We start from the raw sequence: 114,188 nt of genomic DNA, 5'->3' as shown, positions 1-114,188 counted from the left end.
AGGGCGAGACGCTGATGCAGGGCCTCGACGAGTTGCGGGTGAAGGAGAGCGACCGTCTGGCCGCCGTGGCGCGCGGGCTGGAAGCCAACGGCGTCGACTGCACCGAGGGCGAAGCCTCGCTTTCCGTGCGCGGCAAGACCGGCGGCAAGGGCCTGGGCGGCGGAACGGTGAAGACGCATCTCGACCACCGCATCGCCATGAGCTTTCTGGTCATGGGCCTCGCCGCTGAAAAACCGGTGAGCGTGGACGACCAGACCATGATCGCCACCAGCTTCCCGGAATTCATGGGCCTGATGACGGGCATGGGCGCGCTGATTTCCATTTCAGAGGCCGTGGCGGGCTAGAAAATGCTGGAGCAACTGGGCTCGTTCGCTACTGCCTTCCTGCTCTATCTCATGCTGGGCTTTCCGTTTCTGATCTGGTCCGGCAGGACGGTCTATGCCAGCGTTCAGGTGGAAGTGGACGGCAAGCTAAGGGGAAAACCCAGCACGGGCGCGACTATTTTCCTGGCCGTCATCCCCATTCTGTTCATCGCCTATTACTTCCTGAGCGGTATCGGCGGCATGCAGCACCAGCAGCGGGTCAGCGACTGGGGGCCGTATATGTTCCTCAGCCTGCCGCCTGCGTGCGGGTTGCTGGCGGGGTATGTGATCGGGGTGATCTTGGGGCGGAACAGTGGCTAGCCGCTCGCATAGCTCGCTATTACAAAAACACGCACTTCGTTTATCCACGTAGGAATATTATCCTCTAAAATTGAGGCATCAAAGAAAGGATGCTTCAATGTCAAACTGGAATTCATTCGACCCACGCTACCAAAGCCAGCTGCGATTCCAGGTCGCGGCCTTGAAATTCAAACTCGGGTTGCTGCGCACCGACCTCAAAGCCAACTTCAATCCCAATCAGCCTCGTGTTCCGACCGGAAACTCGGAGGGCGGCCAATGGACCGATAGCGGCGGCGCTGGTGGCGGGCTTACCGATTCATTGCGAGCGGATGCGACCAGGCAGCGCGTGGTCCAAGATCGGGAAGGCGAACAGCCTTGGTCATCCTATGCTGAGCAGTATCGGCCGGACGGTTCTGTCGCATCTCGCACGATCGTAAATCGCAACGGCAGCAGAATAGTCGCGGACTACCCGGCACAGGGCATCGAACGAAATACGGTAACCCTACCTAACGGTACCCGCGTCACTTTCGAAAACAATGGCGATACGCAGCGTATCTTCGATGCAAGGGGCAATCTGCTCAGCGAGTCGACCTGGACACTCGACGGACCGGCATCACAGCCTATCCTTTTGCCAGCTTTCTTTGACGACTCGCGGAAACCGTCTCGAACGCGAAACCCAACTTCTTACCCAACCGAAGTGGTTCTGGACGCCGCGACCGAACTCTACAATTGGTGGCTAAGCACCCAGGAGTCTGACGAGCATACGATCTTTTCGTTTCGTGCAGACGAGCTGTTGAACCAAGTACCAGGAGAACCACCTGCCTGGATGAGCGGCATGAAACGCGAAGACGTTGAATATGCCTGCCCGCGTTTTCCGCAAGTTCAAACAGTAGCCAATTACGCTGCAAATTCACTAAATAGAGCGTTATTCAAGAACGCCGGAGCGTACGGTACAGCTGTACACATGTCAGTTAAAAACATGATTGACGCGTTGGGAAACCCAAATCTTACTACGGAAGAATCCTTCATAAATCGGAGCAGGACAAAGCTCGGTACGGTCTCAAAAACTCCGTGCGTATTGATGTTGTGGAAAGGGTCAACAAAAAAACTATTTGCGTATACGATCTTAAGACCGGGCGACGAGGACTGACAAGGGCGCGCATTTTGGAGATATATAGCAACGTGATAGCCAAACACGATGAGGTATATCAGATCGTTATCGTCGAAATTCGACCTGCAAAATGAAAGACGGACCGCGAACACGGTATCTTCTGGATGCCTCTTCTGAAGCGGCATCCAAAGAATTCTCAATCGCGAACGAGCGGAAGCGGAATTCTGGTCGGGCCGCGGTGGGCAACCTAGTTGCACCTCAAAAATTGGAGGAAACTGCATCGAGGTAGCTCGCTTGTTGCCTGACAGCGAAGCGATCACTGTCCGCAATTACAAACTAACTCGATTTTGAGAGTCCACACTCTTTCCGTACGATGGCAAAATCGTTCCCGGTCAAAAGGGGGCAACAATGGCACCAATCGGCAAGGACCGGCTGACGCAACGGCTCGAACAGCAACCGGACGTAGTCCAGACTAAGCTATGGACCGTGGTGAAGCCGGTCCATCACTTCGTACGGGGGATAATGGCCTTTGACGCCCCGGAGAAAAACGGGCTCTACGGGGTGTGGAGCATCCACAGCCTGTGGGCGCCGTCTTCCCCAACTGAACTGGAGAATACGATCGGCTTCAGCACCCCTCTCCCTCAGGGGGAAGCGATCGTGATATACCCCGAACTGCTGCCGAGGCCGATACAATATGAAGCCTTTGAGGACACTGTCAGGGACGAGGTGTTGCCTTTTCTACGCTCCATCAACACCATGGAGCGATTTTACCACGAAATCACCAACAGGCCGGCAAATCTGAACACGAATACACCGGACTCGAAGTTTTGCCTTGAGCTTGCGATGGGGCATTTCGATGCCGCCAGCACGTTGCTGGCGCAGCACCGCGACCATTGGTTTCGGAAGCAAGACGATGATTTTGATGACTACGAGCTTGAACAGATACGCCCGCTCTGCCGTCTGCTCGATGATGGAAATTACGGCGCGATCGCTCGACATCTACACGAATGGGAAGCGTCGACCACAGAATTTTCCGATCTGGACGGCCTCTGGGAGCCATCCCCCTTCCCGTTCGAACCCGAATACAAGGACTGGGCGCGAAAATCCGGCCCAAAGGCGGACTAATGGAGGGAGACATAGAATGCACGACACCAGCAGATATTGAAATAATTCTCAAACCAGTTTTCGAGATGAACCCCGACACAACCTGCGTTGGCGGGTTTTTGCTCCTTGATCCCGTAGGCCATGTTTGCCGGAGAATCTTGACAAAACAGGCTTCCGAAGAAGGCCGGGTTTATCTGGAATGGGCCGTGGATATCCTTTTTCTGAAGGATTCAACAAATACAGTTTCGGGTGTGATTGCCGCAAAGGATGCCGGGCCGTTCAGGAAGACTGTCAGTCTACCTAAGAATTCCATTTCGAAAACGGCCTGCGTTGAAATTGAAAAACAGCATATGCCTTTGCTGCGAAGGCTGAACTCAATCGAAACATGTTACGAATACCTGGTCAGCGGAAAGCGGCCGTTCTCGATCTCGCCCGAACTGCATTTTCCACTCGAGCTTGCGATGGGGAATTTCGATGCGGCCCATATGCTCAGACGCTGGCATCGCCAACAATGGTTCGACCGACCCGTTGATACTTATCGGAAGGAGAGTCCCATTTATTCTCTCGTGCGTCGGCTATGCCTGCTGCTCGAGGCCGATAATGCCGCCGAAATTCCACATGTATTACGGGAAGCAGAGGAGGCGGCAGCTGAAGAACTTAGGCTGAGCCATCTTTGGCAGCCAACAATTTTTCCCGTTGAACATGCCTCGTAAGAATCGTTTCCAGCGCTTGCTGACGCCTTTATTGCTTCGAAATAGCGACGTCTGCATCGAGAACGCTTTCTTGTTCTTCGCCCGGTACGACACGCTTTTTGCGCGCTGCTTTTCGATGCGGTCGGCATCGCCGGTGTTTTTCGTCCGCGTTGGTTTGTCGTTCCGATATTTGCCCTGCCGCCGGTGCTGCAGTTGATGAACATAGATGGAGTAGGCACCAAATATTCCGATGAGCCGGCACGCAGCATGCCGGAAGACATTTTAAGCGAGCAGCTGCGTGCCGACATCGAGTCCTCCGTCCTGCCATTTTTTAGATCCCTGGCAACGTTCGACCGGCTTTACGCCTATGCGATGCATGGTGACCTGCAAATCTGGCAGCACGAGGCTCTCCACTTCAGATTGGAACTCGCGATGGGCAACTTTGATGCTGCCCGAATGCTGATGCGGTGGCATTCAAAGAGATGGTTATCGGATGAACCGCAGGCAGATCATACCCACGAGAGGCAGCTTTGTGCCCTATTAGATGCAAATGACCACACCGGCATAGGACGTTGTCTACGCGAGATAGAAGCGTCAGTGGTTGCCGCATACAAAGTCGAACATATCTGGGAGCCATCCCCCTTCCCGTTCGAGCCTGAATACAAGGAGTGGGCGCGAAAATCCGGCATAAAGGTGGACTAGATTCCGCCGCCTCTTGCCTTTTGACCGCCTCTCGGCTTGAAGCAAGGCATGTCTCGCTCCCTCATCATCGCCATCGACGGTCCCGCGGCTTCCGGCAAAGGAACGCTCGCGCGGCGGCTGGCCGATTATTACCACCTGCCGCATCTCGACACCGGCCTGACCTACCGGGCGGTGGCGCATATGCTTTTGACGAAGGGCTGGCCGCTCGATGACGAGGCGCATGCGATCGAGGCGGCGCGGCTGGTCGATCTCGGCCATCTTGATCGCGAGGGGTTGTCGGCCCATACGGTGGCGGATGCTGCCTCGCGTGTTGCCGTGATTGCGGAGGTTCGCCGCATCCTGGTCGACAAGCAGCGCGCCTTTGCCGATCGGGACGGCGGCGCGGTGCTGGACGGGCGCGATATCGGCACCGTCGTTTGCCCCGAGGCGGAAGTGAAACTCTATGTCACCGCAAGTGCCGAGGTGCGCGCCATGCGCCGTCTGCGTGACATCGAGGGGCGTGGCGGCAAGGCGGATTTCGACGAAATCCTCTCCGACATCAAGCTTCGCGACGAGCGCGACATGGGCCGTACCGACTCGCCGCTCAAGCCCGCCGCAGACGCGCACTTGCTCGATACGTCGGAAATGTCTATAGAGACCGCGTTTATTGCGGCAAAAGCGATCATTGACGACGCAATAGCCAAGAGAAGCGAAATCTGATCCCGATGTTTCGCGTTGTGGCTTGCTGAAGCGGTCACGAAGCATCATCTGGGCCGGATAACCCGCCTGCCAGCATTCTCATGCGCCGAATACCGCCGCGAAAGCGGCACCAGGGCATTTGCCCGGGATGCTGAACAGGCAAAACGCAACACGAACCAAGGCGCCGGCTCCGCAGATGCGAGAGCCTTCCAGGAGAAACAATGTCAGCTTCCAATCCAACCCGCGACGATTTTGCCAGCCTTCTCGACGAGTCGTTTTCCGACGGCCACTCGGGTGAAGGCCAGGTTGTTCGCGGCATCATCACGGCCATTGAAAAAGACATGGCCATCATCGACGTCGGCCTCAAGGTCGAAGGCCGCGTGCCGCTGAAGGAATTCGGCGCCAAGGCCAAGGACGGCCAGCTCAAGGTGGGCGACACCGTCGAGGTCTATGTCGAGCGCATCGAAAACGCGCTGGGCGAAGCCATGCTGTCGCGCGACAAGGCTCGCCGCGAAGAGAGCTGGGTCAAGCTCGAAGAGAAATTCAACAAGGGTGAGCGCGTCGAAGGCGTCATCTTCAACCAGGTCAAGGGCGGCTTCACGGTCGATCTCGACGGCGCCGTGGCGTTCCTGCCACGTTCGCAGGTCGATATCCGCCCGATCCGCGACGTTTCCCCGCTGATGCACAACCCGCAGCCCTTCGAGATCCTGAAGATGGATCGCCGTCGCGGCAACATCGTGGTTTCGCGCCGCACCGTGCTTGAAGAGAGCCGTGCAGAACAGCGTTCGGAAATCGTGCAGAACCTCGAAGAGGGCCAGGTTGTCGAAGGCGTCGTCAAGAACATCACCGACTACGGTGCGTTCGTCGACCTCGGCGGCATCGACGGCCTGCTGCATGTCACCGACATGGCATGGCGCCGCGTCAACCATCCGACCGAAATCCTCAACATCGGTCAGACGGTCAAGGTGCAGATCATCCGCATCAACCAGGAAACCCACCGTATCTCCCTCGGCATGAAGCAGCTCGAGAGCGATCCGTGGAGCGAGATCGGCACCAAGTTCCCGATCGGCAAGAAGATCACCGGCACGGTCACCAACATCACCGACTACGGCGCCTTCGTGGAGCTGGAGCCGGGCATCGAGGGCCTCATCCACGTTTCGGAAATGTCGTGGACGAAGAAGAACGTGCATCCCGGCAAGATCCTCTCGACCACGCAGGAAGTCGACGTTGTCGTGCTCGAGGTCGATCCGGCCAAGCGCCGCATTTCGCTCGGCCTCAAGCAGACGCTCGAGAATCCTTGGGAAGCGTTCGCACGCAACCATCCGGTCGGTGCTGTCGTCGAGGGCGAGGTCAAGAACAAGACCGAGTTCGGCCTGTTCATCGGCCTGGAAGGCGACGTGGACGGCATGGTCCACCTGTCCGACCTCGACTGGAACCGTCCGGGCGAGCAGGTCATCGAAGAGTACAACCGCGGCGACATCGTCAAGGCGCAGGTGCTCGACGTCGATCAGGACAAGGAGCGCATCTCGCTCGGCATCAAGCAGCTTTCGCGTGATGCTGTCGGCGAAGCTGCAACTTCGGGTGAACTGCGCAAGAACGCGGTCGTGACCTGCGAAGTCATCGGCGTCAAGGACGGCGGCCTGGAAGTCCGGCTTGTCGACCACGATGTCGAGACCTTCATCAAGCGCAACGACCTGTCGCGCGACCGTGACGAGCAACGCCCCGAGCGCTTCACCGTCGGCCAGAAGGTCGATGCGCGCGTCATCGCCTTCGACAAGAAGACCCGCAAGATCCAGGTCTCCATCAAGGCGCTGGAAATCGCCGAAGAGAAGGAAGCGGTTGCCCAGTACGGCTCGACCGACTCCGGCGCTTCGCTCGGCGACATCCTGGGCGCGGCCCTGAAGAACCGCGGCAGCGAGTGATCTTTCGTCATTGACCGCCCGTGAACGAAACCCCGCCGGAGCAATCCGGCGGGGTTTTTCTTTTTGCCCATGCGGAATGGATTTCTTCGCTATGCTTGTTGCTTTAGGGTTTGCGCGGCATAAACGACTCACATGACAGACGCGCCGCAGCCAGACATGAACGACCAGCCAGCGCCCGACCGACCCTCAGCCCTGGCGCCCTTCAAGCACAGCATCTTCCGCTCGGTGTGGATCGCCAGCCTCGCTTCGAATTTCGGCGGGCTGATCCAGAGCGTGGGCGCGGCCTGGATGATGACCGCCATCTCGAACTCGGCCGATATGGTGGCGCTGGTCCAGGCCTCGACTGCCCTGCCGATCATGCTGTTTTCGCTGGCCTCGGGCGCGATCGCCGACAATTACAACCGGCGCAAGGTGATGATCGCCGCGCAAGGCTTCATGTTCGCAGTTTCCATTGCGCTGACGCTGGCCGCTTATTTCGACTTCCTGACGCCCTGGCTGCTCCTTTCCTTCACCTTCCTGCTCGGTTGTGGCACTGCACTTAACAATCCTTCGTGGCAGGCCGCCGTCGGCGACATGGTCCCGCGCAGCGACCTGCCCGCGGCAGTGTCCGTCAACAGCATGGGCTTCAACCTGACCCGCAGTGTCGGCCCGGCCATTGGCGGCATCATCGTCGCTGCGGCAGGTGCGGCGGCGGCGTTTGCCGTGAACGCGGTCAGTTATCTGCCGCTGCTCTTCGTGCTGTCGCGCTGGAAGCAGAAGGAGACGCCCAGCACGCTGCCGCGCGAGACGCTCGGCATCGCGATGACGGCCGGCCTGCGCTACGTCGCCATGTCGCCCAACATCGAAAAGGTTCTGCTGCGCGGCTTCGTCTTCGGCTTTACGGCAATCTCGGTGCTGGCCCTGCTGCCGCTGGTCGCGCGCGACATCGTGCAGGGCGGCCCCCTGCTTTATGGCGTACTGCTCGGAGCCTTCGGCATCGGCGCAGTCGGTGGCGCGCTGATCAACGCATGGCTGCGGCAGAAGCTGAGCAGCGAATGGATCGTGCGCCTTGGCTTCATGGGTTTTGCCGTCTGCGCAAGCGTTGCAGCGCTGAGCCAGATGGCCTGGCTTACCTGCGCGGCGCTGCTTATCGGCGGCGGCAGCTGGGTGATCTCGCTTTCGCTGTTCAACGTCACCGTGCAGATGTCGACGCCGCGCTGGGTGGTCGGGCGCGCGCTCTCGCTCTACCAGACGGCGACCTTCGGCGGCATGGCGCTGGGAAGCTGGATCTGGGGCGTGATCGCCGAGAATCACGGTGCGGGCCAGGCACTGCTTGCATCGGCCGCCCTGATGATCGCGGGTGCTGCACTCGGGTTGAAATGGTTCACGCTGCCGGAGCAGACATCCCTCAATCTCGACCCGCTCAACCGCTGGAAGGAGCCGCATCTGGCGCTCGACGTGAAGCCGCGCAGCGGCCCGATCGTCATCATGATCGAGTATGTCATCGCGCTGAAGGACACCGCCGAATTCCTCGACGCGATGGCCGAGCGCCGACGCGTGCGCCGGCGCGACGGGGCCAGGCAATGGACGCTGGCGCGCGACCTGGAAAATCCGGAACTGTGGATGGAAACCTATCACACGCCGACCTGGGTCGAATATGTGCGGCACAACCAGCGCATAACCCATGCCGACGCCATCGTCGGCGAGCGTGTCAGGAAGCTGCACAGCGGGCAGGAGCCGCCCCGTGTGCACCGCATGATCGAGCGACCGACGGACTGGTCCGTGACGATTGCACCGCCCAAGGATATGCTCGACCTTCATTGACCGTCGAGGTTAAACGCCGAGGTGCCGGCCGGCTGCGCATTTACCGGACAGCAAGGTCCGCGCGCTAAGACTGCGCCATGACTATGCGGTGAAGCGGGGGGCTTCGCGTGACGGTTCAGAATTCCGATCGAGATTCCGGCCTGCAAATGAGCTGGCTGCGTACCGGCTACGCCCAGTATCCGGTGGTCTGCACCTGGATCGTGCTGGCGCTGCTGTGCACGTTTCTGTGGTGGATGGGCGCCAACCTGAATGGCGATGTCGACGACCTTCTGAAGCTGCATGAAATCCGCTTCCTCGTCGAAACGGGAAACATCTACGACAGAACGCTTCCGAATATTCTCCAGCCCGAGCCGTTCGTCACCCACTGGCCGTGGATCGTCGACCTGCCCTATGCGCTGGTCACCTGGCTGCTGAGGCCTTTCATCGGCCTGGAGCCGGCATTGTCGGTCGCGAGCTTCGCGGTTCCCCTCCTGATGCTCCTGCCGGCGCTGCACTTCTTCTATCGCATACTGGCCGCCATCGGCTTCCAGACCCCCGCCGCAGCCCTACCGTTGGCCATCCTCTTTGCCGTTCGCAGCTTTTTCGAATTCGAACCGGGCCGCATCGACTACCACAATCTGGAGATGCTTCTGCTTCTGGCGGCGGTCGCGCTGCTGATGTCGGAGCGCCGCGGTGCCGCCGCAGCCAACGGCGCGATAGCGGCGCTGGCACTGGCGATAAGCACGGAATTCGCGGCCTTCTTCGCGCTGGTAATGGCCGTCTATGCATTCGACTTCATCTTTTCGGCGCGTGACGGCGCGATGCGTCTGGCATCGTTCGGCGCGACGCTGAGCGCGGGCGCCGTCGTTCTTTTCCTCGCAATCGTTCCTTTCGGAACCTATGCCGTCGCGCGCTGCGACAGCTACTCCGCCCCCCATCTGCTTGCTCTGGCCTGCGCCGGCGGTACGTTCATCGCCCTGCCGCTGTTGCTAAGGGAGCGCGGCGGATGGATGCTTCGAGCGGGGCTGCTGGTGGGCCTTGCCGGAGCGAGCCTCGTTGTGACGATCGGGCTGTTTCCGCAATGCGTCAACGGCCCCTATGCGGTGCTCAGCGACTATGCCCGCGACAACTGGCTTAACTGGATCGGGCAGGAAAAATCGCTGCTGACGCGACGCAATTTCGTCCTCTCCAGCGGCATTGCCAGCATACTCATTTTCTTCATCGGCGCGCTGGCTCCAGCCATGATTGTCGGGGTGGGAAAGGTGCGCGACCGTTCGCTGATCATTCTCGCGCTGTTTTCCGTGCTGGCCGTTGTCCAGTCGGTCGTCTGGTTTCGCTATTTCCGCTACGTCCCGCTGTTTGCCGGCCTGGGCCTGCCGCTGGTCTTTGCTGCCTTCTTCCCGATGCGCCTGAAAATAGAGACCTATATGACGGTGCGGAACTACGCCGCACCGTCCCAGAAATATCTCCTGCTGGCGCCGGGGCTGGTTTTGTCCCTGGCCCTGCTGCTGTTCCATCTGGCGGTAAAACCAGCCGAACCGAATGCGCCGGCGGGGCAACTGGCCGATAGCTGCGACCTCGTCACAACCCCGAAATTCGACTGGCCGGCAGGGTCGCGCGTCCTCTCGTCTCCGCTCGTTGGAATACACCTGCTTTCGCCGGACCCGAAGCTTTCGATCGTCGCCATACCCTTCCACAATGCCGGCCACGGCATCGAGCGTGCCTACCGCTTTCTCGATCCGCAAACCGAGAATCCGCGAGCGATTGTCGATGAGGCGCAAGCCACGCATGTCGCCGTCTGCGCCTGGCGCGGCAAACCGCTTGCATGGCTGGAGAACGGCTATTCTTTCGCGTCGGCACTGATCGAGGGACGCCCGCCGGAATGGCTGAGCGAATGCGCAACGGACCCATCTTCGCCGCTGCGCATCTATCGCTACGTCGGCACGGATGGCAGCCAGCCCGCCTGCCCGACCCTCTCGGTTGCACGATAGCGGATCAGGCCACCGTGATTTCGATCAGATAGGGCTTTTTCGTCGCTCGTGCCAGCTTTAGCGCGGCAGCGAGATCGGACAGATCATCGAGCCGTTCGGCGGCGATGCCATAGGCTTCGGCGACGCGACAAAAATCCGGCGGTGCGGGCGACACGCCGACCGGCTCGACGCCGACATCGCGCATCGAGGTTTCGATTTCGCGGTAGCCGCGATTGTTCCAGATGACGAAGATCACCGCGGCGTTTGCATCGAGTGCGGCGCCCAGTTCCGACAGCGTGAACTGGAAGCCGCCGTCGCCCGACAGGCAGACGACCGGCACGTCCGGCAGGGCGAGTGCAGCGCCGATCGCCGCCGGCGGGCCATAGCCCAGCGCGCCGAAGCCGGTTGCCGCGTTGAACCAGCCGGCGGGGCGGTCATGGTCATAGTAGAGGTTCGCGGCATAGACCGGCTGGGTGGAATCGCCGACGATGATCGAGCCCGGAAGCGCATCGCGAATGGTTTCCACCACCTCGACCTGCGCGCGCATATCCGCGCCTATCTCCTGCCATGCGGCGTCACGCGCTTCAGCGGCACGGGCAGCGCCGGATGCCCTGTCGCGGTCGTTGCGCCTGTCAGCCTCGATGAGACCGGCGAGCGCTTCCAACGCCAGGGCGCTGTCAGCCCTTATGTCGATCGTCGCAGGGCGACGGCCAAGCTGCGCTTCGTCGATATCGATGCGGATCAGATTGGCGGGAAGCAAAAAGCCCTCATCGCCATACATGTCGTAGTCGGTCGGACCGAACTCGGTGCCGACGGCGATGACGAGATCGGCATCCGCCATCAGCGCGCGGACGGCTTTCAGGCTCGGGCTTGCCGGCACGCCGAGTGGATGCTTGTGCAGCAGCCCGCGCGCATTGGCCGTGGTGACGACCGGCGCGTCGAGCAACTCGGCCAGTTTCTGGAGCGGCGTTCCGGCCGCCTTTGCGCCGCCGCCGGCGAGGATCAGCGGACGCTTCGCGATGATGGCCAAATTGGCCGCCTCCACCATCGCGCTCATCTCGGCCCGCGGCGCAGTGGTATTGGCGGAGCCAGCCGAAAGGCTGCCGGCCGGCAGCGCCATCACATTGGTCGGAATCTCGATGTGAACCGGGCCGGGTCGGCTGGTCGCGAACAGTTCGAAGGCGCGCGCCAGAACGCCCGGCAGTTCGCCGGCATCGGTAATCCTATGCGAAAACAGCGCCAGCCTTTCCATCATGCCGCGCTGGTCCGGCATTTCGTGGAGATAACCGAGGCCCTTGCCGAGCGTCGGCGTCGCGTTGACGCCGGAGATGACCAGCATGGGGATGGAGTCCGCCCGTGCCTGCCCCATTGCGGTGATGGTGTTGGTCAACCCCGGCCCGGTGATGACGAAGGCGACGCCCGGCCTGCCGGTGACGCGGGCATAGCCATCGGCCATGAAGCCTGCGCCTTGTTCGTGGCGCGGCGTGATGTGGCGTATCTTCGAACCGGCAAGTCCGCGGTAAAGCTCGACCGTGTGCACGCCCGGAATGCCAAAGACAGTGTCGACGCCATGCGCCTCAAGCAGTGAAATCAGCGCCTCTCCTACGGTCGTCATGCCGCTTCTCCTCCCCGCAAATCCAGGCCGAGCAGCGCCTCGACCGTCGTGATGCCGATTTCGGCCAGTTCACCGCTCTCGAACATGTCGGCAGCCAGGCAACCCTCGATCCACAAGCCGTCGATCAAGCCGTTGATGGCGATGGCGTGACGCCGCAACGCGCTGGCTTCAGCATTGCGACCCGCAGCCTTGAGGACCTCCGCCACCAGCGCCTCCACCTCGTTGCGAAAGCCAAGATAGCCTTCGCGATGGGCTATCGAAAGCGCCGGATCGGAGACCGCCCGGCCGATGAAGCCGGCCCAGAGCGAAAAGACCCGCGCATCGACCACCGGCGGCGCGAGATTGGCCTCGACGAAAGCTGCAAGCCTGCGCCTCGGCCCCGCGCCTTCAAGGCTGAGGGCCGCCTTGGCCTGCTCGGTCATGCGCCCGACGATGGTCGCATAGGCGGCCTGCAACAGTTCTTCCTTGCCCGGGAAATAGTGGCGGATAAGCCCGCCAGTCACGCCGGCACGCAAGGCGATGGCGCGCACCGTTGCCCCTTGCAGGCCGCGCTCGGCAACGCAATCCAGCGTCGCCTCGATCAGGTCCTGACGCCGCCGCTCCTCGCCCTCGCGGCGAAACTTGCGACGCCCGGGCGTGTTCATTGGCGCAGGATCGGGCGCGTCAGGCAGGTCGGCCCGCCTTCGCAGGCAATGCATAGCGCATCGGCCTCGAAGGTTTTCACCGTGCAGCCGGCAGCTTCCATCGCAGCCTTGGTCTTCGGGAAACCTGCGACCGCGATCACCTCGCGCGGGCTGGTCGGCAGCACGTTGAGGCTCAGCCCGTTCGAGGCATGAAACTCGTCGGCATCGCCTTGAACGAGCGTGATGCCGCGCGCCTTCAGCAACTGATAAAAAGCTGCCGGCAGAAGCGGCGCATAGACCAGCGCCAGATCGTCGGCCAGCGGGCTGATGACCGACATCAGATGCAGGCAGGCTTCCTCGCCGTGCCAGAGCGGCAGGTCATAGCCATAGACCTCGACGCCGTGCGGCGACAGCATGTTGGCAAGCTGCTGGATGCCGGCCTGGTTGGTGCGAACGCCTCTGCCGACGGCGAGCGTCTTCGCATCGACCCAGACGCAATCGCCGCCCTCGACCTGACCCGGCGCCTCGATGCGGCCGAGGATCGGAATGCCGAGACGCGTGTATGTCTGCTCATGCAGCGTCGGCTCGGCGTTGCGCAGCGCCTTGCCCATGGAAAGGATGATCGCGCCATGGTCGCTCATCAGCGACGGGTCGTGAGTGAAGACCGAGTCTGACAGGCCATCCTCGCGATCCTCGATCCATTCGACGGCAGCGCCCGAAGCGGCCACCAGATCGGCAAGGGCGGCATGCTGGATCGCAGCCTTTGCCGGGTCGAAACCCGGGCCGTAATGCCACGCAGCGCGCTCTGCGCCGCGCATCGCATTGGCAGCGGATCGCATCAACACGCGCCGGAGCGGCGCCGCCATGGACTGAGAGCCGTAAGCGTTCACGAAGGCCTCTTTGCGCTGAAAAATGACAATTGGACTGGCGTTGGAGTATTTATACACTTGCATAACAAGGCCGCAAGTGCCGTAATGGGCGGGATTGACGGGCCTGCTCGATCGGGTCCATGCTGGCGTGGAACATGGTTGCGTGACGCGATGACGGGTTGTGGGGCAAGCTTGCGAGCGAGGGTGAAACGTCCCCCCGAGGGTCGTGGATGAGCGCTGCCGGCGCACCTCTCGCGACGCGGAAGACGGCGCCGGACAGCGCCGCCGAAGCCATCCACATCGAAAACCTGCACAAGAAATTCGGCCAGCTTCACGTCCTGAAAGGCGTGTCGATGTCGGCGCGCGACGGCGATGTCGTGGCCATCATCGGCGGCAGCGGCTCGGGCAAGTCGACGCTGTTGCGCTGCATCAACTGCCTGGAAAACCCGACCAGCGGCATCATCCGCGTCAATGGCGAGGAAATCCGCCTCAAGGCCGACAGCCACGGCAACACCGTGCCGGCAGACCGTCGCCAGATCGAGCGCATCCGCTCCAAGCTCGGCATGGTGTTCCAGAGCTTCAACCTGTGGAGCCACATGACGCTGATCGAGAATGTCATCGAGGTTCCGGTGCATGTGCTCGGCGTCAAGCGCGAGGAAGCGATCGCCACTGCCGAAAAGCTGCTGGCGCGCGTCGGCCTTGCCGAGAAACGCGATGTCTATCCGGCCTTCCTGTCGGGCGGACAGCAGCAGCGTGGTGCTATTGCCCGCGCGCTCGCCATCCAGCCGCGCGTGATGCTGTTCGACGAGCCGACTTCGGCGCTCGATCCCGAACTGGTGGGCGAAGTGCTGCGCGTGATCGGCGACCTGGCGCATGAGGGGCGCACCATGATCCTCGTCACCCACGAGATGAAGTTCGCCCGCGAAGTCGCGAGCCACGTCATCTACCTCTACAACGGACTGGTCGAGGAGGAAGGCCCGCCGGAACAGATTTTCGGCGCGCCCAAATCCGAACGGCTCAAACAATTCATCCGCAACATTGGCTGAAGGCGGAATGGAACAAAGGGAACACTCAGCTCAACGAAAAATGGGAGTCTCAGATGATCAAAAGTCTCAAACTGGCAGTCGCCGTTCTGGCGCTCGGCCTGTCCGGCGCGGTGACGGCTAACGCCGAACCGCTGAAGGTGGGCATCGCCGCCGAGCCCTATCCGCCCTTCGCCTCGCCTGATGCCTCCGGCAAATGGGATGGCTGGGAAGTCCAGGTCGCCGAGGCGCTGTGTGCCGAAGCCAAGCTCGAATGCGTGATCACGCCGATATCCTGGGACGGCATCATTCCGGCGCTGACGACCAAGAAGATCGACATGATCGCCGCTTCCATGTCGATCACCGCCGAGCGCGAAAAGACGATCGCCTTCTCCGACAAATACTACAACACACCGACCGGCATCATCGGCCCGAAGAGCGAGACATTCGACGCCTCGCCCGAGGGGCTGAAAGGCAAGATCATCGGCGTGCAGGTGTCGACCGTGCACGAGGTCTACGCCAAGAAACACTTCGGCCCGACGGCTGCCGAGATCAAGATCTATCAGACGCAGGACGAGGCCAATGCCGACCTCGCAGCCGGCCGCATCGACGCGGTGCAGGCCGATTCCATCGCGCTGAATGACTTCCTGAAAACCGACCAGGGAAAGGGATGCTGCGACATGAAGGGCACGGTGGCAGACGACCTCGAAGTGCTCGGACCGGGCGTCGGCGTCGGCCTGCGCAAGGAAGACACCGAGTTGAAGGAAAAGATCAACGCCGCGATCAAGGGCATCCGCGCCAACGGCAAGTATGACGAGATTGCGAAGAAATACTTCGATTTCAACATCTACGGCGAGTAAGCGTTTGATCAGGCCGTGAGCCTCGACCACATCTTCTCCCCGCTTCTCCAGCTTGGAGCGATCGAACTCCTGTCCCCAGCCCCTCCGGGCTGGGGCGGCAACCTGCTGCGCGGTCTGGCCAACTCAGTCCAGATCGCGCTGGGTGCTTTCGGGCTCGGCCTGCTGATCGGCACGGCAGGCGCCTATGGCAAGCTCTATGGCGGGCCGATCGTTCGCGACCTGATGGAAGTCTACACGACCGTCGTGCGCGCGGTGCCGGAACTGGTGCTGATCCTGCTGCTCTATTACGCCGGCGCCGACCTCATTAACCGCGCGCTGGAAGGGCTCGGCTATACCCGCATCGACATCAATGGACTGGTTGCCGGCATCGCCGTTCTGGGCTTCGTGCAGGGCGCCTATGCCACCGAAGTGCTGCGCGGGGCGATCCTTTCCGTGCCGCAAGGCCAGATCGAGGCGGCGCGCGCCTATGGCATGTCGCCCGGCCTTTTGATGCGGCGCATCACCATGCCGGCCATGCTGCCCTTCGCCATTCCGGGCCTCGCCAATCTATGGCTGATCGCCACCAAGGACACCGCCCTTCTGGCCGTCGTCGGCTTCAACGAACTGACGCTGGAAACGCGGCAGGCGGCAGGCACGACCAAGGCCTATTTCACCTTCTTCCTCGCAGCGGGCGGGCTCTATCTTCTGCTGACGCTGTTTTCCAACGTCATCATCGCGCGCATAGAGCGATGGTCGCGGCGCGGCATGCCCTCGATCGCGGAGGGGCGCTGATGTCGATCGATCTCGTCAACACGACGCGAACGCAGCGCGCGCTCGGCTGGCTCCAGCCGCACCGCATCGGCCTGATCGCGATTGGGATCGCCCTGTTCGGCTCTGCCGTCTATTTCATGCGCTGGGACTGGATTCCCAACTACTACGATCTCGCTTTGCAGGGCATCTGGCGCACGATCTGGATCATGCTGGTCACGGCGGTGCTCGGCTTCCTGCTAGCCGTTCCGCTCGGCCTCGCCCAGGCGGTCGGCCCGTGGTGGCTGGCCTGGCCCGCCAATGCCTTCTGCACCGTCATACGGGGCACGCCGCTGCTTCTACAGCTCTGGCTGCTCTATTACGGGCTGGGGTCGTTGTTTCCGCAGTTTCCGGCAATCCGCCAGTCGTGGTTGTGGCCCTATCTGCGGCAGGCATGGCCCTATGCCGTGCTGGCGCTTACGCTTTCTACTGGCGGTTACGTCGGCGAAGTGATGCGCGGGGCTTTCGCCGGCGTGCCGCACGGCCAGCTCGAGGCGGCCCGCGCCTATGGCATGCGGCGCTGGAAGATTTTTCGGCGCATCTGGTTTCCGCAGGCGGTGCAGCGCGCGCTGCCGACGCTCGGCGGCGAGTCTGTCCTGCTGCTCAAGGCAACGCCGCTGGTGGCAACGATCACCGTCGTGGACATCTACGCGGTGGCCTCGCGCGTGCGGCAGGACACCTACATCGTCTATGAACCGCTGCTTCTTCTCGCGCTAATCTATCTTTGCATCACCGGCATAATCGTGTTCATTTTCCGCCGGCTCGAAGCACGCATACCGACGCGAGTAGGATAAACATGGAAAACACGATCACACTCAGCCTCGAACAGGGGCTGCGCCTTTGCGAGGATGCGGCGCGGCGCGCGGGTGCACGCCCGGAAACGGCCGCCTCGCTGGCACGATCTGTGGTCGATGCCGAAGCGGAGGGGCAGCCGTCGGTCGGTCTTGCTCACTTCGTCGATTATCTCGAGGCGCTGGAGGCGGGACGAATCGATGGGCAGGCCCTGCCCGAAATCAGCCGACCGGCCGGCGCGATCATCGCTTCGGATGCCAAGGGCGGTTCGGCGCATCTTGGCTTCGACACGGCTTTTGACGATCTGGTGAAAACGGCGCGCGATTTTGGCGTGGCGATCTTCTCGCAGAAGAACGCCTTCACCGCCGGCGCGCTCGGCTATTTCGTCAGGCGGCTGGCGGAGAAAGGGCTGGTCGGCCTTGCCGCGACCAACGGCCCGGCGCTGCTCGCCGGCTCGGGTTCGACCAAGCCGGTCTATTGCACCAATCCGCTGGCCTTCGCCGCTCCCGTCGAAAACGGCCCGCCGCTGATCATCGACCAGGCCTCGAGCGCCACTGCCTTCGTCAACATCCGCAAGGCAGCGCATGAGGGCAAAAGCATTCCCGAGGGCTGGGCGATCGACGCCGAGGGCAAGCCAACAACGGACGCGAAAGCGGCAGTGAAAGGCGCGCTGCTGGCCTATGGCGGCAGGCGCGGCGCAAACATCGCGCTGATGGTCGAGGTGCTGGCCGCTGGCCTTTCCGGCGCGAACTGGTCGCTTGATGCACCGCCTTTCACTTCGGGCTCGCAGACCCCGGGAGCCGGCCTGTTCGTGCTGGCGATCGAGCCGAAGCTTATCGATCCCACGTTTGCGACGCGCATGGCCAGCCAGACTGAGCGGCTTTCCAGCGGGTATGGCGTGCACATTCCGGGACCGGCCAAGAGCATCGCCCGCAAGAAGGCCGAGCGCGACGGCATCTCGGTTCCCAAACCGCTTTACGATCGCATCGCCGGCTGATTTGCCGAACGGCCGCTGCAGGCATATCGTTCCTGTTCGCAGCGGGAGCGCGCCATGAGGATTTTGTCTCCAGCAATTGCCGTGCCCTTCATGCTCGCGCTGGCGTTACCGGCTTCGGCAGATCCGCTTTCCGATCTGCTCGCCAGGGGCAAGGGCGGCGCCTGTTACGAGCGCGTCTACGACAAGGCGCATCTGGCGCAGCATCCGAAGCAGGCCACGCAGGCCGTGCTTCTTTCGCTGCGCGAATTCAGCGATGGCAATAATGCGATCATACGCATCCGCGTCAGCGGCAAGGGCGGGACGCACTATATCGTCGGCGGCTGCGACTGGCAGGAACACGCCAATCTCGACATCCAGGACAAGCCGCTGATCGAGGCTTTCAGAGGTCCGAGCGGGCTCGATTGCCACGCCATGACAAGCGCCGACGGCTCCTCGGCGGAAGAAGGCGGCGACTTTCCGATCGATCTGAGGGACGGCAAGGCCATACTGCTCTACTTTCCCGACAGCCTTGCGGCGTGGCACTCCTATGACAGGCGCCAGCCTGCCGAGTTTCGTGATTTCTCCACCGAAGACCGAGTTTTCCGGCTGGACAAGGTCAAGGCCGGCCTGTGCAGCGAGATGGACAAAAAGCTGCCCGGTTGGGATTAGGCGCCCATCGGGGCTGTCTGCGGCCAGTTCCAAAAAATAAACTTGACTCCTTTAATCAACTATTTCTCAATCCTTGTTGATTTGACCGTGATCGACGGTCCAGGTGTTTGTGCACCGCAACATAGGAGACGAACTTGACCGATACGACGACGAACAACGCCGCCGGCACCCGACTGATCATTCCGGCCCTGCGCGGCCTCTATGGCAGCCTGCATGATGGTGCCGAGACGCTGCTGCGTGTCGTTGCCGGCCTTGCGCTGGTCACCCACGGTGCCGGCAAGATCGCCGACCCGTTCGGGGCTGCCGAAATGGTCGAGGGTCTCGGCTTCTATCCCGGCGCCTTCTGGTCGCTGCTTCTGTCGGCAACCGAGTTCTTCGGCGGCATCCTGCTGGCGCTCGGTCTGCTGACCCGGCCCGTCGCTGCGGCAACCACCTTTGTCCTGCTCGTCACCGTCTGGTTCCATTGGATCACGCTCGGCCAGGGTTATTCGGGCGCGGAAAAATCGATCCTCTGGGCGGCGGTCCTGTTCTTCTTCCTCATCCGTGGCGGCAACCGCCATTCGGTGGATGCAAAGATCGGCCGCCAGTTCTAAGATCACTCGCTAATTCTACTCTGCCGGCCATCTGACGCAGTTTTCTGCGCTTCCGGTGCTCACGTACCAAATGTACGCTCCGCTCCGGTTCTCGAAAACCACGCCATATGACTCGGCAGAGCGAATTATCAAGCAATCTTCGCCAACCCCGCCGGAGCGATCCAGCGGGGTTTTTGTTATCCTGGGATGCGGCAGAAAAGCCTTGCGCTTCACTCTTTGCCTTTGCGCCAAAACGGACTAAGACACCACCTAGATCGCCGTGCGTCCATTCGGACGCACAAAAGGACGATCTAGCACTTTGAATGAGCATCGGATTATTCCGAAAACCGGATTCCACTTTTCGGTCCGATGCTCTAACGACGCCTGAGCCACGCCCGGAGCCAGCCATGACCGAAATCCTGCAAACCCCAAAGCTTGTGACCGTTTTCGGCGGGTCCGGTTTTGTCGGTCGCCATGTGGTTCGGGCGCTGGCCAAGCGCGGCTATCGCGTGCGCGTCGCCTGCCGCCGGCCGGAGCTTGCCGGGCATCTTCAGCCGCTCGGCAATGTCGGCCAGATTCAGGTGGTGCAGGCCAATCTGCGCGTGCGCTGGTCGATCGACCGGGCCGTGCAGGGATCGGACCACGTCATCAATCTCGTCGGCATCCTTGCCGAATCCGGCCGCCAGAAATTTGCAACCGTCCAGGAATTCGGTGCCCGCGCGGTAGCTGAAGCTGCGCGCGCCGTAGGCGCCGGCCTGACCCATATGTCGGCGCTCGGTGCCGACGCAGCCTCCCCCTCCATCTACGCGCGCACCAAGGCGCTCGGCGAAAAGGCAGTGCTGGAGACGGTCGGCAACGCCGTTATCTTCCGCCCGTCGATCTTGTTCGGCCCGGAGGACGGCTTCTTCAACCGCTTCGCCGCCATGGCGCGGATTTCGCCGGTACTGCCGCTGATCGGGGCCGAGACCCGCTTTCAGCCGGTCTATGTCGGCGACGTCGCCGAAGCCATCGCGCGCTCGGTCGACGGCAAGGTCGAGGGCGGCAAGGTCTACGAACTCGGCGGGCCGAATGTGCTGACCTTCCGGCAGTGCATGGAAGAGATGCTGGACGTGGTCGACCGCGAGCGCATCCTCGTGCCGATGCCGTGGTGGCTGGCCAAGCTGCAGGGCTCCATACTCGGCGCGCTGCCCGGCAAGTTCAAGCTGCTGACCACCGACCAGGTGATACTGCTTCAGCATGACAACGTCGTCTCGACGGACGCGGAAAACGAGGCGCGCAGCTTTGCCGGCCTCGGCATCGCACCGCAATCGACAGCCTCGATCCTGCCGACCTATCTCTGGAGCTATCGCGCTGCCGGGCAGTTCTCGCGCAAGACTGAGGTTCAGTCGTAACGAACAGGGCCGAAACAGCATCTCGCTGCTTCGGCCTGACTGGCTATAGATAGCCTGCTACCGCTGGCGGGCGCTCCCAATTGTCCGCGCGGCCATCCTGATAATCGACGGGCGCCGCCGCCAGTTCCTCGTCGGTGACATCGTCGAGGCAGGCGACATTGACGGCGTGAAACTCTCCGCCAAGCGCCTCCATGGAGCCCCGCCCGAAGGTCTTCACGCCGCAAATGCTGCAGAAGAAATGATGGATGGGTTGCCCTGACGGATTTTTCGATCCGTCGCTGAAAGTATAGTCGGACAGCGCATCCGCGCCCTGCACGAGGCGGAAGTTGCCGTCGGTGGCGATGGCCTTCCAGAAGCGCGTCTTTCTGCAGATCGAGCAGTTGCACTTGCTCGTGCCGTCGGCCAGATCGATATCGCATTCAAAGCGGACAGCGCCGCAATGGCAGCTGCCATGATAAGTCTTTTTCATCTGGCTTTTCCTTGTCAGGCGCAGCAGGCCTGTGCGGCGGGACGATCTTCATACTCGTCGTGAAGCCGCACCCAATCCATCGTGCCCTTCTCGTTGCGTCCCTTCGGCGTCAGGTCGAGGTAGTTGTGCGCGCCCAGAAGCACGTCAACGCCGCGGGCATAGGTCGAGTAGGAGTGAAACACCTCGTCGCCGTCGCGATAAAAGACGCTCAAGCCGTGCAGATCGTCGTGCACAAGCGAGGAGGTGCCGTAGTTGTAGCCGACATTGCCGCTGGCGACCTGCTCCCTGGTGAAAGAGACGCCATAGTCGAAGTTGAAGCTGCCGCCGGCAGACGAAACCCAGCTGAATTTCCAGCCCATGCGCTTGCGCACCGCTTTGATGCGAGACAGCGGAACGCGCGATATCGCAACGAACGATAGATCATTGTGCTCGAAATGCTGGCGGGCGGCGTCGACATGGTCCGAGACGAAAGCGCAGCCTTCGCAGATGTGGTCCGAGCCCGGAGTCAGCATAAAATGATAGACGACGAGCTGGCTGCGCCCTTCGAACAGATCGGCGAGCGCTACCTGACCCGACGGCGTGTCGAAGCGATAGTCCTTGTCCACCTTGACCCAGGGCAGCGCGCGACGCTCGGCTGCAACTTCGTCGTGCAGCCGTGTCAGTTCCTTTTCGCGGGCGAGATGGGCCTTGCGCGCCGCGAGCCATTCCTCGCGGGAAACAGTCCGGTGAGCTTGCATGGTGTTCCTCCTCTATAGCAGCCCGGCGTGATCGCCGACCGACAGATAGGCCGCCAGACGATCCAGGCACTGGCCCCAACCCTCGTTGTGGGAATCGCGATTCTCTGCGGTATCGAAAGGCGCCTGATGGAAGGTCAGCTTCGTCTTGCCGCCCTGGTCGGCGAAGGTGACGGTGATCAGCGTCTCCAACCCCCGCTCGCCATCCGTCTCCCAGGCGAAGGTGAAGACAATGCGCTCGGCCTCGACGATTTCCTGGTAGATGCCGGCCATAATGTGGTCGTTGCCTTCCGGAGAGCGGATCGTTGCGCGATAGGCACCACCGGGGCGGAAATCCATGGCGATGGAGGGCGCGGTAAAATCCTTCGGACCCCACCAGCGGAAAAGGTGTTCGGGTGTTGTCCACACGCGGTAAACCAGGCTGCGGGGCGCATCGAAAACACGGGTGATGAGAAGCTCGTGGCCGGGCTTTTCCTTCAAGCTAGTTGCTTGTGTCATTTCCCTCTCCCTTCTGGATTGTCTGCAGATAAGCATCAAGCCGGTCGAAGCTGCCCTCCCAGAACCGGCGGTACTCTTCGACCCAGCCGGCAATGTCCTGCAAAGGTGCTGCCTCGAGCCGGCAGGGGCGCCACTGCGCCTCACGGCCGCGCGCGATCAGCCCTGCCCGTTCCAGCACCTTCAAGTGTTTGGAGACGGCGGGCAGGCTCATCTGGAAAGGCTCGGCAAGCTCCGTCACCGACGTTTCGCCCAGCGCTAAGCGTGCAAGGATTGCGCGCCGCGTTGGATCGGCGAGGGCTGCAAAAGTGGCGCTGAGGCGGTCGGTGGTCATTTCCGGAATAAACCAATCATTTAATTAACTTAAAGGTTAAGTACACTGCATACAAAATTCTGTCAAGCAGGGCCGGGCAATCCCCCGGCCACATGGCAGGTGGCGATACTCCGAAACGGAATTGTTTAGCCGGGCTTCACCGGCACGGGCACCGGGCGATAGATGACGACCGGCGGCTGCCAGACATTGAAGTCGTTGCTCTGCCGAAGTGCTGCCCGGCGATCGAGATCAAGCCTTTGCAGACATTCCGCAAAGGCATCGTTGCGCTTGGTGAAACCGTAGGAACGGCATTTTTCCTCGTCCGCCGCCCGCCGCTGTTCGGGCGTCATGGTCGTGCAGCCGCCAGCGAGCGCTGCCAGAGTCACCGCCAATACCATTTTGTGCCACATGACGAATCCTCCTCGGATATAAACTGGAGAAGAATTGTAGACTTAATTGCGGCGGAATGTAGCGCTAGCCGCGCCCTGTCATTGGTCCTGCACAGGTGTCCTATGCCGCCTGTTTACCGATGCCGGCCGCCCAGCGAGCGAGAGTGCCGTTTCGCGTTTTTCACGCGTAGCAACCACCTTGCCCTTGGCGATGACGCAGAGCCGCTCGGCGCGCAGGCGCAGCGCCTCGACCGGGTTGCCGGCGTCGAGCACGACGAGGCTCGCGGTCTTGCCGACTTCGATGCCGTAGTCGTTAAGCCCCATGATCTCAGCATTGGTCTTCGTCACCATGTCGAAGCACTGGCGCATGTCGGCCGGGCTGGTCATCTGTGCCACATGCAGGCCCATGAAGGCGACGTCGAGCATGTCGGCGGTGCCGAGCGGATACCACGGGTCGAGCACGCAATCCTGGCCAAAGCCGACCTTGATGCCGGCCTTCAGCATTTCGGGCACACGCGTCATGCCGCGGCGCTTGGGATAGGTGTCGTGGCGGCCCTGGATGACGATGTTGATGAGCGGGTTCGGGCAGGCCGAGACGCCAGCCTCGGCGATCAGCGGAAGCAGCTTTGAGACGTAGTAATTGTCCATCGAATGCATCGACGTGAGATGCGAGCCGTTTACCCTGCCCTGCAATCCGAGCCGCTGCGCTTCATAGGCGAGCTGCTCGATGTGGCGAGACATCGGATCGTCGGTCTCATCGCAATGCATGTCGACCATCAGGCCGCGCTTGGCCGCGATCTCGCAAAGCTCCGTCACGGAGCGGGTACCGTCTGCCATGGTGCGCTCGAAATGCGGGATGCCGCCGACAACCTCCACGCCCATGTCGAGCGCGCGGATGGTGTTTTCGCGCGCTGTCGGCGAACGGTAAAAGCCGTCCTGCGGGAAGGCGACGAGTTGCAGATCGATATAGGGCGCGACCTCTTTCTTGACCTCCAGCAGCGCTTCCACGGCCAGCAGCCGGTCGTCGCAGGTATCGACATGGGTGCGGATGGCTAGCAGGCCCATGGAGACGGCCCAGTCGCAATAATCGAGCGCGCGCTGCTTCACCGCCTCATGCGTCAGCAGCGGCTTGAGCTCGCCCCACAGCGCGATGCCCTCCAGCAGCGTGCCGGAAGCGTTGATGCGCGGAAGGCCGTAGGACAGCGTCGCGTCCATATGGAAATGCGGATCGACGAAGGGCGGCGAGATCAGATTGCCGTAGGCATCGATCGCGGTGCCGGCGGTGACGTTCAGCTCGTGTTCGATGGCAGCGATCTTGCCGTCCTTGATGCCAAGGTCGGCGACCACGCCGCTTGGAAGAATGCCGCCTTTGACAAGAATGTCGAAACTCATCTTTCGCCTTTCTGATAGGGAATCATCAGCGCCTTGGGATAGGTAGCGCGGCGCGCCACCAGTATCAGCGCCAGGATGGACAGCGCATAGGGCATCATCAGGAAAACCTGATAGGGCACGACGCCGCCCGAAATCTGCTGCAGCCGGACCTGATATGCATCGAAAGCGGCAAACAGGATCGCGCCGAGCAGCGCCTTGCCCGGCCGCCATGAGCCGAACACGACGAGCGCAATGCAGATCCAGCCGCGGCCGTTGATCATCTCGAAGAAGAACGAATTGAACGCCGACATGGTGAGGAACGCCCCGCCGACAGCCATCAGCGCGCTGCCGACCATGACCGCGCCCATGCGGATGCCGGTGACGCTGATGCCTTGCGCCTCCACCGCCGACGGGTTTTCGCCGGCGGCCCGCACCGCCAGCCCGATGGGCGTGCGGTAAAGCACCCAGGCGACGATGGCGACGGTTGCGAAGGCCAGATAGGTGAGCGGCGTCTGTGAGAACAGTGCTTCGCCGAGGATCGGGATTTTCGACAGGCCGGGAATCGGCAGCGGCTGGAACGGCTCGATCTTCGGTGGCGTCGTCACCTGCGGCAATGCCAGCCGGTAGGTGAAATAGGTGAGGCTCGTCGCCAGCAGCGTGATGCCGATGCCGACGACATGCTGCGACAGGCCAAGCGGCACGGTGAGCGTGGCATGCAGCAGGCCGAACATGGCTCCGGCAAGGGCGGCGATAAGAACGCCAGTCCACAGGTCGCCACCCGAATAGACGGTGAACCAGCCGGCGAAAGCGCCGACGGTCATGATGCCTTCGATACCGAGATTGAGCACCCCGGCGCGCTCGCAGATCAGCTCGCCCATGGTGGCGAAGATCAGCGGCGAGGCAATGCGGATTGCGGCAACCCAGAAGGAGGCGGTGAAGAGGATTTCGATCGCCTGTTCCATCACCGCCACCTCACCCGGAACCGCGTCAGCAAGATCGCCGTGACCATGGTCAGCAGCGCGGTCGCGACCATCACCTGGGCGATGTAGCTCGGCACGCCGGCGGTGCGGCTCATGGCGTCGGCGCCGACAAAGATGCCGGCAACGAAGATGGCCGAGGCGATGACGCCGAGCGGGTTGAGCATCGCGAGCATGGCGACGACAATGCCCGAATAGCCATAGCCGGGAGACAGGTCGAGCGTCAGATTGCCTTTCAGCCCCGACACTTCCGAAAAGCCGGCAAGGGCCGCCAGCCCGCCGGACAGAAGTGCAGTCTTCATCAGCACGCGGTTGACCGGGATGCCGGCGAAGGATGCCGCTTCCGGATTGTGGCCGACGGCGCGCATCTCGTAGCCGAGCACCGTCTTCTTCATGATGATCCAGGCGATGATCGCCGCAACCACGGCGATGACGAAGCCGTAGTGCAGGCGCTTGCCCTGGATGATGCGCGGTAGCTGCGCCTCAGCGATAACCTTGGAGGATTGCGGCCAGCCAAGGCCCATCGGGTCCTTCAGCACGCCTTCGAGCAGCATCGAGACGAACAAAAGCACGATGAAATTGAGCAGCAGCGTCGTCACCACCTCGTCGACGCCGAAGCGGGTTTTCAGCACCGCCGGGCCAAGCAGCAGAAGCGCGCCGGCAGCCATGCTGGCGATCATGATGATGGGGATGAGCAGATAGGACGGCAGCGGCAGTGCGCCGGTGCCGAGGACCACGGTGACGACGCCGCCGATATAGAGCTGCGCTTCGGCACCGATGTTCCAGAGCTTGGCACGGAAGGCAACGGCGACGGCAAGGCCGGTGAAGATCAAAGGCGTCGCGCGCGTCAGCGTTTCCAGCAGGGCGAATTGCGAGCCGGCTGCACCCTTGGCGACGAGATAGAACACCGAGAAAGGTGAGGCACCGGCGGCGAGAACGAGCAGGGATGTGATGAGCAAGGTCACGACGATCGCCGCGATGGGGAACAGCAGCGTGACGCCCAGCGACGGCGCGGGTTTGGGTTCAAGCCGCATGAATTTGCTTCCCGCCGCTTGGAGATGCTGGCGGGACAGCACCCCCCTCTGTCCTGCCGGACATCTCCCCCTCAAGGGGGGAGATCAGTATCTCCAATGCCGACGCTCTTCCTGCAACATCGAAGGTTGGCGAAAGCAGACACGACAGCTGATCTCCCCCCTTGAGGGGGAGATGTCCGGCAGGACAGAGGGGGGTGCGACAGAGCGCCGGCATATGGACGGGTGATCTCACGCTGCCATCCCTTCGCCATGCCCCGCCATCAACTCCCCCAACTCACGAATCGTCCGCTCCCCACGCCTCGACGGCGACGACAGCCGCCCCTTCGACATCACCAGAATGCGGTCCGACAGCGCCAGCACTTCCTCCAGATCCTCCGAGATCAGCAGGATCGCAGCCCCCCTCTCCCGCGCCTCAAGCAGCCTGCGATGGACGAAGGCGACCGCGCCGACGTCGAGCCCGCGCGTCGGCTGGTTGGCGAGGATGACAGCCGGATCGGGATCGAGCGCGCGGCCGAGAATGAGCTTCTGCATGTTACCGCCGGAGAGCAGCCGAATGCGCGCGTCAGGCGACGGGCATTTTACGTCGTAGTCGCGGATGATCTCTTCCGCGAAATTTTTCGCCGCCTTCCAGTCCAGGAAACCGCGCCGGCTGAAGCGCGCGGTGGCGTAGCGCTCGGCGATGACATTTTCGGTAACGCTCATATCGCCGATCGTACCGACGGCGTGGCGATCCTCGGGGATGCGAGCGACGCCTCCGCCAAGGGCCGCGCGCGGCGACCAGTCGCGCATCGACGCGCCCTGGACGACCACTTCGCCGGACGCGGGTTTCAGCACGCCGGCGATGAGTGCCGCGAGCGTCGCCTGCCCGTTGCCGGACACGCCGGCCAGGCCGGTGATCTCGCCGGCACGAAGCTCCAGCGACAAGCCGTCGAGACGATGCGAAGAACCCTGCCCCGCAGCCGAAACACTTTTCAACTCGAGCGCAACGGCGCCGATCTTCGGTTCAGCCACTTTCGGGCTGGCGACCTCCTGCCCGACCATAAGCGATGCTAACTCCGCACGGCTGGTTTCGGCCGTCACCTGCTCGCCGGCGAGTTTGCCGGACCGCAGCACCAGCACGCGGTCGCTGACGGCCATGACCTCGTGCAGCTTGTGCGAAATGAAGATGATCGACAGCCCCTGCGCGACGAGAAGCTTGAGCGTGCGGAACAGGGCGTCGGCCTCGGCCGGCGTCAGCACTGCCGTCGGCTCGTCGAGGATGAGGATGCGCGCGTCGCGGTAAAGCGCTTTCAGGATTTCCACGCGCTGGCGCTCACCGACCGAAAGCGTTGACACGGTGGCATCGGGGTTCACCGCGAGGCCGAAATCGCCGGCGAGTTTCGATATGCGCTTTCGCGCCGCCGCGCGGTCGAGGCGCAGCTTCCAGGCGCTTTGGGTGCCGAGCGCGATGTTTTCAAGAACCGTCATGTTCTCGGCCAGCGTAAAATGCTGATGCACCATGCCGACGCCGGCATCGAGTGCGGCGCGCGGATCGCCGGCAGGCAGTTGCTTGCCGAAAACCTCGACGGTGCCTTCGTCGGCCACGTAATGACCGAACAGGATGTTCATCAGCGTCGTCTTGCCGGCACCGTTCTCGCCAAGCAGCGCGATGACCTCACCGCGCTTAAGGTCGAAGGAGATGCCATTGTTGGCGACCAGCGGACCGAAGCGCTTGGTGATGCCGGACAGGCGCAGGACGGGTGCGGCGGCCTCCCCTCCCCCTTGAGGGGAGGGTGGCGGCGAAGCCGCCGGGTGGGGTTGTTGCGGCAGGGCTCGGCGTCCTCTTTTGCATGACTTGTTCAAGTGAAGGTCGAGCTTCTCAGCCACGACCCCACCCGACCCGCTGCACGGGCCACCCTCCCCTCAAGGGGGAGGGATAGTTGCGCTAGCTCGACTTCGGCTCGTTGTCATTGACCTCGACGGTAAACGACCCGTCCTTGATCGCCTTTTCCTTTTCGGCGACCTTGGCCATCACCTCGGCCGGCACCTTGCCTTCGAACGTGCCGAGCGGGGCCAGCGAGCAGCCGCCGGCCTTCATGAAGGAATAGACGCCGTAGTCGTCGGCCTTGAAGGAGCCGGCCTTAACCTCGGCGATCGCCTTGTCGAGCGTCGGCTCGAAATGCCAGAGCGCCGAGGCGACCACGGTCTCGGGATAATCGGCCTGCGTGTCGATGACATTGCCGACGGCCAGAACCTTCTTCTCCTTGGCCGCGTCCGACACGCCAAAGCGCTCGGCATAAAGCAGGTCCGCGCCGCCATCGATCTGCGCGAAGGCGGTTTCCTTGGCCTTGGGCGGATCGAACCACGAGCCAATGAAGGCGACCTGGAACTTGGTGTCGGGGGCGCTTTCCTTCACGCCGGCCATGAAGGCGTTCATCAGCCGGTTGACCTCGGGGATGGGGTAGCCGCCGACCATGCCGATGTTCTTCGACTTGGTCATGGCGCCGGCGATGATGCCGGAGAGATAGGACGCATCCTGGATGTAATTGTCGAAGACGGAAAAATTCGGCAAGGCAGCATCCGGCTTGAAGCTCGATCCCATCAGGAAGGCGACATCAGGATAATCCTTGGCGACGCTGCGGGCAGCTTCCTCGACGCCGAAGACCTCGCCGAGGATCAGCTTGTGGCCGGCCTCGGCATATTCGCGCATGACGCGCTCATAGTCGTTGTTTGAGGTGTTTTCCGAATAGACATATTCGATGTCGCCACGTTCCTTGGCGGCGTTAGCCGCCTTGTGGATGCGGCTGACCCATTGCTGCTCGACAGGCACGGTGTAGACCGCAGCCACCTTGATCGGGTCAGCTGCAAGAAGACGTGTCGGCAGGCCGGCGACAGTGGCAAGGGCTGCAGTTGCGCCTGCGGCCTTGAGCACCGACCGGCGCGAGAAAGACGAAAAAACGATTCCATTTTTAGGCATTTTTGACCACCTCTGGCTGTTACGGGCTCAAGCCAAGTCCCGGCCCGTTTTTTATCATTTGGTCAACGGTATTCGAATTTCCGAAACCCGGCAATCGCTCGGAAAAGCCTTTCACCCGCGGTCAACAAGATCCCGATGCGCCGGGGCGCACCGGCCAGTATTTTTGGATTTTCCGCCGTCCGCGCCTATATCACTAATAATATTCGCCGCGCCGGCATAAAAAGTCTCGGCAGTACGTCATGTACAGCCCTTACCTTTTGCGCTGAAACGGTATTGCAGAGGTACTTATGTTCGCCGGCGTGATATCCATCAGTTTCTGCGAATGCCGATGCAACGGCGCAGACCCTGAAACGACACCCGGAAAGGACCAAGAAGAACATGGCAAAAAAGCCGAACTACGACCAGGAGCGCAGGGATCGCGATCGGATAAAGGCGGCCAAGAAGGCTGAGAAGGCCGAAAAGGCCAAGGCAGCGAAGACGGAACGCAAACCGGACGATGCGAACGAGGCGGAGGCCAAGTAGACGCGCTGCCGGAAATACAATCACTTAGCGAGGTAAGCGCTTCGCATCGACCGAGTCAGGAGTACGATCATGAAGCTTCACGCAGCTGAACAGAAAATCGCCAAGACCGACACCGCCGCACGCCAGATCATGAGTGCGGAACTGGTCGCTCGGGAAAAGAAAACCGCGCGCCTGAAAGTGCTTCGACTCCAAAAGGAAGAAGCCGCACGCGTCGAGGAGGCAAACAACCCAGCCCCGGTGAAGCGCGCGCCTCGCAAGAAGGCTCTGCCGAAAACCGCTTAAAGCATGTCGCGCAAAAGTGTGCAGCGGTTTTGCGATAACGACATGCGTAAAAACAAAGACTTAAAGCGCAAGAAGCGAATTTGAAAAATCGCGACGCGCTTTAAGCCACAGGCGCCTTGTCGCTGACCAGCACGTCCGCCTCGCGGGCGGCGGCGATGAAGGCCCGCCTGGCTGCCATGACCGGCTTGTCGCCGGCCTGGGCATCATGACAAGCCTGAAGCGCCGCACGGTGCTTCGGGCTTTTCTTTCCGGGCCAGCTGTTGAGAAGAAAATCAGACGCTTCGCGCGTGGTTTTCAGTATCAGTTGGTTGCCGGCGGCACCTTGTCTTACGGTAACCGGAACTTCAAATCGATCGCTTTGCATCCCTGCTCTTACGCCTTTGGTCTTGCGAAAGCGAGCACTTAGATGGCCGGGCGCTCGTAGAGCGTCCTTTGCGCATCAAATTCGATGCGGCCGCGCTGAAGAAAATCGTTGAACGTTTCTTAACCCTTCCCGCAAACGCCCGGTAATGATCGCAAGACGGCATAAAGGAATGCCTGATATTGGCATGTCTCTGGCGAGGATTTAGCCAGCGTCCCAATTCGTAACGAGGACGCTGCCGAACACATAGCCCCTCGCCCGGAACTTGGTCATGATCGCCATCGCGAAACTCTCCCGTCGCTCGCTGGTCCAGGCAATCCTCGCCTTGCCGGCATTCGCCCTCATCCGCAAACTTCCCGCTCCAGCACCCGATCCCGACGAAATCATCGAGGTCAATGGCTGGATCGTCCGGCGGAGCGACCTTGCATGATCTTCGACAGTTACGAGGCGTTTCGCGCGGCCGCCTTCACGCCCAAGGTATGCATCATGGGCTCGGGGCCGGCCGGCATAACGATTGCCCGCAAGCTCGGCGCTGCCGGCATTCCAGTGGTGATCTTCGAGGCTGGCTCGAATGAGTGGACGGAGGAGTCGCAGGACTTCTACCGCGGCACCACCGTCGGCGACCCCTATTTCGATCTCGACGTGACGCGGCTGCGTTATCTCGGCGGCTGCTCGAACCATTGGGCCGGCTGGTGCCGGGTGCTCGACGCCCATGATTTTACGCCCAAGGCCTGGGCGCCCGATACGGGCTGGCCGATCAGGCGCACCGATATCGAGCCCTATCTGAAGGAAGTGCACGACATTCTCGACCTCGTCGAGTTCCGCCCGGACGCGCCGATTTCCGACGACATCAGCTGGGTGCAGTTCATCAAAAGCCCGGCAGTACGCTTCGCCGAGAAGTTTTACGGTGACCTCGACAAGAGCCAGAACATTGCCGTGGTGCTGAATACCTATGTTCGCGAACTGGTCGGTGACGGCAAGCGGGTGACAGGGGCGCATATCTGGTCCAATGGCGCGGATGCGGGTCAATTCTTGGCCGACTACTACATCCCCTGCACCGGCGGGCTGGAAAATTCCCGGCTGCTGCTGTGGTCCAACGAGCGCTCGAATGGCGGCGTTGTTCCCAGCGCGACGGCACTCGGCCGCTACTGGATGGAGCATCCGCAGTTCGAAGGCGGCAACGCCATCCTCGCCGATTACGACGAGTTCGAAGTCGACCGCACGAACGAAGTGTTCTTTTCGCCGACGCCGGCGGCGATGGAACGCAAACAGATCATGAATTTCGGCATCAGGCTGATCGAAATGCCCTATCCCGGCGTCAAGCGCCTGATCGCCGACCTTGCCTGCGTCGCACCCGACACCGCCGAATGGGCCGCCTATCAGCTCAGTCTCAATCTCCGCTGTGCCGCCCAGCTTTATGTCGGCTGGGAGCAGGCGCCGGATTTTTCAAACCACGTCGCCCTGTCGAAAACCGCTACGGACCATACCGGGGTGCCGCGCATCGAGCTCAACTGGAAGAAGCGCGACATGGAACGCCGCACGATTCTGGAAGGGTTGAAGCTGTTCGGCGAAACCATGGTCGCCAAGAATCTCGGCCGCGTGCGGCTTGCCGACTGGCTGGTCAACGGCGAAGACTACCCCACTGACCAGGAGCTTGCCGGGCACCATCACATGGGCGGCACCCGCATGAGCGAGGACCCGGCCAAGGGCATCGTCGATGGTGACTGCAAGGTCCACGGCATGGACAATCTCTATGTCGGCGGCTCGTCGGTGTTCGCGACGTCCGGGCAGTGCAATCCGACGACGACGATCGTCTGCCTGGCCGCCCGGTTGGGCGACCATCTCAGCCACAAGATCGTCTGACCGGCGGCCGGCCTTTCGATCAAGGAACGATCAGCGTTCCCGCACCATGCTCGGTGAACAGCTCAAGCAGCACCGAATGCGGCGTCTTGCCATTGAGGATGACGACGCCTTCGACGCCGCGCTCGATGGCTTCGATGCAGGTTTCGACCTTGGGGATCATGCCGCCGGAGATGGTGCCGTCCTTGATCAGCGCCTTGGCCTGGGCGACGGTCAATTCGTCGATGAGGTTCTTGTCCTTGTCGAGAACGCCGGGCACGTCGGTCAGGAACAGCAGGCGCGAGGCGCCGAGCGCGCCGGCGATGGCGCCGGCAAAAGTATCGGCGTTGATGTTGTAGGTATGACCGTCGCGGCCCGGAGCCACCGGCGCCAGCACCGGGATCATCTCGGAACGGGCAAGCAGGTCGAGCAGCGTGCGGTCGACCTCGACGGGTTCACCGACGAAGCCGAGATCGAGCACGCGCTCGATATTGCTGTCGGGGTCCTTCACCGTCTTGTGCGCCTTTTCGGCAAAGACCATGTTGCCGTCCTTGCCGCACAGCCCGATCGCCCATTCGCCCTCGGCGTTGATGAGCGCGACGATCTCCTTGTTGATGGAGCCGGCCAGAACCATCTCGACGATCTCGACGGTCTTCTCGTCGGTGACACGCAGCCCGCCCTCGAATTTGGATTCGATGCCCATCCTGGCAAGCATCGCCGCGATCTGCGGGCCGCCGCCATGAACGACGATCGGGTTGACGCCGGACTGCTTCAAAAGCGCGATGTCGCGGGCGAAGGCCTGGCCGAGCTTGGCATCACCCATGGCGTGACCGCCATATTTCACCACGACGGTCTTGTTCTCGTAGCGCTGCATATAGGGCAGAGCGGCCGATAGAAGATGCGCCTGCTCGGCAGCCTTTGCGGCAATGTCCGTCGATGTCATGAAATGTCCCCGTCGGATGGAAATCGGCGGTTACTTAGCGGCAAAGAACGCTTGGAGCAATCGGCGGAAGCGAGAAAGCTGCGCCGGGGTTCCATCGATGTGTTTCCGATGTTCACGACGCTGTGCACGGCACTTCGTCCTCCCCGCCTTAAATAAAGCCTAAACCGAAGCCTGTTTCTTTGGGCAATGCGACATGCAAATGATAACGCCCCTCTTTCCGACCCTTCCAGCCAGGATGACCCGGCGCCGCTGAACGTTCCGATCCGCTCAGCTTCGACTGTGGCGGAACCCGCGCCGGATATCGATATCGCGTTGCTCGATCGGCTCCAGCGCTCCGCATTCGATTACTTCATCGAATATTCGAACCCCGCAAACGGGCTCGTCGCCGATGCCACCAGCCCCGGCTCGCCATGCAGCATTGCGGCGGTGGGCTTCGGGCTCTCATGCTACCCGGTCGCCGTCAGCCGCAACTGGATATCGCGAGACGAGGCCATCACGAGAATTCTGGCCACGCTGCGGTTCTTCGAGCAATCGGAGCAGAGCCGGCACGTCCACGCCACCGGCTACAAGGGCTTCTATTATCACTTCCTGCATATGGAGACGGGCGAACGGGTCTGGAATTGCGAGCTTTCCGTCATCGACACGGCGATACTGATTGCCGGCATGCTGACGGCCGCGAGCTTCTTCGACGGCTCCGACCCTCGCGAAGAGGAAATACGCGCAAGTACCGCGCGCCTCTACAACCGCGTCGACTGGCGATGGTCACAGGGAAAGGACGGATTCGTCCGCCTGGGCTGGAAGCCGAAGGGAGGCTTCCTGCGCTTCAGCTGGAAGGGCTACAGCGAAGTCTTGCTGCTCCTTGTCCTCGGGCTCGGCTCTCCGACGTTTCCCTTGCACAAGGATGCCTATCGGCTATGGCTGGAAAGCTGCGACTGGCTCGATGCGAAGGACGGCGGATATCTTTATGCGGGGCCGCTTTTCATCCACCTCTTCCCGCAGGCCTGGATCGATCTTCGCGGCCTTCAAGACCCGTTCTCGGCCCAGCGCGGCATCGACTATTTCGAGAACACCCGCAGGGCGATCGCCGAGCATCGGCACTATGCGATACGCAACCCCAACAGGTTCACGGGCTATGGCGAACACCTCTGGGGGCTGACCGCCTGTGAGGGGCCGAGACGGCGGCTCGTGCTCAGAAATGGCGAGCGGCAGGGCTTGATGGGTTATATTGCGCGCGGCGCGCCGTCCGGCCCGGACGACGGAACCGTTGCCCCATGGTCCGGCCTTGCTTGTCTTCCTTTTTCGCCCGATGCAGGCTTCGACAACCTGGCCCACATTCTCTCGCACTATCCTCGTTTGCTGAAGCATGGCCGCCTGCCGGACAGTTTCAACCCGAGCGTTCGCACCACCCATCCCGAGGGCTGGATATCACCGCGCAGCGTCGGGCTGGATCAGGGGCTTATCGTGATGATGGTGGAGAATTTCAGGACCGGACTGGTCTGGGATCTCATGCGCAAGAGCGAACCCGTAAGACGCGGGCTCGATGCCAGCGGTTTCCAGGGCGGATGGCTTTGTCGGGTATGAACCCCGACTAGGCCGGCTTGAAGTTCAGAGCCAGCCCATTGAGGCAGTGGCGCTTGCCGGTCGGCTGCGGGCCATCGTCGAAGATGTGGCCGAAATGACCGCCGCAGCGGCGGCAGTGAACCTCGGTGCGGGTCATGAAGAGCGTATTGTCCGTCTTCGTGCCTATCGAATCAGGCAGCGATTGCCAGAAGCTCGGCCAGCCGGTGCCTGAATCATATTTCGCCTCGGAGGAATAGGCAGCCAGATCGCAGCCGGCGCAGTGGAAAATGCCCTTGCGCTTCTCATGGTCGAGTGGGCTCGAGCCGGGCCGCTCGGTGTCTTCCTGGCGCAGCACGGCGAATTGCTCCGGCGACAGGAGCTTGCGCCATTCATCGTCGGTTTTGGTAACCTCGAAGGTCTCGGCGATAGCATCCGTTGGCCTGCCCATGCGCCACAGCGCCGTCGTGCCGGCCAGCAATGCAGCAGCACCAGCACCTGCCAACAGAAAATCGCGGCGATTCATTCGAATATCTCCTCTTCACAACAAGCTATGTCATGCCCGGCATCACGCGCCAATCAACTCCGATTGAGACCAAGACGAAAAACGCCCCGCATCGAACACGCAGACACGTGAAGATGCGGGGCGATCCGATTGCGCCAGGTCGCAGGAGCCCTATAGCTTCCCAGCGCAATCTAGGCCTGAGACGGCCTTCTAATCAGCGAGCCACCCATTACATCTTGGGCAGCAGCACCTTGTCTATGACATGGATCACACCATTCGACTGCTTGACGTCGGCGATGGTGACATTGGCGGTGTTGCCATTCTCGTCCGTGACGGTGACCTTGCCGCCTTCGTCCTTCAGCGTCAGTTCGCAGCCGCCGACGGTCTTGGCCTTGTGCGAGCCACCGTCATCCTTGACCATTTTCATGACCACGTCCGACGTCGCGTCTGCAGCGATGACATGGCAGGTCAGGATCTTGGTCAGTTTTTCCTTGTTCTCCGGCTTGACCAGTTCGTCGACCGTGCCCTTGGGCAGCGCGTCGAAAGCTTCGTTAGTCGGCGCAAAAACGGTGAACGGACCCTTGCCCTGCAAGGTCTCGACCAGACCAGCTGCCTTGACGGCAGCGACGAGCGTGGTGTGATCCTTCGAGTTTACCGCATTCTCGACAATGTTCTTGTCTTCAAACATAGCGGCGCCGCCGACCTTCGGGTTTTCGGCATAGGCGACCGTGGCGAGGGCGGAGAGCGCGACTGCGCCGGCGAGAATGGTGGAGGTGAATCTACGCATTTTGTAACTCCCTGGGTTATTCCACATTCGGTGGATGCAAGGAGTTACGAGGATGAAAATAGTAAGTTTCGGCGCTTGCGAAAAAATATTATTTCTCGTCGCGATTTCTAAAATATCTCGCGTCAATTCATCCGCGATATTTCCACCTATAATTAGAGTTACCTAATTATAGATTCACCTATACTTCACGATAGAGTCATAGCGGTGATAAGAACTTTACTTAAATATTCTTCAGATCACCCGCAGCGACCACCGGTCCCGTCGGTTGGCCCGTCGGCGAACCGCCCGACGGCTCGAGACTGACGGCCAGAACCGCGCCTGTGGCGAGCTTCTTCTGAAGCTCGGGCGAGATCTTGAGATGAATGGTCGACCCGACCGGGATGACGCCCATGGAGACCGGCGCGTTGGTTCCTTCGATCATCCAAAGCTCGAAATCACGGCCCGCTGCGCGTTCGCCCGATACGTGCGACAGACCCACATCACCTTGAGCAGCATCATAGACGGCGAGGTAACGGACATCGCTGCCGTCGGCAGCCAGCGAGGCGACGAGGCGCGTCTCAGGCACTGGTGCAGGCGGATTGATGTAAGGCACGGCGATATAGATCGCGAGCGCCGCAACCGCGGCGGCAGCCAGCCCACGCCAGAAGGCGAGGCTCGACCACATGCCGGCTTGGCGCGCGGCCTGGGATTGCGCCGCCCCGCTGAACAGCCGCCGGTCGACAGCGGGCTTCACGGAAGCCGGCGCTTCGACTTCGGGATAGGCTTCGGCAAGCGGGGACAGGTGAACCTCCCAGCGATCGACAAGACGCGCGAACTCAGGCTCGCCGTCGATGCGGCGGGCAGCTCCCTGCCGTTCATCGTTCGGCAGAACGCCAAGAACGTATTCGGCAGCGATCATGTCATCGCCGCCACGTTCCGGTTCGTTGTTGTCTGCCAGCGTCATCGCTCGAGGCATTCCCTCAGTTTCAGCAGGCTGCGGCGCAGCCAGGTTCGCATCGTGTTCAGCGGCACGCCGTAGCGTTCCGCCAGTTCGGCGTAGCTCTCGCCCTTGAGATAGGCGCCCCGGACGGCTGCCGCCCGGTCTTTCTCCAGCTCCTCCAGACAGTGATGGATGCGCTCGTTTTCGCCGCCCGCCACCGCCGCCGCCTCAGGCCCGGGCGCCGGATCGGCCACGTCGAGCGCGGCGTCGATATCGACGGCAGGCTGGCGTCGCGCCCGGATACGGTCGATCGCGTGATTACGCGCAACCGCCACCAGCCACGATATCGGGCTCAAATCCGAGACTGCAAAACGGTCGGCCTTCATCCATATCTTGACGAAAACCTCCTGCAGGGCTTCCTCAGCTTCTGCGCGATCGTTCAAGACACGCAGGCAGACGCCGAAAAGTTTCGCGCTCGTCTGCCGATACAACAGGTCGAACGCCACCCGGTCCTTCATCGAAGTCCGGACGATCAGCTTTGTGATGTCTTGTGGCGTCATCGAAGCCAAATTAGGGCTTTGCAGTTGATTTGCAACGGCACAGATGCTGTTTCCGCGCCGGCGCGCAGGGCAGCAATTTCAGCGCTGCTTCATCAGGTGCGGCAGCTCTTTCAGGAACATCTCCCGCACCTTCGGGCCTTTCGGAGAGTCGGCGCTATCCGCGCCCACCTGCATGCGCGCGAAGACGACTTTACGCCCGTCCCTCTCCGCCCAGCCGACAAACCAGCCCAGAGGCTTGTTCCTGTTCGCCTTGCCTGCATCATCGCCGAGCCTGCCGCTGCCGGTCTTGCCGTGGACGGTCCAGCCGCCCTGCGCGCCGAAACTCGGGATGACCGCCATGGTCATGGCGTTGGCCTTGCGTGAGACCGGCAGTTTGCCGGCAAGAAAGCTGCGCACGAAAGCAGCCTGTTCGTCCGGCGAGATCTTCAGCGACGACTTCAGCCAGGAATGCGTCAGGCCGTTGTTCTTACCCGCATCGCCGGAGACATCCATGTTGCCGTAGCCGAGCTTTTTGACATAGGCGGCGAATTTTTCCTCGCCGAGCCGGCGCGTGATTTCACGCGAAAACCAGAGGACGGAATCCTTTTCCCAGATCGTCGGATCGACGGTCTTCCGGTCCCGCTTCACCGCATCGAATTCGGGTTGGTAATCCCAGGCAGGCGTGTGTTCGTCGCTGAGGATTCCGGCATCGTAACCCATCAGCGCCAAGGGAAACTTGAAGGTCGAGAATGGGTTGAGACGCCTGTCGCAGATGCCCTCGCGATGAAGAACGTCACCTGACGCCGCGTCCAGTATTACCGTGCATTCGGGGGCGCGTTTCTGTGACGCGGCCAAAGCTGGAAAGGCGAGGCCGGCCGCAAAGGCAAACAAAAGCGCGGGCATCCTGAGTTTGTCGATCATCATTCGAAATCCATTCGGCTGGGTGCAGTGCAGGCCTGCACGGAACCGCGAACTGGTTACCGATGTGTTGATGCCGCTTCGGTTTGAACATCTATTTTCGCTTGACCTCAACCGTACTTGAGGTCCTACAAACCCATTCGACCTATCGGGAAAATCCCGAACCAGGGAGAATGTTATCATGCAAGCAACAGTTCAGAACGACGACCTCGGTCTCGTCGTCTTCATCAACATCTTCACCGTGAAACCCGGCAGGCTGGACGATTTCATCGCCATCCAGAAGGCCAATCTCGATGGCTCTGTCGGTGTCGTCAAAGGCTGGCGCGGCAGCCGCCTGCATCGCGCCACCGACGGCCGGACCGCGATCATGATGAGCGCGTTCGACACGATAGGCGACCACAAGCGCGTGCACGAAACCAGCCGGTTTGCCGAACACGTCCAGAAGGTCAGACCCCTGATCGAAAGCGCGGGACCGGGATATTATCAGGTCGTCCACGAAGTCGGGCAGATATAGGCGCCGTGACGCGCGGCAAGCCGCCAACATCGCCTTGTTTTTCCCTTTCCCTGCGGGGGTTTCTTGGAGCAAACAGCTGCGGGCGGCATTTGCAAGGACTGTGCTGTTCGTTGTAGCCATTCTGATCGCTTGATCCGGGAGGAGACGCAGCATGGACCGATTCACCGGCGGTTGCCTGTGCGGCAACGTCCGATTTGTGGCGTCGGGTGCGCCATACCGGGTCGGCATTTGTCACTGTCTCGACTGCCGCAAGCATCATGGCGCGCTTTTTTACGCTGCCGCGGTGTTCCCTCAGGATGCGGTGACGATCGATGGCGAAACACGCGACTATGCCGGGCGGTTTTTCTGTCCCCGCTGCGGCTCGTCGGTTTTCGCACGCAGCGCTGACGAAATCGAAGTGCACCTGGGCGCCCTGGATGCCCCTGACCAACTGATGCCAACCTACGAGAGCTGGACCGACCGTCGCGAGTCCTGGCTGCCGCCGTTTCCGCTCACGAAACGATATGAGCGCGATCGTGAGACATCGGGACGCTTTGAGGAGTAGCTCGCATCAATTTGGACATTCAAATTCGACCGGCCACAAGAGAGACGAGGAATGCGTTTTCGTCTCTCTTGGATGAAGCAAATGCGTGGCAAAAGGCGCGCGGTTCGGAGGGATGGTCCTCTCCTTTCGACGATGACTGGATGCTGCCACGCATAGAGCGCGGTGAACTGTTCCTGGTTTATCTGGACAGCGAGCCTGTTTCCGCATTTCGCATCCTCTGGGAGGACCGCCCGTTTTGGGGGGAACGGGAAGTCGGCGATAGCATCTACCTTCACACCTTCGCCGTTCGGCGAAGCAAAGCCGGCCTTGGCATTGGGGAGGCCGTCATTGAAAAAGTCGTCGGCATGGCACGCGAGCGCGGCCTCGCCAAAGTCCGGCTTGACTGCTTCCTCTCCAGCGCAAATCTGATCGCATTTTACGAGCGCAACGGGTTCGTTTCGGTCGGAACCACATCCATGAAAGGCAAGATGATGAATCTCATGGAAAGAGCCATCTGACTTTTCACCCGTTGCAGTCGACCCTCACTCCGGCAGCCCCGCCTTGCGAAACCCCACCACGAAGTGCTCAAGCACTGCTGCATCGCGGAACGGCTCCGTCGCCGCCCAGTGACGGGTCGTGAAATCCGGGTTGCCGACGAGGAACAGTTCGGCCTCTGCGCGCGCCTCGTCGAGCCGGCCGAGTTGCGCAAGGCTTGCCGCCAGGAAACGGCGTGAGCTTGTGCGGTACGTCTCGTCCCGGCGCAGCGTCTCGACAGCGGCTTCGTATTGTCGGTGCGCATATTGCGCCTGGCCGAGTGCCAGGTAGTACCAGCTTGCCGGAAACGGATTCAGCCGGAACGCCTTGGCGATATGCCCGAGGCCCTCATCGACCCGCCCGGCGAGCACCGCAATGTCGGATAATGCCGCCCAGGCGTCGGCCTCGTTGGGGTCGAGCTCGATCGCGTGCTCGAATTCCGCATCCGCCTCGACGAAGCTGCGCTCATAGGCAAGCAGATAAGCCAGCACCCAGCGGCAGCCGGCATCGTTGGGGTCGATCGCCACCGCCTTGCGCGCCAGCTCCAGGGCAACGCTGCGGGAAGCCACAGTCGGCCCGCCGGAATGCACCCATCCCATCCAGTGGTTCATAGCCAGCCAGCGATAGGCCTCGGCGTATTCCGGATCGAGCGAGACCGCGCGCGTCAGCATCAGATGCGCTTCTCGCGCCGCTTGCGGCGTGTCATCCATCAATTTACGCGCTCGCGCGCAGAGATCGTATGCCTCGATATTTTGGGGCCTATGGCGCGGCAGCGGTGCGCGCAGCCGGCCGAGCAACGCCTCGACGATCCTCGCCGTGACCTCGTCCTGGACGGCAAAGATGTCTTCCAGGCCGCGATCGAAGCGTTCCGCCCATAGATGTTCGCCGCTCACCGCGTGGACCAGCTGGGCGTTGATGCGCACGCGGCCTCCGGCGCGTCTTGCACTGCCTTCCAGGAGGTAGCGCACGCCAAGCTCCTCGGCGATCTCGCGCACGGCGAGCGCCTTTCCCTTGTAGGCAAAGGCCGAGTTGCGCGCGATGACGAACAGGCCGGAATTCCTGGACAGGTCGGTGATCAGGTCTTCGGTCAATCCATCCGCGAAAGCGTCCTGCTCGGGATCGTTGCCGAGATTGACGAAGGGCAGCACGGCTATCGATGGCTTGTCGGGCAGTGGCAAAGGTTTTCGCTTCGCGCTGCCGCGCTGTTCGACGGCGCCGGTGAAGCGGTAGCCGACGCGCGGAACGGTAGTGATCCATTCGCCGCTCCCATCACCGGTCGGGCCAAGCAGCTTCCTGAGCTGCGCGATCTGGACGGTGAGGTTGCCCTCCTCGACGGCCATGCCCGGCCATGCCGCGTCCATTAACTCGGCCTTGCCCAGGATTTCCCCGGGCCGTCCGACAAACGCTGCAAGCAGCTTCAGTGCGCGGTAGCCAACGGCAACGGGGTCATCGTTCCGAAGAAGCGTTCCTGCATCGGAATCAAGCACGAACGGACCAAAGGCAAAGCGCGATCCCTGCATAGGGCGCATCTTTAGAGCCTTTCAAGCCTGGATGGAACCGTCCCGCCGGAGGAAGCCGGTTTCAAACCTGCCGCACGATGGTGCCGATCGCATTGACGAGAAGGCGCGCGGCGGTCAGGGCCGACAGGCCGTCAATGTCGGCGGGAGGATAGAGTTCGACAAGGTCGAAGCCTGCGATCCTGGCCCGCCTGCCGACGCCCGCAATCAGGTCGATGACCTGTGTGTAGGTGAGACCGCCGGGCGTACGCGCTGCCACGCCCGGCATGATGCCGGGATCGAGGCCGTCGCAGTCGAGGGTGACGACGACGCGGGCTCCTTGCGGAATATGCCGCAGAGCGGTGCCGACACCCTGGGCGTGAACCTCGCGGGCGGTGACGAAGCGGCTGCCGTAGCGCTGCGCCGCTTCGATCTCGGCGAGGCGCGCGCTGCCGACGCTGCGCAGGCCGACCTGCACCATGCCGGCGACATGCGCCATCTCGCTCGCCCGGCGCATCGGGTTCGAGTAGCCGTAGCGCTCGCCATTCACCTCGTCGCGCCAGTCGATATGGGCGTCGATCTGCAGGATCCAGACCGGACCGTGCTCGGCAAAGCCGGCGAGGAAGGGAATGACCACGGAATCATCGCCGCCGATGAGGATCGGCACGGCCGGCAAGGCCAGGACCTCGCGCGTCTTCGCCTCGATCCGGGCCCGGTTGCCGGCATTGTCATGCATGGTGGTCAAGATGTCGCCGGTGTCGATGCAGCAGACCGGCCTGCCGTCGAACAGCGGGCCGCCGAGATCGAAATCCCAGTGCTCGACGAGCCCGGCATCCGCCTGGCTTGCAGCGCGGATGGCGTCGGCGGCCAATTCATAGCCGTTGCTGTCCTCGCCGGGATAGGTGCTGCCGTGAGCGGCTCCGAAGATCACAGCACGGGGCATGCCGCCATCGGCGAGGCGATCGGGAAAGCCGAGAAAGGGAGGTGCGGCGGTCATTTCTTGATGGTTCAGCTGAAATTTCGGTGTTGAGGGCGCAGGACGAGATCATTTGCTGAAGGGCGAAATCCCACGCTGAGGGCGCAGATTAGCCCGTTTAAAAGATTTTGGAACTCTTTGCGCGAACTTGATTATGACGCTGTTCGTATCGTCCAGACGTCATCCTCTCTTGGGTCGAGCGCGCAGCTGTCGACGGCGCGCTTGACCATATCAATTCTAGTCGAGCACGACCACGGCCTCCACCTCGAATAGCATGGGGTCGATTGCCAGCTTGGGAACGGGGATCAACGTCTGGGCCGGCAGCGCTTCGCCGAACATTTCCTTGACGTCCCTGGTCAACACCTCAAGCTTGGACATATCATGATCGACCACGAAGACCGTGAGCTTGGCGACCTGATCCGGCCTGGCGCCGAGCGCATCGAGGGCGGTGCGCAGATTTGCGTAGGCCTGTTTAACCTGGACAGCGAAATCGGGCGACAAGGCTCCCGTGCTGTCTTGGCCGCCCTGTCCGGAGATATAGGCCAGCCGGGCTCCGCGGGGCGTGATCACGGCCGTGCTGTAGCCATTCGGCGAAGGGTCGTAGAGGTTTTGTGGATTGACGATAGTCAGCTTGAGATCATTCGCTGTCGCCGCGGTGGAAGTTCCCATGGTCATGATAATTAGCCCTCCGATAAGCAGATGCTTGATTGCGCGTGACATGATTTTCTCTTGAATCTGCGGACCGCGAGCAAAGTCCCCTCGCGGCCGGCGTGATTGAACTTCAGCCCATCGCCCAGATTGATCGTGCGATGTACGAGTCATCGTATGGTACGACGTACGAGTCAAGCGCTCAAGATCGACATTCCTGACGTTGCCTGCCAAAATCGAGGTTCCGACCAGCGAGGAAAGACGAATGGCAGCCAAACGTAGCGGCGCCCGCAGCAAACGGTCTCCACGGATAGGCGAGCAGCAACAGCCCGTGCAGGAGCCGCGCAATGAACCGCCGCTCTCGCGCGAACGTATCGTGGCGACCGCTGTTGAACTGCTGGACGCTCAAGGGCTCGACGGATTGACGATGCGTCGGCTGGCCGATCGCCTCGGCTCGGGCGTGATGAGCCTGTATTGGCACGTCGACAACAAGGAGGATGTCTTCGATCTGGCGCTCGACTCGGTGCTCGAATATCGCGGACCGCCGCAACCAATCGAGTCTCAAGCATGGCGCGAGAAAGTCTTTCATATGCTCGAAGACTGGCGCGCCAGCATGCTGCGCCATCCCTGGTCGGCATCGCTGTTGCCGCGCCGGGCGCTCGGCCCGAACATCCTCAGCCGCCTGGAACTGCTGAGCAAGATCTTGTCCAGCGCCGGTGTAGCGGACGCGGGTCTGAACGTCGCGATATGGTCGCTCTGGAACTATGTGATGGGCGCCACCATCACCCGGGCGAGCTTCGACGTCTCGGACGACGACAGGAACGCGGCGCAGCAGCGCCTTACACGTCTCAGCGAACGCTACCCGACAATCGAACGCTCCCGCCTGCTGTTGGATAACGATTGGGATGGTGCTTTCCGGGAAGGCCTCGGCTTGCTGCTCGATGGCCTGTCTCCAAGATAACGAACGCTTCCTTCGCCTCGTACTCAAATGCGTAGGATCGATGCCAGTCGGTTGCATGTAGCCGTTTGGAAGTTTTTCGAACTATTTGGGCGCGCTTAATTACGGCGCTGTTCGCATCCTGCAGAATTCAGCCTCTTTCAGGTCAAGGGCCCCGGCCCTCAACCATAGGAGGTTGCCATGAACGATACATTCGCGTCGGCCCCGCGAAGCATTATCGCGACCTGGAGCGAGCGGATACGCTTTCGCTGGAACCTTGAGCAAATGGCGAAGGCCAATCCCCATTTGATCGACGATATCGGCCTGACGAAACGGCAGGCCGAGGCTGAGATCGCCAAGCGCTTCTGGCAAGCATAGGCGAATGCCGCAATGAAAGCCGCCGCAGCGGTTCGCCGGCATGGTCTGCCAGACCGGCTTGCCGTTCAGCCGCCGCGAACGGCGAGCGCTATTGCCTCGCGCAGTTCTTCCATGCCGTCGCCCTTCTCCGAAGAGGTAGCGATAACGGTGGGAAAGGCAGCCGCGCGCTTGCGTATCTTTTCCAGTGTCTCGGTGATCAGGCGCGGCACGCCGGCCGCCTTGATCTTGTCGGTCTTGGTCAGCACGATCTGGTAGGAGACGGCAGCCTTGTCGAGAAGGGTCAGCACATCCTCGTCATTCTTCTTGATGCCGTGGCGCGCATCGATCAGGACATAGACGCGCTTCAGCGTGACCCGCCCCTTGAGATAGTCGAAGACCAGCTTGGTCCATTCGTCGACCTGATCCTTCGGCGCCTTGGCGTAGCCGTAGCCCGGCATGTCGACCAGCGCCATCGGCGGCAGGTCGTCGCCCACCCCCGAAAAGCCGTCCGGCACGAAATAGTTGAGCTCCTGCGTGCGCCCAGGCGTGTTGGAGGTGCGCGCAAGGCCCTTCTGCCCGACCAGCCCGTTGATCAGCGAAGACTTGCCGACATTGGAGCGCCCGGCAAAGGCGATCTCGGGCGGGCCTTCCGGCGGCAGGAATTTCATCGACGGAACGCCGCGGATGAAAATCCATGTGTTGGTGAAGAGGCTGCTCGCCACCGGCAGGCTCGTCTTTGTGTATTCGCTCAATTCGCTTGCTCCAGCCGGGAAATGTCGGCGCCGCGTATGGCATCAAGGTTACGCGTCACCTTGTCAACCGGCCAATCCCACCAGGCCACCCTCAGCAGGCGATCGACGGTCCTTCTGTCGAAGCGCGTCTTGACGACTTTGGCCGGATTGCCGGCGACAATGGAGTAAGGCGGCACGTCATGAGTGACGACTGCACGCGCGGCAACGATCGAGCCATCTCCGACGGTGACGCCCGGCATGATCAACGCTTCCATGGCGATCCAGACGTCGTTTCCGATGACCGTATCGCCGCGCACTTCCTTGGACCACGTCGTCGGGTCGAACCCAACCTCCCAGCCATGGCCGAAAATGTTGAACGGATAGGTGGAAAAGCCGGACATGGCGTGATTGGCGCCGTTCATGACGAACTTCGCGCCCTCCGCGATTGCGCAGTATTTCCCGATGATGAGCTTGTCACCGATGAAGGGATAGTGGTGCAGTACACATTTTTCGACGAAGCGGTCGGGACCGTCCGGATCGTCGTAATAGGTGAAATCGCCGATTTCGATGTTTTCGGCATCGACCAGCGCCTTAAGGTAGCCGACGCGCGGGTGAAGCGCTACCGGGTGCTTAATGGAGGGATTGGGACCAGTCATGGCAAGTTCCGTCGTGATGGATTCGCAAGGGATGAGATGATGCGATCCGCTCCGGCGCATTTGACGCCTGGCGAAACGGATCTCGCTCAACCGACCATCGAAACAACTCCTGTTGATGACCTGTTTAGCCTTGAGACCTTGGTGCGTCCACACCGAATTGCTGGCCGCGACGGTAACGTCATCCATACGGACTGCTGTTGCTTCTGGAGAATTTCGGCTATTTTCAGCGGCAAGTGCGCGGAAAATTCCATGCTCGCAATATCTTCTATAGCAGTTGCGCTTATCGTCGCCGGTCTGGTCGTCGTCATTCTGGCCGATATACGAACCGACGGCTCCGTGACCTGGATCGGTACGCTCCGGGAATGGCAAACCATGCTCGGAACGCTGATAGGCTTTGCGACGGCAGCCGGCATCCTGGCGCTGAGCACGGCTTTTCAGCAGGAAACCATGGCTCAGCGAAACGCCGAGGCAACCGTCCATGCCGGCCACGCGCTCGCCGTCGAAGCCAGAAGCATGAACGACGTGCTTCAGAGGGTGCGGCAGGCCGCGTCGACCTTTCACGCCGTTAGTGGCGATGCAGCGGCAGGCAGTTCGGCCGGCTGCTCCGGCGTTATCCAGGAGTTGGACAACGCCTTCGTGCGGTCCACGCCGATCTACGATTCGATCGCCCCCAAGCTGGCAGACTTCGGCGATCCCAACCTTGCTCTTTTCGTGAATTTCTATGCGACCCACTCCGGCATCCTGCGGGATGCCGACTATTACGTCAGCAAGGGGTGCCCGCCAACCAAGCCCGAAGTCGCCACGCAGTTCATGAAACGGCTGGACGACGCCAATGACTACTACCAGCGGATCGCCAAGATCTACGGCGTCCACTAGTCAGAACGCTCAGAGAGGCGATGCGCCAACAAAAAAAGCCCCGGACGAACCGGGGCTTTTTTCGATCGGGGTCCCGCTATTCAGCGGGCGACGGTTTCTTCTTGAACAAGGCGACGAGGTTGTCCCATAGCTCGATCTTGGCGCCCTGGCGCTTCATGATGACGCCCTGCTGCAGGATCGACAGCGAGTTGTTCCACGCCCAGTAGATGACGAGGCCCGCCGGGAAAGATGCCAGCATGAAGGTGAAGATCACCGGCATCCAGGTGAAGATCATCGCCTGCGTCGGGTCCGGCGGCGTCGGGTTCATGCGCATCTGCAGGAACATGGTGATGCCCATGATGAGCGGCCAGACGCCAATGTGCAGGTACTGCGGCACCATGAACGGCAGCAGGCCGAACAGGTTGAACAGCGACGTCGGATCGGGCGCGGCCAAATCCTGGATCCAGCCGAAGAACGGCGCATGGCGCATTTCGATGGTGATGTAGAGCACCTTGTAGAGCGCGAAGAACACCGGGATCTGGATCAGCACCGGCCAGCAGCCGGCCAGCGGATTGATCTTCTCCGTCTTGTACAGCTCCATCATCGCCTGCTGCTGCTTCATCTTGTCGTCCGCGTATTTCTCGCGGATTTCCAGCATCTTGGGCTGCACCATCTTCATGTTCGCCATGGACTTGTAGGACTTGTTGGCAAGCGGGAAGAAGATGGCCTTGACGATGACGGTGGTGGCGAGGATCGAGAGGCCGAAATTGCCAAGCAGCTTGTAGAGCGTATCGATCAGCCAGAACATCGGCTTGGTGATGAAATAGAACCAGCCCCAGTCGATCAGAAGGTCGAACTGGCGGATGTTGCGGTCCTTCTCATAACCGTTGATCTTGTTCACTTCCTTGGCGCCGGCGAAGACCATCGTCTCGACGGTCGCCGACTGGCCGGCATCGACGGTCAGCGGGTCGGTCATATAGTCGGACTGATAGCGCGGACGGCCTTCGCTGAAATAGCTGAAGCGCGGCTGGAACGCCTGCTTCTCGGAAGGCACCATGGCCACGGCCCAGTATTTGTCGGTGATGCCGAGCCAGCCATTGGTCGACTTGCCGGGAACGACCTGCTTGTCCTTCTCGATGGACGAATATTTGATTTCGTGCAGGCCTTCTTCGCCGGTCACACCGATCAGGCCTTCATGCAGCACATAGACGCTTGCAGTCGTCGGCTTGTCGAAGCGGATGACGCGGCCGTAGTTGGAGAGCGTCACCGGTGCCGATCCGGCATTCGAAACCGTGTCGGAGACCGTGAACATGTAGTCGGAATCGATGCTGATCGTGCGCTTGAACGTCAGGCTCTTGTCGTTCGTGTAGGTCAGCGTGACGGGCGTTGTCGGCGTCAGCGTGGCGCCGGCGTCAGCGGTCCAGACCGTATCGGGACCGGGCACCGCGCCCGTTGCCTCGCTGCCGACGAAGCCGATCTCGGCGTAGTAGCCGTTCGGCAACGCGGCCGGATTGAGCAGATCGATCTCGGGCGAGGTCTTGTCGACCGTGACGTGATAATCCTTCAGGAGAAGATCGTCGATGCGCGCGCCGGTCAGATTGATCGAGCCGGCAAGGCTTGGCGTATCGATCTTGACGCGCTGCGAAGAACCAACGGTCTGGTCGCGGCTCGCAGCCGTTGCGCCATCGACGCCCGGAATAGCGGGAACCGCGCCTGGCGTAGCAGGCACATCAGCGCCCGTTGCGCCCTGCCCGGCTGGCTGCTGGGCCTTCTTTTCGGCCTCGACGCGCTGGGCTTCGATCTGGGCGACTTCACGCTCGCGCTCGATGCGCGGGTTCATGTAGAACACCTGCCACAGGGTCAGGATCAGCACCGAAAGCGCGATCGTGATGAAGAAATTCCGGTTGTTTTCCATCGAAAACCCTTAACGCGTTCCGCGAATTCGTCGTTTGAGCTCGGCAGCAAGCTCATCGAAAGGAGCCGTCAGGATATCTTCCCGCCCGACGATCACATAGTCCTTGCCAGGCTGCATGTCACCTGCGGCATGGACGCGAACCGCCTCCTTGAGGCGGCGGCGGATGCGATTGCGCACAACCGCATTTCCGACCTTCTTGGTGACCGTGAAGCCGACACGCGGCGCTTCCGTCACGCCGCGATCCAGGACTTCCATGAGAAAAAGCCGCCCGCGGCGCTTTTCACCACGCCGGACGGCAAGAAATTCAGCTCGCTTGCGAAGCCGCAGCGGAGGCAGAAATTCTGACTTGCCGTTATCCGGCAACGGTCTCTTCTCTTCTTCTTATGCGGACAGCCGCTTGCGGCCGCGGTTGCGGCGAGCTGCGACGACGCCGCGACCACCTTTGGTGGCCATGCGCGCACGGAAACCGTGCCGACGCTTACGGACGAGCTTGGATGGCTGATAGGTACGCTTCATTTGTTTTAATACCGCGGTGTGCGGCCCTTCTTGTATCTGTCACTCATGTAACAGGAGCTGTGCCGGGCTTGTCTTGGCGCAATGCAAATTGCGCCGGACGAAGGGCCCGAGCGTGTGCGGGCTTATAGAAAGAAGGTTTCGCTGAGTCAATCGCCGGGATTGCGGCATCTGCGTCAGCCGTAAAGCCCGTCACGGCAGGGTGAGCTTTTCGTGAAACGCGATCAATAGACGGTGAGTTTACACGAGAACAGCTTGCTTCGGCGGCTTTTGTCTATCAACTGAACCCAGGCGGACCGGCCTCTTGCCGCGGTAACCCGCGCAGGATGATGATGGAAGCGAGACGGTGAACCAAAAGGCTGCCGGAGCCAATATGAGCGGAAACTGCAATGGCGGCATGCCCGAACCGGGCCGCTGGCATTTTGTTCCGCTCGCAATCGTCGCGGCAGGCCTCGTGCTTGGCTACGCACTGGGCTGGCACCAGTATCTGTCGCTGGAATATCTCGGCCAAAGCCGGCAGGCCCTGAAAGCCTTCGTGGCGGCCAATCCCGTCATCGCACCGCTCGGCTTCGTGGTCCTCTATACACTTGCCGTCGCCTTCTCCTTTCCAGCCGCATCCATCCTGACGATCTTCGGCGGCTTCCTGTTTGGCTGGCTGTTTGGCGGCGTGCTCGCCATTGTCGGCGCGACAGTGGGCGCCACGATCATCTTCTTGGCAGCGCGCACCTTCTGCTCCGGCTATGTGAGAGAGCGTGTCGGCAGCGTGGCAACCAAACTCTCGCGCGGCTTCGAAAAGAACGCCTTCGCCTATCTCCTCGTGCTGCGCATAGCGCCGTTCGTTCCGTTCTTCATCGTCAACATAGCGCCAGCGCTGTTCAAGGTGCGCCTGCGCACCTACATAGTCGCAACCTTCATAGGCATTATGCCGGGCGCATTCGCCTATGCCTGGCTCGGACAGGGTTGCGACAGCGTGCTGATCGCAGCCAGGAACGCCGGCCAGCAGGCAACCATACGCGACCTGGTCACACCGCAGATCACCATCGCCTTCGTGGCCCTTGCGCTTGTCGCGGCACTAGCCGCCGTCGTAAAGAAGGCATGGATATCACGCATGCCGTGACTCGCGGCAGTGGAACTCGATCCGCATCCGCCTTCCTGCCCTGCTTTCACAAGGCGACTTCATGACCAAAACGCTTACCCCGGACATCTGTGTGATCGGCGCCGGGTCGGGCGGTCTGTCGGTGGCGGCAGCCGCCGCAGCTTTCGGCGTCCATGTCGTGCTGATCGAGAAAGGCAAGATGGGCGGCGACTGCCTGAACTATGGCTGCGTGCCTTCCAAAGCGCTGATAGCGGCTGCGAAACAGGCCCATGCCATGCGAGGCGGCGCAAAATTCGGCATAGCTCCAACTGAGCCTGAAATCGACTTCGAGGCGGTACATCGCCATATCCAAGAGGTGATCGCATCGATCGCCCCCAATGATTCCGTCGGACGTTTCGCCGCGCTCGGCGTCCATGTGATCGAGGCGGAAGCCCGTTTTAGGGATGCCAGGACGGTCATTGCCGGCGACGTCGAAATCCGCGCCCGCCGCTTCGTCGTCGCGACCGGCTCCTCGCCGCTGATCCCGCAGATACCGGGGCTCGATTCCATCGGCTACCTGACCAACGAGACGGTATTCGACCTGACGCAGCGCCCCGCCCATCTGGTCATCCTTGGCGGCGGCCCGATCGGCATGGAACTGGCGCAGGCTTACCGCCGGCTTGGTTCGGACGTAACGGTCATCGAGGCGGAGCGCGCGCTCGGCAAGGAAGACCCCGAGATTTCAGCCATAGCGCTCGCGCAAATCCGTGCCGAAGGGGTCGATATCCGCGAAGGCGCAAAACTCGCGCGCGTCGAAAGCCTGGGCGAGGACGGGGTGCGCCTGTTCCTGGAGACTGCAGCCGGCGCTAAAAAGATCGACGGCTCGCATCTTCTGCTGGCGGCAGGACGCTTGGCCAATGTCGCCGGGCTCGATCTCGACAAGGCGGGCATCCTGTTCGACCAGAAGGGCATCAAGGTGGACGACACGCTGCGCAGCAGCAACCGCCGCGTCTATGCCGTGGGCGATGTTGCAGGCTCGCTGCAATTCACCCATGTCGCCAACTATCATGCCGGGCTGGTGATACGCGCCATGCTGTTCCGACTTTCGGCGCGCGAGAACCTCGACATCATTCCGCGCGTCACCTTCACCGACCCGGAAATCGCCCATGTCGGCCTTTCCGAAGCGGAGGCTGCCAAAAAGCAAAAGACCATTCGCGTGTTGCGCTGGCCCTATGCCGAAAACGACCGCGCCCAGGCAGAGCGCAAGACGCATGGCCATATCAAGCTGGTGACTGACGCCAGAGGCAAAATCCTCGGTGTCTCGATCGTCGGTTCTGGCGCCGGCGAAATGATCAATTTCTGGGCGCTGGCGCTGTCGAAGAAGCTCGACGTTCGCGACATCGCCCGCTTCGTCGCGCCTTATCCCACCATGGGCGAAATTGGCAAACGCGCCGCAATCACCTACTTTACCCCCACCACGCGCAAGAAGCTGGTTCGCCGCCTGGTCGCCTTTCTACGGCATTTCGGCTAGATAGGCGGCGAATCGAGAGTTTGAGACAGGTCGGATGGCAGACAAAACCGTTGGCGATGCCGATGAAAGCCCCGACATGAAAACGGGACGCTCCGTGCCCCTTTCGCGCGGGCTGTCGACCAAGCTGCTCGTGCTCACCATCATTTTCGTGCTGATCGCGGAAGTGCTGATCTTCCTGCCGTCGATCGCCAATTTCCGATTGCGCTGGCTGGAAGAACGACTCGGCACCGCCGCAGCCGTTTCCATCGTGCTCGTTCAGACCGACCCCTCCGACCTGTCGCGCGAGGTGCAGCAGGACGTGTTGAGATCGATCGGTGCCAAGGCGATCGCTGTGCGCGACGGCGGCGTGTCGCGCCTGCTGGTCGTCGCGAAAATGCCGCCGCAGGTGGACGAGCATATCGACCTTGCCAATACCGGCCCGATGGAAGCGATGACCAGTGCGCTGAGCACCCTGTTCACCGGCGGCGACCGCATGCTGCGCGTGTTTGGCCCCGTCGGCGACAGCGAGAAGGAATTTGAGCTGATCATTCCGGACTACAAGCTGCGCAAGGCGATGCTGGTCTATTCGCGCAACGTCGCCTTCCTATCGCTGCTGATCTCGCTGTTTACCGCGACGCTTGTCTTCTACGCCATCGACCGGATCATGATCCGCCCGATCCGTGCCATGACGCAGTCGATGCTGGCCTTTTCGCAGGCGCCGGACGATCCGAGCCGCATCATCGAACCGGAAGACCGTGGCGACGAGATCGGCGTTGCCGAGCGCAAGCTTTCGGACATGCAGCAGCGCCTGCAAAAGACGCTCAACGAGCAGCGCCATCTTGCCGACCTCGGCCTGGCTGTCTCGAAGATCAACCACGACATGCGCAACATACTGGCCTCGGCGCAACTGATGTCGGACCGGCTGGGGCTGGTGCGGGACCCCACCGTCCAATCCCTGGTGCCCAGGCTGGTGCGCGCGCTCGACCGTGCCGTTTCCTATTCTGAAGGCGTGCTGACCTACGGCCGCACGCAGGAGGCGCCGCCATCGCGCCGGCGGCTGCGGTTGCGGCAGACGGTCGAGGATGTGCAGGGCCTGCTCGGCATCGATCCCGAAGGCGAGATCGAGTTCATCAACGACGTCGAGGCGAATTTCGAGGTGGATGCCGATTCGGAACAGCTGGTGCGGGTGCTCACCAATCTGTGCCGCAACTCTATCCAGGCGATGGCTTCCGACACCGAGGGCGCCATCGTCCGTCGGCTCTCGGTTGCGGCCGACCGTACGGGTAGCGTCAGCCGCATCCTGGTCACCGATACGGGGCCTGGCCTGCCGCAAAAGGCCCGCGAGAACCTTTTCGCCGCTTTCCGTGGTTCGGCACGCAGCGGCGGAACCGGCCTTGGGCTGGCGATCGCCCACGAACTGGTGCGTGCCCATGGCGGCGCGCTCGACCTCGTCGAAAGCGTCGGCGGCCGCACCGTATTCTCCGTGACCATACCCGATCAGCCCGTCCGCCTCGACGAAGCGCGCCATCACCTGCGCAGGCCAGCTTGAGACTATGCGGCACGGGCCGGCTGCTGGTGCCGGCGCAGTGTCGCTATGACAGCATGTCAGACGCGCGCAGGCTGTGGACCGATTTCAACGACGAAAAAAGTTTGCCGGCACCCGCTTGCTTTTCATTCCTTCAATCGCTAGGTAGCACTTCTCATCGCGGTGGGGACAAAATCCCTGCCAGCGGCGATCGTGTCGGACACGGTCGATTGCGCGCCCGTAGCTCAGCTGGATAGAGCACCAGACTACGAATCTGGGGGTCAGAGGTTCGAATCCTTTCGGGCGCGCCATATTTTCTACTCCAAGGAACGAGACTCGGCACCGGCTGCTTCTCATTGGGCGTTCTGTCCGGCTATTCCGGCTTAAGCGCACAAGCCAGCTTGATCAGCCTCTCGTTGTGGCGAAGCGTTCTGTGCAATCCACCAGGGTCTCTTCTGCCGGTCTCGGGACGACGCCGAGCGCCGCCGGCCTTGCCCGTATCCATCTCGAACTTTTGCCCGCCAGTGGCGCCAGAGTTCGGAGATCAGTCTGCTTCCGGCCGAGATGGGCCTTCAGGAGCGGTTGCTCAGCTGTGTGGCGTCTCGGTCAGTGTCAGATCTTGTCGAACCACTCTTCCCTCCCACGCCGACCCAGGTCCTTGGAGCAAGCATGACAAAGAAAGCCGGCCGCAGCCTTTACTTGGCCCCGGCGGCCTCGAGGGCTTCCTTCGCGCTTTCCAAGTCCTGGTCGGCTGCCAGACGCCACCAGTAGATCGCCTTGTCCATATCTTTGGGAACTCCTGACCCCAGATTGTACATAACGCCGAGATTGTATTGCGATTTCGCATATCCTTGCTCTGCAGCCATCTGGAACAAGGTAAGGGCCTGGACTTCATCCTTGGGGACGCCGTTGCCCGCCGCATATTGGAGCCCCAGATTGTCCTGGGCGACGTCATAGCCCTGGTCCGCCGCCTTCCGATACCATTCGACAGCTTGGGCCGCATCTTCCGGCAGACCGCCGCGACCTTCGAGATACATGTTGCCGATGCTCATCTGCGAGCGGGCATCGCCCTGTTCCGCGGCCTTGCGATACCAGATAACCGCGTCTTCATCGCTTTGGGAAACACCGTTGCCAAGCTCATAGGAAAGCCCAAGCGTATTCTGGGCTTCGACATTGTCCTGCTCGGCTGCCTTGCGATACCAGGCCACCGCCTGCGCGTCATCCTGCTCAACGCCGTAGCCATTCAAATAGACGTTGCCGAGATAGTATTGAGCCCATGCATCATTCTGGTCTGCGGCCTTGCTAAACCACGCAAGGGCCTGCGCATCATCCTCCTCGACGCCAATGCCGTTGGAATACATGAAACCCAGATTGCGCTGGCCCTTTGCAAGTCCCTGATCGGCAGCCTTGCGGAACCAGGCGACGGCTTGCGCCGGATCTTCTTCAACGCCGAAGCCTATCTGATACATATGACCCAGCGCGTTCTGCCCCAGGGCATAGCCTTGGTCCGCGGATTTCCTGTAGAGATCGAGCGCCTTGGCGGCGTCCTGATCGACACCGGTTCCGCCTTCGTACAAAAGCCCGAGGCCGTATTGCGCGGCCGCTTCCCCTTTGTCCGCCAACGGCTGCCAGTACTTTAGTGCTGCCTCATATTCACCCTTGTCGAAGGCCACCGTGCCATCGTCAGCGTGGGCGTATGTCGCCAGGGAAAAAGCCAGACCAACGGCAAGAATCGCAACCTTCAGTTTCAACGTGTTCACTCCATCACGCTACGGATATCAGGCGCCTAGCGCCTACAGACTCCCGCGGGAACCTGCAAGCCTGCAGGCGGCGAATCGGACCGCACGTTGTAACGGCTCCTGCCGACAGAGCCCGCGAACACGTTCCAAGGCCGAAGCTCACCAATCAGACACCACAGTTGAATTGAGGCTCGCAGCTGACACCGAGAAGGGCTGAGGCGACACAGAGTAACGAGAAGTTGATCCGAAACAAATCGGTCGCAGAGACACTCTCCTGACCGCCCGATTTGCGGCACTTTTTGAACACGTTTTCGTCATCATGCAGTTCGCGTGCAGCCTGTGTGAGCCAATGCATCGTCTAAGGCTGCGGAAGCAACATTGAACGCTGCTCAAGCCATACTTAAATCCCGCACACGGGGATGAGCATCCAGCTTCAAGCGGGCGGCTGTCACATAGCCGTCAGGTCCAATTGTCCGGCGTTCGGTGGGATCCTGAAGAACGACCAGCAAGAGCTTGCGCGTAACTCAGCTTCGAATGCATTTGGATAACCGCAGTGGCTTCGTTGCTCCTTGAGACAACATCAGCCACCGCAATGGAGACCTTCACGATGAATCTACCTGTCCGCTACCTTGAGCATGCGCAGGTCGAGCGGCTCATCAGTCAAGAGACGGGTGTGGAGTGGTTCAAGCAGCGCATGCGCATACTGAGGTGCAATCCCGCTTTCTCGGCGGCGGCAGCGGACTATGCCCGCAGCATGGTGGACCTGTACAAAGGACGCTATCTGATCAACAGAGCGATCGCCAACGTTGCGCGACAGACGATCTGCACCGCAATTCTATCCTTGTATTTCGAACAAACGGAAAAGACCGGCCCCTTCCTCTCCTCCATACAAAACCTGACAACCGAGATGAACCTGTGCAGCAGGAATACCACTGCGGCAAATGTTGTGCTTTTGGAGCGTGTCGGCCTGGTAACTCGCTCGGAAAATTCCAAGGATCGCCGATGGCGAAGCATTCGACCCACGGAGCAACTCATAAAGGAAGTCGAGAGCTTTCTTCGTGCCAACCTCACCGTTGCTGACGCGCTGTTCCCCGCCAGGAAATATCGTGAATTGATCGATGCCAATGACGATGTCCTGGAGCGCTGCTTTGCCAACAGCATTCATTCTCTGCTGATCACCGATTCATTTGCCCGCGATCTTCCAGGCTCACTGATATTCGACACTTCCGATGGCGGAAAGATACTGCTGCTCAAGCTGATGTCTCTGAAAGATACAGGCCAGTCCTCAGTTGAAGATACCGTCGAGTTCCCCTTCGAAGAAGTCGGATCCCTGTTTGGATTGTCGAGAACACACGTAAGACGCCTGATGAAGAAAGCCGAAGCCGGTGGGTTTGTGCGCCTGCTGGAAGACGGCGGCCGTCGCGTTCAGATACTGCCACCACTTGAGGCATTCTTTGAGAACATCGTTGCACTCAATGTCGCGCGAGCGCAGTTCGACCTTCATCTCGCCAATGGTGACTACGACCTGCTTCCCATAGACCCGTTTCGCGTTCAATAGAATCTTCCATCTCAGACCCTGAACGAAAGAAGCCCCGCTCAGCGAAGAGCGGGGCTTTGGTGCGTTGACTGGAGGTCAGAACGCATCAACCGCATTCCAGCTCAGGCAGTCCTTCTACGCGAGCGAGATGCAGCCTCATACTGCTCCCATGCATATGGCCAGTCAAAGAACATATTTGGTTCTTGTTTTTCAGAAAATTGTCTTCCTGAGAGAATAAGCTAGACTAAGATTAGCCAACATTGAATGCGCAGCCTTTCCCGAGCGCCTCGGCCTGCGGAAATTGGCGAACGCCCCCAATGGAAGCCGCAGCGTTCTCCATTTCATGGAATGTCTATTTTTCATAAGATTACAGACACTTAACGCACTTCCGTCACCACTGCCGGCGCTCCGAATGCGTTGCAGAATTGTCACGCTTAGCCCTCCGTTAGATACCCCCAATCTTGTCCTTTGATCCAGTGCCGACGTTAAAGGTAGGCATTGGATGGCGGCGTTTTTAGCTCGTCTACAAATTTCAACTGGAGAATAATTGATATGACTATGCGAGGGATATTACTGGCTTCAGCTGCGGCCCTCACCGCAGTCTCAGGCGCCCGCGCGGCCGACGCTGTCGTCGTCGCCGAGCCGGAGCCTATGGAATACGTCCGCGTCTGCGACGTTTACGGCGCCGGCTTCTACTACATCCCCGGTACCGAAACCTGCCTGCGTGTCGGTGGCTACCTGCGCTATGACATCGGCGTTGGTGACCGGCCTTCCTACGGCGCAGGATATGGCGGTCTGAACGATATTAATGACAAGATGGGTGACGGCCTGAACGACACCTATTACAAGCGTGCTCGCGCAGCCATTCAGCTCGATGCTCGTTCGGAAACCGAACTTGGTACCTTGCGTGCTTACATGCACCTCAACTTCGACTGGGATTCCAGGATTGTCGGCCGTGCAGACGGTGAGACGACGGGTGGTGATTCCTTTGCCGGCGGCACCACCGCCAAAATGAACCACGCCTACATCGAACTCGGCGGCTTCCGCGTTGGCAAGACCGACTCGATGTTCACGACCCTGGTCAACAATCTCTATGCCGGCGATGTGATTGCTGACGACATGCTCGGTGGTTATGGTCCGTGGGACACGCACCAGATCTCATACACCTACACTGGCGCGAACGGTTTCTCGGCTGCAGTCGCTCTTGAAGAAGGCACCGAGGATTACACGCTCGACGACTACATTCCGCACGTCGTTGTCGGCGCTGCTTATACGCAGGGCTGGGGTGGCGTGTCCGGCGTCGTCGGCTACGACTCGGTCTACGAGGAATGGGCTGGCAAGGTTCGCCTCGATGTCAAAGCCACGGAGACCATCAACCTGTGGGTCATGGCCGGCTATGGCTCTGACGACAATGTCACCCGCAGCTGGTACAAGACCTGGGGCGGCAACTGGGCTGTCTGGGGCGGTGGTTCGGCCAAGCTGAACGAAAAGGCTACCTTCAACCTTCAGGCATCCTACTTCGAGAACGAAGACGTCACCGTTGCTGCCAACGTGGCCTACGAACTCGTTCCGGGCCTGAAGATCACCCCGGAAGTGACCTACTTCTCCGCTCACACGGACGACAAGGTCAAGATCGACGACGGCGTCGGCGGCTTCCTCCGCTTCCAGCGCAACTTCTAATCGGCTTCACAACCAAGGTTGAAGTAAGGCCCGTGACCAGTATGGTCGCGGGCTTTTTTTGTAAGACAGCTTCTTGAGTGTAAGAACAAGTCAAAAGCACAAGCATGCTCTGACATTGGCTTAAGTGCAGAAAGTGCAGTTCACCGTGTCGCGATTACATCTCTGCACGACCGGATCAGACAGGCTGGTTCACCGGAGTTCGAAACGCAGCAACCTTTTGCCGAGGACACCGAAAAGCAGGATAAGAACGGTGTCTATACTCGCCCGATCGATGCCGGCTGCCAGACGCTGTCCGGCAAGCTCAAGAAGCTTCCGTCGGTAGATTTCAAGGGCGCTCGCATTCGTGAGTGACATCAGGCACGAATGCAACTCTATCGGTTGCCTCTCGAGGTGCCGGCGTATCACCGCGTAAGGTGTCGTAGTGTCTCCGCTGGTCGCCCTCCCCTTTTCCGCGGCCAGGAACACGGCGTCGATCGCCGCGATTGAGCGGTCGATCAGCGCCTCGATAAGGGATGCCTTGGACGGGAAGTGATAGAGCACGCCGCCTTTGCTGAGGCCGGCTGCCTTTGCCACCGCATCGATGGTCAGTGCCGAACCACCGCTCTCGGCGAGTATCGTTTCGGCAACGGAAAGGATGCCGCCCCTGCTGTTGCGGGCGGCATCCCGCGTCGCCGATCCTTCGGGTCGCCTGGTTCGACGCTGCTGTGTCTCTAACAAGTCTGGCAGCCGGCAAACTCCAGCCCGTGCCCGGTCACTGGATGCTTGCCCCCGCCTCATGCCCGCCGACCGGCTGCGGTGCATCAACCCGCCTCTTGTCCCGGCCGCCGATCAGCTTGAAGAACAGCGGAATGAGGAAGATGGCAAGGAACGTCGCCGCGAGCATTCCGCCGATGACGCCCGTGCCGATCGAGTGACGGCTGGCTGAGCCCGCTCCCGTGCTGATCGCCAGCGGCAGCACGCCCAGAATGAAGGCAAGCGACGTCATGATGATCGGACGGAAACGCAGGCGCGCAGCCTCGAGAGCGGCGTCGAAGGCACTAAGGCCCTCTTGCCGCTTCAGCACCGCGAACTCGACGATCAGGATGGCGTTTTTCGCGGCCAGGCCGATCAACGTCACAAGGCCGATCTGGAAGTAGACGTCGTTGCTTAACCCGCGCAGCCAGATCGCCACCAGTGCTCCGAACAGCGCGAAAGGCACCGCGAGGATGACGGCAAGCGGAAGCGACCAGCGCTCATACTGGGCGGCAAGGATCAGGAATACCATGACGATGCCGAAGAGCAGCGCCTGCATGCCGGTGCCGCCGGTTTCGATTTCCTGGTAGGCCGTGCCGGTCCAGGCAACGGTGTAGCCTTCCGGCAGGGCAGTTGCCGCAACCTTCTGGATCGCCTGCAATGCCTGCCCCGATGAATAGCCGGGAGCCGGGTCGCCCATGATCTTGGCGGCCGGGAAGTTGTTGAAGCGCTCGAGAAGATCAGGACCGATCACGCGCTTGACCGTGACCAGGCTGTCGAGCGGGATCATTGCGCTGCTGGTCTGCGACCGCACGAAGATCTGGCTCAGGTCCTCGGGCTTTTCGCGGAAGTTGGCCTCCGACTGCAGCTTGACCTGGAAGTTGCGACCGTAGAGCGTGAAGTCGTTGACATAGACGCTGCCGAATGTCGCCTGCATGGTGGAGAACACCGACGAAAGCGGCACGCCAAGCGCAGTCGCTTTTTCACGATCGACGTCGATCTTGTATTGCGGCACATTCATCGACATCGTCGTGCGCACATTGGCGAGTTCCGGGTGTTCCGCGGCAGCGGTAACGATCTGCTGCGTTGCGTTCATCAGCGCCTGAGCGCCGGCGCCGGTGCGGTCCTGAACGTAAAGCTCGAAGCCGCCGGTCGTGCTCAGCCCCTGGATCGGAGGCGGGTTGAAGGCGAGCACCATACCATCCTGGATGCCGGCGTTCATCCCCATGACCGCTCCGGGCAGAACGCGTGCATCGAGTTCAGGCGCCTTGCGTTCCGACCAGTCCTTCAGCTTGATGAAGGCAGCGCCAGCACTCGGCGATTGCGAGCCGGCCAGCAGGTCGTAGCCGGAAAAAGCCAGAACGTTCTCAACCGCCGGATTCTTCATGACGTTGTCGCTGACGGTCGACATGACCTCGCTGGTCCGCGCGAGCGAGGCGGCTGGCGGCAGGATGCCGACCGCAAGGATCACGCCTTGATCCTCGTTCGGCACCAATGCACTCGGCACCGTGTTGAACAGATGGGCCATCGCGCCGACCATGATGGCAAACAGCGTGAGGGCAAGAAGCGCGCGTTTCAGGAAGAAACGGACACCGGCCGTGTAGGCCGACGTGAGCCAATCGAAGGCGCGATTGAACCAGCGGAACGGCGCCCACGGTTCATGATGGCCCGGCTTGAGAAGAATTGCACATAGGGCGGGCGTCAGCGTCAGCGCGACGACACCGGAGAGCGTCACCGAGACGGCGATGGTGATCGCGAACTGGCGATACATTTCGCCGGCGAGACCACCCATGAATGCGACCGGCACGAAGACGGAGACCAGCACGAGGACAATGGCGATGACCGGCCCGGTCACTTCGCCCATCGCCTTGATGGCGGCCTCGCGCGGCGGAAGCTTCTCCGTCGTCATGATGCGCTCGACGTTCTCCAGCACCACGATGGCGTCGTCGACGACGATGCCGATGGCCAGGACCAGGCCGAACAGTGTGAGCATGTTGATCGAGAAGCCCAGCATATACATGCCGGCGAAGGTGCCGAGGATGGAGACCGGCACGGCGATGAGCGGGATGAGCGTTGCCCGCCAGTTCTGCAGGAAGACGAAGACCACGACCACGACGAGGACGAGCGCTTCGATGAAGGTCTTTATGACTTCATTGATGGACTCCTGCACGAACAGCGTCGTGTCGTAGGGAATTTCGTAGGTGACCCCATCGGGAAACCGTGTCGCCAATTCGTCGAGGCGCGCTTCAACCGCCGCCATCGTGTTGAGCGCGTTGGCACCCGGTTGCAGGTAGATGCCGATCGGAACCGTCGGCTTTCCGGCCTGGATGGCGCGGAAGCTGTAGTCCTGGGCGCCAAGCTCTATGCGCGCGACGTCCTTGAGGCGCAGCGTCGCCGCGTTTTCGTCGGCACGCAATATGATATTGCCAAATGCTTCCGCATCGGGCAGGCGACCGTCGGTCGTCACCGCGTAGGAGTAAGAGAGCTTGCCTTGCGTCGGCGGATCACCGACGCGACCGGCCGAGTATTGCGCGTTCTGCTCGGTGATGGCCGTAGCGACGTCGGTGGTTGTGAGGTTGTACTGCGCGAGCTTGTCCGGCCGCAGCCAGACACGCATGGAATAGTTCTCGCGGCTGAACAAATTCGAATCGCCAACGCCGGGTGTGCGCTTCAATTCGTCGATGACATTAAGCAGCGCGTAGTTCGCGAGATAGACGGAATCATACTGCGCGTTCGACGAATTGAGCGAGATAACCGCCAGAATCGAACTCGATTGTTTGTTGACCAAAACGCCCAGACGCTGGACCTCCTGCGGCAGGGACGAAACCGCACGCTGAACGCGGTTGTTGACATTGATGGTGGCCTGATCCGCGTCCGTGCCCGTTGCGAAGGTCACGATCAGCCGCATGGTGCCTGAGCCCGAGTTGATCGACTGCATGTAAAGCATGTTTTCGACGCCGTTGATCTGCTCCTCCAGGGGAGCGGCAACGGTTTGCGTCAGGACCTCGGCACTGGCGCCCGGATAGGTCGCCGACACCACGACCTGCGGCGGCGTCAATTCCGGATATTGCGCGATCGGAAGCACGCGCATGGCGACAACGCCGGCCAGTACGATGACGATAGAGATGACCGCCGCAAAGACCGGCCGGTCAATGAAGAAACGGTGGTTCATTACTCGGCCTGGGCTGTCTGGAGTATGGATTTGGTGGCTGCAACGCGCGTGCCGGGACGCACCTTGATAACGCCGCTGGTGACGATACGGTCGCCCGCTTTCAGGCCGTTGGTGACGATCCACCCATCCTCGACGGAGCGGCCTGTCGTAATCGGCTGCATGGCCGCGGTCTGGCTATCGTCTACGGTGTAGACGAACTTGCCGTCCGGCCCCTGCATGACGGCCACCTCCGGCACGACGATGGCCGAAGGTACTGTCAAGCCGCCAATCCTGATGCGGACGAACTGGCCCGGGATCAGGCGGGAATCGGGATTGTCGAAGACGGCGCGAACCCGCATCGTTCCGGTCTGGGTGTCGAGGCTCGGCGCGGTGAAGTCGATCACGCCCTTGCGGTCGAGTGCAGTGCCGTCGCCGAAAACGATCAAGGCGGAAAGCTTGCCGTCATCCGAACCGTTCTGGTCGATGATGCGCCGGATTTCGGCTGCATCTTCACTAGCGTAGGAGAAGTTGACGTAGACGGGATCAAGACGGGTAATCCGGGTCAGCAGACTGTCGCTGCCGCCGGTGCCGATCAGGCTGCCTTCCGGCACGACATCGAGACTGGTGACGCCATCGATCGGCGCCCGCACCGTGGCATGGTCGAGATTGATCTGGGCAGTCTTCACCTGAGCAGCCGCCACCGCGACGGCAGCCTGCGCCAGTTCCACGGCGGATTTCGCGTCATCGAAGGTCTTTTGCGAACCCACCTTGCGATCGAGCAGTTCTGAGGCCCGCTGTTGATCGCGCTTGGCTTGGGAAAGCTGTGCCTGCGCCGTCTGCAACTGCGCAGAAGCGCGCGCGGCTTCTGCCTCGAAGCTGGCCGGATCGATACGGAAGAGGACGTCGCCGGCTTTCACCCGGGCACCTTCCACATAGGCTCGTTCTTTCAGGATACCACCGACCTGGGCACGGACTTCGACTTCACGGAAGGCGGAGACGCGGCCGGCATAGGTGTAGTCGAGCGGCACTTCCCGTGCGGTAACGGTCGTGACTTCGACCGCGGGGGGCGGGGGCGCACCGGCTTGCTGCGCCGAGGAAATATTGGGCATTGCCGTTAGAAGGCTGGTGCTGACAGCCAGGACGGCTATGATTCGATTGGTGGAGGACAACAATTTCATGATGCACCAGGTGAACGGAAAGGGTCGCTATATTGCGGTGCAACATATATACAAACAGCAATGTATGTAAAGGGAGGCCGAAATCATGCGACGCACGAAATCGGAGTCGGAAGAGACGCGGCAACATATTGTTGATGCCGCAGAGACAGTGTTTCTCGACATGGGCGTGTCGCGGGCGTCGCTGGAGCGCATCGCCCAGGAGGCTGGCCTGACGCGTGGGGCGATCTACTGGCATTTCTCCAATAAACAGCAGCTTTTCAACGCGATGACGGACCGCGTGCGTTCGCTACACAGTGCACTCCTGGAAGCTCAGATCGACGAAACGTCGACCGATCCTCTGGGCTTTATCGAGGAACGCGCCTTTGAGATTGTCAGGCTGTTCGAAGAAAATGAGCACACGCGGAAGGTCTATCAAATTATTGTGACGCGCTGCGAGTATGTCGGGGAGATGCAGGAGGCCCTGGTGTGGCAGCGCTCTCTTCACGACACCATGGCGGCTGTGTTCGAACGTGCATTCGAGCTGGCCGAATCGAGAGGTGAGTTGTCGAACGGATGGGATGCCAGGTCAGCATCGACGACGTTTCTTTGCTTCATATCGGGCATGCTCAATGATTGGCTGCGCTACGATTTCAATTCGGAATTCGCCAAATCCGTTCGCTGCTCGCTGCGGTGTCTCTTGAATTGCTTTGGGGCCAGTTCGAGGTGATTTGCGCTTCGGCTCGTTGAGTGCTTCCCGAAGCGTTGCGGGCTGTTGAATTCGAAGCCTGCTACGCAATTTCAGAGGCCGAGTATCGACTGTTCGCCGGCGATCCGGCCCTTGCCAGTCCTTTCACCGAAGACTGCCGCATGGGACGCGAGAAATCACGCCGCCTCGCGTGACGACACCGGCTCCCATCCTCGCATCCTGTGCCTGCGTGTTCACGTTCACTCGTCGCCCTTTCTTTATTCGTGACGGAGCAAATCTTGCTGTCGCCCACTTCTGCCGTTGAAACAGCGGCATCAAGCAAGGAGTTACGACCCCATGATCGCTCACAAATTCGACCAGCCGCTGTCAATCTTCGTCGGCCTTGGCTTTCCCCGTGACGTCGAAACCGTATTGGACGCCTACGATATCCTTCTCGAATGGAACGGCATTCCCGACCTCGACTATCACGGAGCTCTGGAGGTTTGCCGCAAGGCCATCAATGACGAGAGAACCGCCGCAGATGTGCGCGAGGCGTTCGAAAACTTCGCGCGCAACAAAGGCATCCTTTCAGAGGAAGCGCTCGATCGTGCTGCCAGCAGCCTTGCCCGCGAATGGGGAAGACTGAGCGCCTAATCTGTGCGAGCTGACGAAGAACCGCTACACCGACTTGCCGTCGTAGATGACCTGCAGCCTGCCTTGCGAGCAACGCTCGACCCGCGCGCGGACGCGATAGGCGGTCTCAAGCGTCGCGGAGGTGATCGCCTCCTCGGGCGGCCCTGCGGCTGCGATTTTTCCGTCGACCAGCAGGACGACCGTGTCGGCCCAGGCGAGCGCCAGATTGAGGTCGTGCAGCACCACCATCACGATCATGCCGTCCTCGATCGCGATCTCGCGAACCGCGCTCATGACATCGATCTGGTGGCGCGGATCGAGCGCGCTTGTCGGCTCGTCGAGAAGCAGGACAGCCGGTCTCCTGACGATCGCCTGCGCGAGGCTGACCAGCTGGCGCTGACCACCGGACAATTCGTCGAGCGGAGTGAGCGAGAGGTGTCCGATGTTGAGCCGGTTCAGGACAGCGGCAGCCTCTGCGTGAACCGCCGCGTCGGAGTCCCCGCGCCGGTCCGGAGCAACCCTGAGTGCGGTGATGACAGCCTCGATCGTGGTCAGGGCGACGCCTTGCGGCAGCACTTGCGGCATGTAGGTGACAAGACCCGCAAGCTCTGTTGGGGCAAGAGCAAGAAGGTTCCTGCCATCGAAATTCACCTCGCCCCGAGCTGGCAAAAGCCCGGCGATGGCGCGCAGAAGCGTCGTCTTGCCGGCCGCGTTCGGGCCGATCATCACTGTAACGCTGCCTGCGCAGATGCGCGGAAGCGAAAGCTCCTTCAACACCTCATGCTTGGGGTAGCCGCAGGTAAGGCCGTTAATGGCTAGCGATCGTTCGGTCATCGGCCACGCCGCCTCAGGATAAGCGCCACAAAGATCGGAATTCCGACGAGCGAGGTGACGATCCCGACCGGCAGCAGCACGCCGGGGATCAGCGTCTTGCTGGCAAGCGATGCCAGCGACATCATCGTTGCACCGGTCAGCAGGCTTGCCGGCAGGAAGAAGCGGTGGTCCTCGCCGACCAGAAGCCGGGCGATATGCGGTCCGACGAGACCGACGAAACCAATCGTTCCAACGAAGGCGACCGAGAGCGCCGCCAGCATGCTGACCCGCAGGAGCGTGAAGAAACGCAGCCGGGCAACCGGCACGCCGAAGCTTCGCGCCCGGTCGGTTCCGAAACGCAGCGCGGTCAATTGCCAGCGCGCGGCGAATGACGCCGGAAAGGCGATCGCAAGGGCGACGGCCAGAATAGCGATCTTCGTCCAGCCGGTCTGGGCAATGCTGCCCATGGTCCAGAAGACGAACTGCTGCAACGCTGCCTCGGAGGCCACGAATTGCAGCAGCGCCACCAGCGCGTTGAATGCAAACACCATGGCAATACCCAGCAGCACCAGCGTGTCCGGTCCCGTGCCCCGGCGCGCGGAGAGCGCCTGGAGGATCATCACCGACACGAAGGCAAAGAGGAAGGCGTTGGCAGGCACCAACCACGTCGCCGGCAGGCCGGGAAGACTGACGCCGAGGATCAAGGCGAGGGCCGCGCCGAGCGACGCTGCCGACGAAACTCCCAGCGTAAACGGGCTGGCCAGCGGATTGTCGAGGATCGTCTGCATTTCGGCGCCTGCGAGCGACAGCGCCGCCCCGACGAGGATTGCGGTGACCGCTTGCGGCAGACGCACCTCCCACATGATGATGCCTTGGGTTCGGGTCGCGCCCTCCAGGCCGAAGAGAGCGTTGAAGGACTGGCCGAGCCCGAGACCGGAAGGCCCCGCGGCAATATCGAAGAAAAACGAAGCGGCAAGTGCTGTAGCGAGTACGGCGATCAGCAGCCGGCGGCGCCAGAGCAGATTTCCATAGGCATCGGCGGCTGCGTCTCGCGCGTGACCGGTTGCTGCCTCAACAATTTGCGCATTCATATCGGCTAGTCTTTCGCCAGGCTTATCCACGCCGCGCCCTCGAAGGGAACGGGCAGGAATCGCCGGTTGATTTCGTCGACCGTGGCGCGAGGGTCCACGTCGGCAAACACATTCGGATGGAACCACGTCGCCAGCACCTCAAGAGCCACGATGTTGAGAGGGCTGTTGTGGAAGTTATGCCAGAGACCGTGTGCATCGCCTTTGTGCACGGCGCTGAGTTCGGAAATGATGGGTCGTGCGACGACCGTCTTGAGCGCCGACAGGGCCTCTTCTTCCGAAATCCCCGGCCCCACCACTATGCCGCCGCTGGAAGCAAGATGCCGCCCGCCGGTGCCGATATAGATGTCCGGGTCCTGCGCCAGCAGATATTCGGGACTAAGCGGGCCGAACGCGCCCGGCACCACGGCCTCGCCGATATTGATGCCGCCAGCCTCGACGATGAACCGGCCGAGATTGGCGCGGCTCGGCGACATGCAGCACTGCTCCCTGGAGTTGGCCTGCATCTCCATGAAGACCGTCGGCCTGTCCGAAATACCGGCGACGCGCTCGACGATCCGGCTTCTGTGTTCGAGATAGAAGTCGAGAAACGCCCTCGCCTCGGCTTCCTTGCCCAAAACCTTGCCCAGCAGCTCGACGCTGGGAACCGTGTTCTCATAGGGGTCGGCACGAAAATCGATGAAGATTGCCGGAATGCCGGCGGCCGTGAGCGTATCCGCCAACGCCTGCGACCGCGGATCGAGGCCGATATTTCCGCTCAGGATCACAAGATCGGGCTCGACGGCGATCGTCTTTTCGGCCGAGAGATTGCTCGCGTCATCATCGAGCTTCGGCGCCGCTGCGAAACCGGCAAAGGTTGCCTCATAGGCCTTGCGTGCTTCTGGATCGAACAGCCTCGTGCCTGCCGTTCCGACGATGCGCCTGGCCACATCCCGGTCAATAAGAGAGAGGCTGACCAATTGACGGGCTTCGGCAAGCACGATGCGCTTCGCCGGCAACTGGACGGAGACCGTGCGGCCGGCAAGGTCGGTGACCGTGATCTGCTCGGCCATGGCCGCAGGCGCTGCGAAGGCCACGACAAGCAAGACAAGAGCAAGGCGCGAAAGCACCACCCCCGATGATATCCACGTCATCGCCCGGCCCCTTCGCGATGAAGAAGGCTGAATCCTATCGTGCGGCTGACCAGCGCCGGCAGAACCGTCATGTGTTCCTCGCCCGCAAATTCGGCGTGCTTGAACGTCAACCCGTTGGCGGCCAGGGGCGCAAGCAGCGCGGCCATCTTGCGCGAATCCGCCACCATGTCGTCGAGCTCGTCTGCGCCTATGCCGATGAGCAGCTTCTTGCCGCCCAGATCGGGGGAACTGGCGACAAAGTCACGGGCGCGATCAAGCAATTCGCTATTGTTCCACCAGATCGATGGACTGCCGGCGATATAGGTGGAGAACAAATGAGATCGCGTGAACAAGGTATGCAAGGTGAAGAACCCGCCAAGCGAATGGCCGAACAGGGTCTGCCGTTTTCGATTGATGGGCAGGCGGCGTTCGATCTCGGGCTTCAGATCGCGCTCGATAAAATCAAGAAATGCGTCCGCCCCGCCCAGTTTCGGCCAGGGTTCGTCCACCTTGCGCGGCGGCAGAGCGGAGGGCGACGACGGCGTCGTGTAGTCGAAGTAGCGGCGCACGACATCGAAAGGCTCGTCGGTCTCATAGCCGATCGCAACCAGTGCAGCCGGCTCAAAACCTTTTGGCTTGCGAGTCTGGAGCCTTACGGCTTCCGCTCCGATCAGGAAGGTGGCGTTGCCGTCCAGAAGATAGATTACGGGATAGCCTTCCGCCGGCGCGGCGTCGCGTGGATGAGCCACGAATATCCGGTAGCGCCGGCCATTGGCCGACGCTGTGAGTGTAAACTGTTCCGTAGCGGGAACGGTGATCCCAACCGAAGACCCGGTCGCCTGAGCACTCGATGCAGCTATGTTCATGACGAAAATCCAGACAGCAATGAGTTTTGACAGCTCCATTCCCCACGATGGTTACGGGAAGAGATCACCGATCCGCGCCGCATCTCTCAGAACCTTCCGGTGGCCGAGAAGAAGAAGCGGCGGCCGTCGACATTGAAGTCGTCACCGACCGTTCGGGTTACCGTCTTGTCGGCGACATTCAGCACACCGCCGCGCACGGTGAAGTTCTCGTTGACGTCGTAGCTGGCGACGACATCGCCGGTCACGAAGGCATCCATCTTGGAGGCCCATTCGAGATTCCCGCTCGCCGGCACCCATGTGTACTGCTTGCCGACATAGTTGACGTTGACGGACAGGTTGAGCTTTTCGGTGGCTTGCCAGTCGACCCCGAAATTCGCGGAGTGCTTGGGCTGATAGGCCAGCGGCCGCTCGACACCGCTCAGGTTCTTTGCGTCGAGAAATGTATAGTTGGCCTTGAAGGTCCAGCCGTCGAACGGCTGTACGGAGACTGACGCCTCGATGCCCTGGGTTCTGGCGCGATCGACATTCTCGTAGGTGAACATCGGCAGCCCATCAGGCGTGAAGCCGACGAAATTGGGATATTTCGTCGCCTCAGTGACATCGCCGGTACGGTTCGGCGGGAACGGGATCATGTTCTTCAGGTCGTTGCGGAAGGCGGTAACGCCACCCGACCAGATCGCCCCTTCGTAAAGCAGCCCGAGTTCAACGCTCTGGCTCGTCTCCGGCTTGAGGTCCGTGCTGCCGAGCAGGTAGCAGCTGCCGCCGCAGGATATCTGCCTCCAGTTCGGGCTGTTCTCGAGCAGGGTCGGAGACTTGAAGGCGGAAGACCAGCCGCCTTTCAGGGTCAGCTCCTTCGTCAGATGATAAACGCCATAGACGCGCGGGCTGTTATGAGCACCGAAATTCTCGTGATAATCGAGGCGGTTACCAAGCGTCACCAGGAAATCATCCGAAAACTTTATCTCGTCTTCGATGAACAGCGCGCTCTGCCACACCGACGACGATGTGCCGCCTTCGCCGGTCAGGACATAGGGATCGTCGATGCTCTGATACCGGTGCGAGCCGCCGATCGTCAGCTTCTGGTCGAACATCATGTCGACGGGCAGCACGACCTTGCCGTCGATGCCGGCATTGTAGGCAGTATTCGGCTGATCCACACCCAGCGTGTTGCCATGGCCACGATAGTTGTGAACCCGGTCACCCCAGAGCTTCAGTTCGGTGGTGCCGAAATCATAGTCGCCGCGATGCGTCAGCGAGAGAGCGTGGCGATCGAGCGGATAGTTGTCATGCGCCTTGCGGGAATAGCCGTAGTTGAAGTCGAACTCGTTCTGAGAGTCCGGTGTCCAGGTGCCTGTCGCGTCGATGAACTTGCTGTCGCTTTCGGTGAAGCCGGCAAGTGCGGCGTTGGGATTCAGCGACGGGTCATCGGCGTTGCGATGGTCCCAGCTGCCATAGAGCTTGAGCCCGAACTTGTCCTTCACCAGCGGACCGGACAGATAGAAACCGGTGCGCCAGGAGTCGCCGGCCTTCCTGTTCTGCTGCAGCGTGTAGTCGGTGGTGACTGAGCCATGCCAGGCGTCGGTGACCTTCTTGGTAATGATGTTGATGACACCGCCGATGGCGTCGGAGCCGTACAGCGAAGACATCGGCCCGCGCACGATTTCGATGCGTTCGATCGCATCCAGAGGCACCCAGCCTGAATCATAATCATTGCCGCGGAACATGTTCGGCGCGGAGTTCACGCGCTTGCCGTCGATCAGGAACAGCGTGTAGCGCTCTCCGAGACCTCGGATCTGGATAGTGTTCGCGTTTCCGGCACGCCCCACCGTTACGCCTTCGACCTTGGAAAGAATGTCGCGCACGTCCTGTGCCGGCATCTTTGCAATCTCCTCGGCGGTAACGACGGTGATGCTGGCTGGAGCATCCCTCTTGTCGATAGCCGATCCCGAAGCCGTGACCACGACCTGGTTCAGGACGATTGCCTCTTCCTCCTCCGCGAACGCCATCGAACTGGTCGACAGGAGAAGTGCGAGAGAGAGCTTCAATCCGCGCCGCGCCGTCACGTAGCGTACGGCAGTGTTTCTGTTGGTTATCCCCGATGAATGGTACATTTCAGCCCCCTGCTGATCAAAAGCTGGCTGGCAGGGCGCACCCATACTGGCTTGCTGGCTATAGATATGTTTTTCCACTAAATCCCCACGACCCGGCTATTGAACTTGAATATTTGAGTCAAGTTTTTTGTAGCCAAATACATGCCGCGACAGTTCGAAATTGGCGAGCCGTGTCTTTTCGCCAACGGCTTCCTTTGGCTGATGCCGTCGCATCGACAGGGCTGTCGAAAATCCGGCTATCGAAGGCAGGCGGAGAAGCGACCAGTCGCCCGCCTCCGCCTGGGTTGCGAAGAGCATCGCCCTGCTGCGGCCGGCCTGCATATCCGGGCTCACGTCGATGTCCTGAAGCTCGATGTCGAGACCCAGGCCCATCGCTTTGACCAGAGCTTCCTTGCGCGTCCAGAGATCGTAGAAAACGTTGCCGCGCCGCGCCGCCGGCACGCGCTCAAGCACAGCCCGTTCGTTCTGCGAAAAAGCGATCGAAGCAACCTCGTAAGGCGGCTCGGGCAGGATTTTCTCGATATCCACGCCGACCGGTCCAGCGGACGAGACCGCGATCAGGATCCTGTTTGCGCTGTGAGAGATATTGAACTCAAGATCGCAGCGAGGATGACATAGCGAGGGCTTGCCCCATTCGCTGACATCGAAGGTGAGGCTTTTCGCATTCACGCCAAGTCGAGCCGCAAGAACGCGCCTCAATGAAGCATGCGCGGCGACGAAAACTGCGCGTAGCGCTGCGGTCTTGAAGCTTGCAGCCCTTTTGCTTTCGACCTCGTCCAGCAGCGTGATATCGACATCCGGCGTGTAGTCATGCGGCACTTCCACCTGCCAAACGAGGATCTCTCCGGCAGGAAGCCCGAACGTCTCGTGCAAGCGGACCGGAAGAACTGCCTCAACCACGAAGTGTTGCTCCGCCGTCGACATAAACGTCGGCCATGGTGATGTGAGCGGCACGGTCCGACAGGAGAAACACGACGGCATCGGCCACGTCTTCCGGCGTCGCGAGCTTGCCGAGCGGGATGCCTGCCTTGAAGGTCTCGGGCGAACCGGCAATGACATTCGCCGCGCCATCGGCATCCGCCCACATGCCGGTCTGCATGGGTGTAAGCGTGGAGCCCGGGGCAACGATGTTGCAGCGGATGCCATGAGGCGCCAATTCGAGCCCGAGACAACGGGTGAACATTGTCGCGGCCGCCTTCGAGGCGGCATAGGCCGCCATGCCGTGCCGGGGAACCCCGGCGGCATTCGAACTGACCGTGACGATGCTGCCTTTGCGACGCGGCGTCATATGCCTTGCGAGCGCGCGGCCGAGATAGAAGACGCCTTGCGCATTCACGGCAAAAACACGCTGCCACGCGGTATCGGTGGTGTCCGCCACCAGCCCGGTCGCCAGAACGCCGGCAACGCTGACGCCGATCTCGATCGGCCCCCACTCGGTTTCGATCTTTTCGACAAGCGCCTCGACCGCCGGACCATCAGTCACGTCGAGCCGTTCGCGGCGAACGCCGTCAAGCGCGGGCACACCTGAAACGTCCAGATCCGTCGCGACTACCCTCGCACCTTCCGCATACAGCGACTCGACCAGGGCAATTCCGATGCCGCCCGCCGCACCGGTCAGAAGCACGATCTTGCCGGCAAGGCCCGAGGGGCGCGTTGCGCGCGCAGTCCCGTTTGAGAGGGAGACGCCACTCACAGCGCTGCCTCCAACTGTGCGGTGGTGAAAGGAACGCCGCATGTCGCCGCGACATAAGCAATCGCCATATCGTGTTTCTCACGGGAGAAATCGGCAACGGCATCGGCCACGAAGAACGGCTCGATATCGCGCATGAAGGCCTCGCCGGCAGTCATCAGGCAGCCGATATGCGCGTAGATTCCACAGATGATAAGCTGATCCCTGCCGCGAACGCGCATCAGCGTTTCAAGGTTGCTGCGCTGAAAGGCGCTGTAGCGGTGCTTCACCAGAACGAAATCGCCGGTCGCCGGTTCAAGCTCCGGCAGTATCGGCTGATGCTCCGCCTCCCCGCTCATTCCCGAACCCCAGAGATCGGCCTGCAGGCCGCGATCGCGCCGGTCCTGATTGCCCGTCTGCGCTGTATAGAACACTGGTATGCCGGCAGCCCGGCAATGGGCGATCAGCCGGGCAATGTTTGCGATAACCGGAGCAATCGGCGATTCCCCCAGCTGAAAGGGACGCACGAAATAGCGCTGCATGTCATGCACCAGCAAAGCGGCACGCTCGCGCTCCGGTCTCCAGGGTGCACGCGCAACCGGCAATTCTTCGGCCGTCGGCAAGGCATAGGCCGGTATCTGGGGCAGGCCCTTGGCAGTCACTGAACATTCTCCTCGTTTTGCGTCAGGAATTCGCCGCGCAGGCGCGCCCTAAGTTCCTTACGGCTGACCTTGCCGGCAGCCGTGGTCTCGAAACGATCGACGAAAACGATCTGGTCCGGCACCTTGAAAGCCGCGATGCCGCGCTTTCTCATCCATGCCTTCAGGGTGGAAGATTTCAGCCCTTCTTCCTGTGCGATGACGAAGGCACAGCTTCGCTCGCCCAGCGTCGGATCGGGTATCGAGACGATGGCAGCATCGAACACGCCGGAATGCGCCAGAAGATGATCCTCGATCTCCTCGGCGGAGATTTTCTCGCCGGCCCGGTTGATATGATCGCCCGCGCGGCCCAGAACTTCGAGATAGCCGCCAGCCAGCCGGCGCACCACGTCTCCCGTGCGGTAATAGCCGTCCGGCGTGAAAGAGCGCTGATTGGCGGCCTCGTCGTTGTGATAGGCGCGGATCGTGTAAGGTCCACGAGTCAGCAGGTAACCCGGCTTTCCCTCCTCGACTTCCCTGCCCTGATCGTCCACCACCAGCACCTCATCATCCGGGCTGATGGGGCGGCCTTGGGTGTGGATGACGATGTCGTCGGGATCATTGAGGCGGGTGTAGTTCACCAGCCCCTCGGCCATGCCGAAGACCTGCTGCAACTGGCAGCCGAGCGTCGCTCTCACCCGCTTTGCCGCTTCCGGAATAAACTTGGCGCCGCCCACCAGCAGAATCTTCAGGCTGGAAAGGTCGCGCGTATTTGTGGGCGCAGCCTGCATCCACAGCAGCGCCAGCGGCGGCACCAGACCGGTGATGGTGACGCGCTCGCGCTCTATCAGCGGGAAGGTGAAATCGGGATTGGGGGCCAGACTCAGAACCACCCGCGCACCCGCATAGAGCGCACCCATATGGCCGGGCGAGCTCATCGGGAAATTATGTGCGGCAGGCAGCGCTACGAGAAACACGCTGTCCTGCGTCACGCTGCAAATCTCGTTGCTGGCGCGGAAACTGTAGATGTAGTCGTCGTGGGTGCGCGGGATGAGTTTTGGCAACCCGGTGCTGCCGCCGGAAATCTGCATGAAGGCAACGGCGGCAGGATCAGGATCGGCAGGCAGGTTCGCCGTGTCGGCCACACAGGCATCGAGTGCCATGAATTCCTGCGCATCGCCGACGATCACCACGTGCCGTACTTCAGGCACCGCGTCCCGCAGGTCGCGGGCAAGCACGCGATAGTCGAAACCGTCATAGTCCTCACCGGCAATATAGGCTGCTGCTTCGGATCGTTGTGCGAGATGCACGATCTCGGTCAGCCGGTGTGCCGGAAGGCTGTAGACCGGGACGAGACCCGCCCGAAACAACCCGAAAACGACAGAGAAGAACTCCGCGATGTTGCCCAGCTGGACGACAACCCTTTGCCCCGGCACCAGACCAAGGGCAAGAAAGCCGGCCGCATGCGCCTCGGCCCGGCGGTGCAGTTCGGCGTAGCTCCAGCGCCGTGCCCCATCGACTACGGCGATAGCGTCGGGCCGCTCGGCAGCACGATCGCGAAGGAACCCCGGAAAGGTCTCGCCGCGCCAGTAGCCGGCCTCGCGGTAAAGGCGCGCAAACTCGTCCGGCCAGCGCTGTTCGACTGACTTCATATCCGTACCCCTTGCGTATCGATGCCAAGGGCCGCAAGCAGCGCGCCAAATTTGGCGCCCGTTTCTTCGACTTCGGCCCATGGATCGGAGCCCGGCACGATGCCGGCGCCCGCATAAAGCCGTGCCTCGCAGCCGCTTATCTCGGCGCAGCGGATGGTGACATACCAGGCGCCGTCGCCGCGCCCGTCGCACCATCCCACCGTGCCGGCATAGAAATCCCGGTCATGGGGCTCGAGCTGGCCGATCAATTGCGCAGCGCGGTCCCGTGGCAGGCCGCAGACGGCAGGTGTCGGATGAAGTGCGGCGGCGAGAACGATCGCAGGAACGGTCTCGTCCCTGAGTTCGCCCTCGATACGAGTGCCCAAATGCCACATGCTCCTCGTGCTGGTCAGGGACATCCCTTCCGGCCGCGAGAGGTGCCGGCAAAAAGGTGCCAGCGTGTCGAGTATGAACTCGACGACGATCTGGTGCTCGCGCCTGTCCTTGTCGGAACGGGCAAGGGCGGCAGCAGCGGCAGCATCGACCGCAATATCGCTCTGGCGACGCGCAGAACCTGCCAGCGGATGCGACGAAATACGCCCGCCCGCCTTGGACAGCAGCAACTCGGGTGTCGCGCCTACCAGCGCACGAGAGCGGCCCGCTTTGTGCGGCAACGGGACCATAAAGGCGGTGATTGCCGGATCGATCGAAAGCCGCGCGAGCAGCATGCCGATGTCGATAGGATGTTCCGCAACCGCCACCAGGCTGCGGGCAAGAACGATCTTTGCCAGCGCATCCGCCTGTCCTTCTTCCGCCGTCATGATAGCGAGCGCGCGCTGCACCGCGGCAACATAACCCGCCGGTTCCGGCTCGGGTCGCAGACGCCAGCGGCCTGCGTGGCGAGCGGCCGAAGGCACCGGCGCTGGCGTCTTCGTTACCTGCGAAGCCTGCCACAGATAGTCGTCGGCATCGCGATCGAACGGGAGAGCGCCGGCGATCAACCCGTCGGCACCAACCTTGCTGAAGAATGAGCCGACGCGCTCTGCGAGACTCGCCGCCGGGCCACGCTGGAGCGCGGCCTCCATACCGAAACCGCGAATTGTCCCGCGACGCGACTGGAAGGCGAACAGCAGATCTTCTTGCAGGGCCGAAGCCGCTACCACTTTGCGCGCAAGAGCGTTCATCGCCCGCCTCCGCTGAGCGTCGAAAGGAACGGGCGGTTATGGAGCTTGATAATGTTTTTCATCATCTTTTGCCTGTCATTGAAATTCTGCGGCACGCGTATCGACCTTGGGCATCGTTCACTCCGCAGCCTCCTGCGGCAGCATCGGAGCAACCGTTCCACCGTGAGGGTCTGCCTCCAGGATCAAGGTGTTGAGCAACGGCCCGAGGATCTCGAGCGACGCCGGAGAGATGATGTCTTCGTGCGAGCAATGCGCCAGACGATGGATCGAAAGCGAAGAGACGCGGCTATTCCAGCACGTCTCCGGGTCGATACCCGGCGGGACCGACTTGCCGGCGACGAAGAGGGTTATCCGCCCGTCATAGTCGGGGGTCGTCGCCTTCGAGAGCAGGGTGACGCTGTCGCCGTAGTTCTCGAAAATGTGGCCGAACATTTCCTCCTTTTCCCTGCGGAAATCATCGTCCATCACATCGGCCATGGCATCGTTGATGAACTGCTCCTGCTCGCGTTCGGCACCGAGATTGGCTTGCGCACCGTCGGGATCGCTCCAGTCGTGTTCCTCGGACGGGTAGGTATCGAGCAGTCCCAGGAACCGGACCGTCTCGCCCAGACGCCGGAGCCTGACCGCAAGCCCGTAGGCAATCGTGCCACCGAGCGAATAGCCGAGAAGATAGTAGGGTCCGGCGGGCTGTACCTCGCGCAGGATGGCAATCTGCCTGTCGCAGACTTCGTCGATCGTCTCGCTCATGGCAATTGGTCCCTGCGGCCGCGGCGACTGCAGGCCGATGATCGGCATGTCCTTTTTCAGGTAGCGCGACAGAACGCTGTACTGCCAGGACACGCCCGACGCCGGATAGATACAGATCAGTGGCGGTCCCTCGCCCGGCCTGAGACGGATCACGAGTTCAAAACCGTCCTTGGCCATGCCGCCGACCAGTTCGCCGGCAACGAAGTGTTCCGCGAGTTTCGCAACCGTCGGCATCACCATGATCTGGCCGACGGAAAGCTGCCGCTTCAGGTCGCGGCGGATGCGTGCGGCCAGCCGCATCGCCAGAAGCGAGTGGCCGCCGATGGCAAAGAAATCCTCGTCCGCCCCGACCGTCTCGCGGCCGAGCAGATCGGCAAAGATTTCGGCGATCCGGCTCTCCAGTCCTTCAGCCGCCGCCCGCCCCGCGGCGGACTCAGCCGCCGCCGGCAGCGGCAGCGCCTTGCGATCCAGCTTGCCGTTGGGCGACAGCGGCAGCGCGTCCATAGCGATGAAGGTGGCCGGCACCATATGGCCCGGCAGTACCGCCTTCAGCGTGTCCGCGAAGGTGTCGAGCGCTGGCGATCCGTTCGGGACAGCTACGACATAGGCCACCAATTGACGTTCATCCGCACCGGCAAGACCGGGCTGCCCGACCTGGACGGCATTTACCACCGCCTGTTGCACGCCCGGCAACCGCTCGATCTGTGCCTCGATCTCGCCGAGTTCGACACGCTGGCCGCGGATCTTGATCTGATGATCGGTGCGGCCGAGATATTCCACCTGTCCATCCGGCAGCCAGCGCGCCAGATCGCCGGTGCGGTACATGCGCTCCCCCTCGGCGAACGGATCGGCGACGAAGCGCGAAGCAGTCAGCTCGGCACGGCCAAGATAACCAAGCGCAAGCTGCACCCCGCAGAGATAGAGTTCTCCCGCGACCCCGACGGGTACTGGGCGGAGCAGATGGTCGAGGATGCGCAGTTGCGTATTCCACACCGGCAGGCCGATCGGCACGCCGCCACTTCCGGCGACAAGATCGCCCGAAGCAGGAGCGTAGGTGACATCGACAGCGGCTTCCGTGGGGCCATAGAGGTTGTGAAGTTCTGCACTGAACAGACCGGTGAATTCCCGTGCCAGACCCTTGGCCAATGCTTCGCCGCTGCAGAAGACCCGCTTCATTGAAGAACAGGGCTGCGCGCCCGGTGCGGCAGTCTCCTTCGTCGTGGCAAGAAAGACGGCAAGCATGGAGGGCACGAAATGTAGCGTCGTCACGCCCTGAGTTTCGATAAGGTCGAGCAGCGCGGCGGGATCGCGATGCGCCTCGGGCGGCGCCATCACCAGACTTGCGCCCACCATATAGGACCAGAAGAATTCCCAGACCGAGACGTCGAAGCCGCAGGGCGTCTTCTGCAACACCACGTCGCTGCGATCGAGCGGATATTGGTGCTGCATCCAGAGGATGCGGTTAACGATCGCCGCATGTGATACGACCACGCCCTTCGGCCTGCCGGTCGTACCGGACGTGTAAAGCACATAGGCCGGATGCTGTGGCGTCAGCGCCTGATCCGCCGACAGGTCGCGAACCTCGATTAAAGAATCGGCAAGTTGCTCGAACAGGAGCAGCGGCACCGTTTCCTCGACGAGCGACCGCGAACTGCCGTCGGCGATAACAAGGCGCGGCTTCGCATCGTCGAGCATGAAGGCGAGCCGATCGGGCGGATAGCTCAGGTCGAGCGGAAGGAAGGCTGCGCCCGCCTCGATCACCGCCAGAATGGCAAGGCTCAGCCGAGCGGAACGCGGCAGGGCAACGGCGACGACGTCACCAGTTTTCACCCCCTCTCCACGCAGGCGCTCCGCCAGATGCAGAACCTGCTGGCGCACCTGCCGGAAAGTCAATTCGCCGTCCGCGTCGACAAGCGCAATGTCGTCGGGCGTGCGGCCCGCCTGGGCGATAAGCAGGTCACGCAATGTCAGCGACGGCAGCGGATGAGCGGTCGTGTTGACGCTCTCGATCAATTCCCGATCGCGCGGTGCCCAGACCGGAAGCGCGGCGACCGGACAGCCCGGCCGGCGGGCCAGCACTTCGAGCACGCCGGCGATCCGCTCCGCCAGCGCGCGTGGATCGGTAACGGCGCCGCGATTTTCAATGAGAAGCGTCAGTTCGCGGCCGGGCAGCACCAGCAGCGCCAGCGGATAATGGCTATAACCGCGATTGTGGACATTGCGGACACGAAGCCCGGCAAGGTCCCGTTCCAGATAGTCGTTGTCAGGGTAATTCTCGACCACGAGCAGCGTGTCGAACAGTGTCTTGCCGCCGGCCAGGGCCTGGATTTCACCAAGGCCAAGATCGTCCCGCTCCATCAGCAAAGCGTGCTGCGTCTGCATGCCCTGCATCTGATCCCAGAGCGAGACCTCCGGGCGCAAGGCGACCCGCACCGGAATGGTCGTCAGGAACAGGCCCACCTGCTCGCCGACGCCGTCGATCGGTGCCGAGCGGCCGGCAATCGGCGTGCCGAAAATCACCTCGTCGCGGCCGGCCATCGAGCCGAGAACCAGACCCCAGACGGCCTGCATCAGCACATTGAGCGTGACGCCGCGCTGACGTGCCTGCGACAGCAATGCCTCCGACAGTTCCGCCGACAATGACAGTTCGTGTTCCTCGACCGTGCCAGTCGTGGTCACATGATCGAAAAGGCAGGTCCGGGCAGCACCGTCGAGTGCTGCCGCCCAGATCTCCCGGCTCGGCGCTGCATCGCGCGCCGCCAGTCTGCGCACTACGTCGGCGTAGCTGACGGTCTGAGGCGGCAGCTCGCGGGCATCGAGCGTGTAGGCATCGAGAAGGTCGCGAAGAAGGAGCGGTGTCGACCAGCCGTCGATCATCAGGTGATGAACCACGATCAGCAGGACATGCCGTTCCTCGCCAAGCCGCACCAGCGCGGCGCTCAACAGCCGCCGGAAGGCAGGACCGACATGGTCACGTTCGACCGCCAAAGCCTGAATTCGCTCGAGTGCCACCATTTGCTCATCAGCAGCCAGCGCGGAGAGGTCGTGTTCGGCCCAGGGCCAGAGATGTTCTGTTCCCTCTGGCAGTTTCGGAACCAGCAGCAGCGGCTCGTCGCGGCCCTCCATGTCGAAGACACCGCCGAGTTGCGGATGACGGCGCAGGACGGCATCGAAGGCGCGGCGAAGCCTTGAAATGTCGAGTGGACCATCAAGATCGAGCCGGGTGAAGGCGTTGTATGTCCCGGCCTGGTCGCCGAGCTGTGCGTGGAACAGCATGCCCTTTTGAGTGGGCAGCACCGGCACTACCGCATCGATCGGGCCGTAACGTGCCCGCAGCGCCATGGCTTCCGCAGGCGTGAGCGAAAGCGTTGCAACGGGCTCTGCAGCAGTGGCCTGGGTCGCCAGTGGCCTCATCGCGAGGGCAATATGGCGCGCATCGCGCTCGGCGAAGATATCGCGCGGCCGCAGAAGGAAGCCTTCTGCGCGCAAGGCACTGCAAAGCATGATGGCCGTGATGCTGTCACCGCCAAGCGAGAAGAAATCGCTGTCTACGCCCACTGCGGGTAGCTTCAGAGCCTGTGCCATGGCTTTGCAGACGAGAAGCTCGCCAGCCGTCGATGGCGCCGCCTCTACCGATACCATCGGAGCCGGGAGCCGCGCGCGATCCACCTTCCCGTTCACTGTCAGCGGAAACGCATCCAGCACGACAATCGCCGCCGGGATCATATAGTCGGGCAGTTTGTCTTTCAGGCTGCGGCGCAAGGCGAGAGAGAGCGACGGCCTGTCTTCGCTAGCCGCCCGATCCATCGTGCAGTATGCGATCAGGCGATGGCTGCCGTTCATCGCCTCCGCGATCACCAGCGCTGCCTGCACGCCGGACAGCGCCAGCAATGCCGCTTCGACCTCCGATGTCTCGACCCGGTAGCCGCGCACCTTCACCTGATGATCGCTGCGGCCGATGAATTCGACCTGCCCGGCTTCATTCCAGCGGACACGATCGCCGGTCCGGTACATGACCTCACTGGCTCGGAAAGGATTGGCGACGAAGCGCTGTGCTGTCAGGTCTGGCCGCCCGAGATAACCACGGGCAAGGCCGCTGCCCGAAATATAGAGCTCACCAACGAAGCCGACCGGCACCGGCTGCAGGAAGCCGTCGAGGACATAGACCTGCGTGTTGCCGATCGGTCGGCCGATCACCGGGTGATCTGCCGTGCTGATCGGCGCGTGCAGCGTGTCGACGGTGTATTCGGTTGGCCCGTAGAGATTGTGCGCCTGCAGGTCGATGTGTTGTCGCAAGGCGGTCCAGAGCGCAGGCGATGCTGCTTCACCGCCAATCAGCAGCACGGTCGGACGATAACGGCCGGACGCCAGAAGCCCGCAATTCATCATCTGCGCGCAGAAGGAAGGCGGCAGATCCATGGCGTCGATGCCGAGCAAATCGATGACCTCGACCAGCCCTTCGGCATCACGGCGCAACTCATCGTCGATAATGTGCAGTTCCTGCCCGAGCAGCATCCAGAAGATCTGCAGCCAGGACGAATCGAAGGCGAAGGAATGGGTATGTGCCGCACGCAGCGCCCTCCCCGATTGCCTCGCAGCGAAGGCTTCAAGACCCGGATTGTAGATCGTGGGCCGATGCGACAGAAGCAGGTTGAGCAAGGCACCGTGGCTGTTCATGACGCCCTTGGGCCGTCCGGTGGAACCCGAGGTGAAGATGACATAGGCGATCGAGTTGGCGCCGAGCGGCATCTTTCTCTCGGCTGCAGCAACCGGGGTTTCCGAGCAGGCAGCACAAGCGGCGATCACCGACGGATCGTCGAGACAGATCAGGTCCAGGTTCGCCGGCAGATGCGTGGCCTCGCTCTGCGTGGTCAGGGCAACGGCTGGGCGCGCGTCCTCGCACATCATGGCTAGACGTTCAGTCGGATAATCGAGATCGAGCGGCATATGCGTCGCGCCACTTGCAAGCACGGCAAGCATGGCCATCACCGCCTCTTCCGAGCGCGGCAGCGCGACGGCGACGACATCGCCGGGGCCAATGCCTCTGCCGATGAGAAGGCGCGCCAGACGGAAGACGCGCGTCGACAGCTCCGCAAATGTCAGGGCGGTTTCGCCGAAGACCAGAGCAGTCGCATCGGGCGTCTTCGCTACCTGCGTGATGAAGACATCGAGAATGGTGGTGAGTTCCGCCGGCTGCGCGATGGCAGCGCCAGTGGCGCTCGCGGCAATCAACCGGGCCTCGCTGTCTTCCGTCACCGGCAGGCGTGCGATCGAAGTTTCATTGTCCTCGCAGAACGCCTCAATCAGGCCCGCCAAGCGCGTTGCATGGCGGTGCAGATCCCCCTCGTCGTAAAGCGACGCATCGGCGCGCAGTTCGAGCGTGATGACCCCTTCATGAATGAGAATGCCGAACTCGATATCGTCGACGGGACCGGTCGCGAGGTGGTGGGTAACACCGCGGAGGTCGCCGAATTTCAGGTCGTAGTCGAACATGCGATAGTTGACGACCGGGCCGTATAGCGCCCTTCCGCTGCCGACGAGGCCGAGATCGCGCTGGATTTGCTCGGCGTCGTATCGCTGATGCCTGCGCACCTCGCGCAACGCCGCCTTAACGCGTTCGGCAATTGCGATGAGCGGGAGCGCACCGTCGACATCGACGCGCACCGGCAGCACGTTGACGACCGGCGCCACGGAATTGATGGCAGCTGACCCCATGCGGCGCATGAAGGGAATGCCGACCACCTGACGCGCCTCGCCCGAGGCACGGAAGAGATAGGCAGCCACTGACGCCATCAGGATGTCGAATACGGCAACCTTGTGCTGCGCCGCGGAAGCTTCCAACGTCGCGAGGCTTTTGGACGGCAGCCGATGCGAATGAGCGACGACACCGGAGGTGTTTTCCAGACTGGGCAGATCACGGCGAATCGACAGATTGCAGGCTGCGGGAATATCCCCGCAGTACCCTGCCCAGAAATCGCGGTCCGCCGAAAAGGCAGCGGATTGAGCGTAGGCGCGGTATTCCTCGACGACCTCCGAAACCTTTCCAAAAGGCGATGGGTCGACCGGTTCACCACGCAGGCTCAAGCTATAAATCTCGGCGATCCGCCGCGTCAGCGCGGTGAAGCTGAAGCCATCGAGCATCACATGATGGTAGCGCTGGTACCAGAACCAGTGCGGCGCCCCATCCGTTTTGCCGAGATTGATCAGCACCTGTCGGCAAAGCAGCCGCTCGCCGCTGGCCGGCAGATCCTCCGCGATATCGCCTTCCATGAAAGCACGCGCGGCGCTTTCTGCGTCGGCTGCGCGGCTTAGATCGAGGATTTCCGGATCGGCCACGGAAACCGGGTCCGGCATGCCCTGCCAGGCTCCGGCCTCGTCCTCGAAATAGCGTGCTGTGACCGTATCGGCCTCGGACAGGCCGATACGGATCGCTCTTTGCAGCACTTCGACATCGATTCCGCCTCGGAACTCGATGCCATGCGCAATGACATAGCGGTTCTTGCGCGCAGCGACCTGGTCTGCCAGCCAGATGCCGAGCTGAGTGCTTACGAGCGGAAGTTTATGCATGACAAGTCCCTTGGTTCCGCACCGGGCAGAGCGGGTGCGTGCACCTCACGCCGCAACGGGGCTGAGGTCGGTCCACACGCTTGCGATATGAGCGAGACAGGCCTCGCGGTCCTGTGGACCGAACACCACGCTCCAGCCTGCCGGCACACCGGCGAAGGCAGGCCACAGGCTGTACTGTCCGGCCCCGTTGAGCAGCGCCAGAAAGCGATGCCGCTCATCGTCGAAAGGGTTCACATTGAGATCATCGGTCACGGTGTTGCCTCCTCGATTGACCGATTAAGCTACCAGGGCCGTGGCCGAGCTTTTCTGCCGCAGCAGCTCCCACATGCCATCGATGGTCGGGCGCCGGGCAAGCTCGACGAAGTTCACCTCGATATCTGCCTGCTTCCATTCGGCCACGAGCTGCATGGCGGCGATGGAGTTGAGGCCGAAATCCATGAGATTGTCATCGTCGGCCGGCTCATCATCGAGGAAACGCATGACCTGTTGCCTGAGCATCTCTTTCGAAAGAGATGCATGCGTCACCGGATCATTTGAAAGCATCCTGGCCTCCTGATGTTTCAGTCGCCGCTGCGCGGCCTTCATGTGAAGATGTCGAAGAACGGAGCGTCATGAGCTGGCTCCTTCAAGGCCTGCGCGCAGATCGATCAGCCCCGCCCGACGCATCGCGCGGAACAGCAAGGCCAGAAGCAGGCCCAATGCCAGAGCCGTCACGCCGAGCAGGAGAATGCTCTGCGCCGGCAAAAACACATTGGCGATCGCACCAATGGCCAGAGCGCCGACAATGTCGCCCAGCGTATCCTGCGCTGCCCAGAGGCTGTTCACGCGCCCGAGATAGCTGTCGGGCGTGTGCGCCTGGATCATGGTGTATTGCAGGAGAGAGGCGATGGCGGTCGCATAGCCGTAGACGGCAAGGGCCGGAAGCGCGAAGTAGATGTGGCCACCCGCCCCGAGTGCCACGACGCACCCAAAAGCCAGCATGCACATGCCGAGCATGACCAGATCTGGTCGTTCGAGATTGCGCGCCCAGCCGCTCAGCACGGCACCCGCGGTCGCGCCGATCGGCACGGCCGAATACATCAATCCGGTCTCGAAGGCGCCGCCGCCAAAGGGGCCGGAGGCGAGCGCCGGAAACAGGATCCTGATCGAACTCGTCAGCGTCAGCAGCGTGCCGATCGCAAAGATGCCAAGCAGCAGACGCTGCCGGAAGAGGAAGACAAAAGCCTGCGCCAGCATGCGCAGCGGATGCTCGATCTCGTGTCGTTCAGGCACCATCCGCGGCAGGCTGAGCAGCGTCAGAACCGTCAGCAACGTGCCCACCGCAGCTATGCCGTAATTCCAGGTGAGGCCAACCCAGGCGATGATCATCCCGCCCAGCGCCGGCGAGATAATGCTGGCGAACCGTCCCGTCATCATGCCGAGCGCCCCCGCCTGCATCAGATTCTCACGGCCGACGATATGCGGCATTGCCGCCATGAGCGCGGAAACGCCCAGCGCGCCGAAGAACCCGTCCCAGAAGGCGAGTGCACAAATCGCGACCACCGAAGGAGAGGCAAACGCGCTGTTGACGGCCAGGGCGACAAATCCAAGGCCGCAGATGCTGCGGGCAAACAGGATCAAACGCCGGCGGTCGTAGAGATCGGCCAGCACGCCGCCGAGAAGCAGGCCTGCGAACATTCCCGCACCATCGAGTGCTGCCACGATGCCGACCTGAAAGCTCGACCCTGTGATCGCATAGACCTGGATCGGGACGCTGACCGCGAGCATGCCAAGCCCCATCAGCGAAATGGTCCGTGCCAGAAGGACGTGCCGGAAATTGGCGTTGGTCCTGAGCAGCGATATGTCGACGAAAAGGCGAGACACCGTCATGGCCGGGCTCCGCCTGAAACCTGCCGAAGCTTTTCCGGGGTAAAGGCCGGAACGATCCGTCGCGGCCTCGGCCGAGGCAGTTCGAGACCGGCTGCGTCAAGAAGCATGCCAAGCACGGCATCGCTATGCCTGTTCAGATAGAAGTGTCCGCCTGAAAATACGCGTCGCGTGAAGTTGCCACTCGTTTCCTTTTTCCAGTCATCAAGCCACTCGATCGGGCAGTCCCGGTCCTCGCTGCCACCCATTGCCGTCATGGGCATCGCCAAAGGGGATCGCGGCTTGTAGCGCCAGGTACCAAGTGCCATCAGATCGGCCCGCAAGGCCGGTATGATCGAAGCCATAAGCCGTTCGTCGGCCATTGCCTCCTCGCTCATCCCATCAAGACGGCGGACGAGTGCGCGCAAGTCCTCCTCGCCGAGTTCGGAACAGGCATCGCCTCGATCGTCACCCGGCGCGCCTCGCGCCGAGACGACGAGATGCTGCGGCGGATTCAGGCCCCGTTCGGACAGAAGATGCGCCACCTCGAAGGCAACGAGCGCGCCAAAGCTGTGACCGAAGAACACGACCTTGCCATGGTCGAGAAGCGGCGCGATCGCACGGGCCGCACTGTCTACGAGTACGTTGAAATCCACGAGCGCAGGCTCCGATGCACGCGAGCAGCGCCCCGGATACTGGACCGCAACGAGATCGGCGGCATCACCTACACGCCAGGCCCAGCGGGCGAAATAGGCAGCGCTTCCCCCACCGAACGGAAAGCAGACGATACGAGCTTCAGGTTCGACGACGTCACGGAAACGGACAAGCCAGGGGCTATCGACGAACCGCTCGCTCAACTCGGACATGGTGGCCACAGCGTTTCCTATAAGTCTGACGCGCCTATCCAGACGGTGGCGGCGCAAGGGTGGGAGACACGCCGATCGCGCCTGCTCGGCCCTGCAACACAGGGACATTTAAACTTGATATTTTTCCTCATATATAGGAAGGACGGTTTCACGTCGACCGAAGCGGGCTACGCCAGAACGGCAAATAGCTACGCACAAACGGCGAGGGGAACTGCCGGCAGTTAGACAATCTGGATTTCTGATTGGGACCGATCTTATGCAGCACGTGGCACTGAAGCCCGAGATTCCGCATCAGCTGTTTGTTGGCAGCGTCGATAGCGTGCCCACCTGCACGACCGATTCCAGGACCTACGAGATCTGGCCGAAGCTTCTCCTGATGGTGCTGATGCAGGGCGTCCAGCACTTCGTGGTCGACGGCATGCCATTTCACATCGACGCCGGTCAGGATGAAGGAGCCGCCCCGCTGGTGTTCATGCTCAACGTCGCTCGTCGTTCGACTTTGCGGTTCATTCATGACCACGACGCCCCGATCCGCAAGGCGATGATTTCCGCCCCGCGGCCTTGGCTGGACTGGCTGATGCAAACGCAGACGCAAGGATCGACGACGCTCAACCGCTTCCTGTCCGAGCACCTCGCACAGTTTCGCTACGTACCATGCCGTCATGTGACGACCCTGGCCGAACAGCTGATAAATCCGCCGCCGTCAATGCAGGGTGAGATTCGAACGCTTTACCGCAGTTCGCGTGGCCTCGACATATTGTCGTCCTCGTGGGCGACGCTTCTCGATCACCGGGAACATCGCGAGAAACCCGGCCTCATGAGCCTTCGCCAGAGCGAGCGCGTCCGGGACTACATTGTCGACAACCTCGATGACGTGCTGACGATCGACAGGATTGCGCGGGATGTCGGAGCAAGCGTCTCTTCCGTGCAACGGCATTTCAAGGAGCATTTCGGGCTGACGGTCTTTGAATTCATCCGTGCAAGGCGGCTTGAACGCGCCAGCGATGCGCTGCAGCGCGACGGCATCTCGATCGCGCAGGCAGCCCATCTTGCCGGCTATGCCAACTCCGCGCACTTCACCACTGCCTTCAAAAGGACCTATGGCGTTCTGCCGAGCCACCGACGCAGATAAAGTGGCAGAATTGTGCGCTGCGAGCGGAACATCTGGCAGATCCTGTCTCGAATTCCGTTCTGAACGAGATTGAGACAATCGGACGCGGCCCGACCCGAAATGTCAGGTCAATTTTCGCGGTTCCCACTTCCGACGCGCGCATAATTCCCGGCTTCGGCGCGCTTATCCGGGATAGGCGGCCTGCAATGCCGCCATGTTTTCAATCACATGCGGACCTATCGCCTGAAACACTTTAGCCGCTATCAGAACCGCCACGACACGCCTCGCTCTGCGGGATCGACAACCCGCGACACGCTGGTCGCAGCCCCGCTTCACCCTCTGTGGGCCGATCGAAAAACGCCTGAAATCAAGCGTGATCGCTCGCCTATTGCAGTGCAGCATAGCGGCATTTAAATTGCGACGGTCTCGGGCGGCTGCGTGATCGGCAAGCACCATCAGCTGAATACAAGAGCCTCCGACGCGCGGATTGCCGCCGCGTTCAATCCTGATTGGAGTACGGTTTGATACCGGCGGACATCGCTTTCACGACTGTCGATCTGAAGAGGATCAATCGATTTAAGATCGGATTCGTGGTGCGCGCAACCAGGACCACCATCGCCATATGACGAGCATCACCGGCCGGCTAATCAAGGGAAGCATGTGGCTGAGCCTGTCCCGCGCGATCGTGAACGGGCTGGCGACGCTGAGCACTTTCGTGCTCGCGTGGAACCTGACGCCTTCCGATTTCGGCGTCGTCGCGCTGGGCACGACGATGCTGCTGATCGTCAGCACCGTCACCGAATTATCGCTCACCGAAGCGCTCATTCGCCACAAGGCGCCCGACGAATCGCATTTCAGCGCCGCCTGGACGCTCAACGCCACGCGTGGATTGCTGCTCTGCCTGCTTTTTGCAGTCTGCGCCTATCCGGCGTCGGTCCTGTTCGAAGAGCCGAGGCTTGCCGGGGTCATGCTCGCGCTTGGCCTGAGCATGTTCATGGGCGGCCTGATCAATCCGCGCCGTATCCTGCTTCAGCGTGACCTGATCTTCTGGCAGGAATTCGTCCTCAGCGTCTCGCAGAAGTTCACGGGCTTCATCGCCGCAGTTGCAATCGCGATGATCTATCACAGCTATTGGGCGCTGGTGATCGGGACGCTGGTGACACAGGCGACGAACGTCATCGTCTCCTATCTCGTGCTGCCGTTCCGGCCGAGGGTCACGTTCCAGCATATGCGGGAGTTCTTTTCCTTCTCCGCGTGGCTCACGGCCGGCCAGATCGTCAATACGCTCAACTGGCGTTTTGATTACCTGCTGGTCGGCAAGATGCTCGGCGGCACGGCGCTCGGCTATTATTCGGTCGGCAGCAACCTCGCCATGATGCCGACGCGCGAAGCGACCGCGCCGCTGACGCAGACGATCTATCCCGGCTTTTCCAGCATCAGCCACGATCCGCCACGCCTTGCCGCCGCCTATCAGCGCGTGCAGGCACTGGTCGCCGCGATCGCGCTTCCCGCCGGCATCGGCGTCGCGGTGGTCGCCGATCCGCTTGTCAGGCTCGCGCTGGGCGAGAAATGGGTGCCGATCGTCTTCGTCATCCAGTCGCTCGCCTCGGTCTTCGCGCTCCAGACGCTGGGCTCTCTGGTGCAGCCGCTGGGCATGGCCAAGGGCGAGACGCGCCTGCTGTTCATCCGCGACACGCAGATGCTGCTGGTGCGGGTTCCGATCATGGTCATCGGCCTGCTGCTCTACGGACTTCCGGGCATCGTCATCGGCCGCGTGTTCACCGGCCTGTTCAACGCGCTCGTCAACATGATCCTCGTCAAGCGCTTCATCGGTGTCACGGTGCTGAAACAACTCTCGGCGAATGTGCGCGCGCTTGCGAGCGTCGTGGTCATGGCGGCAGGCGTTACGCTCGCCGCGCGCTATCTGGGCCACACGGCTGACAAGATGATGCTCGTGCAGCAACTGGCGCTCCTGGTGACGCTGGGGGGCGCTTTGTATTGCGGGTCGAGCCTGCTGCTCTGGATATTGATGAAGCGACCAGCCGGCCCCGAGATGGAGATCCAGAAGATCCTTGGCAAAATCCTGTCGAAAGTTCGCCCCGCTTGAAGGCTACGCTGCAATTTCCCGCCGCATGCACGGCTTGCACGCCAGATGGAGAATGAGAAAATGACCTCGAAATCAAATCTGGTCCTGATCGCCGAATTGCAGGACATGATCCACGATTGCCTGAAGGACTATGTCTCCGGCGACGAGCCGGTGGCGATGGTCGATTTCCCCGACTACAAGAATGTCGGCGATTCCGCGATCTGGCTGGGTCAGATGGCCTATCTCTCGTCCCGGTTCGACAAGGCGCCCACCTACATATCGTCGCTGCAGGACCACTCGCACGAGAAGCTGAACGAAGCCGCCCCTTCCGGGCCGATTCTCATCACCGGGGGAGGCACGTTCGGCGATATCTGGTCGGGACATCAGGAGCTTCGCGAGAGCATCCTGGAGCGCTTTCCCAACCGTCTGGTCGTGCAATTGCCGCAGTCCATTCATTACAAGTCGCAAGACCACGCCGATCGGATGGCGCGGGCGATCGCAAAGCACAAGAATTTCGTGTTGCTCGTGCGCGACGAGGAATCGAAGGCGTTCGCCGAAAAGCATTTCGATTGCCGGGTGCATCTCTGCCCGGACATGGCGTTCGGTATCGGCCCGATCCAGCCGCTGGCCGCAACCGAATTTCCAGTGCTGGCGATGCTGCGGGCGGATCAGGAAAAGGCCTCGAATTACGATTTTTCCGCCTATCCCGATGTTCCCGTCGAGGACTGGATCAGCGAATCCCGCACCCCGGTGCGCATCGCCAAGGCGCTTGGTGCGGCGAAGGCAGTCGTTTCGCTGGATCCCGAGCGGATACGGGGCGCCAAGCTCAACGCTGCCGCGCACAACCGCTTCCGGCGCGGCATACGGCAGATTTCGCGCGGGCAGGCCATCGTCACCGACCGCCTGCATGTCCACATCTGCGCGCTGCTGCTCGGCCGGCCGCATGCCGTCCTCGACAACAGCTACGGCAAGGTGCGGCGGTTCATGAACGCCTTCTCGGGCGGGACGGACCTGTCCTACAAGGCGGAATCGCTCGACGACGGGATCGCCTGGGCGCGCAGTCAGGCCGGCCTCGGAGCCGCCGCATGATGCCGTGCGTCATGCGAACAGATATCCGCGGAGGTGAAATACGATGACCACGGTCACCTTCATCATTCCCGTCCGCCATCAGGACAATGCCCGCGACTGGGGCCTTCTCAAGGCGAACCTTACCCAGACCATCGCCTCGATCTCGAACCAGACCAATGGCGACTGGCGGGGCATCGTCGTGGCGAATGAGGGCGCCGATCTGCCCGATTTGCCGGAACGCTTCGAGGTGGAGCGCGTGACCTTTCCGCCAAACAACCTGCACGAAATCGACAAGGCCGACATCGAGGCTGTCTACGATGCCTTCCGCGCCGACAAGGGACGCCGGGTGCTGATGGGAATGCTGCGCGCGCGCGACAGCCGCTTCTTCATGATCGTCGACGACGACGATTTCGTGAATGCCGGCATCGTCCAATATGCATCGGAGAGTCCCAACGCGAATGGATGGGCGATCGACCGCGGCTATATCTGGGACGATGGCGGCAAACTGCTGCTGGGATATGACGAGTTCAACCATCTCTGCGGGACGTCGCTGATCGTCCGAGCAGATCTCTATGGCCTGCCGGAAAGCTTCGAGGATGCCTCGCTCGACTGGATCAAGACGATGCTGGGCAGCCATGTCCGCATCGCCGACATCCTCGCGCAGCGCGGCACGCCATTGGGGACGCTGCCGTTCCGTGGCGCCGTCTACCGCGTCGCCCATGCGGGTTCGCACAGCAAGGCGCCCGGCATCCTGGTCAAATATTTCCTGAGCTGGGAAGCGCTCAAGCGGCCCCGGCGACTGCTGCGCAACCTGGGCAAGCTCCGGCTGGTCAACGAGATCGCCAAACGCGAATTTTTCGGCCAGCGAATTTAGCGCTAAGGCGCATGACTACACCGCTCAGACGCTTGGCTCAGCCGTCAAGCGGCTGGATATCCGCGTCGGCCAGAACGTAGGTCGCATAGCGGAAATCGCGGATGTTGGCGACGTTCTCGCCAAGCCATTCGAGCAGCATGAAGCCGCGCACGCCGGCATCCGGTGACTGCGGATCCCGGATGAGGATGGCCGGCCGGCCGTCGACAAAGCCGAGCGACAGTGACCAGTCGTCGGCGCGGCTGTAATTGCCGTAATAGTTCGACACCTGCGCCTTGCCGCGCATGCGGGTGCGGTTGACGACTTCGAGCTGGATATCCTCGCCGATAAGAGCCCGCACCGCGTCGAAGTCGCGTGCGTTGAACAGATCGACATAGCGCCGAAGACGTCGCTCATCGTCGGCATCCAGCGTCGGTTTGACGACCTCTTCGGGCTCCTGCGCCAGCAGGCGAAGCTGCGCCCGCCCGCGATGCAACGCCGCTTTGGTGGCTGCGAGCGTTGCGCCAGTCGCCTCACAGGCTTCATGCAGGCTGAGGCCGAGCACATCGACGAGGATCACCGCGCTGCGCTGCTGCACGGAGAGATGCATGAAAGTGCGAAGGCCGATCTGGGCAACATGCCGGCTGTCGGCTGCACTGGACGGGTCCTCGATCATCGATATATCGGCCTCGCTCATGCGCGATCTTTCCCGGGTGCGTCGGCGCAGATAATCATGGGCGGCATTGTGGGCGACGCGAAACAGCCACTGCTCGGGCTGCTCGACTGTAACATTGCCGTCGAATGCCTGGAGCGCCTTCGCAAGCGCTTCCTGCACCACGTCCTCGCCGTCGATCACGGAACCCGCCATGCGGGCGCAGTAGCGATGCAGTCTCGGGCGGAGGTCGACCAGCATGGCCTCGAAAGCCGGCCGGTCCAGTTTCTGCGTTGCTGAGTTCATTGCGTCCCGTGGTGTTTCCGATTTCTGCAATTTACCCGTCCGGGTCGGAACCCTAGGTTGTCGGTTTCGTCCCTGCAAGCATGCGGCAGTTGCCCACGCCCCCTGCGGGGGCGTTCTCCCTGATGTTTGGCCTACCAATAAGACGCCAGAGGCTCGCAAAAAGATTCTCATGCACCTGAGAATCTTTTTGCGAGCCTCCGGCGTCTTTCACGTGAAGGGGCCTGCGAGCGCAGGAAAACCGCTTCGAACAACGAGGAGAGACAAAATGGCTTATATCGAAGGACGCGTTGCTGCGGTGCCCGCCGCGAACAAGGAAGCCTATCGCAAGCACGCCGCGGACGCCGCAGCAATATTCAGGGAATTCGGCGCAACCCGCGTCGTCGAGACATGGGGCGACGACGTCCCCGACGGCACGATCACCGACTTCAAGGGCGCGGTGAAGGCAAAGCCGGACGAGATCATCGTCTTTGCCTGGCATGAATATCCTTCGAAGGAAGTGGCCGACGCCGCAAACGAGAAATTCATGAGCGACCCGCGCATGAAGCAACTCGGCGCAACGATGCCCTATGATGGCATGCGCATGATCTTCGGCGGTTTCACGTCCGTTCTCGACGAAAACGCCAAGGGCAAGATGGGCTATGTCGACGGCTCGCTCGTGCCGGTCCCCGCCAGTAACAAGGCTGCCTATCACGAGCTGTCGGCCAAGCTCATTCCGGTGCTGATGGAGCATGGCGCGACGCGCGTGGTCGATACGTGGGAAGACAATGTTCCCGACGGCAAGATTACCGACTACAAGGGCGCGGTGAAGGCGTCGGGCGACGAGAAGATCGTCTATTCCTGGATCGAATGGCCGTCGAAGGCAGTCCGCGATGCCGGCTGGGAGAAGGTGTTTACGGACCCTCGCATGTATGCGGACGCAGAGCCCTACGACAACAAGCGCAGGGTCCATGGCGGCTTCATGCCGCTCATCGACGCCTGACGCAGGTCGCCGATATCCCACTCGCAATTCGAGTGCGAGTGGGAGCTTCCCGGCAGGATCAGACGATGAAGAACTCGCCGGCACTCAGGACCAGCCCCGGCGTGAGCGTCGCGAACTGCACCGGGGCGGCGCCACCAAGGCCGTCCTTGTCGAAACGCAAAAAGCCGCTCATCGGATCGTACATGATGCGATCGGTGGAATCCTGCGCAGTCGGGCCTATGCGGAAAGCACCGGCGGTCAACCAGCCGGCCGGCAAACCGGTGAAGATACTGTTCTCAAGCTGGATGGTGTCGCTTGCCGCGCTGTAATCGGTGATCTTGTCGATGTTGGTCGAGCCCAGCGGCGCATTGAACAGGAACGCATCGCTGCCCGTACCACCGACCAAGGTATCCTTGCCGGCACCACCGACGAGGAGATCGTTGCCGGCACCGCCGCGAAGCGTGTTGCTGCCGCCATTGCCGATGATCGTGTTGTTGAGGCTGTTGCCGTTTCCGGAAACACTGGCCGTGCCCACGAACTCCAGCCGCTCGACATTGGCTCCCAATGTCCAGTCGATATAGGAGCGCACGGTGTCCATGCCTGCGCCCACCGCTTCGATCACCCGATCCCCAGTCGACGAGACGATATAGATATCGTTGCCCGTGCCGCCATACATGGTGTCATTGCCGCCGCCACCATCGAGAAGATCATGACCGGCGCCACCGTCCAGCAGGTCATTGCCCACCTCACCATAAATCGCGTCATTGCCGTCGCCGCCATAGCCGGCGTCATCGCCACCGCCGAGATAGAGCCGGTCGTTGCCGGCACCTCCGGAGAATTTGTTGTCGTTGTAACCGAAGGCGATCGTGCCCTTCGCAGTGTCGGTGATGATGTCTGCAAAGGCAGAGCCCGTCACGTCAGAAAACCCTTTTAACTTATCGCCCTGAGCGTGCCCGCCGACGCCGGTAGTCTGTGTGCCATGGGTTATATTAATCGTGACGGCTGCATTCGACGAAGCGTAGGAAACCGTATCGCCGGCATCGCTGCCGCCGAACAGGACATCCGCGCCGGCACCGCCTTCAATCGTATCGATGCCTGAATCTCCGTTGATGGTGTCGGCACCATCATCGCCATAGAGCCGGTCATTGCCCGCTCCGCCGCCGACGGAATCGTTGCCGGTGCCGCCATAAACCGTGTCGTTCCCGTCGCCGGCCGAAATCACGTCATTGCCGCCCGGACCGGTGCGCGCCGCGTCGCCATAGATGACGTTGGCGAACTGGTTGCCCTGTATGTCATCGCCGCCATTGCTGCCGCGGGCATTTTCGATGATGCCGTTTATGGTGAGCGATATGCTGGTGTTGTCAGGCGACGGATTGGGAAAGAATCTGCCATGCGCCGACGGCGAAGGTGACGTTGTCCAGTCGAGCCGAATGCTGGGGCGCTGGGAGTAGGTTCCCGTTATGCGAATCTCGTCGATACCCGTCCCGTCGTCGTTGATGACCACGCCGGAACTCGATCCCAGTGAATTGACGATGTAGATGTTGTTGGCCATGCCTCGTCTCCGCCAGGCGACCCGCAATCACGGGCACCACCAATGGGTTGCTGCGACTGGACAACACTGCACAGAGCGTGATTGCAGCGGGATTCTCATCCCGGCACCAAAACAGGGCTCTGCGCGAACGTATCCGTTCGCGATCAAAGCCCAGGCCGGATGAACTGCCCCCAAAGGCCCACGTACTTCTGAGCACGGACAGATTGCATGGCGCGCGCAATGCCCGCAAGAGGATACGCGCGCCGTGCGCTACCACTTTTGACTTAAGCGACAGCCGCTTGCGCTCAGACCCGGGGCATTCCCCTTGGCCGCATGTGCCGCTTCTGCGCGGCAATGCGGAAGGGAGCGTTGGCGGCGCCATAGCCCTTGTAGCCGCCGCGTCGCTCGACGATCTCGAAGATGAAGCCCTCGCCCCAGGTCGGCGCATAGAGCTGGAAATACTCGCCATGCTCGTCGCGGTCGTAGAGCATGTTCTCCTCGCGCAGACGGTCGGCAAGCTCGGGTTCCAGCCCGAAGCGGGCTTCGACGTCGTCATAGTAGTTGGGCGAGATGGCAAGCGTGGCAAAGCCGTTCGCCTTCAGCGCGGCGGCCGTGGCAAAAATATCGTCGGTCGCAAAAGCCAGATGCTGGGTGCTCGAGCCGAAACTCTCGGCGATGAAATGGCCGGCAAGCGTGCGCCGGTTTTCCGCTCCGTTGAGGGTCAGCCGCAGCGAACCGTCGTCGTTTTCGATGACCTGGCTGCGCACGATGCCGGCCGGGTCGATGACGTCGACCATCGGCGTCTTCCGCGTCCGGAAGATGGACGTGTAGAACAAAAGCCAGGTCAGCATTTCGTCGTGGTCCATCGTCTGGCCGACGTGATCGATCTGCCGCAAGCCGACCGGACGCGCGGGAGCGGGAGCGTCTGTTGGAACGAACTCGACTTCCCACACCCGCGCCAGTTCCGATGTGCGGTCGACAAAATGAACCACGCTGCCGCCGACACCACGAATGGCGGGCAGCGTCAGTTCACCAGGCCCAACCGCCTGTTCAAAGGGTTCCGCGCCCAGCGCCCGGGCACGCAATACGGCTGCCTGCGCATCTTCCACGCCCAGCCCGATGGCACAGACCGAGGTGCCATGCACGGTAAAGGAGGAATGGGCAAAACTCTCCCGCTCGGTGTTGATGACCAGATTGATGCCGCCCTGCCGGTAGAGCGTAACGTTCTTGGAGACATGGCGGCCCTCCTTGCGGAAGCCGAGCGCACCAAACATCGTCGCCAGGCTCGCCGCATCAGTCTCGTCGGCGGCGAACTCGATGAACTCCACGCCATGAACGCCGACCCGATCCGGGATGTCCGGCGTGGCGAGCGCAATGTCTGGCTCCTCGCGCCGCACCTGGTCCATCAGATAGACGAGCGAGCGGTGGCCGTCGACCGAGATCGACTTTGCCGAGCCACCGCGGAACTGGTCGTTGAATATCTCCAGCGAGAGGTAGCCGTCGTAACCCGTTGCGGCGACCGCGCGCATAAAATCCTTGACCGGGAGGTCGCCCTCGCCCGGCATGTTGCGGAAATGGCGGCTCCAATAGAGCAGGTCCATGTCGATGGCCGGTGCATCGGCGAGCTGAACGATGAAGATCTTGTCCTTCGGGATCGAACGGATCGAACCCACATCGATCTTGCGCGCCAGCGTGTGGAAGGAATCGAGAATGATACCGATATTGGGGTGGTTGGCGCGACGCACGATCTCCCAGGCGTCGCGATGGTCGTGGACGTGCCGGCCCCAGGCGAGCGCTTCATAGCCTACCCGCAGGCCGCGCTTTGCCGCACGCTCGCCAAGTTCGAAGAAATCAGCCGCAGCCCGGTCGATGCCGCCGAGCGAAACCGGCGAGACGCTGGAGCAGACCAGCATCAGGTCTGTGCCCAGTTCCTGCATGACGTCGAACTTGCGCTCGGCCCGGTCAAAGGCGCGGCCGCGCTGCGGCTCGGGCAGGCCCTCGAAATCGCGGAACGGCTGGAACAGCGTTATCTCCAGCCCGGCATCGCGCACCATACTGCCGACATCGCGCGGCGAGCCGTCGAAGGCCAGAAAATCGTTCTCGAAGATTTCGATGCCGTCAAAACCCGCCGCGGCAATCGCTGCCAGCTTCTCACCTAAATCGCCCGATATCGATACCGTCGCTATCGACGTCTTCATCATGCAAGGTCTCCACATAAAAGTACGAACCAGTTCGTCTAGAGCAACACCTGCTCAAATGCATCCTGTTGCGAAGCGAAACCAGGCTGAGCCACCGTCACTCCCCGAGGTTTTCGCTGCGGGTCACGAAGCGGACGACCATTTCGACGGAATTGCAGCGCAGCCTTTCAAGCTGGTCTTCAGCGCCGAAGTCGCGGCCGAAAATCTTCGAGAAGGTGGCCCGGTTCGAAACGTTGAAGAAGCAGAGCGCACTCACCTGCCAGTGCAGTTCGACAGGATCAATGCCCTCTCGGAAAAACCCTTCCCTGACGCCCCTGGCATAGATGCGGGCGATATGGTCGATCGCCGTGACGTTCAGATCGCGAATCATCTCGGAACGATCGAGATACTGCCCGTGATGAATGTTCTCGATCATCACCATACGGATGAATTCCTCGTGCCGGTGATGATGGTCGAAGGTGAATTCGACGAGCCGGCTCAGAGCCGCAATCGGCGGCAAGCCTTCAATGTCCAGCTTGGCCTCACCTTCGCGAACGAGCCGGTAGGCGTTTTCGAGCGCGCTGAGATACAGCCCTTCCTTGTCGCCGAAATAATAGTAGATCATCCGCTTGCTGGAACGGGTGCGGGCCGCGATCTCGTCGACGCGGGCACCGGAAAGCCCGTTCAGCGCGAACTCCTCCGAGGCGATCTCCAATATGTTGCGCTTCGTTCCCTCCGGGTCCTGCGCGCGCGTCGGAGACCCGTCCGCCTTGCGCCGCCGCTTGCCGCTTTCCGTGCTCATATCGCCATCCATCCCCCCGACCACTTGATCGGTGATTGACTAAACTAACCAGATCGTACATTGTGCCCAAAATCAAGCGCAGTCATTTACCGGCGGCGCTCGACCAAAGACAAGAGCGGCTATCAGCCGCTTTCGGCCGCCAGGCCGACCGGGAGAGGATTAAGTGCACGTTTCTGGCGACAGGATCATCGATATGCTGCGCGCATTGACCGCACATCAGGCCGAGCGCCTCGATGCCGGGCAAGCCGCGATCGTGATCGGCCTGATCGGGCGCGGCATCCAGTCTTCCCGCTCGCCGGTCATGCACGAGCGTGAAGGCGCGCGGCTCGGCATGCGCTACACCTATTCACTCATCGACTTCGACAAGCTCGGCCTGCCGGATTCGGCGCTGGGCGATATCGTCGAGGGATTGGAGAAGCTGGGCTTTGCCGGTTTCAACGTTACCCATCCCTTCAAGCAGAGCATCATCCCACATCTCACCGGCCTCGCGGACGAAGCCTCGGCGATCGGCGCCGTCAACACTGTCGTGCTGAAGGACGGCGCGCGGACGGGCCACAACACCGATTGCTGGGGTTTTGCCGAAAGCTTTCGCGACACGATGGCAGGTTGCCCCATGAGCAATGTCGTCCAGTTCGGCGCGGGCGGCGCGGGTGCGGCAGTCTCCTACGCGCTGATGGAGCTCGGCGTTGCCGACCTTGCCATCATCGACAGCGATCGCGAGCGGGCAGAGCGCCTTTCGGCACGGATGGCGCCTCGATTCGGGCAGCGTGCCCACGCTTCGGCGGATGTCGAACACAGCCTTTCGCGTGCCGCCGGCATCGTCAACACGACGCCGGTGGGCATGGCGAAATATCCGGGAATTCCTTTTGCCGCAGACCTGCTTTCGACCCGTCATTGGGTCGCTGAGATCATCTATTTTCCGCAGGAGACCGAATTGCTGCGCCGCGCCCGTGCGCTCGGCTGCCGCACGCTGGCGGGTACCGGCATGGCGGTCTATCAGGCCGTGCGCGCCTTCGAACTGTTCACCGGCATAGCGCCGGACCGCGCGGCAATGGTCGGCCATTTCGAGGCAGCTGCATGAACGCCCTCACCCATACGAACCATATCGAATGCGTCGTGCAGAATCACGACCAGCTTGGCGAGACGCCGCTGTGGTGCGAGCGGACGCAGAAGCTCTGGTGGGTCGATATCGAACAGCCCAGGCTGCAGTCTTTCGATCCGGCCACCGGCGCGCATCGTGTCATCGAGATGCCCGGCACCTATCTCGGTTCGCAAGCGTTGACGGTTTCCGGAGCGCGGATGGTCGCCATCGATCTCGAACTGCAGCTGTTCGATACAGAGACCGGAACGGCGACTCCCTTCGCCGTTGTGGAACACGGCGTCGACAATCGCCTCAACGACGGCCGTGTCGACCAGCGCGGACGCCTGTGGATCGGCACGATGGACAACCAGCTCCACCGGCCGAACGGCAGCCTCTACCGGGTCGACCCGAACGGCACGGTCAAGAAAATGGCCGGCGACATCATCGTCAGCAACGGCATCGCCTTTTCGCCGGATGGCACGACGCTCTATTTCACCGACACGCGGCGATACATCAGTTGGGCCTTCGATCTCGACCTCGACGATGGCGCAATCACCAACCGGCGCGTCTTTGCCGATTATTCCGCGACAGGCGACCGGCCCGACGGCGCCTGCATCGATGTCGACGGTTGCCTCTGGACCGCATTCTTCGCCGGCGGCCGCATCGTCCGCTATCGGCCCGACGGCGCCATCGATCGCCAGATCGCGCTTCCGGTCACCAATCCGACCTGCCTCTGCTTCGGCGGGAAAGAGCTCAAGACACTTTACGTCACCAGCGCCACGAAATTCCTGACGCCCGAGCAGCGGGCGGCGGAACCGTTGGCGGGATCATTGTTTGCGATCGAAGGTATCGGCCAGGGGCTGCCGGAGAATCGCTTCGGATAATTCGACTATTTGGGAGGGGAATACGAATGCCTGCAACTATCACCAGAAGAGCGCTGATCGCCGGCGCGGCCTGTCTCGGTCTCTTGACCGCATCAGCTGCCGCCGAGCCGATGAAACTGCGCTTCGCCGATTCCACCACCGCGGATGCGCCGCGCTCGGTCGCGCTGGTAGACATCTTCGCCAAGCAACTTGGCGACGGGTTCAAGTTTGAGCCCTATTTCGGCTCGACGCTCTACAAGCAGGGCACGGAAATCGTCGCCGTCCAGCGCGGCAATCTCGAAATGGCGCTCATGCCGCCCTCCGATTTCGCCAAGCAGGTTCCAGCCTTCAGCATCCTGACCGCCGCCTATCTCGTGCGCGATGCACAGCACATGAAAGCGATCTTCGACAGCGACGTCGGCGAAGAACTCAAGAAGATGGCGCGCGAAGAGATGGGCGTCGTGGTGCTGGCGCCGGCCTATTACGGTACGCGCCACGTCAATCTGCGCGGCGACAAGAAAATCAACGTCCCGGCAGATCTCGCCGGCGTGAAATTGCGCATGCCGGGTGGCGAGTCCTGGCAGTTCCTCGGCGAATCCATCGGCGCCAACCCGACCGCGATGGACTATGCCGAGGTCTATACCGGCCTGCAGACCGGGGCGATCGACGCGCAGGACAATCCTCTGCCCAACGACAAGCTGATGAAGTTCTACGAGGTGACGAACCAGATCGTGCTGACCGGGCACAATGTCGGCTTCGGCCTGCTGCTTATCAACGCCAAGCTGTTCGATTCACTGACGCCGGAACAGCAGAAGACGATGCAGGAGGCCGCAAACGCTGCCTTCGCCTCGAGCGACGCCGAATATGTGAAGCAGGAGAGCGAACTCGTCGAATTCTTCAAGGCTCATGGGCTCGATGTCTACACGCCTGATGTCGAGGCGTTCCGCGCTTACTCGAACAAGAAATATCTTGAATCGCCGCTCTCCAAGGACTGGCCGGAAGGCATGCTGGAGCGGATCAACAAACTGTAGTGCCTACGAAATTCAACGTGATTGCAACTGGGAGGAAAGCATGACCATGAAATCCACACGCCGCCAATTCCTGATTGGAACCGGCCTTCTCACCACAGCGGCCGCCTTCCCGGCGTTCGCACAGGACAAGCCGAAATTGCGCTTTTCGGCAGTCTTCTCGGAACAGGATATCCGCGCCAACATGATGAAGACATTCGCCGAGGAGATCGGCGGAGACTTCACCTTTGAGGGCTATTATGGCGGCACGCTGTTCAAGCAGGGCACCGAACTCGTAGCGCTCCAGCGCGGCAATCTGGAAATGGGCAACATCGCGCCGCAGGATGTCGCAAACCAGATTCCTGCCTGGTCGATCCTGACTTCGGCCTATCTGTTCCGCGATGCGGCTCATCTGAAAACCTTCTTTGCCAGCGAACTCGGCACCGGGATGAAGAAGATGGTGCTGGACCAGCTCGGACTGCACGTTCTGGGGCCTACCTATTTTGGTGCGCGCCAGGTCGGCCTCGTCCCGAAGAAGAAGATCAACACGCCGGCCGACATGGCCGGCATCAAGCTGCGCATGCCGGGAGGCGATGCCTGGCAGTTCCTCGGGCGCTCGCTCGGCGCAAACCCAACGCCGATGGCCTATGCGGAAGTCTATACGGGCCTGCAGACGGGCGCGATCGACGGCCAGGACAATCCGCTTCCCAACGTTCAGAACATGAAGTTCTACGAAGTGATGTCGCAGATCGTGCTGACCTCGCATCTCGTCGGCTTCGACCTGCTCGTGGTCTCGGACAAGGTCTGGAAAGAGATGTCGCCCGAACAGCAGGCGAAGTTCCAGGCAGCGGCCGACAAGGCCATCGACTGGAGCGCTGCCGAGCACCTCAAGCAGGAGGAGACGCTGCTCGCCTCCTTCAAGGAAAAGGGGCTCGACATCTACACGCCGGATATCGATGCCTTCCGCAGCAATGCGCAGAAGATGTATCTTGAGTCCGACCTGGCCAAGAGCTGGCCGGAAGGCATGGTCGAGAAGATCAACGCGCTCTAGGCACTGCTTGCTGCCCGCCCCGAAACATGGCGGGGCGGGCAGCGCTTCGGCTCGACTTCAGGCCGCAGACGCGGCCGGCGCGGGGCGTAAAATTCTGGAAAGGGGGGCCTCGTGGCCAGATTGTTTTCTACCGACACTTTTGAATGGCTGCGGGCACGGGCCGAGAACATCGCATCGGCGATGCTGGCCGTCATGTTCGCGGCCTTCATGCTGCAGATCGTGTTCCGCTACGTGCTCAACCTCTCCATCGGCTGGACGCATGAGATCAGCGTCGTCCTGTGGATATGGCTGGTTCTGTTCGGCAGCGCTTTCGTCGTGCGCGAACGCGAGGAAATCCGCTTCGACCTCATCTATGGTGCGGTCGGCGACAACACGCGCCGGATCATGGCCATTATCACGGCCGCAGCGCTCATCGTGCTCTTCGGCGTCTCGCTTCCCGCCGTCATCGACTATGTCGGTTTCATGAAGGTGGAGCACACCGCCTATCTGAAGATTCGCTTCGACTATCTCTATTCGATCTACGTCGTTTTCGCTGTTGCGATGATCATCCGCTATCTCTGGATCGGCTGGCAGGCCATCCGCGGACACGCTCCTGAAGCGTTCGACCCAACCAAGGCGAGTTCAGGCGTATGAACCTTACCAGCCCTTTTTCCATATCCATCGTCGTCATCACCATTCTCGCCTTTCTCGGCCTGCCGATCGGACTGGCGATGATTTCCGGCTCGATCCTCTATCTCTACATGGCCGGCCTCGACATGGGCACCGCCGCCGAGCAGTTCCTCAACGGCATGTATTCGAACTACGTCATCCTCGCCGTGCCGCTGTTCATTCTGGCGGCCGAAATCATGAATAGCGGCTCGATGACCGAGCGGCTTCTGCGCTTCTGCAACGTGCTCGTCGGCCGCTTCCGCGGAGGCCTTGCGCAGGTCAACATCGTGCAGAGCATCATCTTTGCCGGCATGTCTGGCTCGGCAATCGCCGACGCTGCCGGCAGCGGGCGCATGATGCAGAACATGATGACGCGCGAGGGCCGCTATACCCCCAGCTATGCAGCGGCGCTGACGGCTGTGACGGCCGTGGTCGGCCCGATCATCCCGCCATCCATCCCGCTGGTGATCTACGCGCTCGTATCGGACGCATCCATTGGATACCTGTTCCTCGCCGGCGTGGTGCCGGGTCTGCTGATGTCGTTCATGCAGATGGGACAGGTGGCCTGGACCGCGCGGCGCAACAATTTCCCGGTCGAGGAAGCGGTGCCGATGCGCGACATCCCGCTCATCACCTGGCGAGCGCTGCCGGCGCTGTTCATGCCGATCCTGCTGCTTGGCTGCATCTACACTGGCATTACGACGCCTACTGAAGCAGCAGCCCTCGCCGCCTTCTACGCGCTCGTCATCTCGATCGTGTTCTATCGAAGCCTGACGTTTCGCGAAGGCTACAACGCGCTGCTCGTCAGCACCAAGACCAGCGCTTCCATCGGCATGCTCATCGCCGGTTCGCTCGTCTTCAACTATGTCGTGACGGTCGAGAACATTCCCGACAGCCTGCGCGTCATCCTGACTGCCTGGGATCTGACCCCAGTCCAGTTCCTGCTTCTGGTCAACGTCATCCTGCTGCTGCTGGGCTGTGTGCTCGAAGGCACGGCGATCCTGCTCATCATCGTGCCGGTTTTCATTCCGACCGCGCAGGCGCTCGGCATCGACATGGTGCATTTCGGCGTGATGGTAGTGGTCAACATCATGCTCGGGCTGGTGACGCCACCCTATGGCCTGCTGCTCTTCATCATGACCAATATTTCGGGCGCGCCGATCAAGGACATCATCCGCGACTGCCTGCCATTCCTGTTCTGGATGGTGGTGTGCCTCGGGCTGATCACCTTCATTCCCGACCTCGTGCTGTGGCTGCCGCGCATGGCCGGTTACGCCGGCTGAGGTCCCGGGGGGCCGGCAACGGCCTCCCCTCGCCAAGCCCATCGATAAAACCGGAGCAACTCATGACCAAGCCGATCTTCGTGATCAACGGGCCAAACCTCAACCGGCTCGGCAAGCGCGAGCCGGAAATCTACGGCACGACGACGCTGGCCGAGGTCGAGGCGATGTGCAGACAGGCAGCCGGCCAGAGGCCGCTGCGCTTCCACCAGTCGAACATCGAAGGCGAGATCATCAACTGGATCCACGAGGCGATCGACGAGGGTGCGGGCATCATCATCAACCCCGCCGCCTTTACCTTCACCTCGATCGCGATCCTCGATGCGCTGAAGATGTTTCCCGGCCCGATCATCGAACTTCACATCTCCAACATCCACAAGCGCGAGGCCTATTATCACAACTCCTTCGTGTCGAAGGTCGCGACAGCCGTCATCGCCGGGCTGGGTCCCAAGGGATACCCGACCGCCGTTACGGCAATGATTGGATTGATCGAGGCTTAGCCGCGCCGCTCCGGAAAGAGTTCGCGCAGGCCTTCGCGCGAGGCCTTTGCCACGCCGCGCTCGGTGATCAGGCCGGTAACCAGCCGCGCCGGGGTTACGTCGAAGGCGGGGTTGCCGGCCGTGGTGCCTTCGGGCGAGACGCGCACCTGCGCGATTTCGCCGGATGCCGTCTTGCCCCAGACCAGCGAAACCTCGTCGCCGGAGCGCTCCTCGATCGGTATTTCCTTCAGGCCGTCGCCGACGGTCCAGTCGATGGTGGGCGACGGCAGCGCGACATAGAACGGCACGTCGTTGTCGCGCGCAGCCAGCGCCTTGAGATAGGTGCCGATCTTGTTGCAGACGTCGCCGTCCGCCGTGGTGCGGTCGGTGCCGACAATGACCATGTCGACCGCGCCGCGCTGCATCAGATGGCCGCCGGCGTTGTCGACGATCAGCGTGTGCGGCACGCCGTGGCCGACCATTTCCCACGCCGTGAGTTGCGCGCCCTGATTGCGGGGTCGCGTTTCGTCGACATAGACGTGGACCGGAATGCCCTCCGCCGCCGCCAGATAGATCGGCGCGGTGGCGGTGCCGTAGTCGACGGTCGCCAGCCAGCCGGCATTGCAATGGGTCAGGATGTTGACGGTCTCGCCCGGCTTCTTTTTCGCGGCAATCGCGCGGATGATTTCCAGCCCGTTGCGGCCGATGCCGCGATTGAGTTCGATATCCTCGTCGGCGATCTCGGCGGCGCGCTTGTAGGCAGCCTTGGCGCGTTCGCCATTGGGCAGCGACCGAAGCAGGTTGCGCATCTCGTCGAGAGCCCAGCGCAGATTGATCGCGGTCGGGCGCGTCTCGTGCAGCTTCTCCCAGGCGGCGTCCAAGGCTTCGTCAGAAGGGTCATCGAGCGTCTGCAAAGCCATGCCGTAAGCCGCCGTCACGCCGATCAGCGGCGCGCCGCGCACCCACATGTCGCGGATAGCGGTCGCAATCCCGTCCACTGTGCCGACAGTTTCGATGCGAAAATCATGCGGCAGCCAGCGCTGGTCGATGATGTCGACCGAGCGGCCGTCTTCATTCAGCCAGATCGTCCGGTAGTGGCGGTCTCCGACATTCACGCGACTTTCTCCTTTTCGATCAGACCGGCCAGCGTATTGATTTCATCGAGGCTGTGGATGTGGCGGCGGTTGACGACGAGATGCCGGCCGAATTTCAGCGCCTTCGTCTCGCAGGCGGCGCGCAGATCCTCGTCCTCGATGGTCTCGAAATCGGCGTTGTGGGCGAGGCCGAGAATGCGGCGGTGAATCTCGACGCCGGCAAAGCCCAGCATATCAGTCCAGATGCCGTGCAGCACATGATCGAGCGCCTGCTCGCTGCCGAAGATATCGCCGCGATCTTCGAACAGGCTTTTGGCGTAGAGCATGCCGCTGCGTTCGGTCCGCCACAGATGCGCGAACTCGGTGCGGAAGACCGACCATGTCTCGACGATGACGCCGAGCAGATAGCCGCGCTGAGCCTCACGGCTGCCACCCAGCTCATGGCCGCGCTGCGAGAAGAACGCCATCCAGAAATTCGCCAGCAGCATGCCGACATCGAAGGCCATCGGGCCATAGAAGGCGAATTCGGGATCGATGATCCGCGTGTCCTCATCAGTCACCATGATGGAGCCCGAGTGGAGGTCGCCATGCAGCAGCGTCTCGGCATTGGCCGCAAAGAGATGCTTCAGCTTCTGCGCCTCCACCTTGAGATCGCGGTCGGCGCGCAGCTCAGTGACGATGCCATCGAGCTGCGGCGTGGTGTGGCGATTCATCGCCGCTTCGAAATAGGGATCGGTGAAGACGAGATTTTCGGTGATGTCGCAAAGCTCGGCATTGTCGGCAAACAGCGCCAGATCCTCCTTGCGCGCCCGCGCCTTCATGTGGAGGTCGGAGCCGCGGAACAGGGTGCGGGCCATAAACAGGCCGAGGTCGCGCGCGATCTTCGGCGGGGTGCGTCCCTCGATCAGCGCCCGGCGCAGGATGATGTGCGGCGACAGATACTCCATGACGATCAGCGCCTGAACTTCGTCGAAATGGTGGATCGCCGGCACCGTGCCCTTGCCGGCGCGGGCTTCCTGCCTTGTCAGCGCGTGATATTCGAAGAAGGACCGCTTCAGCGGCAGCGGCCAGCTATCGCCGACGAGACGGACATAAGGCAGCGCCTGCTTGACGACCACGCTGCCCTTGTCGCCCTCAACGATGAAGACGAGGTTGAGATTGCCATCGCCGACCTCGCGCACTTTCCACTTGCCGGTGTCCGTGCCGATGCGTGCGGTGACCGCCTCCGTGCCGCCCAGCCGCGACGCCAGCGTCTCGATCGACAAAGCCTCGAATGTCATCACTTTCGTCACCGGTTCCTCCCGTCGCCTGCCTGCTCCAAGCATGACGGACCAGACAAGACCATGAAAGGGGTAGCTCACCATTCTGTCAAATGTCAATCGTATTGACATTTGATGATGCGCTTCATAGCATCCTGTTCATTGGGAGGAAATGAATGGTCGAGGGTGCCGTGTTCCGCGCTGCGGGCCTGAAGAAATCCTTTGGTCCCATTCAGGTGCTTGGCGGGGTCGGGCTGGAACTTCACGCGGGTGAGGTGACGGTGCTGATGGGCGCCAATGGCGCCGGCAAGTCGACGCTCGTGAAGATCGTCAGCGGCGTCTACAGCCTCGACCAAGGTGAAATCACCCTCGACGGAAAGCCCTTCCAGCCGGCCACTCCTGCAGAAGCCATTCGCGCCGGCGTAGTGACGGTGCATCAGAACATCGCCGACGGCGTGGTTGCTGCGCTTGATGTCGCCACCAACCTCACGCTCGACCGGCTGAACGGCAAGGGCGCGCCTCTCCTGTTCAATCCACGCCGCGTGCGCCGCGAGGCCCGCAAGGTCGCGGATGCGATGGGCCTGTCGATCGACCTCGACGCCCAGATCGCAGACCTGTCGCTGGCCGACCGGCAGATGGTGGCGATTGCGCGCGCCATGGCGCATGAGCCCAAGGTGCTTATCCTCGACGAGCCGACCTCGTCGCTCTCCAGCGCCGAAGCCAACCGGCTGTTCAAACTGATCGACCATCTGCGCGGGCGCGGCGTGGCGATCCTCTACATCTCGCACCGCATGTCCGACATCCGCCGGCTTGCCGACCGCATCATCAGCCTGCGTGACGGCGTCATTGCCGGCGTGTTCGGGGAAAAGCCTCTCGACTATGAAGGCGCGGTCAATGCCATGCTCGGCCAGAAGATCGGTCTCAGCGCGGTTGCCGTGCGTCATGCCGACGGGGCGATCTTTTCTTCCGAGCATTTGAAAATTGCCGAAGGATCGACGCCCTTTTCGCTGACGCTCGGCGACGGCGAGATCGTCGCCATCACCGGCCTCGTCGGCGTCGGCAAGACGGCGCTGGCCGAAACGCTGTTCGGACTGCGCAAGCCATTAGCCGGCAATATGAATTTGAATGGCCGGCCCTATGCGCCGAAATCGACGAGCGAGGCCATCGATGCCGGCGTGTTCCTCGTGGCCAAGGACCGCGCCGAAAACGGCATCGTCCACGACTTCAACATCTACGAGAATATGAGCCTGCCCTTCCTCCAGCGTCTGTCGCGCATGGGCATACTGCGGCGGGGCGCGGAACGCACCACGGCGCGGCAGCAGATCAGCGATCTCGGCATCGTCTGCCGCACCGAGCGGGACGAGATGGGCACGCTTTCGGGCGGCAACCAGCAGAAGGTGATGGTGGCGCGCTGGATGTCGCAGAATGCGCGGCTGTTCATTCTCGACGAGCCGTTCCAGGGCGTCGACATCGCCGCGCGCCGCGACATCGCCGCCAAATTGCGGGCCAGTTCCGCCGGACGCACCACGCTCATCTTCGTCACTGAACTCGACGAGGCGCTCGAAACCGCCGACCGCATTCTGGTGATGTCCGAACACAGCATCGTCGGCGAACACCGCAATGCCGAAGTCGACATGGACCGACTGCTTGCGGAGATCGCCGGGCAGCCGGTACGGGGCGCCGCATGAGGCTACAAAGACACAGGAGCCAGGACAGAATGCATTTCATGACGATTTCGGCGCGCGCCGGCGGAGGCTGCGCGGAATGACAGTGCGTGACCTTGCAATGCGCTACGGCTTCCTCGCGCTTCTGGCGGCGATGATTGCCTATTTCGCCGTTTCGGCCAGCGGATTCGTCTCGCCGCAAAGTGCGGTCTTCATCTTCCAGTCGGTCGCGATCACCGGCGTCCTGGCGCTCGGCGTCACCGCCACGCTGGTCGTCGGCGGCTTCGACCTGTCGATCGGCTCGGTCGCCACGACGGCGATGATGGCGGCCGCCTATGTCATGGTGGTGCTGGAACAGAATGCGCTTGTCGCCGTCATCGTCTGCCTGGCTATCGGCGTCATCGTCGGCCTGATCAACGGCTTCCTGATCGTCTATATGCGCGTGCCGGACCTGCTTGCGACGCTCGGCATGATGTTCCTGCTGGTCGGCCTTCAGCGCATCCCGACCGAGGGCCGCTCCATCGCCACCGGCATGACCATGCCCGACGGTTCGGTGGCGAGCGGCACCTTCAGCCCGGCCTTCCTGGCGCTCGGGCGCCACCGCTTCGATTTCTTCATTCCCAACCTCGTGCCGGTCTCGGTCGTGGTGCTTCTGATCCTTGCCGTGCTGATCTGGTTCTTCCTCGAATACACGCGTTTCGGGCGCATGATGTATGCGGTGGGCAGCAACGAACGCGCAGCCCAACTCGCCGGCGCGCCTGTCAAGGCATACAAGATCTGGGCCTATGTGATTTCCGGCATTTTCGCCTCAATCGGCGGGATTTTGCTGGCCGCCCGGCTTGGACGCGGCGACATCGCATCGGGTAACAATCTGCTGCTGGATTCCGTTGCCGCAGCGCTCATCGGCTTTGCCGTTCTGGGTGCTGCAAAGCCCAACGCCTTCGGCACGGCGATAGGCGCGCTCTTCGTCGGCATCCTGTTGCAGGGGCTGACGATGATGAACGCGCCCTACTACACGCAGGACTTCGTCAAAGGCGTGGTTCTGGTGGTTGCGCTGGTCTTCACCTTCGCATTGTCGAGGAGTGGCCAGAAATAGGTTTGATACTTTTGAACTCAGGTTTTCAGTGGAGGAAAGTCATGAAGATCGATCGCAGAACTCTCGGTAAAATGGCAATGGGCCTGGTCGGCGCCACCTGCCTGATGCAACTGCCGGCCATGGCCCAGGACAAGCCTGCGCCCTTCGACAATCCCGGCAACGTCAAGATCGCGCTGGTGCGCTATCTCTCGACCGGCGATTTCTTCCAGGCCTATCTGTCGGGCGTGGAAAGCCAGGCAAAGGCGCTGGGTGTTGACCTGCGCGTGCTCGACAGCCGCCAGGATGCTGCCCTTCAGGCCGACATGGTCGACCAGGCGATCGCGCTTGGCGTCAACGGCATCATCATCCAGCACGGACTGACCGAATCCATGAAGGAAGCGGCACAGCGCGCGGTCGATGCCGGCATCAAGGTCGTCGCCTTCGACGTCAATGTCGAGAACGACAAGATCCCGCAGATCGAGCAGTCGGACCGCGACCTCGCCCGGCTGGCGCTGGAGCAGGCCATCAAGGACAATGGCGAAAGCTGGAAGGCCGGCTATGTCTATGTCGCCGGCATCGCCCCGCTCGACCGCCGCAACGAGACCTGGGTGGACTTCAAGAAGAAATATCCGGGCATCGAGGAGAAGGCGATGTTCGGCACGCTTGACAATCCGATCGCCAATTCGGTCGCCAACCAGGCGCGCTCGGTGATCACCGCCAATCCTGACATCAAGGTGATGTTCGCCCCTTATGACGAGTTCGCCAAGGGCGTGAAGATCGCCGTCGACGAGGCCGGCCTGTCCTCCGACATCAAGATCTACTCGGCCGACATCTCGACCTCCGACATCGCCGCGATGCGCGAGTCGGGCAGCGCCTGGGCCGCCACCGCCGCCACCAACCCCGCCGTCGTCGGCCAGGTCTCGGTGCGCGCGCTGGCACAGCTTCTGGCCGGCGAAGACCCGGGCAAGAGCGTCATCGTTCCGCCGACGCTGATCACCCAGAAGGATCTCAACGACAACGACATCAAGAACATGGAAGACCTGTCGGCCAAGCTGCCGCAATTCGCCCATGCCGATGTCGCCATGCCTGCCTGGATGCCGAACCCGAACGCGAAGTAAGAGGCGTTTTCTGAACGGAACGAGAAGGGCGGCTCACGGGCCGCCCTTTTTCTTGCATGCCGGATATCCAAAGCATATATCTGGATATCTGAAGGAGATATCCGATGGCCCTGTTTATCCGGGACGAAACCGTGGATCGCCTCGCAAGCGAAGTGCAAAAGGCCCTGAAAACGACCACCAAGAAGGAAGCCGTCCGCATTGCGCTGGAGCACGAATTGGAGCGAGCGCGGCGAGCACGCCCGCTGACCGAAGTGGTCGCTGATCTTCAGGCCAGAGTTGCAGCACTTGGGCCCGGCGACCCGGACTTTGACATGAAGCGCTTCACCGACGAAATGTGGGGCGATATCTGATGTTCGTCGACGCCTCGGTGATCGTTGCCATTCTGAGCAAGGAATCTGACTGGGACATAACACTCCGAAGGCTCGAAGCGCACGAAGCGCCGCTCTACATCTCGCCGCTGGTGCGCTTCGAAGTTGTCCAGGCTTTGGCCCGAAAACGGGCCAGTCATTCAGCCAAGCCTTCGGCGGCGGCGATCGAAGAGGCTGATCTGATTCTCGATGCCTTCATTACGCGTTTGCGGATCGAAGAGATTGCAGTCTCGGTGCAAATCGGTGCGCTCGCGGTCAAAGCCAGCATGCGCTACGGCAAAGCGGTCGGTCATCCGGCCGACCTCAACTTCGGCGACTGCTTCGCCTATGCCTGCGCCAAGGCGCTCGACGTCCCCCTTGCCTACAAGGGCAACGACTTTGCGTTGACCGACATCGCTTGAGGCGGCGGATCGGCTAAATCCACCGCCCGACCTCGCTGATCCCTACCTACCGCAACGCCGCCGCGATATTGCCGCCGTCGACGGTGGTCACATCAGCCGTCGTACGTTCGGCGAGCGCCTGATGCAGGAAGGCCAGCGCCACGTCCTCGGCCGTCACCTCCTGCCCGAGCAGATTGCCCGACATGTAGTCCTTTTCCGACAGGCCGCGCGCGGTCGAGCGGCTGGCGATCATGGCGTCGGTGAGTAGGCCGGAGCGGATGCGGTCGGCATTGACCGCGTTGGAGCGAATGCCGAGCGCGCCATATTCTAGTGCATATTGCCGCGACAGGAACAGCGTCGCTGCCTTGGGCAGGCCATAAGCGCCGAACTTCGCGCCGGGATTGACCGCCTGCTTGGAAGCGTTGAACAAAAGCACGCCGCCGGTGCCCTGCTCCCTAAAGATGCGCACGGCATTCTGCGCCACGCTCTGGTGGGCGAAGAAATTCAGCTCGAAGCTCTTGCGCAGCAGCGCATCGTCGATGTCGCCGATCGCGCCTTCCCAGGCTGCACCGGCATTGGAGACGACGATATCGACGCCGCCATAGGTGGCCACCGCTGCATCGAAGGCCGCGCGCACGTCTTCCGGCTTCGTGATATCGCCGCCGACGCCGATTGAATTGTTGCCGGCCTTCTTGGCGACCTCCGCCGCCTTGGCGGCATCGAGATCGACCACCACGACATGCGCGCCGGTCTGCGCGAACAGCTTGGCGGTCGCCGCCCCGATTGCGCCGGCGCCGCCCGTCACCAGCACCACCTGTCCGGTCAGCGGCTTGGGCTTGTTGGAGGCGAGCTTGGCCTGCTCCAGCGACCAGTATTCGAGGCCGAACAGTTCAGCGGCGCTGAGCGGGTGGAAGTCGCCGACGGCTTCGGCACCACGCACTGCCTCGATCCACATCTCACCGACATCGGAAGCGATTTTCGCATCCTTCAGCGTGCGGCCATGGCCGAACATGCCGAGCCCCGGCACCAGCGACAGGCGCGGCATCGGGTCGAGCATGGTGCGCTCGACATCGTCCAGTGCATTGTTGGTGTCGAAATAGCTGCGGTAATCCTTCTCGAAGGCCGCGACATGCTCGCGGATCGCCTTCTTATAGTCGCCAAGTTTTTCGGCGTCCGGTGCCGGCAGCACCATCGGCCCGGTCTTGATGCGGATCGAAAGATCGGGCGTGCTGACGCCCTGTTTTGCCAGCGCTGCGAGGTTCGGCCGGTTGAGGAACTCGACGATCGAAGGCGAGGTGCGGAAGTCGCTGACCATGCGATCGAAGCGGCCCTCGCCGCGGTCGAAGGCGACCGCGCCGCGCAGGAAAGAGGCAAAGTCGGCCGGCTTGGCGAGCGTCTTCGGCAAGGCAATCAGCTTCGGTGCAGGCTTGGCATTTTTTGCCACATAATCCTCGGCCACCGTCACATGATGGATCATGCGATCGTAAGCTTCCTTTGCATTGTCGCCGAAGGTGAAGATGCCGTGCTTGTCGAGGATGAGGCCTTCGACGCTGGTGTCGGCGTCGAACACTTCGGCTGCCGCCTTGGCAAGATCGAAGCCCGGCATGATGTAGGGAACGTATCCCATCTTCGGGCCAAACACCTTGCGGATCAGCGCCTCGCTGTTCTCGCCCTGGTCGACGATGGCAAGCACGGCGGTCGAGTGGGTGTGGTCGACAAATTTGTGCGGCAGGAAGGCATGCAACAGCGTTTCCACCGACGGGTTGGGCGACGACGGATCGATGAGATTGGCGCGCTGCAGGGCGACCATATCCTCATCGGACAGCCTGTCGAGCGCACGGGCCTTGAGCAGCGATCCCATCTTCACCGCGGGCAGGCCCTGCGGCTCGATGACGGCCATGTCCCAGCCGCTGCCCTTGACGCAGAGCACGTCCCATTCGTCGCCGACAAAATCCTTCACCCGCATCTTGGCCGAGGTGTTGCCGCCGCCATGCAGCACCAGCCGCGGCTCGCCGCCGAGCAGGCGCGTGGTGTAGACGCGGAGCGCCAGATCGCGCGCGACGCCCTTCTTGGCATAGGCCTCGACAAGCGCTTCGGCTTCGGCGTCATTCCAAAGGTTTTTCATGCTCTCTTCCCGTATCGCGTGTTCTTGAAGGTTCGTTGATTTGTCGAGTCAGGCCGAAGCCCTGACCGATGGCTTCGCCGCGCGCGCCAACAGCCGCCGCGCCATTTCAGCGGTGATCACCAGATGCGAGCACAGGCCGCCGGCAAGGGCAGCGAGCAGCGGCTCAAGCTTGCTGTCTTCCTGGATCACCACCATGCGCCGCCTGATTGCCCGGATCGAATTGAGGTCTGCCGAAATGATGCGGCGATTGTAATCGCAGTCGAGCAACGTTCCGTGACGGTCGATCATCTGGCCGGCAACGACGCCGGCCGCGCCATTGTCACGCAGCGCATGCACTTCGCTCGGGCTCATCGCGCCGCATTTGACGACATGGCTGTCCTCATCGACCGTGCCGATCGAATAGAGTGCCAGGTCGCAGTCGGCGACGCTTGCCAATTGTTCGCGGATGACCGGCTCGTCGCGCAATTCCCGCGCCAGCCGTTCCGAACTCAGCACCAGCGGCGCATAGAAATTCAGGCCCTTGGCATTGAGCCGCCGGGCAATTTCCATAGTGCACTGGTCGGGCCGGTAGGAATAAGGCGCGCCGAGATTACCGCAGAGCTGCACCACCGTGACATCCTGAAGGTCGGCGAATGGCATGACGTCGGCCATGGAATAGACCGTGCGGCCCCAGGCGACGCCAATGCGCTGGCCGCGCTCGACCAATTCCAGAAAGACGCTCGCCGCCACCACCGGCACTTCGGCAGCAGCATCCGGCCCGTCACGTTCCGGTGAAACCACCCAGACGGTGTCGAGGCCGAAGGCGTCCTCGACCTCGCGCGCCAGCACGTCCTGGCTGAAAAGCTGCGTCGAAGTCGATATGGTGACGATGCCGGTATCTCGCGCCTTGCGCAGATACATGGCGACAGATGCGCGCGAAATGCCGAGCTGCTTTGCAACCTCGTCCTGGCGCAAGCCATGCGTATAATAGAGCCATGCGGCCTTATGGATGATCTGATCTGTCGCCCGGATCGCCATCGCTCCGCTCTCCCATTTTTTACATTATTCACTGAGGCTGACAAAAGTCAATCGATCCCGCTTCTGTCGCGCGAAGGGTATTCTCCGACGGTCCCAGCGGTGGAACCACCCCCACCCCTAGCCCCTCCCCGCAAGGGGGAGGGGGACGATTTCATCACTTTTTTGCTGCCAAGAACGTTGAAGTTTGCAGCTAGGCGGGCGCGCGCAAAAGTTC

At 61.6% G+C, this 114,188-nt stretch carries 108 protein-coding genes and 1 tRNA gene (1 of these 109 running past the window's edge); 54 read left to right on the top strand and 55 right to left on the bottom strand.

The window, feature by feature from the left end:
- The 10 genes from aroA to G6N74_RS19140 all read left to right on the top strand — a co-directional run.
- Window positions 1-344, top strand: partial view of a 3-phosphoshikimate 1-carboxyvinyltransferase gene (aroA, locus tag G6N74_RS19185; RefSeq protein ID WP_165119556.1) — the final stretch only. The gene continues 1,018 nt to the left of window position 1, outside the view; 344 of the gene's 1,362 nt are visible here — the last part of the coding sequence; the start codon falls outside the window, past its left edge; the stop codon is at window positions 342-344.
- A gap of 3 nt (window positions 345-347) precedes the next feature.
- On the top strand, window positions 348-683 hold the full coding sequence (locus G6N74_RS19180; protein WP_165119555.1) for a hypothetical protein: 336 nt from the start codon (window positions 348-350) through the stop codon (window positions 681-683).
- A gap of 97 nt (window positions 684-780) precedes the next feature.
- A complete protein-coding gene (locus tag G6N74_RS19175) occupies window positions 781-1,812 on the top strand; it encodes a hypothetical protein (RefSeq protein WP_165119554.1) in 1,032 nt (343 codons plus the stop codon).
- 369 nt (window positions 1,813-2,181) lie between these two features.
- Window positions 2,182-2,898, top strand: a complete 717-nt coding sequence (locus G6N74_RS19170; RefSeq protein WP_165119553.1) for a hypothetical protein — start codon at window positions 2,182-2,184, stop codon at window positions 2,896-2,898.
- Window positions 2,899-3,035: 137 nt separating this feature from the next.
- On the top strand, window positions 3,036-3,590 hold the full coding sequence (locus tag G6N74_RS19165; RefSeq protein ID WP_165119552.1) for a hypothetical protein: 555 nt from the start codon (window positions 3,036-3,038) through the stop codon (window positions 3,588-3,590).
- A 195-nt stretch (window positions 3,591-3,785) separates the two neighbouring features.
- A complete protein-coding gene (locus G6N74_RS19160; RefSeq protein WP_165119551.1) occupies window positions 3,786-4,271 on the top strand; it encodes a hypothetical protein in 486 nt (161 codons plus the stop codon).
- A gap of 48 nt (window positions 4,272-4,319) precedes the next feature.
- Entirely contained in the window at window positions 4,320-4,970 is a 651-nt protein-coding gene (gene cmk, locus G6N74_RS19155; RefSeq protein WP_165119550.1) for a (d)CMP kinase, read from the top strand.
- Window positions 4,971-5,170: 200 nt separating this feature from the next.
- A complete protein-coding gene (rpsA, locus tag G6N74_RS19150; protein WP_165119549.1) occupies window positions 5,171-6,871 on the top strand; it encodes a 30S ribosomal protein S1 in 1,701 nt (566 codons plus the stop codon).
- Window positions 6,872-7,027: 156 nt separating this feature from the next.
- The gene (locus G6N74_RS19145) at window positions 7,028-8,674 is read left to right on the top strand and encodes an MFS transporter (protein ID WP_165119548.1); all 1,647 of its coding nucleotides are present in this window, start codon (window positions 7,028-7,030) and stop codon (window positions 8,672-8,674) included.
- Between the two features lie 146 nt (window positions 8,675-8,820).
- The gene (locus G6N74_RS19140) at window positions 8,821-10,644 is read left to right on the top strand and encodes a hypothetical protein (RefSeq protein WP_165119547.1); all 1,824 of its coding nucleotides are present in this window, start codon (window positions 8,821-8,823) and stop codon (window positions 10,642-10,644) included.
- Between the two features lie 4 nt (window positions 10,645-10,648).
- On the opposite strand, the gene G6N74_RS19135 is transcribed toward G6N74_RS19140, so the two are convergent.
- Genes G6N74_RS19135 through G6N74_RS19125 form a run of 3 tightly spaced genes read right to left on the bottom strand, consistent with a single transcriptional unit; the run spans window position 10,649 to window position 13,751 of the window.
- On the bottom strand, window positions 10,649-12,238 hold the full coding sequence (locus G6N74_RS19135; RefSeq protein ID WP_165119546.1) for a 5-guanidino-2-oxopentanoate decarboxylase: 1,590 nt from the start codon (window positions 12,236-12,238) through the stop codon (window positions 10,649-10,651).
- Window positions 12,235-12,882, bottom strand: coding sequence for a TetR family transcriptional regulator C-terminal domain-containing protein (locus tag G6N74_RS19130; protein WP_165119545.1), 648 nt, complete (start codon window positions 12,880-12,882; stop codon window positions 12,235-12,237). The genes G6N74_RS19135 and G6N74_RS19130 overlap by 4 nt, the downstream gene beginning before the upstream one ends.
- Complete coding sequence (locus G6N74_RS19125) at window positions 12,879-13,751, bottom strand: dimethylarginine dimethylaminohydrolase family protein (RefSeq protein WP_165119544.1); 873 nt, start codon at window positions 13,749-13,751, stop codon at window positions 12,879-12,881. Before G6N74_RS19125 ends, G6N74_RS19130 begins: the two co-directional genes overlap by 4 nt.
- A 209-nt stretch (window positions 13,752-13,960) precedes the next feature.
- Between G6N74_RS19125 and G6N74_RS19120 the strand changes: the two genes are divergently transcribed.
- The 8 genes from G6N74_RS19120 (at window position 13,961) to G6N74_RS19085 (ending at window position 20,798) form a co-directional block, all read left to right on the top strand.
- The gene (locus G6N74_RS19120) at window positions 13,961-14,776 is read left to right on the top strand and encodes an ABC transporter ATP-binding protein (protein WP_165119543.1); all 816 of its coding nucleotides are present in this window, start codon (window positions 13,961-13,963) and stop codon (window positions 14,774-14,776) included.
- Window positions 14,777-14,829: 53 nt separating this feature from the next.
- A complete protein-coding gene (locus G6N74_RS19115; protein WP_165119542.1) occupies window positions 14,830-15,612 on the top strand; it encodes a transporter substrate-binding domain-containing protein in 783 nt (260 codons plus the stop codon).
- 105 nt (window positions 15,613-15,717) lie between these two features.
- Window positions 15,718-16,383 (top strand): ABC transporter permease, encoded by a 666-nt coding sequence (locus G6N74_RS19110; protein ID WP_205826762.1) that lies wholly within the window; start codon window positions 15,718-15,720, stop codon window positions 16,381-16,383.
- Window positions 16,383-17,192 (top strand): ABC transporter permease, encoded by an 810-nt coding sequence (locus G6N74_RS19105; RefSeq protein WP_165119540.1) that lies wholly within the window; start codon window positions 16,383-16,385, stop codon window positions 17,190-17,192. Before G6N74_RS19110 ends, G6N74_RS19105 begins: the two co-directional genes overlap by 1 nt.
- Before the next feature lie 2 nt (window positions 17,193-17,194).
- Entirely contained in the window at window positions 17,195-18,187 is a 993-nt protein-coding gene (locus G6N74_RS19100) for an Ldh family oxidoreductase (RefSeq protein ID WP_205826752.1), read from the top strand.
- A gap of 54 nt (window positions 18,188-18,241) precedes the next feature.
- Window positions 18,242-18,835, top strand: a complete 594-nt coding sequence (locus G6N74_RS19095) for a hypothetical protein (protein ID WP_165119539.1) — start codon at window positions 18,242-18,244, stop codon at window positions 18,833-18,835.
- 134 nt (window positions 18,836-18,969) lie between these two features.
- Complete coding sequence (locus G6N74_RS19090) at window positions 18,970-19,428, top strand: DoxX family protein (RefSeq protein WP_165119538.1); 459 nt, start codon at window positions 18,970-18,972, stop codon at window positions 19,426-19,428.
- 386 nt (window positions 19,429-19,814) lie between these two features.
- On the top strand, window positions 19,815-20,798 hold the full coding sequence (locus G6N74_RS19085) for a complex I NDUFA9 subunit family protein (protein ID WP_165119537.1): 984 nt from the start codon (window positions 19,815-19,817) through the stop codon (window positions 20,796-20,798).
- A 43-nt stretch (window positions 20,799-20,841) separates the two neighbouring features.
- Here G6N74_RS19085 and G6N74_RS19080 read toward each other — a convergent pair whose 3' ends face one another.
- From G6N74_RS19080 to G6N74_RS19035, 10 genes are all read right to left on the bottom strand, one after another.
- Entirely contained in the window at window positions 20,842-21,267 is a 426-nt protein-coding gene (locus tag G6N74_RS19080) for a GFA family protein (protein ID WP_165119536.1), read from the bottom strand.
- Between the two features lie 14 nt (window positions 21,268-21,281).
- The gene (locus G6N74_RS19075) at window positions 21,282-22,004 is read right to left on the bottom strand and encodes a DUF899 domain-containing protein (protein ID WP_165119535.1); all 723 of its coding nucleotides are present in this window, start codon (window positions 22,002-22,004) and stop codon (window positions 21,282-21,284) included.
- A 12-nt stretch (window positions 22,005-22,016) separates the two neighbouring features.
- Window positions 22,017-22,499 carry an SRPBCC domain-containing protein gene (locus G6N74_RS19070; RefSeq protein WP_165119534.1) on the bottom strand — a complete coding sequence of 161 codons (483 nt, stop codon included), beginning with the start codon at window positions 22,497-22,499 and terminating at the stop codon, window positions 22,017-22,019.
- A complete protein-coding gene (locus tag G6N74_RS19065; RefSeq protein WP_165119533.1) occupies window positions 22,483-22,830 on the bottom strand; it encodes an ArsR/SmtB family transcription factor in 348 nt (115 codons plus the stop codon). Before G6N74_RS19065 ends, G6N74_RS19070 begins: the two co-directional genes overlap by 17 nt.
- 125 nt (window positions 22,831-22,955) lie before the next feature.
- Window positions 22,956-23,219: a hypothetical protein gene (locus G6N74_RS19060; RefSeq protein WP_165119532.1), complete on the bottom strand. Its 264-nt coding sequence runs from the start codon at window positions 23,217-23,219 to the stop codon at window positions 22,956-22,958.
- A gap of 78 nt (window positions 23,220-23,297) precedes the next feature.
- The gene (locus tag G6N74_RS19055; RefSeq protein ID WP_165119531.1) at window positions 23,298-24,590 is read right to left on the bottom strand and encodes an amidohydrolase family protein; all 1,293 of its coding nucleotides are present in this window, start codon (window positions 24,588-24,590) and stop codon (window positions 23,298-23,300) included.
- A complete protein-coding gene (locus tag G6N74_RS19050; protein ID WP_165119530.1) occupies window positions 24,587-25,531 on the bottom strand; it encodes an ABC transporter permease in 945 nt (314 codons plus the stop codon). The genes G6N74_RS19055 and G6N74_RS19050 overlap by 4 nt, the downstream gene beginning before the upstream one ends.
- Window positions 25,531-26,580, bottom strand: a complete 1,050-nt coding sequence (locus tag G6N74_RS19045) for an ABC transporter permease (RefSeq protein WP_165119529.1) — start codon at window positions 26,578-26,580, stop codon at window positions 25,531-25,533. Before G6N74_RS19045 ends, G6N74_RS19050 begins: the two co-directional genes overlap by 1 nt.
- A 228-nt stretch (window positions 26,581-26,808) precedes the next feature.
- Window positions 26,809-28,314, bottom strand: a complete 1,506-nt coding sequence (locus G6N74_RS19040; protein WP_246245823.1) for an ABC transporter ATP-binding protein — start codon at window positions 28,312-28,314, stop codon at window positions 26,809-26,811.
- Window positions 28,315-28,504: 190 nt separating this feature from the next.
- Window positions 28,505-29,536, bottom strand: a complete 1,032-nt coding sequence (locus tag G6N74_RS19035) for a BMP family protein (protein WP_165119528.1) — start codon at window positions 29,534-29,536, stop codon at window positions 28,505-28,507.
- Window positions 29,537-29,914: 378 nt separating this feature from the next.
- Here G6N74_RS19035 and G6N74_RS19030 point away from each other — a divergent pair, with 378 nt between their 5' ends.
- Window positions 29,915-30,058 carry a hypothetical protein gene (locus G6N74_RS19030; RefSeq protein ID WP_091916363.1) on the top strand — a complete coding sequence of 48 codons (144 nt, stop codon included), beginning with the start codon at window positions 29,915-29,917 and terminating at the stop codon, window positions 30,056-30,058.
- A 69-nt stretch (window positions 30,059-30,127) separates the two neighbouring features.
- On the top strand, window positions 30,128-30,340 hold the full coding sequence (locus G6N74_RS19025) for a hypothetical protein (protein WP_091916361.1): 213 nt from the start codon (window positions 30,128-30,130) through the stop codon (window positions 30,338-30,340).
- Between the two features lie 100 nt (window positions 30,341-30,440).
- Here the strand turns inward: G6N74_RS19025 and G6N74_RS19020 are convergent, their stop codons facing one another.
- A complete protein-coding gene (locus G6N74_RS19020; RefSeq protein WP_091916359.1) occupies window positions 30,441-30,704 on the bottom strand; it encodes a DUF982 domain-containing protein in 264 nt (87 codons plus the stop codon).
- A gap of 268 nt (window positions 30,705-30,972) precedes the next feature.
- On the opposite strand from G6N74_RS19020, the gene G6N74_RS19015 reads away from it, so the two are divergent.
- The gene (locus G6N74_RS19015) at window positions 30,973-31,131 is read left to right on the top strand and encodes a hypothetical protein (protein ID WP_165119527.1); all 159 of its coding nucleotides are present in this window, start codon (window positions 30,973-30,975) and stop codon (window positions 31,129-31,131) included.
- Complete coding sequence (locus G6N74_RS19010; RefSeq protein ID WP_165119526.1) at window positions 31,128-32,564, top strand: GMC oxidoreductase; 1,437 nt, start codon at window positions 31,128-31,130, stop codon at window positions 32,562-32,564. Before G6N74_RS19015 ends, G6N74_RS19010 begins: the two co-directional genes overlap by 4 nt.
- A 19-nt stretch (window positions 32,565-32,583) precedes the next feature.
- On the opposite strand, the gene argB is transcribed toward G6N74_RS19010, so the two are convergent.
- Entirely contained in the window at window positions 32,584-33,483 is a 900-nt protein-coding gene (gene argB, locus G6N74_RS19005; RefSeq protein ID WP_165119525.1) for an acetylglutamate kinase, read from the bottom strand.
- Window positions 33,484-33,762: 279 nt separating this feature from the next.
- On the opposite strand from argB, the gene G6N74_RS19000 reads away from it, so the two are divergent.
- Entirely contained in the window at window positions 33,763-35,064 is a 1,302-nt protein-coding gene (locus G6N74_RS19000) for a glucoamylase family protein (protein WP_312857897.1), read from the top strand.
- Window positions 35,065-35,071: 7 nt separating this feature from the next.
- Here the strand turns inward: G6N74_RS19000 and msrB are convergent, their stop codons facing one another.
- The 5 genes from msrB to blaOXA form a co-directional block, all read right to left on the bottom strand.
- Window positions 35,072-35,566, bottom strand: a complete 495-nt coding sequence (gene msrB / locus G6N74_RS18995; RefSeq protein ID WP_165119523.1) for a peptide-methionine (R)-S-oxide reductase MsrB — start codon at window positions 35,564-35,566, stop codon at window positions 35,072-35,074.
- A gap of 208 nt (window positions 35,567-35,774) precedes the next feature.
- A complete protein-coding gene (locus tag G6N74_RS18990; RefSeq protein ID WP_165119522.1) occupies window positions 35,775-36,332 on the bottom strand; it encodes a fasciclin domain-containing protein in 558 nt (185 codons plus the stop codon).
- A gap of 220 nt (window positions 36,333-36,552) precedes the next feature.
- Entirely contained in the window at window positions 36,553-37,275 is a 723-nt protein-coding gene (locus tag G6N74_RS18985) for an anti-sigma factor (RefSeq protein ID WP_205826751.1), read from the bottom strand.
- Window positions 37,272-37,811, bottom strand: a complete 540-nt coding sequence (locus G6N74_RS18980; protein ID WP_165119683.1) for a sigma-70 family RNA polymerase sigma factor — start codon at window positions 37,809-37,811, stop codon at window positions 37,272-37,274. The genes G6N74_RS18985 and G6N74_RS18980 overlap by 4 nt, the downstream gene beginning before the upstream one ends.
- A 78-nt stretch (window positions 37,812-37,889) precedes the next feature.
- Window positions 37,890-38,711 carry a class D beta-lactamase gene (blaOXA, locus tag G6N74_RS18975; RefSeq protein WP_376767730.1) on the bottom strand — a complete coding sequence of 274 codons (822 nt, stop codon included), beginning with the start codon at window positions 38,709-38,711 and terminating at the stop codon, window positions 37,890-37,892.
- Window positions 38,712-38,889: 178 nt separating this feature from the next.
- Between blaOXA and G6N74_RS18970 the strand changes: the two genes are divergently transcribed.
- The 3 genes from G6N74_RS18970 (at window position 38,890) to G6N74_RS18960 (ending at window position 40,263) form a co-directional block, all read left to right on the top strand.
- The gene (locus tag G6N74_RS18970; protein WP_165119519.1) at window positions 38,890-39,222 is read left to right on the top strand and encodes an antibiotic biosynthesis monooxygenase family protein; all 333 of its coding nucleotides are present in this window, start codon (window positions 38,890-38,892) and stop codon (window positions 39,220-39,222) included.
- A gap of 151 nt (window positions 39,223-39,373) precedes the next feature.
- Window positions 39,374-39,766 carry a GFA family protein gene (locus tag G6N74_RS18965; protein WP_165119518.1) on the top strand — a complete coding sequence of 131 codons (393 nt, stop codon included), beginning with the start codon at window positions 39,374-39,376 and terminating at the stop codon, window positions 39,764-39,766.
- 11 nt (window positions 39,767-39,777) lie between these two features.
- Window positions 39,778-40,263: a GNAT family N-acetyltransferase gene (locus G6N74_RS18960; RefSeq protein ID WP_165119517.1), complete on the top strand. Its 486-nt coding sequence runs from the start codon at window positions 39,778-39,780 to the stop codon at window positions 40,261-40,263.
- Window positions 40,264-40,287: 24 nt separating this feature from the next.
- On the opposite strand, the gene G6N74_RS18955 is transcribed toward G6N74_RS18960, so the two are convergent.
- The 3 genes from G6N74_RS18955 to G6N74_RS18945 all read right to left on the bottom strand — a co-directional run bounded on the left by G6N74_RS18955 (window position 40,288) and on the right by G6N74_RS18945 (window position 43,471).
- Window positions 40,288-41,808 carry a winged helix-turn-helix domain-containing tetratricopeptide repeat protein gene (locus G6N74_RS18955; protein WP_205826750.1) on the bottom strand — a complete coding sequence of 507 codons (1,521 nt, stop codon included), beginning with the start codon at window positions 41,806-41,808 and terminating at the stop codon, window positions 40,288-40,290.
- A 52-nt stretch (window positions 41,809-41,860) separates the two neighbouring features.
- Window positions 41,861-42,772, bottom strand: a complete 912-nt coding sequence (locus G6N74_RS18950; protein WP_165119515.1) for an agmatinase — start codon at window positions 42,770-42,772, stop codon at window positions 41,861-41,863.
- A 216-nt stretch (window positions 42,773-42,988) separates the two neighbouring features.
- Window positions 42,989-43,471: a RidA family protein gene (locus G6N74_RS18945; protein ID WP_165119514.1), complete on the bottom strand. Its 483-nt coding sequence runs from the start codon at window positions 43,469-43,471 to the stop codon at window positions 42,989-42,991.
- A 193-nt stretch (window positions 43,472-43,664) separates the two neighbouring features.
- Here G6N74_RS18945 and G6N74_RS18940 point away from each other — a divergent pair, with 193 nt between their 5' ends.
- Window positions 43,665-44,360 (top strand): TetR/AcrR family transcriptional regulator, encoded by a 696-nt coding sequence (locus tag G6N74_RS18940; protein WP_165119513.1) that lies wholly within the window; start codon window positions 43,665-43,667, stop codon window positions 44,358-44,360.
- A 177-nt stretch (window positions 44,361-44,537) separates the two neighbouring features.
- Entirely contained in the window at window positions 44,538-44,714 is a 177-nt protein-coding gene (locus tag G6N74_RS18935; protein ID WP_165119512.1) for a DUF1127 domain-containing protein, read from the top strand.
- A 65-nt stretch (window positions 44,715-44,779) separates the two neighbouring features.
- On the opposite strand, the gene yihA is transcribed toward G6N74_RS18935, so the two are convergent.
- On the bottom strand, window positions 44,780-45,445 hold the full coding sequence (yihA, locus tag G6N74_RS18930) for a ribosome biogenesis GTP-binding protein YihA/YsxC (protein ID WP_165119511.1): 666 nt from the start codon (window positions 45,443-45,445) through the stop codon (window positions 44,780-44,782).
- Window positions 45,442-46,080, bottom strand: coding sequence for a CatB-related O-acetyltransferase (locus tag G6N74_RS18925; RefSeq protein ID WP_165119510.1), 639 nt, complete (start codon window positions 46,078-46,080; stop codon window positions 45,442-45,444). The genes yihA and G6N74_RS18925 overlap by 4 nt, the downstream gene beginning before the upstream one ends.
- A gap of 249 nt (window positions 46,081-46,329) precedes the next feature.
- On the opposite strand from G6N74_RS18925, the gene G6N74_RS18920 reads away from it, so the two are divergent.
- Window positions 46,330-46,956 (top strand): hypothetical protein, encoded by a 627-nt coding sequence (locus tag G6N74_RS18920; protein WP_165119509.1) that lies wholly within the window; start codon window positions 46,330-46,332, stop codon window positions 46,954-46,956.
- Between the two features lie 76 nt (window positions 46,957-47,032).
- Here G6N74_RS18920 and yidC read toward each other — a convergent pair whose 3' ends face one another.
- From yidC to rpmH, 3 genes are read right to left on the bottom strand one after another with little or no spacing between them, the layout of a single operon-like run.
- The gene (gene yidC / locus G6N74_RS18915; protein ID WP_165119508.1) at window positions 47,033-48,850 is read right to left on the bottom strand and encodes a membrane protein insertase YidC; all 1,818 of its coding nucleotides are present in this window, start codon (window positions 48,848-48,850) and stop codon (window positions 47,033-47,035) included.
- A gap of 9 nt (window positions 48,851-48,859) precedes the next feature.
- Entirely contained in the window at window positions 48,860-49,186 is a 327-nt protein-coding gene (rnpA, locus tag G6N74_RS18910) for a ribonuclease P protein component (RefSeq protein WP_376767729.1), read from the bottom strand.
- Window positions 49,187-49,231: 45 nt separating this feature from the next.
- Window positions 49,232-49,366 (bottom strand): 50S ribosomal protein L34, encoded by a 135-nt coding sequence (rpmH, locus tag G6N74_RS18905; RefSeq protein ID WP_008833937.1) that lies wholly within the window; start codon window positions 49,364-49,366, stop codon window positions 49,232-49,234.
- Between the two features lie 343 nt (window positions 49,367-49,709).
- Here rpmH and G6N74_RS18900 point away from each other — a divergent pair, with 343 nt between their 5' ends.
- From G6N74_RS18900 to G6N74_RS18885, 4 genes are all read left to right on the top strand, one after another.
- On the top strand, window positions 49,710-50,480 hold the full coding sequence (locus tag G6N74_RS18900; RefSeq protein ID WP_312857896.1) for a TVP38/TMEM64 family protein: 771 nt from the start codon (window positions 49,710-49,712) through the stop codon (window positions 50,478-50,480).
- 61 nt (window positions 50,481-50,541) lie between these two features.
- Window positions 50,542-51,969 carry a dihydrolipoyl dehydrogenase family protein gene (locus tag G6N74_RS18895; protein WP_165119507.1) on the top strand — a complete coding sequence of 476 codons (1,428 nt, stop codon included), beginning with the start codon at window positions 50,542-50,544 and terminating at the stop codon, window positions 51,967-51,969.
- A 34-nt stretch (window positions 51,970-52,003) separates the two neighbouring features.
- A complete protein-coding gene (locus G6N74_RS18890) occupies window positions 52,004-53,497 on the top strand; it encodes a sensor histidine kinase (protein WP_165119506.1) in 1,494 nt (497 codons plus the stop codon).
- Between the two features lie 210 nt (window positions 53,498-53,707).
- Window positions 53,708-53,784 (top strand) — tRNA-Arg (locus tag G6N74_RS18885).
- Between the two features lie 384 nt (window positions 53,785-54,168).
- Here G6N74_RS18885 and G6N74_RS18880 read toward each other — a convergent pair.
- Window positions 54,169-55,224 (bottom strand): SEL1-like repeat protein, encoded by a 1,056-nt coding sequence (locus G6N74_RS18880; protein WP_165119505.1) that lies wholly within the window; start codon window positions 55,222-55,224, stop codon window positions 54,169-54,171.
- Window positions 55,225-55,765: 541 nt separating this feature from the next.
- Here G6N74_RS18880 and G6N74_RS18875 point away from each other — a divergent pair.
- Window positions 55,766-56,770, top strand: a complete 1,005-nt coding sequence (locus tag G6N74_RS18875) for a helix-turn-helix domain-containing protein (protein ID WP_165119504.1) — start codon at window positions 55,766-55,768, stop codon at window positions 56,768-56,770.
- 531 nt (window positions 56,771-57,301) lie between these two features.
- The gene (locus tag G6N74_RS18870; protein ID WP_165119503.1) at window positions 57,302-58,429 is read left to right on the top strand and encodes a porin; all 1,128 of its coding nucleotides are present in this window, start codon (window positions 57,302-57,304) and stop codon (window positions 58,427-58,429) included.
- A gap of 189 nt (window positions 58,430-58,618) precedes the next feature.
- On the opposite strand, the gene G6N74_RS18865 is transcribed toward G6N74_RS18870, so the two are convergent.
- The 3 genes from G6N74_RS18865 to G6N74_RS18855 are packed head-to-tail and all read right to left on the bottom strand — an operon-like array spanning window position 58,619 to window position 63,490.
- Window positions 58,619-59,146, bottom strand: a complete 528-nt coding sequence (locus G6N74_RS18865; RefSeq protein ID WP_246245812.1) for a TetR/AcrR family transcriptional regulator — start codon at window positions 59,144-59,146, stop codon at window positions 58,619-58,621.
- Between the two features lie 34 nt (window positions 59,147-59,180).
- Complete coding sequence (locus tag G6N74_RS18860; RefSeq protein ID WP_165119502.1) at window positions 59,181-62,333, bottom strand: efflux RND transporter permease subunit; 3,153 nt, start codon at window positions 62,331-62,333, stop codon at window positions 59,181-59,183.
- The gene (locus tag G6N74_RS18855; RefSeq protein ID WP_165119501.1) at window positions 62,333-63,490 is read right to left on the bottom strand and encodes an efflux RND transporter periplasmic adaptor subunit; all 1,158 of its coding nucleotides are present in this window, start codon (window positions 63,488-63,490) and stop codon (window positions 62,333-62,335) included. The genes G6N74_RS18860 and G6N74_RS18855 overlap by 1 nt, the downstream gene beginning before the upstream one ends.
- An 85-nt stretch (window positions 63,491-63,575) precedes the next feature.
- On the opposite strand from G6N74_RS18855, the gene G6N74_RS30530 reads away from it, so the two are divergent.
- On the top strand, window positions 63,576-64,196 hold the full coding sequence (locus G6N74_RS30530; protein ID WP_205826749.1) for a TetR family transcriptional regulator: 621 nt from the start codon (window positions 63,576-63,578) through the stop codon (window positions 64,194-64,196).
- Window positions 64,197-64,511: 315 nt separating this feature from the next.
- Window positions 64,512-64,808 (top strand): DUF982 domain-containing protein, encoded by a 297-nt coding sequence (locus G6N74_RS18845; protein ID WP_165119500.1) that lies wholly within the window; start codon window positions 64,512-64,514, stop codon window positions 64,806-64,808.
- Between the two features lie 24 nt (window positions 64,809-64,832).
- On the opposite strand, the gene G6N74_RS18840 is transcribed toward G6N74_RS18845, so the two are convergent.
- The 15 genes from G6N74_RS18840 to G6N74_RS18770 all read right to left on the bottom strand — a co-directional run bounded on the left by G6N74_RS18840 (window position 64,833) and on the right by G6N74_RS18770 (window position 85,924).
- Window positions 64,833-65,621, bottom strand: coding sequence for an ABC transporter ATP-binding protein (locus G6N74_RS18840; RefSeq protein WP_165119499.1), 789 nt, complete (start codon window positions 65,619-65,621; stop codon window positions 64,833-64,835).
- The gene (locus tag G6N74_RS18835; protein ID WP_165119498.1) at window positions 65,618-66,691 is read right to left on the bottom strand and encodes a FecCD family ABC transporter permease; all 1,074 of its coding nucleotides are present in this window, start codon (window positions 66,689-66,691) and stop codon (window positions 65,618-65,620) included. Before G6N74_RS18835 ends, G6N74_RS18840 begins: the two co-directional genes overlap by 4 nt.
- 5 nt (window positions 66,692-66,696) lie before the next feature.
- Window positions 66,697-67,821, bottom strand: a complete 1,125-nt coding sequence (locus G6N74_RS18830) for an ABC transporter substrate-binding protein (protein WP_165119497.1) — start codon at window positions 67,819-67,821, stop codon at window positions 66,697-66,699.
- A complete protein-coding gene (locus G6N74_RS18825; protein ID WP_165119496.1) occupies window positions 67,818-68,666 on the bottom strand; it encodes an alpha/beta hydrolase in 849 nt (282 codons plus the stop codon). Before G6N74_RS18825 ends, G6N74_RS18830 begins: the two co-directional genes overlap by 4 nt.
- Window positions 68,667-68,752: 86 nt before the next feature.
- Window positions 68,753-70,777, bottom strand: a complete 2,025-nt coding sequence (locus G6N74_RS18820; RefSeq protein WP_165119495.1) for a TonB-dependent receptor domain-containing protein — start codon at window positions 70,775-70,777, stop codon at window positions 68,753-68,755.
- Between the two features lie 96 nt (window positions 70,778-70,873).
- Window positions 70,874-71,677 carry a 4'-phosphopantetheinyl transferase family protein gene (locus G6N74_RS18815; RefSeq protein WP_165119494.1) on the bottom strand — a complete coding sequence of 268 codons (804 nt, stop codon included), beginning with the start codon at window positions 71,675-71,677 and terminating at the stop codon, window positions 70,874-70,876.
- Entirely contained in the window at window positions 71,670-72,470 is an 801-nt protein-coding gene (locus G6N74_RS18810) for a 2,3-dihydro-2,3-dihydroxybenzoate dehydrogenase (RefSeq protein WP_312857895.1), read from the bottom strand. The genes G6N74_RS18815 and G6N74_RS18810 overlap by 8 nt, the downstream gene beginning before the upstream one ends.
- A complete protein-coding gene (locus G6N74_RS18805) occupies window positions 72,467-73,108 on the bottom strand; it encodes an isochorismatase family protein (protein WP_165119492.1) in 642 nt (213 codons plus the stop codon). The genes G6N74_RS18810 and G6N74_RS18805 overlap by 4 nt, the downstream gene beginning before the upstream one ends.
- Complete coding sequence (locus G6N74_RS18800; protein ID WP_165119491.1) at window positions 73,105-74,736, bottom strand: (2,3-dihydroxybenzoyl)adenylate synthase; 1,632 nt, start codon at window positions 74,734-74,736, stop codon at window positions 73,105-73,107. The genes G6N74_RS18805 and G6N74_RS18800 overlap by 4 nt, the downstream gene beginning before the upstream one ends.
- Window positions 74,733-75,899 carry an isochorismate synthase gene (locus G6N74_RS18795; RefSeq protein WP_165119490.1) on the bottom strand — a complete coding sequence of 389 codons (1,167 nt, stop codon included), beginning with the start codon at window positions 75,897-75,899 and terminating at the stop codon, window positions 74,733-74,735. The genes G6N74_RS18800 and G6N74_RS18795 overlap by 4 nt, the downstream gene beginning before the upstream one ends.
- Window positions 75,900-76,016: 117 nt before the next feature.
- Window positions 76,017-83,213, bottom strand: coding sequence for a non-ribosomal peptide synthetase (locus G6N74_RS18790; RefSeq protein WP_165119489.1), 7,197 nt, complete (start codon window positions 83,211-83,213; stop codon window positions 76,017-76,019).
- Between the two features lie 45 nt (window positions 83,214-83,258).
- Window positions 83,259-83,465 (bottom strand): MbtH family protein, encoded by a 207-nt coding sequence (locus G6N74_RS18785; RefSeq protein ID WP_165119488.1) that lies wholly within the window; start codon window positions 83,463-83,465, stop codon window positions 83,259-83,261.
- 24 nt (window positions 83,466-83,489) lie between these two features.
- Entirely contained in the window at window positions 83,490-83,798 is a 309-nt protein-coding gene (locus G6N74_RS18780) for a phosphopantetheine-binding protein (protein WP_165119487.1), read from the bottom strand.
- 24 nt (window positions 83,799-83,822) lie between these two features.
- Complete coding sequence (gene entS / locus G6N74_RS18775) at window positions 83,823-85,082, bottom strand: enterobactin transporter EntS (RefSeq protein ID WP_165119486.1); 1,260 nt, start codon at window positions 85,080-85,082, stop codon at window positions 83,823-83,825.
- The gene (locus G6N74_RS18770) at window positions 85,079-85,924 is read right to left on the bottom strand and encodes a thioesterase II family protein (RefSeq protein ID WP_246245818.1); all 846 of its coding nucleotides are present in this window, start codon (window positions 85,922-85,924) and stop codon (window positions 85,079-85,081) included. The genes entS and G6N74_RS18770 overlap by 4 nt, the downstream gene beginning before the upstream one ends.
- A 256-nt stretch (window positions 85,925-86,180) precedes the next feature.
- Here G6N74_RS18770 and G6N74_RS18765 point away from each other — a divergent pair, with 256 nt between their 5' ends.
- From G6N74_RS18765 to G6N74_RS18750, 4 genes are all read left to right on the top strand, one after another.
- The gene (locus G6N74_RS18765; protein WP_165119484.1) at window positions 86,181-87,056 is read left to right on the top strand and encodes a helix-turn-helix transcriptional regulator; all 876 of its coding nucleotides are present in this window, start codon (window positions 86,181-86,183) and stop codon (window positions 87,054-87,056) included.
- Window positions 87,057-87,657: 601 nt separating this feature from the next.
- Window positions 87,658-89,142, top strand: a complete 1,485-nt coding sequence (locus tag G6N74_RS18760; protein ID WP_165119483.1) for a lipopolysaccharide biosynthesis protein — start codon at window positions 87,658-87,660, stop codon at window positions 89,140-89,142.
- 60 nt (window positions 89,143-89,202) lie between these two features.
- Window positions 89,203-90,210, top strand: coding sequence for a polysaccharide pyruvyl transferase family protein (locus tag G6N74_RS18755; RefSeq protein WP_165119482.1), 1,008 nt, complete (start codon window positions 89,203-89,205; stop codon window positions 90,208-90,210).
- 43 nt (window positions 90,211-90,253) lie between these two features.
- Entirely contained in the window at window positions 90,254-91,063 is an 810-nt protein-coding gene (locus tag G6N74_RS18750) for a galactosyl transferase (RefSeq protein ID WP_165119481.1), read from the top strand.
- 37 nt (window positions 91,064-91,100) lie between these two features.
- Here the strand turns inward: G6N74_RS18750 and G6N74_RS18745 are convergent, their stop codons facing one another.
- The gene (locus G6N74_RS18745) at window positions 91,101-91,997 is read right to left on the bottom strand and encodes a sigma-70 family RNA polymerase sigma factor (protein WP_165119480.1); all 897 of its coding nucleotides are present in this window, start codon (window positions 91,995-91,997) and stop codon (window positions 91,101-91,103) included.
- Window positions 91,998-92,262: 265 nt separating this feature from the next.
- Between G6N74_RS18745 and G6N74_RS18740 the strand changes: the two genes are divergently transcribed.
- Window positions 92,263-92,976: a DUF1428 domain-containing protein gene (locus G6N74_RS18740; protein ID WP_165119479.1), complete on the top strand. Its 714-nt coding sequence runs from the start codon at window positions 92,263-92,265 to the stop codon at window positions 92,974-92,976.
- 58 nt (window positions 92,977-93,034) lie between these two features.
- Here the strand turns inward: G6N74_RS18740 and G6N74_RS18735 are convergent, their stop codons facing one another.
- From G6N74_RS18735 to G6N74_RS18725, 3 genes are all read right to left on the bottom strand, one after another.
- Window positions 93,035-94,507 carry a calcium-binding protein gene (locus tag G6N74_RS18735; protein ID WP_165119478.1) on the bottom strand — a complete coding sequence of 491 codons (1,473 nt, stop codon included), beginning with the start codon at window positions 94,505-94,507 and terminating at the stop codon, window positions 93,035-93,037.
- 284 nt (window positions 94,508-94,791) lie between these two features.
- Complete coding sequence (locus G6N74_RS18730; protein WP_165119677.1) at window positions 94,792-96,684, bottom strand: bifunctional sugar phosphate isomerase/epimerase/4-hydroxyphenylpyruvate dioxygenase family protein; 1,893 nt, start codon at window positions 96,682-96,684, stop codon at window positions 94,792-94,794.
- 97 nt (window positions 96,685-96,781) lie between these two features.
- Window positions 96,782-97,465 carry a TetR/AcrR family transcriptional regulator gene (locus tag G6N74_RS18725; protein WP_165119477.1) on the bottom strand — a complete coding sequence of 228 codons (684 nt, stop codon included), beginning with the start codon at window positions 97,463-97,465 and terminating at the stop codon, window positions 96,782-96,784.
- Between the two features lie 163 nt (window positions 97,466-97,628).
- Here G6N74_RS18725 and G6N74_RS18720 point away from each other — a divergent pair, with 163 nt between their 5' ends.
- From G6N74_RS18720 to G6N74_RS18690, 7 genes are all read left to right on the top strand, one after another.
- Complete coding sequence (locus G6N74_RS18720; protein WP_312857894.1) at window positions 97,629-98,546, top strand: shikimate dehydrogenase; 918 nt, start codon at window positions 97,629-97,631, stop codon at window positions 98,544-98,546.
- Entirely contained in the window at window positions 98,543-99,430 is an 888-nt protein-coding gene (locus tag G6N74_RS18715) for an SMP-30/gluconolactonase/LRE family protein (protein WP_165119476.1), read from the top strand. The genes G6N74_RS18720 and G6N74_RS18715 overlap by 4 nt, the downstream gene beginning before the upstream one ends.
- 26 nt (window positions 99,431-99,456) lie before the next feature.
- Window positions 99,457-100,440 carry a sialic acid TRAP transporter substrate-binding protein SiaP gene (locus G6N74_RS18710; protein WP_165119475.1) on the top strand — a complete coding sequence of 328 codons (984 nt, stop codon included), beginning with the start codon at window positions 99,457-99,459 and terminating at the stop codon, window positions 100,438-100,440.
- A gap of 40 nt (window positions 100,441-100,480) precedes the next feature.
- Entirely contained in the window at window positions 100,481-101,467 is a 987-nt protein-coding gene (dctP, locus tag G6N74_RS18705) for a TRAP transporter substrate-binding protein DctP (protein WP_165119474.1), read from the top strand.
- A gap of 180 nt (window positions 101,468-101,647) precedes the next feature.
- Entirely contained in the window at window positions 101,648-102,100 is a 453-nt protein-coding gene (locus G6N74_RS18700; protein WP_091918611.1) for a TRAP transporter small permease, read from the top strand.
- A complete protein-coding gene (locus G6N74_RS18695) occupies window positions 102,097-103,398 on the top strand; it encodes a TRAP transporter large permease (protein ID WP_165119473.1) in 1,302 nt (433 codons plus the stop codon). Before G6N74_RS18700 ends, G6N74_RS18695 begins: the two co-directional genes overlap by 4 nt.
- A 62-nt stretch (window positions 103,399-103,460) precedes the next feature.
- Window positions 103,461-103,895: a type II 3-dehydroquinate dehydratase gene (locus G6N74_RS18690; RefSeq protein WP_165119472.1), complete on the top strand. Its 435-nt coding sequence runs from the start codon at window positions 103,461-103,463 to the stop codon at window positions 103,893-103,895.
- Here the strand turns inward: G6N74_RS18690 and mtnA are convergent.
- Both mtnA and mtnK read right to left on the bottom strand, forming a co-directional pair.
- Window positions 103,892-104,989 (bottom strand): S-methyl-5-thioribose-1-phosphate isomerase, encoded by a 1,098-nt coding sequence (gene mtnA / locus G6N74_RS18685; protein WP_165119471.1) that lies wholly within the window; start codon window positions 104,987-104,989, stop codon window positions 103,892-103,894. The genes G6N74_RS18690 and mtnA overlap by 4 nt on opposite strands.
- On the bottom strand, window positions 104,986-106,248 hold the full coding sequence (gene mtnK, locus G6N74_RS18680; RefSeq protein ID WP_246245816.1) for an S-methyl-5-thioribose kinase: 1,263 nt from the start codon (window positions 106,246-106,248) through the stop codon (window positions 104,986-104,988). Before mtnK ends, mtnA begins: the two co-directional genes overlap by 4 nt.
- Window positions 106,249-106,403: 155 nt before the next feature.
- Between mtnK and G6N74_RS18675 the strand changes: the two genes are divergently transcribed.
- The 5 genes from G6N74_RS18675 (at window position 106,404) to G6N74_RS18655 (ending at window position 110,853) form a co-directional block, all read left to right on the top strand.
- Window positions 106,404-107,915 carry a sugar ABC transporter ATP-binding protein gene (locus G6N74_RS18675; RefSeq protein ID WP_165119469.1) on the top strand — a complete coding sequence of 504 codons (1,512 nt, stop codon included), beginning with the start codon at window positions 106,404-106,406 and terminating at the stop codon, window positions 107,913-107,915.
- Between the two features lie 76 nt (window positions 107,916-107,991).
- Window positions 107,992-108,987 carry an ABC transporter permease gene (locus tag G6N74_RS18670; RefSeq protein ID WP_165119468.1) on the top strand — a complete coding sequence of 332 codons (996 nt, stop codon included), beginning with the start codon at window positions 107,992-107,994 and terminating at the stop codon, window positions 108,985-108,987.
- A 41-nt stretch (window positions 108,988-109,028) separates the two neighbouring features.
- Window positions 109,029-110,084 carry a substrate-binding domain-containing protein gene (locus G6N74_RS18665; RefSeq protein ID WP_091917410.1) on the top strand — a complete coding sequence of 352 codons (1,056 nt, stop codon included), beginning with the start codon at window positions 109,029-109,031 and terminating at the stop codon, window positions 110,082-110,084.
- A 104-nt stretch (window positions 110,085-110,188) separates the two neighbouring features.
- Complete coding sequence (locus G6N74_RS18660) at window positions 110,189-110,434, top strand: type II toxin-antitoxin system VapB family antitoxin (RefSeq protein ID WP_165119467.1); 246 nt, start codon at window positions 110,189-110,191, stop codon at window positions 110,432-110,434.
- Window positions 110,434-110,853: a type II toxin-antitoxin system VapC family toxin gene (locus G6N74_RS18655; protein ID WP_165119466.1), complete on the top strand. Its 420-nt coding sequence runs from the start codon at window positions 110,434-110,436 to the stop codon at window positions 110,851-110,853. The genes G6N74_RS18660 and G6N74_RS18655 overlap by 1 nt, the downstream gene beginning before the upstream one ends.
- 46 nt (window positions 110,854-110,899) lie before the next feature.
- Here the strand turns inward: G6N74_RS18655 and G6N74_RS18650 are convergent, their stop codons facing one another.
- Together G6N74_RS18650 and G6N74_RS18645 are read right to left on the bottom strand one after the other, a co-directional pair.
- Window positions 110,900-112,957, bottom strand: a complete 2,058-nt coding sequence (locus G6N74_RS18650) for a bifunctional aldolase/short-chain dehydrogenase (protein ID WP_165119465.1) — start codon at window positions 112,955-112,957, stop codon at window positions 110,900-110,902.
- Between the two features lie 48 nt (window positions 112,958-113,005).
- Window positions 113,006-113,974: a sugar-binding transcriptional regulator gene (locus G6N74_RS18645; RefSeq protein WP_165119464.1), complete on the bottom strand. Its 969-nt coding sequence runs from the start codon at window positions 113,972-113,974 to the stop codon at window positions 113,006-113,008.
- Window positions 113,975-114,188 lie beyond the last annotated feature (214 nt).

The sequence above is a fragment of the Mesorhizobium zhangyense genome (genome assembly GCF_011045115.1).
In the GTDB taxonomy this organism is placed as follows: Bacteria; Pseudomonadota; Alphaproteobacteria; order Rhizobiales; family Rhizobiaceae; genus Mesorhizobium_M; species Mesorhizobium_M zhangyense.
This window is presented reverse-complemented; position numbering and strand designations above follow the sequence as displayed.

Coding starts and splice junctions, on each gene's coding strand:
- G6N74_RS18845 (WP_165119500.1), top strand. CDS start 64,512: ATGATCGCTCACAAATTCGACCAGCCGCTGTCAATCTTCGTCGGCCTT.
- G6N74_RS18980 (WP_165119683.1), bottom strand. CDS start 37,811: ATGACGCCACAAGACATCACAAAGCTGATCGTCCGGACTTCGATGAAG.
- msrB (WP_165119523.1), bottom strand. CDS start 35,566: ATGAATCGCCGCGATTTTCTGTTGGCAGGTGCTGGTGCTGCTGCATTG.
- G6N74_RS18820 (WP_165119495.1), bottom strand. CDS start 70,777: ATGTACCATTCATCGGGGATAACCAACAGAAACACTGCCGTACGCTAC.
- yidC (WP_165119508.1), bottom strand. CDS start 48,850: ATGGAAAACAACCGGAATTTCTTCATCACGATCGCGCTTTCGGTGCTG.
- G6N74_RS19115 (WP_165119542.1), top strand. CDS start 14,830: ATGATCAAAAGTCTCAAACTGGCAGTCGCCGTTCTGGCGCTCGGCCTG.
- G6N74_RS18870 (WP_165119503.1), top strand. CDS start 57,302: ATGACTATGCGAGGGATATTACTGGCTTCAGCTGCGGCCCTCACCGCA.
- G6N74_RS19175 (WP_165119554.1), top strand. CDS start 781: ATGTCAAACTGGAATTCATTCGACCCACGCTACCAAAGCCAGCTGCGA.
- G6N74_RS19145 (WP_165119548.1), top strand. CDS start 7,028: ATGAACGACCAGCCAGCGCCCGACCGACCCTCAGCCCTGGCGCCCTTC.
- G6N74_RS18660 (WP_165119467.1), top strand. CDS start 110,189: ATGGCCCTGTTTATCCGGGACGAAACCGTGGATCGCCTCGCAAGCGAA.
- G6N74_RS19010 (WP_165119526.1), top strand. CDS start 31,128: ATGATCTTCGACAGTTACGAGGCGTTTCGCGCGGCCGCCTTCACGCCC.
- G6N74_RS18955 (WP_205826750.1), bottom strand. CDS start 41,808: ATGCGCCCTATGCAGGGATCGCGCTTTGCCTTTGGTCCGTTCGTGCTT.
- G6N74_RS18730 (WP_165119677.1), bottom strand. CDS start 96,684: ATGAAGACGTCGATAGCGACGGTATCGATATCGGGCGATTTAGGTGAG.
- G6N74_RS18790 (WP_165119489.1), bottom strand. CDS start 83,213: ATGCATAAACTTCCGCTCGTAAGCACTCAGCTCGGCATCTGGCTGGCA.
- G6N74_RS19015 (WP_165119527.1), top strand. CDS start 30,973: ATGATCGCCATCGCGAAACTCTCCCGTCGCTCGCTGGTCCAGGCAATC.
- G6N74_RS18940 (WP_165119513.1), top strand. CDS start 43,665: ATGGCAGCCAAACGTAGCGGCGCCCGCAGCAAACGGTCTCCACGGATA.
- G6N74_RS18690 (WP_165119472.1), top strand. CDS start 103,461: ATGACCAAGCCGATCTTCGTGATCAACGGGCCAAACCTCAACCGGCTC.
- G6N74_RS18740 (WP_165119479.1), top strand. CDS start 92,263: ATGGCTTATATCGAAGGACGCGTTGCTGCGGTGCCCGCCGCGAACAAG.
- G6N74_RS19120 (WP_165119543.1), top strand. CDS start 13,961: ATGAGCGCTGCCGGCGCACCTCTCGCGACGCGGAAGACGGCGCCGGAC.
- G6N74_RS18725 (WP_165119477.1), bottom strand. CDS start 97,465: ATGAGCACGGAAAGCGGCAAGCGGCGGCGCAAGGCGGACGGGTCTCCG.
- G6N74_RS18745 (WP_165119480.1), bottom strand. CDS start 91,997: ATGAACTCAGCAACGCAGAAACTGGACCGGCCGGCTTTCGAGGCCATG.
- G6N74_RS30530 (WP_205826749.1), top strand. CDS start 63,576: ATGCGACGCACGAAATCGGAGTCGGAAGAGACGCGGCAACATATTGTT.
- G6N74_RS18945 (WP_165119514.1), bottom strand. CDS start 43,471: ATGTCACGCGCAATCAAGCATCTGCTTATCGGAGGGCTAATTATCATG.
- G6N74_RS19130 (WP_165119545.1), bottom strand. CDS start 12,882: ATGAACACGCCCGGGCGTCGCAAGTTTCGCCGCGAGGGCGAGGAGCGG.
- G6N74_RS19160 (WP_165119551.1), top strand. CDS start 3,786: ATGAACATAGATGGAGTAGGCACCAAATATTCCGATGAGCCGGCACGC.
- G6N74_RS18840 (WP_165119499.1), bottom strand. CDS start 65,621: ATGACCGAACGATCGCTAGCCATTAACGGCCTTACCTGCGGCTACCCC.
- G6N74_RS18670 (WP_165119468.1), top strand. CDS start 107,992: ATGACAGTGCGTGACCTTGCAATGCGCTACGGCTTCCTCGCGCTTCTG.
- cmk (WP_165119550.1), top strand. CDS start 4,320: ATGTCTCGCTCCCTCATCATCGCCATCGACGGTCCCGCGGCTTCCGGC.
- G6N74_RS19050 (WP_165119530.1), bottom strand. CDS start 25,531: ATGGAACAGGCGATCGAAATCCTCTTCACCGCCTCCTTCTGGGTTGCC.
- G6N74_RS18695 (WP_165119473.1), top strand. CDS start 102,097: ATGAACCTTACCAGCCCTTTTTCCATATCCATCGTCGTCATCACCATT.
- G6N74_RS19105 (WP_165119540.1), top strand. CDS start 16,383: ATGTCGATCGATCTCGTCAACACGACGCGAACGCAGCGCGCGCTCGGC.
- G6N74_RS18665 (WP_091917410.1), top strand. CDS start 109,029: ATGAAGATCGATCGCAGAACTCTCGGTAAAATGGCAATGGGCCTGGTC.
- G6N74_RS18860 (WP_165119502.1), bottom strand. CDS start 62,333: ATGAACCACCGTTTCTTCATTGACCGGCCGGTCTTTGCGGCGGTCATC.
- G6N74_RS19180 (WP_165119555.1), top strand. CDS start 348: ATGCTGGAGCAACTGGGCTCGTTCGCTACTGCCTTCCTGCTCTATCTC.
- argB (WP_165119525.1), bottom strand. CDS start 33,483: ATGACATCGACGGACATTGCCGCAAAGGCTGCCGAGCAGGCGCATCTT.
- G6N74_RS18890 (WP_165119506.1), top strand. CDS start 52,004: ATGGCAGACAAAACCGTTGGCGATGCCGATGAAAGCCCCGACATGAAA.
- G6N74_RS18855 (WP_165119501.1), bottom strand. CDS start 63,490: ATGAAATTGTTGTCCTCCACCAATCGAATCATAGCCGTCCTGGCTGTC.
- G6N74_RS18970 (WP_165119519.1), top strand. CDS start 38,890: ATGCAAGCAACAGTTCAGAACGACGACCTCGGTCTCGTCGTCTTCATC.
- G6N74_RS19060 (WP_165119532.1), bottom strand. CDS start 23,219: ATGTGGCACAAAATGGTATTGGCGGTGACTCTGGCAGCGCTCGCTGGC.
- G6N74_RS18700 (WP_091918611.1), top strand. CDS start 101,648: ATGCTGGCCGTCATGTTCGCGGCCTTCATGCTGCAGATCGTGTTCCGC.
- G6N74_RS18750 (WP_165119481.1), top strand. CDS start 90,254: ATGACCACGGTCACCTTCATCATTCCCGTCCGCCATCAGGACAATGCC.
- G6N74_RS18965 (WP_165119518.1), top strand. CDS start 39,374: ATGGACCGATTCACCGGCGGTTGCCTGTGCGGCAACGTCCGATTTGTG.
- G6N74_RS18800 (WP_165119491.1), bottom strand. CDS start 74,736: ATGAAGTCAGTCGAACAGCGCTGGCCGGACGAGTTTGCGCGCCTTTAC.
- mtnK (WP_246245816.1), bottom strand. CDS start 106,248: ATGACATTCGAGGCTTTGTCGATCGAGACGCTGGCGTCGCGGCTGGGC.
- G6N74_RS18780 (WP_165119487.1), bottom strand. CDS start 83,798: ATGAAGGCCGCGCAGCGGCGACTGAAACATCAGGAGGCCAGGATGCTT.
- G6N74_RS19170 (WP_165119553.1), top strand. CDS start 2,182: ATGGCACCAATCGGCAAGGACCGGCTGACGCAACGGCTCGAACAGCAA.
- G6N74_RS18765 (WP_165119484.1), top strand. CDS start 86,181: ATGCAGCACGTGGCACTGAAGCCCGAGATTCCGCATCAGCTGTTTGTT.
- G6N74_RS18830 (WP_165119497.1), bottom strand. CDS start 67,821: ATGACGTGGATATCATCGGGGGTGGTGCTTTCGCGCCTTGCTCTTGTC.
- G6N74_RS19020 (WP_091916359.1), bottom strand. CDS start 30,704: ATGCAAAGCGATCGATTTGAAGTTCCGGTTACCGTAAGACAAGGTGCC.
- G6N74_RS18735 (WP_165119478.1), bottom strand. CDS start 94,507: ATGGCCAACAACATCTACATCGTCAATTCACTGGGATCGAGTTCCGGC.
- G6N74_RS19140 (WP_165119547.1), top strand. CDS start 8,821: ATGAGCTGGCTGCGTACCGGCTACGCCCAGTATCCGGTGGTCTGCACC.
- G6N74_RS18710 (WP_165119475.1), top strand. CDS start 99,457: ATGCCTGCAACTATCACCAGAAGAGCGCTGATCGCCGGCGCGGCCTGT.
- G6N74_RS18825 (WP_165119496.1), bottom strand. CDS start 68,666: ATGAACATAGCTGCATCGAGTGCTCAGGCGACCGGGTCTTCGGTTGGG.
- G6N74_RS19030 (WP_091916363.1), top strand. CDS start 29,915: ATGGCAAAAAAGCCGAACTACGACCAGGAGCGCAGGGATCGCGATCGG.
- G6N74_RS18655 (WP_165119466.1), top strand. CDS start 110,434: ATGTTCGTCGACGCCTCGGTGATCGTTGCCATTCTGAGCAAGGAATCT.
- rpmH (WP_008833937.1), bottom strand. CDS start 49,366: ATGAAGCGTACCTATCAGCCATCCAAGCTCGTCCGTAAGCGTCGGCAC.
- G6N74_RS18760 (WP_165119483.1), top strand. CDS start 87,658: ATGACGAGCATCACCGGCCGGCTAATCAAGGGAAGCATGTGGCTGAGC.
- G6N74_RS18795 (WP_165119490.1), bottom strand. CDS start 75,899: ATGAACGCTCTTGCGCGCAAAGTGGTAGCGGCTTCGGCCCTGCAAGAA.
- G6N74_RS18985 (WP_205826751.1), bottom strand. CDS start 37,275: ATGACGCTGGCAGACAACAACGAACCGGAACGTGGCGGCGATGACATG.
- entS (WP_165119486.1), bottom strand. CDS start 85,082: ATGACGGTGTCTCGCCTTTTCGTCGACATATCGCTGCTCAGGACCAAC.
- G6N74_RS19045 (WP_165119529.1), bottom strand. CDS start 26,580: ATGCGGCTTGAACCCAAACCCGCGCCGTCGCTGGGCGTCACGCTGCTG.
- blaOXA (WP_376767730.1), bottom strand. CDS start 38,711: ATGATCGACAAACTCAGGATGCCCGCGCTTTTGTTTGCCTTTGCGGCC.
- G6N74_RS19055 (WP_165119531.1), bottom strand. CDS start 24,590: ATGAGTTTCGACATTCTTGTCAAAGGCGGCATTCTTCCAAGCGGCGTG.
- G6N74_RS18990 (WP_165119522.1), bottom strand. CDS start 36,332: ATGCGTAGATTCACCTCCACCATTCTCGCCGGCGCAGTCGCGCTCTCC.
- G6N74_RS19100 (WP_205826752.1), top strand. CDS start 17,195: ATGGAAAACACGATCACACTCAGCCTCGAACAGGGGCTGCGCCTTTGC.
- G6N74_RS18925 (WP_165119510.1), bottom strand. CDS start 46,080: ATGACTGGTCCCAATCCCTCCATTAAGCACCCGGTAGCGCTTCACCCG.
- G6N74_RS19070 (WP_165119534.1), bottom strand. CDS start 22,499: ATGACACAAGCAACTAGCTTGAAGGAAAAGCCCGGCCACGAGCTTCTC.
- G6N74_RS19080 (WP_165119536.1), bottom strand. CDS start 21,267: ATGAAAAAGACTTATCATGGCAGCTGCCATTGCGGCGCTGTCCGCTTT.
- G6N74_RS19075 (WP_165119535.1), bottom strand. CDS start 22,004: ATGCAAGCTCACCGGACTGTTTCCCGCGAGGAATGGCTCGCGGCGCGC.
- dctP (WP_165119474.1), top strand. CDS start 100,481: ATGACCATGAAATCCACACGCCGCCAATTCCTGATTGGAACCGGCCTT.
- G6N74_RS18755 (WP_165119482.1), top strand. CDS start 89,203: ATGACCTCGAAATCAAATCTGGTCCTGATCGCCGAATTGCAGGACATG.
- G6N74_RS19035 (WP_165119528.1), bottom strand. CDS start 29,536: ATGCCTAAAAATGGAATCGTTTTTTCGTCTTTCTCGCGCCGGTCGGTG.
- G6N74_RS19085 (WP_165119537.1), top strand. CDS start 19,815: ATGACCGAAATCCTGCAAACCCCAAAGCTTGTGACCGTTTTCGGCGGG.
- G6N74_RS19025 (WP_091916361.1), top strand. CDS start 30,128: ATGAAGCTTCACGCAGCTGAACAGAAAATCGCCAAGACCGACACCGCC.
- G6N74_RS18645 (WP_165119464.1), bottom strand. CDS start 113,974: ATGGCGATCCGGGCGACAGATCAGATCATCCATAAGGCCGCATGGCTC.
- G6N74_RS18935 (WP_165119512.1), top strand. CDS start 44,538: ATGAACGATACATTCGCGTCGGCCCCGCGAAGCATTATCGCGACCTGG.
- G6N74_RS19065 (WP_165119533.1), bottom strand. CDS start 22,830: ATGACCACCGACCGCCTCAGCGCCACTTTTGCAGCCCTCGCCGATCCA.
- G6N74_RS18675 (WP_165119469.1), top strand. CDS start 106,404: ATGGTCGAGGGTGCCGTGTTCCGCGCTGCGGGCCTGAAGAAATCCTTT.
- G6N74_RS18950 (WP_165119515.1), bottom strand. CDS start 42,772: ATGACCGCCGCACCTCCCTTTCTCGGCTTTCCCGATCGCCTCGCCGAT.
- G6N74_RS19135 (WP_165119546.1), bottom strand. CDS start 12,238: ATGACGACCGTAGGAGAGGCGCTGATTTCACTGCTTGAGGCGCATGGC.
- G6N74_RS18650 (WP_165119465.1), bottom strand. CDS start 112,957: ATGAAAAACCTTTGGAATGACGCCGAAGCCGAAGCGCTTGTCGAGGCC.
- G6N74_RS18715 (WP_165119476.1), top strand. CDS start 98,543: ATGAACGCCCTCACCCATACGAACCATATCGAATGCGTCGTGCAGAAT.
- rpsA (WP_165119549.1), top strand. CDS start 5,171: ATGTCAGCTTCCAATCCAACCCGCGACGATTTTGCCAGCCTTCTCGAC.
- G6N74_RS18835 (WP_165119498.1), bottom strand. CDS start 66,691: ATGAATGCGCAAATTGTTGAGGCAGCAACCGGTCACGCGCGAGACGCA.
- G6N74_RS19095 (WP_165119539.1), top strand. CDS start 18,242: ATGAGGATTTTGTCTCCAGCAATTGCCGTGCCCTTCATGCTCGCGCTG.
- G6N74_RS18920 (WP_165119509.1), top strand. CDS start 46,330: ATGCTCGCAATATCTTCTATAGCAGTTGCGCTTATCGTCGCCGGTCTG.
- G6N74_RS18770 (WP_246245818.1), bottom strand. CDS start 85,924: ATGTCCGAGTTGAGCGAGCGGTTCGTCGATAGCCCCTGGCTTGTCCGT.
- G6N74_RS18895 (WP_165119507.1), top strand. CDS start 50,542: ATGACCAAAACGCTTACCCCGGACATCTGTGTGATCGGCGCCGGGTCG.